Source organism: Microbaculum mangrovi (assembly GCF_051390635.1).
In the GTDB taxonomy this organism is placed as follows: domain Bacteria; phylum Pseudomonadota; class Alphaproteobacteria; order Rhizobiales; family Tepidamorphaceae; genus Microbaculum.
In genome coordinates this window covers 167,584-279,513 of record NZ_JBPODT010000003.1, presented here as the reverse complement: position 1 = coordinate 279,513, position 111,930 = coordinate 167,584, and the positions used below count along the sequence as shown (strand labels likewise).

Genomic DNA, 111,930 nt, shown 5'->3' with positions numbered 1-111,930 from the left:
GTGACGGACGCCGACCGGGTGCTGCTGGCCCAGGACGAACAGGCCGGCGTGGAACCATCGGTACCGGCCGCCCGCCTACGACAGACGTGATTGGCTGCGGCCAAACAAAACGACAGACTGCGGAGACGCACCTAAAGTAAAGGCCGTGCTATTCTGTTCTCGCGTCCAATCGCCAAAGCCGAAAAACGGCAATCAACAAGGGAGGACTCCATGACACTGATTATACCGACACGCCGCGTCGTCATGGCCGGCGCGCTGGCCTGTATTTCGTTTGCCACACCGGCGCTCGCCTTCGAACCGTCCAATCCCGAATGCATCGCGCCGGCCAACCCGGGCGGCGGCTGGGACTTCACCTGCCGGCAGGTAGGCAAGACGATGCAGGATCTGGGCGCCGTTCCCGGCACCGTGCAGGTCACCAACCTGGCGGGCGGCGGCGGCGGTGTCGCGTTCGCCGAGGTCGTTAACAAGCGCAACGACGACACCAACCTGATCGTCGCCGCTTCGTCCGCCACGGCGACCCGTCTGGCCCAGGGCGCGTATCCGGGCAACACAATGGACCAGGTGCGCTGGCTGGCCAGCGTCGGCGCCGACTACGGCATCATAGCGGTCGCCAAGGACAGCCCGATCAACACGCTTCCGGAACTGATGGACAAGATCAAGGCCGACCCGCGCTCGGTCTCGATCGCCGGCGGCTCCGCGGTTGGCGGCTGGGACCATCTCAAGGTCCTGCTCGCCGCGAAGAAGGCCGGGATCGACGACGTCAGGACTATCAAGTATGTCGCCTTCGACGGCGGTGGCGAGGCGGTGACGCAGCTTCTCGCCGGCTCGGTTCAGGCCTTCACCGGCGATGCCTCCGAGGCCAAGGGCTTCGTCGATTCCGGCGACATCAATGTGATCGCCGTCTTGGCGCCGGAACGGCTCGAGGGCGACTTCGCCAGCTTCCCCACCGCCAAGGAGCAGGGCATCGACGTGATCGGCGCCAACTGGCGCGGCTTCTACGGTCCGGGCGGGATGTCTCCGGACGCATACGACTATTGGGTCGCGGCGATCGGCAAGGTCTACGATTCCAAGGAATGGAAGAGCGTCATGGCACAGAACGGCCTGGCGCCCCTCAACCTGCGCGGCGCGGCGTTCAACGAGTTCGTCGCGCAGTCGGTTAGCGAGATCCAGGACCTGTCGCGCGAGATCGGCCTGATCAAGTAGTCCGGCCATGTCGCAGGCGGCTGTCGGCTATTGGTGGCCGGCACACCGCCTGCGGCCCGACCAAATCAAGTAGTGGCGCATGGGACGACGCCACGGGAGGAAACCATGAGCGACCGCATCCTCGGCGCGGCCGGCCTGGCGGTGGCGATCTTCTATATCTGGGGCGCCACCCTGATCGAACTGAGCTTCATCTCGGACCCCGTGGGCCCGCGCACGTTCCCGATCATCATCGGCGTGCTGCTGGGGCTGGCGAGCGTCGTCATCCTGCTGCGTCCCGATACCGAGCCGCACTGGCCATCAATCGGCCGCTTCGCCGAGATCGCCGGCGCGGTCGTCGTCATGGTCGCCTACGCGCTGCTGCTGCCGGTGGCCGGGTTCGTGATCGCGACCGCCGGCGCCTCGGCGGTGCTGACCTGGCGGCTGGGCACCGCGCCGCTCTACGCCGTCATCGCGGGGGTCCTGACATCGCTGGGGATCTACGCCGTCTTTCACCTCGTCCTCGGCCTGACGCTGGCCCGCGGACCGCTCGGTTTCTGAAGGTCGCACACAATGGACACCCTTGGCCTCCTGGCGGACGGATTCGGCATCGCGCTGACCTGGCAGAACCTGGCGCTGGCGCTGATCGGCTGCTTTCTCGGCTCCGTGATGGGGGCGCTGCCGGGCCTCGGTCCGGCGAACGGGGTCGCGATCCTGATCCCCCTCGCCTTCTCGCTCGGCCTCGATCCGGTCGCGGCGATGATCCTGCTGACCTCGGTCTACTACGGCGCCATGTATGGCGGCCGGATCTCGTCGATCCTGCTCAATATTCCCGGCGACGAGCCGGCCCTGATGACGACGCTCGACGGCTATCCGATGGCGGTGCAGGGCCGCGCCGGCGAGGCCCTGGCGATTTCCGGCGTCGCGTCCTTCGTCGGCGCCTTCCTCGCCACGTGGGGCCTGGTCTTCCTGGCGCCGCTCCTAGTCAAGGTGGCGCTGCTGTTCGGCCCGGCCGAGTATTTCGCGCTGTTCGCGCTCGCCTTCGCCACGCTTGGCGGCATCGCCTCGCAAAACCAGGCGAAGTCGGCCTTTGCCGCCGCGCTCGGCCTCGGCATCGCCATGGTCGGCGTCGACGGACAGACCGGCGTGCCGCGGCTGACCTTCGGCGAGGTGCACCTTTACGACGGCATCGACTTCCTGGTCGCCATCGTCGGGCTGTTCGCGCTGTCCGAAGTGTTCATCTTCCTCGAGCACCGGGGCGAGGGCTCCGGCAAGGGCAAGGCGGCCGAGGTCGGGATCGGCCGCATCGTCCCGCCGCTGTCGCTGCTGAAGTTCTGTACGCCGACGATGCTGCGGTCGTCCTTCCTGGGCTTCGTCGCCGGCGTGCTGCCGGGCGCGGGCGCCTCGCTCGGCTCGTTCATCTCCTATTCGATCGAGAAGCGGCTGGTCGACCGCGACGGCCGGTTCGGAAACGGCGACCCGCGCGGCGTCGCCGCGCCCGAGGCCGGCAACAACGCCGCCGCCGGCGGCGCGCTGGTTCCGATGCTGGCGCTCGGCGTGCCCGGATCGGGAACCACGGCGGTGCTGCTGGCCATGCTGCTGGCGCTCAACATCACGCCGGGCCCGCTGCTGTTCCAGAACAATCCAGACGTGGTCTGGGGGCTGATCGCCGCGCTGTTCATCGGCAACTTCATGCTGCTGGCGATGAACATTCCGATGGTGGGGCTGTTCGTGCGGGTGCTGCTGGTGCCGCCGCGGATCCTGATGCCGGTAGTGGCGATGGTCTCCTTCGTCGGCATCTACGGCATCTCGGGCTCCACCTTCGATCTTCTGGTGATGATCGTGTTCGGCGTCCTGGGCTGGCTCTTGCGAAAGCTCAACGTGCCGCTGGTGCCGGTGATCCTCGGCGTCCTGCTGGGCAACCTGATGGAGGCGAACCTGCGCCGCGCCCTGACGATCTCGGACGGGGACTGGAGCGCGCTGCTGGCCTCGCCGCTGTCGATCGGCCTGTGGCTGATCGCGGTGGTCGGATTCGTCCTGCCGGTCTTCCTTGCCCCCCTCCTGCGCCGCCGCATGGCGATGCGCAAGGACGAGGAGGGAAGCATCGTCGACTGAGCGGGCGTTACGGGGCGGTCGGAGGGCGGCTAAGCGGACGACACGGCGATGCTTACGAGGTGGACGCGGGTTCCATCTTCCCCGTGCCGGTCATAGCCCCGATTCCGTCGTACGTCGTTGCTCTCGGGAACGGTCGGATGGGGGTGTTCAATCAACCTTATCCGGATCAAAGTTTATTTCGGTCCAACCGTCCTTTAGAAGCTCAGGATCAATTTTCTTTTCTGTACCCATGATGGGGCGCGCATGCAGTTCCGCTATTTTTGACAGCGTTGCCATTCGGCTTGAGGTTACATATTCATCTTCGTTTATGTCAGATACCTCAAATCGACAGACCTTTCCCTTCTGGATGAATACATTCGCTTTATTCATCCCAGCCTTCCTAACCTAAACTGAAGTGGTCCGAGGGAATCGGACAGCGAGCTAAGGTGTGTCCCGAACCTTTTGGAGGGATACGAGATGGCGAAGCGTCGGAAGTTCACGGACCAGTTCACCTTCAAGTTGCAGGTCTGCAAGAGGGGCAAGCTGACCAGCCTGGACTTGGATCTCGGGATCATCAACATAGCCTGAAAGGAGCCGCACTCCCGTGCGGCGGGACGCGGCGACCGGCGGCGCGAGGTCCCTGGCGTCCCCGCAGGAGCGGATGCGAGGAACGAGCGCAGCGGGACCTAGGGCGCCCCCGTGCTGCCGTCCTTATGAACGCGTCAGCGCCTGCGCGAGGGATGGACACCGAATAGTCGACACCCGCTACCGGCGGAGTTCGGTTCGCGAGAGCCCGTTCGCCCGAAGCCGCAAGGCGTAGAAGGACGCGCAGGCCAATCAGAAATGGGAGAAGGTCGGGATTCTGTATATTGTTTTTCATGAAAATTATCTAGGGGAACCGTTTTTCATGCGCTAGAATCAAAATTCAGGAAGAAAGCTTTCTGGAATCACATAACCACGAACAAGGCACGGTTTTCATGACTCCGGCCGCACAGAACCAATTTTCAGGTCCGGTGACCGTTTTTCAGGAAAGACGCCTTCCTGAAACTGCGACGCCTGCGGGTTACAGCGCCCTGATCGACTCTTGCGGGCTCGATGTCCCCCTGCCGCGCACGCTCTGCGCCATCGGCGCACACCATCGCATGCTGGAACGGGACGGCTGGCGGATCATGACGCCGCGCCACGCGCCCGATGCCAGCCTGGAAGGCCATCTGACCTTCGCCCTCAAATATGAGGGGCTCGACCTAGCAGTGTTAAAGCGCCTGTTTCTCAAGACCGGACCGGCCCCACTCGAAGCGATCGTAAACGACAAGCCGACCGGCACCTACGCACGGCGCATCTGGTTCCTCTATGAATGGCTGACCGGCGAAACGCTGGACCTGCCCGACGCAAAGACCGGACGATATGTCCCTGTGCTCGACCCCGACCTGCAATGGGGGATCGAAGGCGAGACCGTGCCGCGCTACCGGCTGCGTAACAACCTTCCCGGCACCCCGGAATTCTGCCCGCTGGTTTTCCGGACAAAACAGCTTGATGACTTCATAGCCGATGACCTGCCGCAACGCGCCAAGGACATTGTTGCCGATGTGCCGCGCGACGTGCTCGCCCGCACCGCCGCCTTCCTGCTGCTCAAAGACTCGAAGTCAAGCTACGCGATCGAGGGCGAAAGCCCGCCGCAGGACCGCATCCAGCGCTGGGGCCGGGCCATCGGCGAAGCCGGCAAACAGCCGCTCGATAATGATGAGCTCCTGCGCCTGCAGCGTATCGTCATCGGCGATGCCCGCTTCATCAAACTCGGCTTTCGCGACGAAGGCGGCTTTGTCGGCGAACACGACCGCGAGACCCGCCTGCCTCTGCCCGACCACATCAGCGCCCGGCCGGAAGACCTGCAATCACTGCTGACCGGCATGATCGCTTTCGACCGCGGCCCGGCGCAGCACATGGACGCTGTCATCGCCGCCGCGATCCTCGCCTTCGGCTTTGTCTATGTTCACCCGTTCGAGGACGGCAACGGCCGCCTGCACCGCTACCTGATCCATCATGTGCTGGCCGAACGTGGCTATAATCCGCCCGGCGTCGTCTTCCCAGTCTCGGCCGCGATCCTCGATCAGATCGACCGTTACCGCGAGACGCTCGAATCCTATTCGCAGCGCCTGCTACCCCATATCCGCTGGGAACCGACCGAGAATTTCAACGTCCGGGTCCTGAATGACACGGGCGATTTCTACCGCTTCTTCGACGCGACCCCGCACGCCGAATTCCTCTATGAGTGCGTCAAGCGGACCATCGAACACGACCTGCCCTACGAGACCGGCTTCCTGCGCCGCTACGATGAATTCCGCCGCCGCATCGAAGGCATGATCGACATGCCCGAACGCACTGTCGACCTGCTCTTCCGCTTCCTCAGCCAGAATGAGGGCAGGCTATCAAACCGCGCCCGCGGGAAGGAGTTCGATGCACTGACGGATGAAGAAGCGGAGCGGGTGGAGGCGATTTATGGCGATGTTTTTTCCACCTAGATCATTTGGGGAATTTAGCCACGCCGATATCAGAGGCAAATCCACTCAACGAAATCTTCGCGCTTGCCACAAACCTTTTCAAGCGCATCCCGCACAGTACCCGGCTGCTTCGAGATATTGATGACCAATGTGTCCATAGCACGCGTGAGCGGAATCATCGCCCATCGCGAGGCAAAGGCGGCAGTTCGCTCTTCCGGTGTGTCGAACAACCCACCTGGGTCCTGCGGTGAGGCGAGCCACTGCTCATACTTGTACGTCCAGAATTCATCGAACGCGTAGTTGATGACCGTCCATCCCTCCAGCCCGCGACCGCTGAAGTGGTCCCGGTTTTCCGGACAGCTCAGCGGCTGCTCTAAGGTGTATCCGGGTTTGGTTTCATGCCGCCAATTTCTGATCTCGACCGGCCCAGTATGCTTCCCTCGGCGTTCGCCGCGCAATGGCGGAATGTGGCCGCCCGGTATTATAGAAGGCCATCCAATCGCGGATGACCCGATGTGCCTTGAAGCCGTCGGTCAGCTCTTCGAGGTAGATCGCTTTGGATAGCCCGGCGGACAAAAAAGCGTTCTCGACCGCCAGCCTCCCGATTTTCGCGTGCAACTCCTTCACTTCCGCCTCGCTCGGGCCTTCCGCCTTGCCGCCACGAGCAAACACGTCCGCCATGCCCTCGACCGCCTGACGCTTCCACGTGCTCACCTGGTTCGGATGCACCTGGTGCTTTGCGGCAATCTCCCGGACCGTGCGGTCGCCCCGCAGAGCCTCAAGCGCGACCTGCGCCTTGAACTGGTCCGTGAACTTCCGACGCTTCGCCATCTCGTATCCCTCCAAAAGGTTCGGGACACACCTTAGCTCGCTGTCCGATTCCCTCGGACCACTTCAATCACGATCACCCAGGCCAAGAACCGGGCCAGAAGACCGGTGACGCTATCGATCCCTGTGCTGCCTGAACTGCAGGCGGTCATCGACCAGACACCGACCGGCAATCTTGCCTTCCTGGTCACGCAATTCGGCAAACCGTTCACGCCGGATGGCTTCGGCAACTGGTTCCGCAAACGCTGCGATGAGGCGGGCCTGCCAAACTGTTCGGCGCACGGCCTGAGAAAAGCCGGTGCGGCGATCGCTGCCGAAAACGGCGCGACCGAACGCCAGCTCATGGCGATCTTCGGCTGGTCGACGATGAAAGAAGCCGCGCGCTACACGAAAGCGGCGCGGCAGAAGGTGCTGGCCGCAAGCGGTATGAAGCTGCTGCGCCCGGATCAAAACCCGAACGAAACTGTCCCACTTTTTCCCACGCAAGGCGACGGTGGGACAAAATCACTGCCTAAGCCATTGAAAAACAAGGGATGAGAGGAAGGGATGGTGCCCAGGGGCGGAATCGAACCACCGACACTGCGATTTTCAGTCGCATGCTCTACCAACTGAGCTACCTGGGCGTTCCATGCTGATCCGCGCGGCGCGTGCGCCGGAGCGGTCAAGGGGAAGCGGGCGGTTTATAGGCAATCCAATAGCGGCTGTCCAGCGCGGCCGTCACATTGCCACGATGCTTTTTCGCCGCCGCCGGATCGCTCAGGCCTGCCCGTAGGGTTCCCCCTCCGTCGGCGGGCCGCCATCCTCGTCCTCGTCCTCGACGACGGGGATCGCGTAGGTCCCGGAAAGCCAGCGGTTGAGGTCGACATTGGCGCAGCGGCGCGAGCAGAACGGACGGTGCTCGGTCACCGTCGGCTCGCCGCAGATCGGGCATGTCTGTGTGTGGGGCGTCCCCACCGTTACCTTGCGTTCGCTCACCGCGCCGGTCCTTCAACTGTATTTCAGGGTGATACCGCCATCGACGACGAGTTCGATGCCGGTGACGTATCTGGCCTCGTCGCTCGCCAGATAGAGCGCCGCGTTGGCGACGTCCCAGGCGTCGCCCATGTGTCCCATCGGCACCTGAGCGTCACGCACGCGCCACATCTCCTCGACATCGCCCTCGCCGTAGCGCGCGGCAAGCCCGGCCGAGCTCTCCACCATCGGCGTCTTCATCAGGCCCGGCAAAACCGCGTTCACGCGGACCTTGTCGGGGGCGTACTGGACTGCGGTCGTCCGGGTCAAGTGATTGAGCGCGGCTTTGGTCGCGTAATAGGTGGCATAGGGCACGCCGGTGTAGCGGATCGCCGCGATCGACGAGATGTTGACGATCGAACCGCCGCCCTGGCGCACCATGTGGGGAATCGCCTCTTTCATGGCAAGGAAGGCGCTTTTCAGGTTGATGTCGAAGACCCGGTCCCATTCGGCTTCGGGCAGCTCGACCACGCCACCGACCTCGGCGATGCCGACATTGTTGTCGAGGATGTCGATCCGGCCCCACTCGCGCGTGATCGCCTCGACGGTGGCGCGCACGTCGGCGTGGTCGGCGACGTCGCAGGCGACCGCCATGGCCTCCCCGCCTTCGCCGCGGATGATGTCGGCGGTCTCCCGCGCCGCATCGGCATTGATGTCGGCGCAGAGCACGCTGGCGCCCTCGCGCGCGAACAGGACGGCGGTCGCCTTGCCGTTGCCCCAGCCCGGGCCGACGGAGCCCGCTCCCATAACCAGCGCCACCTTGCCTTCCAGCCGTCCGGCCATCGCACCCCTCCCCTGGGATATCCTGCTTGGCGAAGACTAGCGGCTGACGGCTGCATGCAACAATACGCATCCGCCACAGGGGTAGGCGGCGGGGCGAACGCCGCGCGACGCCGCACGCGCCCCGGCGGCTCAGCCTTTGCGGCGCGTATCGTCCTGCTGGCGCAGCTCGGTCTTGAGGATCTTGCCGTAATTGTTCTTCGGCAGGGCGTCGACGAAAACGTAGTCCTTCGGCCGCTTGAAGCGGGCGATGCTGTCCAGGCACAGCCGGTCGAGCTCGGGCGCGCCGGCCTCGCCGACCACGTAGGCGACGACGATCTCTCCCCAGTCCGGGTCCGGGCGGCCGATCACGGAGACCTCGCGCACACCCGAATGGGTCAGGAGCACCTCCTCGATCTCGCGCGGATAGATGTTGGAGCCGCCGGAGATGATCATGTCCTTGGACCGGTCCTTCAGCGTGACGAAGCCGTCTTCGTCCATCGCGCCGACGTCGCCGGTGTGCAGCCAGCCGTTTCGCAGCGTCTCGGCGCTCGCCTCAGGGTTCCGCCAGTAGCCGGGGACAACGCAATCGCCGCGAATGAGCACCTCGCCGGTCTCGCCGATGGCCAGCGCCTCGTCGTTCGCACCGGCGACGCGAACCTCGCAGGCGGAATTGGCGAGCCCGGCCGAGCCGATACGCGCGAGCCAGCGCGGATGCGCGCGGTCGGCGATGATGTCCTTCGACAGGACGGTGCCGGTCATCGGCGATTCGCCCTGGCCGAAGATCTGCGCAAGCCGCGGACCGAACCGGTCGAGCGCCTTCTTGACGTCCTCGACATACATCGGCGCGCCCCCCCATACGAGCGTGCGCAGGCCCGACGGATCGACGTCGCCGCCGTGATCGACCATGCGCTTGATCATGGTCGGGGCGGCGAACATCGAGGTGCCGGGACGCGCGTCGATCAGCCGGAAGATCTCGTCGGGTTCGAAGCCGCCCGATTCCGGCACCGCATTGAGCGCGGCGCAGCAGACATGCGGCATGATGTAGATGCCGGAGCCGTGGCTCATCGGCGCCGAATGCAGGATTGTGTCGGTCGGCTTCGTTGGGTCGACATCGACGAGATAGCCGAAGGTCATGGCGGCGATGTTGCGATGGGTGATCATCGCCCCCTTCGGCCGGCCAGTGGTGCCGGAGGTGTAGAACAGCCAGGCCAGCGCGTCCGGATCGGCGTCGCCCAGCGGACCGCCCTCGTCGCGGAACAGGCCCTCGTATTCCGGCGACCCGATCTCGATCAGGTGCTTGAGGCCGTCGGGACGGTGCGCGGCAATCGTCTCGGCTTCCTTTGCGGAGGCGAAGCAGACGGTGGCGCCGGCATTGACCAGCATCCAGGCGAGTTCGGCGCCGTGCAGCTTGGCGTTGGCCGGAACCGCGGCAAAGGCGCCCCACCAGATGCCGAACATGCACTCGACATAGTGCGGGCCGTTCCTGGCGACGATGGCGACACGGTCGCCGGGCGCAAGGCCGAGACGCGCCAGCCCGGCGGCGAGCCGCGAGGCCCGGTCCGTCAACGCCGCATAGTCCTGGTGGATCGTGGTGCCGACGGCGACCGCCGGATTGTTCGGGAAGCTCCGACCGGCCCGGGCCAGCCATGCCGCTACGTTCATCCTGCCTCCGACCGCGCGGGACCTCGTCTGCCCCTAGTTAAACAGGTCCGCTCAGCCAGTTGAAGTAGACGGGATAGCCGTCGCCCTGCAGCATCGACACCGTCTCGTGCAGCGGCAGGCCGACAACGGCGGAATAGGAACCGATCAGCTTGATGACGAACGAGCCGGCGAGCCCCTGAATGGCGTACCCGCCGGCCTTGCCGCGCCATTCGCCCGAGGCGAGGTAGCTTTCCAGTTCCTCGCGGCCAAGCCGCTTGAAGCGCACCCGCGTCTCGACGAGCTTCTGCCGGATCGCCCTTGTCGGCGTCACGACGCAGACGCTGGTGAAGACCTTGTGGTTGCGGCCGGACAACAGCCGCAGGCAGTTCGCGGCCTCGTCGACCATCTCGGCCTTGGGCAGGATACGACGGCCGACGGCGACCACGGTATCGGCGGTAACGATGAAGGCGCCGGCCGTCTCCGGGTCCCTTTCGGCCTGGCGGAGCGCGATCTCGGCCTTGGTGCGCGCCAGCCGCTTGGCCAGCGTGCGGGGCGTCTCGCCCTTGCTCGGCTTTTCGTCGACGTCCGCGGGGCGCAGGACATCCGGCTCGATGCCGACCTGCTGCAGGAGCGCGAGGCGACGCGGCGAGCCGCTGGCGAGGACGAGTGTCGGGCGTCCGGTCATCGTGTGTTGGTCCGTCTAAAGGACGTCCGAAGCGGCAAATCGATCCGCCCAGAGCGCGTGAAACCACAACCTAGTTGAAATGGCAGGTGATTCGATCCTCGAGGAGATCATAGAAAGCCCCGGGTGAGACCATAGGCGGCATGTTTCGCGAGCATCCGGTCGCCTGCCAAAGCCCGGTCCCACTGAAACTCGAGCGCGTCCTCCTTCGGCATCCCCCGTCTTGCCTGAGTAAATCCGGGCGGAAATTAGCGGATCGCAGGGGCATTGTGAACTGCTTCCTTTCCCGGCGACGCCCGCGTTTCCGTTCGCGAAGCGCCGGAAAACAGGCCTATCCGGACGGCGGCGGTTGCCAGCGGAAGCGCTGCTTGATGCGTTGCATCAGGATATCGCGGACGCGCCGGTAGGCGTCCAGCCGCTGCTCGCGGCTGCCCCCGACGACCGTCGGGTCCTCCGTCGGCCAGTATTCGGCATCGAAGGCGTTGGTGCGGGTCATCTCCAGCGCGCGATGGTGCGCTTCCGGCGCCAGCGAGACCACGAGGTCGAAGGAGGTGTCGGCGAGATCCTCGAAGGTGTGCGGGCGGTGGTCGGACAGATCGATACCGATCTCCTCCATCACGGCGGTGACGAAGGGATCGGGCTCGCCTTCACGCACCCCCGCCGAGGCGGCGTAGATGGAATGCGGGAAGAGGTGGCGCGTGATGGCGGCGGCCATGGGCGAGCGCACGGCGTTCATGCCGCATGCGAACAGGACGGCGGATGGTGGCCGCGGTGCCCCCCCGGACACTGGCTAGCCCTTCCAGTGCAATACGCAAATCAGGGTGAAGAGCCGCCGGGCGGTGTCGAAATCGACGTCGATCTTGCCCTCAAGCCGCTCGGTGAGGATACGGGACCCCTCGTTGTGAATCCCGCGCCGCCCCATGTCGACCGCCTCGATGCGGCTCGGACTGGCCGTACGGATCATCTGATAGTAGCTCTCGCACACTAGGAAGTAGTCCTTCACGATGCGGCGAAAGGGCGTCAGCGACAGGATATGGGTGACGACCGGCCCGCCGGCCTCGTCTCGGATGTCGAAAACGAGCCGTTTTTCCTGGATCGACAGCCTGAGTTGATAGGGGCCGCTGTCGTGGTCGTTGAGCGCGAAATGGTTTTCCTCGAGCAGGTCGTAGATGGCGACCGCGCGCTCATGCTCGATATCGGGAGAGCCCCGGCCGATCGACTCCTCGTCGAGTTCGACGGCGGCAAGCCGGTTCGGCGAGGCACTCATGCGCGCGTGCCCGTCACGCGCCTTCGCCCGGCGTTTTGCCTTGGGCTTTGGACGAGTCGTGCGCGGGAACCGACTCCGTCGACCAGGCCGGACCAAGATCCGACAGCTGCGCCTCCAGGCACTCGACGTCGAGGCGGATTTCCGCCCCGCCGGAGAAGACCAGATTCACCGATCCACCGGGCGTGTCGGTTTCCTCGAAGCGAATCGCGAGCAGATTGAGGACGGCGTCGGGATTGTCCTGGCGGATGCCGCGACGGCGCACCGCCCTGACCCGTTCGAAATGCAGGCCCGTGCGGCGGCGGTGATGGCCGGGATTGCGCGTGGCGCCCTCCTCGGCCCAGTCGAACCGGTTGACGATCACCACGAAACGCCTCTGCGCCGGCATCCAGGCGATATCGCCGACACGCGTGACCGCATCCTGCAAATGCGCGGAAACGACCTCGATATCCTCGGCATCGAGCGCGAAAAGCTTGAGCTTGCCCATGGTCTGATACGCTACGGCTTCTCGAAAGCGGCTCGGGACCTCGGATTACCGGCCCCGCACCCTGTGTTAGCGGCTTCGGAAGGGGCGCGCAACGGCGCTCCAGACCCGATATCGGTGCGCATCGGCACCGGTTCAAGCGTCAGGCCACCGCGATGCCCCTTGCATCATTCTCCCGGCCTGAGGGCATCCTCCCGCCCCTGGGGTCATTCGTCCACTTCTGGGGTCATTCGCCCGATTGCCGGTCCGGCCCTTCGTCGCCGGCGGTCTTCCGCGCCCGCCCCTGCGCCTTGCGCCGGGCAAGATTCTGCCGGAGCGCCGCGGCAAGCCGCTCCTCGCGCCCTTGCGGGGCCTCCTTTTTCGGCTTTTCGGATGTCTTCGCGTCGTCGCCGGTCATGCCTATATTTAGGCGATCCGCACCCCGTTTTGGAAGTCTTGCAAGAACGCCCCTTAGGACGCTTGCGCTTGCCGTCCCCCTGTGGCAGTTTCCGCCCGCTTCACCGGCGCCCATGTAGCTCAGTGGTAGAGCACTCCCTTGGTAAGGGAGAGGTCGCGTGTTCAATCCACGCCATGGGCACCACAAAAACTCCTTACAGATCAATACACTATTGCTTTTGTGCCATCTCGCCGCTCGGCCTAGTTCGGCAGAACGTGGCAGGAACACGCGCGCTCGAGTCGTGGAAAATCCGTGGAATGGTTCGTATAACGTTCGCGGATTTGATTGGCGGGCGCGGCTGGGATTGAACCAACGCCCCCTACGATGTCAACGTAACGGTCGCGGTCGCATTCATTGGGAAATAACAGGTTTTTCCATGGGCGCCGGGTCGGTTCGGGTGAACTTTACGGGGACAATCCGGCCGTTTCCGCAAAGTCAGTACACGAGGCGCTCGATCGATCCACTTGACAATCTACGATGCGAGTCCCATATGCGGCCATTAGGCGGCAAATAATCACGACCCAGCCCCCCAAACAAAAATCGAAGAATTTCGGTTATAATCGTGATTTAGACGCGCCAGATCGTCTGCGCAATACGAACGCATAATACCTCGCAGACAAAGAGCATTCTTTTTTATTACATAAAACCCGGTCAGCGTTACCTGTCGACATCGGCCTGCGTGCCGAGCGCGCCGGATACGCGTCCGGCTGCCCATGACGCAGTTTGACTGCTGCGCCGAGCCTTTCAGCGCAATCCTGTGCTGTGGCTCTACTAGCCTGTCCCCAAAGGAGGGAATCATGGCTACCGAAAACACGCCCATCAAAACCGCTCAGGACGCCACGAAGGCCCCGCCCGATAATCCGGGTGCCGCGAAGCCCGTCGGCGCGCCGAAGCCCGAGGATAAGCCCGGGACGAAGAGCGCACAGGCGAACCAGAACGGAGCGCCTCGCAAGTAGCCGGACCGGTGAAACCGAAACGGGGGCCGCGAGAAGCGGCCCCCGCCACCCGGTCCAAAACATCACAACGGAACGCGTGGATATTTCGATGTTCAATGACACTGAACCGGTCCGAACGACTGCTCGAAAAACCAGCAGTCGCCAGATCATTCGACACCATATTGGCGCAGCCCAAGCCAAATGGGAGCGGCTGACCACGGCCGACTACGCCCGCATAGCGACGACCGCCGATCTAATCACCACCGTCGGGAGCCGCTACAACCTCCCCCCCGGCCAGGCGAAACGGGACGTCGACTGCTGGCTGATAGACATCGAGTCCTAGGAACGGTCAATTCAGGTGGGCGAACGTGTTTCCCGAGATATCGTGACATTCGCAGAGCCGTTCTTCGTCGAAGGCCTCGGTCGCGACCAGGCAGCGGGAAGCTACGAGGTGGTTACCGTCGAAGAGGCCATTGAGGGACTGTCGTTCCTCGCCTTTCGCGTCCTATCGACGTCGATCGTGCTTCCCAAGGCCGGACGCGGCCCCAGCTCCTACCAACTCGTTCCAATCGCGGCGCCGGTCGTCCGCGCGGCGCGGCTGCTGCCGGACAAGAAAGAGCGAGACAATCGAACCACGGAGACGTGAACGATGCACTTCGATCGGCTTGATACCGGCGCCAAGCGGGCGTCCTGCTTTTATTCCTTTCTGACCATTGTGGTCATGACAGGCATTTGCCTGCTGCTGGTGCCAGACGGCGCCATCGAAGCGATGAACAGTTCCGGGGTCTTGTCCTGGTAATCGAGGCCATCATGACGTATCACACCATCGAGCTCGACAAGCATCGCGGGATGGTCGCGCAAAAGGCTACCGAATTGCGGCGGCTGGTCAACGAGGTCGCGGCCGACGGCGCCAGGCTCAAGGCCCGCCAGGAAGAGCTCGAAAAATTCCTGGTCTCCGCGCCAGCGGCGAACTGGGGCCAGGCGGTGGAGAAGGCGCGCTATCTGCTCACGCTCTTCGCGGCAACGCCGCAAGCACAGGACCCCCGGCGCAAAACGCTCATCGCCAATCTATTGGAAGACTTCGAGCGACTGCTGGCGCCGCCGACATACAACCCTACAGATACGCAAGCCCCACCGAGCAAGGATGAATGACCATGGCAAAAGGCCAGAAACGCAGCGCCAAGGAACCGAAGAAGCAGAAGGCTGCCGAAAAGAAAACAAAAAAACTCGCCGGACCGAAGTATCTTCGCCAGTCCGAGATGTTCCAGTCGGGCAAGACCGGCACTCAGAAATTCGGCCTGAAATAGTGACATTCTCCGGAATGCAGAATACGTCCGCCCGGATCAAGTTAAATCATCGGCTCGGATTTAATTATTTACTCCGAATATAGAGAAACATATATCTCGATTTCCAATATAATTTAATTCTAAAAATAATATTAACATAATAAAAATCAACAATTCTATTAAACGAATGAAATATGTAATTAAATAAGGGAAAACTCCCTGTCATGAAACAGAGACAAGCCATCAATGCACCCTTCTTGAAAGACGAAATTGATTCAGCGGAGCAATTAAAGGTAGTCCTAGAACATATTACCGGCGCACTCATCTATACGGACAGGCATATGAATATTGTATGCTGCAACAACAATTTAATAGAAATGTACGGCGCTCCCTTGGACTTGCTTCGACCAGGAGAACCCTATGCCGCCTTCCTGAATTGGCTGGCCGGCAGAGGATACTATGGCGAAGGCGACGTCGATGCGCTTATCGCGGATCGGCTGGACGGGCTGCGGAACCCCTCCAGCAAGAGTTTCGAAGACCATACCCCCGATGGCCGGATCTACAGGGTGTGGCGTCGCGACGCTGTAGATGGAGGCACGGTCACGGTGATGACCGACGTGACGGAGCAGAAGCAGGCGGAGCGCGCCGTTCTCGAAGGCAGGCGGCAAGCGGAACAGACCAACCGGAAGTTGGCAACATTGTCATCCAAACTGTCGAAATACCTGTCGCCACAGATCTATCAATCGGTTTTCGGGAGGGATCAGAATGTGGAAATACCCTCGAAGCGCAAGAAGCTTACTGTCTTCTTTTCGGACATAGCCGCCTTCACCGAAGCCACCGACGACATGGAACCCGAGGAACTGACGGACGTTCTGAATCACTATTTGTCCGAGATGTCGGGAATCGCTTTTCGGTACGGAGCAACCATCGACAAATACATCGGCGACGCGATGCTGCTGTTTTTCGGCGACCCGGAAACCAGGGGGGTCAAAGAGGATGCCGAAACGTGCGTCAAGATGGCGATATCGATGCAATGCCGGATGCGGGAACTCGAGCAGGAATGGCGCGACCGGGGCCTGCAGCGGCCATTTCATGTCCGAATGGGGATCTCCACCGGATTTTGCACTGTGGGGAATTTCGGCAGCCACGACCGCTTCGACTACACGATTATCGGCCGCGAGGTAAATCTTGCAGCTCGGCTTCAGTCCGCCGCGGAACCCGGGAGCATTCTCCTGTCCTACGAGACGAATGCGTTGGTAAAAGACGTGGTTCTCACCGAACCTCAGCCGCCGATCACGCTGAAAGGATTTGCGCGACTGATCAACAGCTACAGGATCGTCGACACCTATGATGAGCTTGCCAAGGACGACAGGGTCATCATTCGGGAACGCGACGGCCTGCGCGTGCTCGTTGATCTGACGAAGCGGGACCGGCGCGAAGCGATCTCGATCCTGGAAGAGGTGCTCTCACGATTGAAAGAGCGTTTGCACTAACCGGATTCGGAAAAGGCGGCTTGACGGAAGAGAATGCACCGAACCGAGCGCCCGCTTTCTGTGCGACTACAAGGACGACGCACGCGACTGAAACGGGGCGCGGTGGAAGGTATCTTCGCTCAAGCACCCATCGGACAGTGAATTCGCAGGCGGTGGGATACGTCGTGATGTCCGGACCGGAGAACAGTGCAAATTGAAAGGACACCGGCAAGATGGCGGTGGACAATCCAGATCTTCCGCATGAGTTGGCCGACCGGTTCACCGTACCCTTTGCGCGGTTCCTGAAGGTCGAAGCCGCGACCGGCCTTCTGCTGCTCCTTGCGGCAACCGCCGGAATGGCCCTGGCCAACTCGCCGTGGTCCGGTCCTTTCCTGGCCTTCTGGGAGACGCCGATCGGCCTCCATTTCGGCCCATGGGACTTCAGCCGATCGCTGCAGCACTGGATCAATGACGGGTTGATGACGTTCTTCTTCTTCGTCATTGCCCTGGAGCTCAAGCGAGAGCTGGTCCTCGGCGAGCTGCGGCACCCCCGCTTGGCGGCGTTGCCTTTGGCCGGTGCCGTCGGTGGTATGCTCGTTCCCGTATTTCTCTATCTCGCATTCATGACAGGCAAGCCCGGGGCGCACGGGTGGGGGACCGTGATGGCGACCGACACGGCCTTCGTCATCGGGTGCCTCGCACTCTTTGGCAATCGCATCCCGCCCAGTCTGCGACTGTTCTTGCTGTCCCTGGCAATCTTCGATGATGTCGGGGCCATCCTGGTCGTGGCGGTGGGTTACGGCGAGGCCTTGAATTGGGGTGCGCTCGGCCTCGGGATCGCCGGGCTTGCCGTAGTTGCTGCCTCGGCTCGCGTCGGGATCAGGAGCATCCCCCTCTATTTTCTTTTCGGAGGCATAATCTGGTTGTTCATCGATGCCTCGGGCATCCATGCGACGGTAGCTGGCGTCGTTCTCGGCCTGATGACACCGACACGAGCATGGGTGAGCGATGCGCGGTTGCGCGGCATTCTCGAACGCGTGCTCTCCTACCCGGTCGGCGAGCATTGGAGCGGAGATAACGCCGACCGTCGCGACTTGCGAAGGGCGGGCATAGCCGTCACCGAGTCGCTTTCGCCGGTGGAGCGTTTGGAGCTGATGCTTCATCCCTGGGCGGGATTTGTGATCATGCCGATCTTCGCGCTGGCCAATGCCGGCGTATCGATCTCCGCCGCCGACATGGGGCAGTCGGTTTCCGTGGCGATCTTTGTTGGCCTGGTTCTCGGCAAACCGATCGGCGTCTTGGCCTTCAGCTGGCTTGCCGCCCGCATCGGCTTGGCAACAAAGGTGCCGGACCTGAGTTGGCGTTTCATGACTGCCGGGGCATTCTTGACCGGGATCGGCTTTACGATGGCGGTGTTCATCGCTGGCCTGGCCTATTCCCCTGCGATGATCGATGCGGCGAAGATCGGGATTCTCTTCGGGTCGGTGATTTCGGCCGCCCTTGGCCTTTCGATGCTGGTCTGGCTGACGTCCCGCAGACCGGCAACTTGATTTCCCGTCCGGCTGATCGATCGCCCCCTTTGGGGACAGGAAACGGACTGAAGGCCTAGCTTAATTCCGATATCTCACTAATTTTTATCACAACCTCAAAAGTTTTTTAGATCTGACAATACTATTAATCGTCAATAGATTGAAAAAATTTCAGACTTCTCAATATATTCTAAAAATTGATAATTCGGATTGACTTTTATACCAAAGTGAAATATCTAATTATCGTTCGCTCTTGGCCTGACTTGCAGGCTGTCCCCAACGGGATTTCCCTCCAAGACATAGCTGAATTCGGATATCCGCCGCGCGGTTGTCGCGCGGCCGATGGCGCACGTTCGCGCTCCAAGTAAAGGAAGATCCCATGAAAACGGGTTCCGTGAAATTCTACAACTCGTCTCGCGGCTACGGCTTCATTCAGCCGGAAGATGGCTCGCCGGATGTCTTTATCCATGCGACCGCGCTTGAAGACGCAGGCCTTCGCGGCCTGGCTGAAGGTCAGAAGCTCAACTTCGATGTGAAGACTGATCCGCGCAGCGGAAAGACGGCGGCCAGCAACGTACAAATGGTTGCCTGAACGCAATCGCTTCAACGGCGTCCGGCAGAGCCGGCGTCCGAAGATCTGAAACCCGGCGGCATCGGTCCGCCGGGTTTTTTGTTAGGCGACACGGGAGCTGGTCCGGATGGCGCCGACACGTGAGCGGCCGCCGCGAATAGGAACTTAGTTTGCGGCGACCGGTAGGCCAATTGCGAAGCCGCCGCCACCCAAGCGCGAACCGAATAAGAACCGGATGAAGCCCCCCTCCGCCCCCACCCTTGGAGGGCGACAACATTCTCGAGGCCGAAATGCCGCTTTGGACCGCGTTCCAGTTATGGAACGAAGTGATGTCGAAACCAGGCGTGCCCCCACTCATTGGTGGGCCCTCAACGGTTCTTGGCGATTTCGCCAAGCGACTCCCTGATCCCCTCCATGGCCTCACGAATCTTGAATAGCTGAAAGGCAGCAAACTCCGCGGCATTGGCAACTCGCGCATCCGTATGGGGATAATCGGGGGCCGAATATCCGGGATTGAATTCGGCGTTCATCTTTTGGTCCCAGCGTTCTTGTGCGCCCATTTGATCTTCTCCAAGTGGTTGTGAGAGATGATGAAAATGCGAGTTCAGCTACTGTCCGCCGTCTACGGCTTTGGGTAGCGTGCAAGCGGATCAATTGGAGGCTCCGGCTCGTCGGGGTTGGCATTCTAGGCGGCCGCCTCGCGGCGCAGCAAGCACCGCGGGTTGTTGGTGTCTCGCTCGATCCTTTGTCGTTCCAACAGGATTGTTTGACCGCATCCGAAGTAGATGTCGGCCGGTGTGAGATTGCCGAGGCTCGGCGCTCACGCCGGACAATGTCGAGCGCGTCATTATATGACAGGGGGAAACCCTCGCGATGGCGCTCAATTGTCATTTTCGCCCTTCGCCGCAGCGCCGAAACAAAATCTGCAAACCGGCTAACAGTGGACCTTGCATCACGGCATTTGCGACTGTCGTTCAGCGCCATGAGTTGCCATGGCGCCAGAAAACGTCGGGATTGTCCCGGCGACCTTGGCCGGTTCAACAACTTGCAAAGGACGGAGGGACATTATCGATATCGTATGTCCACACGCGGAATGAATTCAGGACATGTGGGCCGAATGAATTTATCAGCGGAGTGTCCACGGCGTCGCGCCCCCGCGCGACGACGATACGTCCAATGCGCGGCACATTGTTGCGGGGATCAAACGTCATCCAACGGCCGCCGAGATACACTTCGATCCACGCGCTGAAATCCATCGGGTCAAGGACGGGGACGCCGATATCGCCGAGGTATCCGTTGACGTAGCGCGCCGGGATGTTCATGCAGCGGCAGAACGCGATGGCGAGATGCGCATAGTCGCGGCATACCCCGATGCCCTCCTGATAGGCGTCGAATGCTGTCCGGGTGGCGCGGGCGTTCATATAATTGAAGCTGATATGCTGGTTGACAAAGTCGCAGATTGCTTGCACGCGACCCCAGCCTGGACCGACATGCCCGAAGATGTCCCAGGCGATCTGGCTCAGCCTGTCCGTCTCGCAGTAACGGCTGCCCATCAGATAGACGAGGCAGTCGTCCGGCAAGTCGGCAACAGGAATTTCGGCCGCATCCCAATAGACCGGATCGGGTTCCCCGTGATCTTCGATCGTACCATCCCCCGAGAGGGAAAAATCGCCCGGCGGCGCCACGAGGCGGCGGCAGCAATTGCCGTATAAATCCCGGTATGTGGTGATCGCGACCTTCGGCCGCGTGACCATCTCCTCCGCCGATCGCACGTCAGCAGCCCTTTCGGGATGCACCCCTAGAAGACAGACTATCGGCGTTGGTTCCGCGCAGGTTATGGAGATTTCATAGCCGTATCGGATCAGCATTGCATGGCCGTTCGACATGAGACTCCTGCGACCTGGGATGTGGCTAGGTTTCAGCTTCTCATCTCGTGCGGCGTCGCTGCAAGGGATGCCCGCGCCTAAAGTTGGCCCAACTGCCACCGGCTGATGTGTGCTGCGACGGCGCGGACCCCAGCGTGAGACTCATCTAGCCAACCGATGTTAGTGACCGCTGCGAAACGGAACTTTCTTCGAGCCGGACAATGTAGTCCCGCGTCATCGGCAGGACATCGAGACGCTTGGTAAGCTGCATCTGGAAAACCACGTTCGTGCGTCGTCGGAAGCCGATCTCGCAGAGCACCAGATAGTATTCCCACATGCGCACGAAGCGCTCGTCATAGAGATCACTGACTTCCGCGGCTCGCGCCATGAAGCGCTCACGCCAGTGACGCAGCGTCTCGGCGTAGTGCAGCCGCAGGATCTCCACGTCGGCGACAAGGAGTCCGGTCGGTTCGACCGCCGAGACCATCTCCGACAGCGAGGGAAGATCGGCGCCGGAAAAAATGTACTTGCGGATGAACGGATTGATCGGCGCCGGCGCGTCGGAATAGCCGATCGTGTGGATCAAAGCGACACCGTCCTCATTTAGCAGCGCACGAATGCGGCCAAAGAATTCGGCATAATTTCTCTTGCCGACATGCTCGAACATCCCCACCGAGACGATCCGGTCGAACCGGCCTTCCACCTCACGGTAGTCGCGCAGATCGAAACGCACGCGCGAACCGGCCGGTGAAGCAGCCGCCCTCTGCATACTGTGCTCATGTTGTTCCGTGCTCAGGGTGACGCCGGTCACATCGGCCCCGAACGTTTCGGCAAGATACAAGCCGAGGCCGCCCCATCCCGATCCGATGTCCAGAACCCTCAGCCCGGGCCGATCAAGTTTCAGTTTCGCCGCGATATGCAGCTTCTTGCGTTCCTGTGCCGCTTCGAGCGAATCATCCGGATTCGCAAAGTAGGCGCAGGAATATTGGCGGTCGCGGTCGAGAAAGGTGTCATAGAGCTCCGATGAGAGATCGTAATGATGCGCCACGTTCTGCCGTGCCCGGCCGATCGGGTTCGCCTGTTTCAGCCGCCTGCCCAGCCGTTCAAGCAAATCAATCCAGGGGTTGCTTCCGGAAAGGCCATAATTGCGCGCCACCACGTCAAGAAAATCGTAGAGACTGCCATCCACAATCACCAGCCGTCCGTCCATGTAGGCTTCGCCGACCGACAGAGCCGGATTTAGGGCAAGGGTGTATTCACTCGCTTTCGAGGTCAGGCGCAATGTGGCTACCGGAGGGGAACCGTCGCCGATCGCATGTGACACGCCGGCGGAATCGATAACGCAGAGACTGCCGTCCCGGACGATGGATCTGAGAATTGCTGCAAACATCATTTCGATCGGCTCGAACTTTGGTAACTCGAGTATCTGGATCCAGCTAGTGGTCCAAGTGCGATGTTCGACGCCAGCCGCGTAATTGGCCCCGTGTCTTCAGCCAACGATGCATCTTAAGAATACTGATCCGTGCGGGCAATCCTGCGTCGAGTTCAAGCGCGATTGCAAAAGCGATGAAAGAGCTTGGATTCGGGATCTGTCGGCATTGGATGCGCAGCCCGCCGACGAAGGTCTGGTTCAGGTCGTTGACCCGATAGCCGAGTTCCGGCCGGGAGTGCGCACCAGTTTTTCCAGAATTGCCTTTAAAGATGAAGCCAGCGGATGCTGCCCCTTGCAATCGGCGGATCGAGCCCCATATTACACTCAATCCCGGACGAACAGGCTGGTTTGCGCGGACGTCACCGCCGCAACAGCCGGGACGCGGCCAGCACGGATGTACTGCGGCCACGTTTGTTCCACGGCCCTTGACGTTTGAGGCCGGGAGCGCCCGGGCGAAGTCGACAGTGTAGTACGCCGGATCCAATCGGCGAGACTACCTGTCGCGACTTCGGTCTCCCATCCCCATTCCAGACAATCCTTCACCGATCCGCGCATCCGCGCGGCGCTATGCGTCCGGTGTCACGGAGATCCGCCCGCACTACATCGCGTCGAGCTGAACGGCCCGATGGGTATAGGCGAGCGGATGGCCAAGGGTGGTGGCCGCGAGGACCTCGAAACGGACACCAGGCTGGCGCTCGACGGCAAGGGCGACACGGTTGACGAACAGGGCGCGGCCGATAAGGGGCTCGAAGAAATCCGTGAGGATATCTTCCGTGTCCGCCGCCCGGGCGGCATCCGTCCTGCCGGTCAGGGTGATATGGAAGCTCGCCTCGTCGAACACATAAGGATAGCCCCAGCGCTCGAGATTGGCCTGCTGGCGCGCGTTCAGGCCGGCGGCCTGACGACGCGCGATCTCGGCGCGTGTGGGCGCCTTCCGGAAATCGTCGAAGGCGCGCACCGCGCGCGCCGACAGGGCCTCGGCCTGCTCATCGCGGATCGCCGGCATCAGGGCGAAGAAACCTCGAAGGTGCTTCAGCGACAGGACGGGAATGCGTACCGGCGTGACCGTGCGGGCGAACCCGCGCAGCGCCTCGACCAGCTCGCCTTCGCTGCGCCCCTCGGCGAGCCGGAACGGCGGCTTCAGGGTCGCGTGCAGGCCGTAGCGGGCCGGCTCCGACACGAGGCCGCCCCAGCTCTCCGCCTCCAGCCCGCGGACGATCGGCGCGGCGAAGGTGGTTCCGGTCTCGACGTCATAGCCTAGCCAGCGGGCACCGAACTCGGCCAGGTCGGTATCGGGATCGGGAACGAAGTAGATCGCGTAGCGCACGCACAGTCTCCTCACGCGGGTCACGCGGTCCGCCGGGATGCGAACCGATCCTACTCGGTATCCACGGGGCATTACAGCGCGATGACGGCCATACGCGACCGGAGACGGGTCGCGGCAATCGGCGGTTTCCGGTAGAATCCGCCAAGGATTGATGGGGCTGCGATCGTGCCAGACCGAGCCGGTACCGACCAGTTGTTGCGTGACGCGGCGGCGGCGATTAGCGCCGGCGACTGGCGCGGCGCGGAGACGGTACTCCTCACCTGCTTGGAGCGCCGCGCGGACGACGTTTCCCTCGCCTACAATCTCGCCCTGGTGGAAAAGAGGCTCGGCAAGCCGGCGCTGGCCGAACAACGACTGGCGCGCCTGCTCGCGACAGCCCCCGATCACGCCAATGCACGGTTCGAGTACGCCGCGTCCCTGATGGACCGCGGCGCGGAGGCCGACGCGCTCGGCGCATTCGAGACCTATCTCGCCGCCGTGCCGGACGACCCGGACGCGCGCCTGAATGCGGCGCGCCTGTGCCTGCGTCTCGGCAGGGCGGAAGCGGCGGCGATCCATCTGGAGCTGGCCGAGTCCGTGCGGCCCGGCGATCCGTCGATCCGGCTGGGTCGTGCCGAAGCGGCGCGCGATCTCGGCGAGGTCGACGCAGCGCGGAAACTGTTCGGCGCGCTCTATCGGGAAGCGCCCGGCCTCCGGCCCGAAATCCTGAAGGCGATGAGCCAGGGGGCACGCGGCCGGCTTCCGCTCGACCGGCGGCGCCTTTTATAGCTGTATACTGCATACTGCGCTCATATTGACAATCATCAATCTCGATTATCCTATTTATCAATCTTTATAATAATATATGTTTTGAAATACTGCTTGGAAATCATTCCGCTCGTCTTGCCCGGCATACCCACGCCCAAAGTATTTAGCCATATCATTTTTTGCGGACTTTCCTCGCGCCCCGCCAGTCCTAGGCTTTCCCGAGCGATTCTCCGCTAATTGTTTCGACTATGAATACTTTTGGCATTAACTATTATTTCAATATACACCCCCAATAAATCGGCGAATAACTTTCAATCCGCGCTATGGCGTCACCGTTGACGGACAGCATTCGGGGGGACTTATGAAATCACTATCGCTCAGAAATATCCTGCTCGCGATCACCGGGCTTCTCGGGCTCGCCGTCATCGGCCTTGCCGGACAGATGACATTCGACATGGCCGGACAGCGCTCCAGCGCGATGCAGACCGAGGAAACCAATACGATCGGCGACCTGTTGCTCGGCAGCGCCGGTAACTGGGCGATCGAACGCGGTATCAGCATGACCGCGCTGAGCGCGAGCGAACCCGTCAGCAGCGACCGGCGCGCGGCGATCGACAAGCAGCGCCAGCTCGCCGACACGGACCTGAAAACGGCCCTGGAGCGTCTTGCCGGGACAGACACGAACCTGGCCACGACGGAAGAGGCCCTGGCCAGGGTGGCGGCGCTCCGGCCGGAGGTGGATCGCGCGCTGCAGATGCCGCTGTCCCAGCGCGATCCGCAACTGGCCGAAGAATGGCTGACGACCATCACCGGTGTGATCGAGGCGACGCAGACGCTGCGCCGCGCACTGGAATTGTCTCTCGACACCGCGGAGGCACGGATGGCGCAGTATCAGCGCATGAAGGACGCCATCTGGGTGATGAGCGAGTTCGCCGGCCGCGAACGCGCCGGCATCGGCGCGGCGATCGCCAGCGGCAAGCCGATGAGCAACGCGTTCCTGGAAACGGTGGCAAGCCGGCGCGGGCGCGTCGAGTACGCTTGGGAAACCGTCCAGGCGGTCGCCGACAACGTTCCGGTCTCGGCCGACGTCACCAGCGCGATCGAGACGGTTCGCCGCGATTTCTTCGGCGACCTCGGCAAGACCCGCCAGGCCATTCTGGCGGCCGGTGCCGCGGGCGATCCCTATCCGCTGACGGCTAGCGAATGGGTCGGTGCTGCCACGGCGGGCATCAACACCATCCTCACGCTCAGCAGGGCAACCGGCGCGCAGATCGAAACGCTCGCAGCCGAGACGGCCGGCAGCAGTTCGCGCGCCATGATCGTCAGTATGGTCATCCTCGGCATCGCCCTTGTCGTGGTCGCCGCGGCCTTCTGGCTGATCATCAGCCGCGTGACGCGGCCGCTGGAAGCGATGCGCAGCGCCATGGCGTCGCTCGCGGACGGCAACAAGGAGATCGCGGTTCCGGGCCTCGGACGCCAGGACGAGATCGGCGCCATGGCCGAGGCCGTCGACGTGTTCCGCCAGAACGCCGTCGAGATGGAACGGCTGCAGCTGGAACAGGCCGATCGCGACCGGCTTGCCCAGGAGGAGAAGCGCAAGGCCATGAACGAGCTGGCCGACTCCTTCCTGGCCAGCGTCGGCGGCGTCGTCGAGATCGTCTCCTCGGCGGCGAGCGAAATGGAATCCACCGCCCAGTCGATGACGTCCACGGCGGAGGAGACCAACAGCCGGGCAATGACCGTTTCGGCGGCGGCCGAGCAAGCCTCGACCAACGTCAACACCGTCGCCTCCTCGGCGGAAGAGCTGTCCAGCTCGATCTCCGAGATCAGCCGTCAGGTGCAGGAGGCTGCTCAGATCGCCCAGAACGCGGTGGCGAACGCCGAACAGACGAACGCCATGGTGGAAGGGCTGGCGGACACCGCGCAGAAGATCGGCGACGTGATCGAACTGATCAACACGATCGCCGAGCAGACCAACCTGCTTGCGCTCAACGCGACGATCGAGGCGGCCCGCGCCGGTGACGCCGGCAAGGGCTTCGCGGTCGTGGCGCAGGAAGTGAAGGCGCTCGCGGGCCAGACCGCCAAGGCGACCGAGGAGATCGGCCAGCAGATCTCCAGCATCCAGACGGCCACCGGCGATGCCGTGGAGGCGATCCGCCAGATCGGCCAGACGATCACGTCGATCAACGAGATCTCGTCTACGATCGCCTCGGCGGTGGAAGAGCAAGGCGCGGCGACGCAGGAAATCGCCCGCAGCGTTCAGCAGGCTTCGGCGGGCACCGGCGACGTCAGCGCCAACATCGCCGGCGTCAGTTCGGCGGCGAGCGAGACCGGCACCTCGGCCGAGCAGGTGCTGAGCGCGGCGCGCGAGCTGGCCCAGCAGTCCGAACAGCTGCGCACCGAGGTCAACGGCTTCGTCGAGCGCGTCCGCGCGGCCTAGGACCGATGGGCGGGGGGCGATCCGTCCCCCGCCCCCTCCACCTTGCGGATGGTGCCGAGTGCCGTTGCGCAGAGTTTCTCCGTTTCGCCATCGACGACGAACACGTCGCAACGGACGACCGCCTGGGTGCGGCCCGCATGAAGCGCCGAGGCGCGGGCGATCAGGGCCGAGCCGATCGCCGGGCGAATATAATTGATCTTGAGCTCGCCGGTGACGACGCCGGCTCCGAGCACCGCACCGCCGGCATAGGTCAGCGCGTTATCGGCGGCGTAGCAAATGACGCCGCCATGGGTCATGCCGAGATGCTGTTTGGTATCCTCGCTCAACGGCACGCGCAGTTCGGTAAGATCCTCGCTCCAGCTCACGAGTTCCGCCTTCAACAGGCGGCTGAACCCTTGCGCGGCGAGGATCTGGCGGCCGAACTCGAGCATGTTTTCCATGAGGAATTCCTGGTCCGAAATTTCGAATGGAGAAGGGAGGCCGGCTCAGGCCGGCCCGACACGGAAGGACTTGCGATAAAGACCGGGGTCTTCCGACAGACCGTCCTCAATGGTGCGATGGGCGTCAAGACGGGCGGCGTCCATCGTCTCGGTGACGATCTCGATTGCCTCGCGCCTAATGGGAATTGCCTGGGCGACGGGTGTGCCCTTCGGCAGCACGCCTTCGAAATCCGGGTCGGTCCAGATCGCGGGGAAATGCACGAAACCGTCCGAGAACCGGTCGCAATCGACAATCCCGGCGAGCGTGCGGTACGGCAGGTCCTCGCGGTTGAGCGGGTGGGTGAAGAGCACCGACCAGCCTTCCGGCACCTCCAGCGCCCAGAAGTTGGTGAACTTTACGACGAAGCGATTGTCGTCCGCCTGCAGCGGCGCGCCGGCCGCCTGCTCGGGCACGTGCAGGCCGACGGGCGAACGGGTGTGGCGCAGGCCGGGCACGCGCGGCGCCTCCCAGTTCCAGCCGAGTTCGCCGTCCTTCACTGTGAGGTCGGCGGCGAGCGGCAGCAGCACACCCGTCGAAAAGGCGTCGAGCAGCGGGGGACAGTGCTTGAGCGTGCGCACCTCGATGCCGCCGAGCGTTTCGCTGACGGCCGTCGACGGCATCGCTTTGAGCCAGTCCGGCAACCCGGTCCGGGCGGGCACCGGCCTGGGCAGGATGTCCTCGAAGCCCGGCAGGCAGCGGAACGTCAGGCGCATTCGCGTATCCCCTTCGTCATGACGAAGAGAAAAGCCGGGACGGCCGAAAAACGCAAACGGTGCTGCGGGGGGCTCCTGCCTTACCGCGCCATCCGCGCCTTGCGGTCGCGCTCCTTGAGCATGACGTAGATCGTCGCGGCGATGACGGTGAGGACGACGAAGATGACGCCAATGACATTGATGACCGGCGACAGGCCGAAGCGGAATCGCGAGCCGATCTCGGTAACCAGCGTCCAGTTGCCGCCGATCGCGAACACGGTGGTGTTGTAGTTCTCGATCGATTGCAGGAACGCGATCACGGCGGCGGTGAAGATGGTCGGCGCCAGGAACGGGATCGTGACGCGCCGGAACACCAGAAAGCTGGAGGCGCCCAGGTCGAGCGCCGCTTCCTCCAGGCTCCGGTCCTGGCGTTGCAGACGGGCCATGAACATCAGCATCGAATAGGAGGCGATGAAGGTAGCCTGGGCCATCATGGCGAGGAACAGACCTCCCGGCACCTCGAAGTTGCGCCAGAAGATCAGCGTCGAGATACCGAGGATGATGCCCGGGGTCAGGATCGGCGAAACGAGCACGCCGTAGAGTACGCCGTTCCAGCGCGACTGCAGCCGCGTCAGGATGAACGCGCCGGACAGCCCGATCGGGATGGACACGGCGATCACGCCGACGCCGACCAGGATCGAATTCCACAATCCCTGCAGGATGCGTTCGTCACCGGCGAGCTCGTCGAACCACTTCAGGGTCCAGCCGCGCCACTGCGTCACCGAGGGATAGTCGTAGGCGTTGAACGCTGCGAGCGTCATCACCAGGAGCGGCGCGAACAGGTAGATGAAGAAGACCACCATGTAGGCGGTGAGGACGATACTGGCCCAGCGGCCCTCGCGGGTTCGGCGGATCGGCGTGGGAGGGGCTGCGACGGTGGCGGTTGTCATCTTGCTGCCCCTTCGCTCACCGGGCGATGTCGCGCACGCCGACGCGGAAGACCAGCATCATCAGGAAGATGAAGACGATGCAGACGACCAGCAGCGTGAAGGCATAGGCCGCGCCGACGTTCCAGTTGTTGGATTCGAAGAACTGCCTGTAGATCGTCTGACTGAACCAGTCGCCGGACGTGCCGCGCGTCATGATCTGCGGCACCGAGTACGATCCCGCCGACAGCATGAACGTCATGATACAGCCGACCGCGATGCCCGGCTTGGCGTGGGGGATGGCGACGCGCCAGTGGATGCGCCAGCTCGGTGCGCCCAGATCGCGCGCGGCCTCGAGCTGGTTGCGGTCGAGCGTCTCGAGCGTGTTGTAGATCGGGAAGACCATGAACAGGATGTAGGTGTAGACCATCGCGACGAAGACGGCCGCGGGCGATTCCAGGAACGGAATCCATTGCTTGGCGGCGAGATTGGTGACGCCGATCCAGTCCAGGAAGGTGTTCAGCACGCCTTGGTAGTCGAGGATCATCAGCCAGGCGTAGACGCGCAGGAGCTCGTTGATCGCATAGGGGATGATCAGCCCGAGCATCAGGAAGGCGGCAGCCTGCGGGGTTGCGACCCGGGCGACGGCGAAGGCAATCGGATAGCAGACCACGAGCGCCAGCACCGTCACCATCGCCGCGTAGATGATGGTGCGCACGAAGATCCTGAAATGCAGCCCCGACATGCGCGAGTAGTTGGAAAGCGTATAGACCTTCTGCGGCTCCTTTTCCTGGGTTTCCAGCTCGGCGATCCGCTCCTCGATGCCGGAGATCTTGTCCTCGATGGCCGGCTTGTCGGCGCCGGCCGCGGATTGCGCGTCGAACCGCAATAGCGAGACCTCGTTGTAGAGCCGGTCGATCTCCAGCGACAACTGGGTCGATTCCTGCCGCACCCAGAGCGAGCGCTCGATCATGAAGAGCTGCGGGATGACGATCATGCCGAGCAACCACGCAGCCGTCAGGAAGACGAACGTCCCGGTCAGCGTGCGGCCGTAGGTGCGGACGAGCGCGCTCATGTTTTCAGTCCCTCGCCAGCTCGCCCGCGGGCAGCACCAGCGCGTCGGCGGAGGCGAAGCCGACACTCTGTTCGCCATCCAGATCGCGGCCCGCGGCGCCGGAATTGACGATATGGACCATGATCTCGTTGGCGTCGCGCTTCAGGAACAGGTTCACGAAGGGACCTTCCAGATCGCGGCGATCGACCCTGGCGGTGACGACGTTGTCGAGACCGGCCCCGTTCAGGAACTGCATCCGCTCTGGGCGAACGAAAACTATGGCGTCGTCGCCCTTCGACAGGCCCTCGCGGACGCGCCCACGCAGGCGGCCGTCGGGCCCTTCGACGACGGCGAAGCCTTCGGCAACTTCGGCGACCTTGCCGCGGAAAACGTTCTGTTCTCCGACGAAGGTCGCGACGAAGGGGGTAGCCGGGTTGTCGTACAGGACGTCCGTCGTATCGACCTGCTCGACGCTGCCCTGGTTCATGACGGCGATGCGGTCCGACATGGTCAGCGCCTCGCCCTGGTCGTGGGTGATGTAGATGAAGGTGACGCCGGTCTTGCGCTGGATGGCCTTGAGCTCGGCGCGCATGTGCTGGCGAAGCTTCAGGTCGAGCGCCGACAGCGGCTCGTCGAGCAGCAGCACCGCCGGCTCGACGGCAAGCGCTCGGGCAATCGCCACGCGCTGACGCTGGCCGCCGGACAGATCGCCCGGCAGCTTGTCTTCCTGGCCGCGCAGGGCGACGAGATCGATCAGCTCCATCGCGCGCTCGCGCCGCTGCTTCGTCGGCATGCCGCGCGCCTCGAGCCCGAAGGCGATATTCTCCCAGACGGGCATCAGGGGAAACAGCGCGAGGTTCTGGAAGATGAGCGCGGTCGGACGGCGGTTCGGCCCGATACCGGCCATGTCGTCTCCGCCGATCAGGACGCGGCCCGTCGTCGGCTCGAGGAAGCCGGAGATCATGCGCAGGAGGGTGGTCTTGCCGCAGCCCGACGGGCCGAGGATCGAGAAGAACTCCCCGGCGCCGATCTCCAGATCGGTTTCCCGGACGGCGGTGAACGTGCCGAAGACCATGGATACGCCGTCGAGGACGACGTTCTTGCCTTTACCGAGCATCGCAGCTCCCCCTCGAACCCACGATCGTTTCTTGCCCGGGCATGCGATGGTCAGACGTCGAATGTCCGGCGAGGGCTGCCCGCCGGATCGTCGGACCGGCAACCGGTGGGAAATCGGGGCCGCCCCTTTTCAAGACCGGCCCCGGTATCGCGTCAGGCGTTGGTGAACTTCTCGACATACTCGGTACGCAGCGCGCCGAAGAAGTCGGTCTGTGCCGGCCACCACCACAGATTGTCGATCGCGGCGGCGTCCGGATAGGCCATCGAGAAGGCGGTCTTCTGAGCATCGTCGAGATGCTGGTCGGCGTCGACGGCGGCCGAGTTGTACCCGGTGTTGTTGGCGAACATGCCGCCGGCTTCCGGCGTCAGCATGAAGTTGACGAACTCATACGCTTGGTCGACGTTCTCCGAGCCGGACGGGATCGCCATGGTGTCGATCCAGCCCAGTCCGCCTTCCTTCGGCATGGTGTAGCGCCACTTCGGGTTGGTTTCGCGGTTCAGCAGGATGCCCGTCGTGTCCCAGGTCTGGCCGATGGTGCAACCGGCGTCGGTGAAGGCGGCGGTCGCCTCTGTGGCGTTGTTCCAGAAGGCGCCGATGTTGCCGCGGCGCTCGATGGCATAGTTGGTAACGGCCTCGAACACGCGCCGGCAGTCGTCTTCCGACTTGTAGAGGTCCATGGCACGGTCGGATTTCACCTCGCCGATGTCGTCGAGGTAGATCGCCAGGCTGACCAGAACCGATTTCTGGCGAACGGCGACCTTGCCCGCCATGTCGGACTTCCACATGTCGCCGTAGGAGATGGTGCCGTACTTGAGGTCCGGACTGGTTTCCGAATCCCAGGTCATCGCCTCGGTGCCCCAGTCGCAGGGGATGAGGTAGCGCTTGCCGCGGTTGGTGGCGCCCAGGTTGATCGAGGCGCGGTAGATGGACGGGATCACCTTGTCGACGTTGAACTTCGACTCGTCGATCGCCCCCAGCAGATCGTCCTTGTAGTAGTTCGGGCCGGTGTCGACGGAGGGGAAGATCACGTCGAAGCCCTTGCCGCCGGCGGCGCGCAGCTTGTTCTCGGCCTCGTCGTTGGACCCGTAGGTCGACAGGTTGACCTTGATGCCGGTCGCCTTCTCGAAGGCGTCCTTGATGTTGTCCTGAACGTAGTCCCCCCAGGCGAACACGTTGACGGTGCCCGAAGACGCAAGCGCGTCACCGGCCTTCAGAATGGCCGGCATGGCGAGCGCCACGCCGGTCGCGGCGGTCCCTCTGAGAACTGTACGGCGATTTATGTTGGTCATCTTTATGCCTCCCGATGAAGCGGCTGGATACGGCTCTGAAGGCGCGGACACCGTCGCCGAAAGGGAGATGACCGCGCGTTCTTTGCCGCGTTAACAGCCAGCATCAACAACTGTATGACAGGTATCGCGTCGCTGTCATCTTTTGTGGACAACGCGATACAAAAGTCATCGGATCAGGGATGCACGTATTTCTGATTACTGCCGACCGTCAACGCGGCGGCACGCCGGGGGACGCAGGGCATATTCGCCCGCACGCCCCGCGTTAGCCGCCTTGTCGCGCTGACGGATCAGGCATTGGCCCCGCGTCAGGCCAGCGCAACGCCGTTCTTTTCGAGGGTCGCCTTCAGTATATCCAGCACCCGCGACCGCACGGAGGTGATCTCGGCATACTTGGAGCCGGTCCACCAGTTCGCCTGGAGCAGCACCTTGGTCGCCTGGAGATCGGTCGTAAGGACAGCCGGAGCGGGATCCTGGAGGACGCCGTCTATGTTCCCGAGGGTGGTCACGATCAGCTCGCGCGTCTTGGCGATGTCGGCACCGGCGGGAATGGCGAGATTGCACTGGCTCTGCCGCTTCTTGAAGGCCGTCGCGACGGTCACCGCGTTGGTGTAGGCGTCGGAATTGGGCACCAGCACCAGCCGCCCGTCATGGGTACGAATATTGGTGGAGCGCGTCTCGATACGTTCGACGGTCCCCTCATAACCCGAGATGACGATCTGGTCGCCGGCGAGGAAGGGCTGGCGGAACAGGATCAGGAGACCGGCGAGCCAGTTCTGCAGAATGTCCTTGAAGGCAAAGCCAATGGCGACCGAGCCGATACCCAGGCCAGCGAGCAGGTCGACCGGCTCGACCGAGGGCAGGATGATGGTGATGGCGATGAAGAAGCCGATGATCGTCACCGCCCAGCGCAGGAAGCCGCCGAGCACCTCGCCGAGATTCTTGCGCTTGCGCCGGGACGCCCATTTGACGAACGACGCCTCCACGGTCTTGGCCACGATCCAGAAGATCCCGAAGAAGATCAGCGCGACGATGATGTTCGGCAACAGCGTGTAGGAGCCGTTGATCCACTTCTCGATCTTCTCGATGATCAGCGTCGGATCGGAGTCCAGAGGCCCGAAATAGGTGACGATCACCTCCCGGGTCTTCTCCGCCACCACCGCCTGGCCTTCGGTCGGTACTGCAGCTTTGCCTGCCGCGTCCGTTGCTGCCTGAGCCACTGCCTGTGTCGTCATCGTTCGCCTGCCCTGTTGCATTCCAAACAAACGGGGCGGCGTTGCGCCATCCTGTAGACGCCACCGCCCCTGTCGGCGCAATGTCACCGGAATGAGCTAGCGATTTCGTTAAAGCGCGTCGCAAACGAAGGGTGAGCAGCCTTGACCAACGTACTCCTCATCACCGCCGACCAGTGGCGCGGCGACAGTCTCGGCGCCGTCGGCCATCCTGTCGTCCGGACGCCGAACATCGACCGACTGGCCGGCGAGGGAACCCTGTTCAAGAGGCATTACGCCCAGGCCGCGCCGTGCTCGCCGGCGCGCGCCTGCCTCTATACCGGCCTCTACCAGATGACCAACCGGGTCTGCCGCAACGGCACGCCGCTCGACCGGCGCCACGACACGCTGGCGCTGGCGGCACGGCGGGCCGGCTACGATCCGACCCAGTTCGGCTACACCGACGTCGCGCAGGATCCGCGTCGTCTCGATGGCCGCGACCCGTGGCGGACCACCTACGAAGGTGTTTTGCCGGGCATGAGCGTGCGCGTGCGCCTGCCCGAGGACGTCAAACCGTGGCTGTCCTGGCTCAGGGGCCGCGGCGTCGACGTGCCGCCGGGCATCGATATCTATCTGCCGAAGGACGGCCCGGCCGACCCGCCCGCGGGTCAAGACACGCGCTATTCGGCCGAGGAGACCGAGACCGCCTTCCTGACCGACGAATTCCTGCGCTGGCTCGGCGAACAGGACGGCGCATGGTTCGCGCATGTGAGCTTCATCCGCCCGCATCCGCCGTTCATCGTGCCGGAACCCTACGCCTCGATGTATTCACCCGATGATGGCGGCGACTTCGAGCGCGCCGCGACGCCCGAGGCGGAGGCGGCCCAGCACCCCTTCCTCGCCTATAGCCTGGACACCGTCCGCAAGACCAACTTTGTCCATGGTGCCTCCGGATCGATCGGCGACTGGGACGACGCCGCACGGCGGCAGATCCGGGCGACCTATTGGGGCATGATCTCGGAGGTCGACGCGCAGATCGGCCGGATGATGGCGGGGCTGGAAACAGCCGGCGCTGCCGAAGACACGCTCGTCATCCTGACGAGCGACCACGGCGAGATGATGGGCGACCACTGGCTCTACGGCAAGCTCGGCTGGTTCGACCAGAGCTATCACGTGCCGCTGATCATCCGCGACCCGATGGCGGGACGGCCGGGGCAGACTGTCGACCGCTTCACCGAGTCGATCGACATCGTGCCGACGATCCTGGACCGGATCGGCGCCGACGTACCGATCCATCTCGACGGCCGCTCGCTGGTGCCATTCCTTACAGGCGGCGCGCCGGCGAACTGGCGCGAAGAAGCGCATTGGGAATTCGATTTCCGCGAGGTGGCAACGGCCGAGACCGAACAACACTTCGGCCTGCCGCTCGACGCGCTGAACCTCGCCGTCGTGCGCGGCGATCGGTTCAAGTACGTCCATTTCGGCGGCCTGCCCCCGCTCCTGTTCGACATGCAGGCGGACCCCGGCGAACTCACCAATCTGGCCGGGGATCCCGCCTACAGGGACGCGCGACTGGACATGGCCGAGAAACTGCTCGCCTGGCGCGCCCGCCATCTCGACCGCAGCCTGTCAGGCATCGAGCTGACCGAGGCGGGACCCGTCTCGGCGACGCTGGACCGTCGCGCGGGGTGAGCGGCTACGGCCGCTCGCCGCGCAAGAGCCTGCCCTCGATTTCGTCGACCACATCCATCAGCTCGGCGACCGAGCCGATGACGAAATGCGCGCCGGCGCGGGCGAGACGGCGCTCGGCGGCCACGTAACGGTCGAAGTGAGTGTCGTCGTAGGCTTCGTATTCCTCCAGCGACAGCCCCATGGCATTGCCGGACGCGGCGACGCCGACGGTCCAGGTGCCGGCGGCAAGGCCCTCGGCGATGCCGGGCTCGGTGTCGTCGACCTTGACGACGGACCAGGCCGGCCAGACCTGGAGGTCCAGGAATGTGCGGTACATCATCAGCGCGCCGGGGCGGCCTTCCGGCAGATCGCCGGCACACACGAGGTTGTCGGGGGCGAAGCCCTGTGCGGCGGCAATCGGCACGAGCCGTTCCATGATCTCGCGCGTGTAGCCGGTGGTGGAGCCGATCTTGATGCCACGGGCACGCAGCTCGGCGACGGTCTCGACGGCACCGGGGATCAGGTCGGCATAGTCCGTCACCACCTCGGCGTTGAGCGGCACAAACACCTCGTAGATGGCGTCGACGTCGGCATCGCCGAGATCCCTGCCCTTCGCCTCCCGCCACGCCTGGGCAATGCGCGGGATACGGCCGAGCGCCTGGATGTGCCGCCATTTCGGCAGGCCCATCGGCACCCGGGCCTCGTCGATCGAGATATCGACGCCGAAACGCCTGAACACCTCGACGAAGGCGCCCATCGGCGCGCGCGAGCCGAAATCAACGATGGTTCCCGCCCAATCGAAAACCACCGCATTCACCGAATTCCCGGTCATCCCGTTTCCTTTCGTGTTCACGCGCCGAACATGCCTTCGATCACCTCTTCGGCGATGCCGAAGGCGGTCGATGCGCCGGTGCCGGACGTGACGATTACTATGCGTACCTTGTCCTCCGGCGCGTCGACCAGCATCAGACGCTCGGAGGCGGATGCGTAGAGGCCCGTCCAGCGTTCCGTAATCTCGCAGGCGCCCATATCGAGGACGTTGTCGAATTCGTCGAGGATCAGCCGGTCGACCGCTTCGGACGCGAAGGGCTCGGGCGTCCAGCCATAGTGATGGCTGTCGCCGACCACGAGGCTGCCATCCGACGACTGCACCACGATCAGGTGCACGCCGGCCTTGAGCGCGTCGGCCCGCTCGCGCTCCAGCCGCGCCTTCAGGGCGGCGGCTTCCGGCAATTCGGCGTAGCCGAGATAGCGGACCAGGCCGAGATCGGACATGACCGCGGCACCGAGGGCCGCGCCCGCCGGCGGCTTGAGCCGCATCATGTGCAGCTTGCAGCGGGTGAGGCCATAGGCGGCAATGCGCTCGGGGTAGAGCGAGAGGAAGTCTTCGCCGGGGCAGACCACGGCCGCCTGCGCCCGCACCGTCCCCGCGGACGTGTCGATTGCCGGCAAGGCGATGCCGTGCACCTGGGTTTGGCGCAGGAAAGCAACGCCGAGATCGCGTTCGAGATAGGCGGCGAGTTGCGGGATCGCGGCGCGGGATTCGACGCGCAGTTCGTGCGGGCTCCACAGGACCGCGCGGACATCGTCACGCAGGCCCGGCACCGTCTTGCGGGCCTCGTCCAGGGTCTGCAGCGCACAGCCCTCGCCCATCGCCGTTTCCAGAAACGCCTCCAGGACGGGTAGCGATTCCCCGTATCGGGCGGCAACGGCGAGACCGCGATGGGTGACCTCGATGCCGGCGGGGCCCGCGATCTCCGCCCAGACGTCGCGCGAGCGCACGGCCCGGCGCCAGCAATCGCCGGCTTGCTGACCGGTGACCGTGACGAAGCCGAAATTGCGCACGGACGCACCGTTCGCGCCGGCGTCCCGGTCGATAACCACCGCTTTCATGCCCCGCCGGGCCGCCATCAGCGCGTGGGCAAGCCCGACGATCCCGGCACCGACGACGGCGAGGTCGTATCGTTCGTCGTTCATTGTTTCGCCTACCCCCTGGAATAACGGAGGCGCATACAATGCTGCACCTATGACAGCCATGCGACGGTCCGACCAATTGCCGCAGCAAAGTCAGTTGCGAATTGGAATAAATACTGGTTCAAAGGGTTGTCCGGCTCGGGTCGACATCGCGTCCGCGCGGCGATGACTCGGGTCCGGCTTGCACCGACCGTTACGGCCGCAAGAAAAGGTACGAATCCGTCATGGCTTTCGACTACGCCAGCGTATTTCGCTCCGCCATCGAGGAGATCACCGCGGAGAAGCGCTATCGCGTCTTCGCCGAACTCGAGCGCGTCGCCGGCCGCTTTCCCGAAGCGATCTACCACGGTGCGGAAGGCAAGCGCGAGATCACCATCTGGTGCTCGAACGACTATCTGGGCATGGGCCAGCATCCCGACGTGATCGCGGCGGCCACGGATGCGATCGATCGAATGGGCGTCGGTGCGGGCGGCACGCGCAACATTTCCGGCACCAACCACCCGCTTGTCACTCTGGAAGCGGAGCTGGCCGATCTGCACGGCAAGGAGGCGGCGCTCGTCTTCACATCCGGATTCATCTCCAACGAGGCCTCGATCTCGACGATCGCCCGGCTTATCCCGGAATGCCTGATCCTATCGGACGAACTGAATCACGCATCGATGATCGAGGGCGTGCGGCGCTCGGGCTGCGACAAGAAGATCTTCCGGCACAACGATGTCGAACACCTGGAAGACCTGCTTCGGGCCGCCGGCAAGGAACGGCCGAAGCTGATCGTGTTCGAATCCGTCTATTCGATGGATGGTGATATCGGACCGGTCGGCAAGATCTGCGACCTCGCCGAGCGCTACGGCGCCATGACCTATATCGACGAGGTGCACGCGGTCGGCATGTACGGCCCGCGTGGCGGCGGCATCGCCGAACGCGAGGGCGAAATGGGTCGCATCGACGTGGTCGAGGGCACGCTGGCCAAGGCGTTCGGATGCCTCGGCGGGTACATCGCCGCGACATCGGACATCGTCGACTCGGTGCGCTCCTTCGCGCCCGGCTTCATCTTCACCACCGCCCTGCCGCCCACGATCGCCGCAGCCGCGACGGCCTCGATCCGCCTCCTCAAGGCATCGTCGGCGGAGCGCGAGGCGCAGCAGCGCCAGGCGACCCGGACCAAGGACGTGCTGCTCGCGCGCGGCCTGCCCGTGATGCCGTCGGTCACGCATATCGTGCCGATTCTTGTTGGCGACCCGGAGCTGTGCAAAGCGGCAAGCGACCGGCTGATGGACAAGCACGACATCTACATCCAGCCGATCAACTACCCGACCGTTCCGCGCGGCACCGAGCGCCTGCGGATCACGCCGACGCCGTTCCACGACGATCGGTTGATCGAAGGCCTTTCCGAGGCGCTCGCCGAGGTCTGGGACACGCTCGGCATCCCCTACGCCGATTCCGACCGCGCTGCGGCGGCGGAGTAGCTTACGGACGATTTCCGAGACCTGATGCCTCGCCCTTCGGGCGGCGCGACGGTGTGCAATCCCGACAACACCGCCACTGGACGCCTGGTTTCGCGAGGCCGAGACGGCGCTCCGGATCTGCCCGCGATCAGGTGGATCGACTGTCGCGCTCGTCTTCGGGCGGCAGGTCGTCGTCCATGATCGCGCGCCAGGCGGCGCCATCCAGATCCTCGAACTGATTGGACTTCATCGCCCATAGGAACGCGGCAAGGCCCAGCAGGCCAAGCCCCAGCGCTACGGGGATGAGGACGAAGAGGACGTCCATCAGGACGCCCCCTCGAGCCTGCGCGCGATCAGGCGGACCCGGAGCGCGTTGAGCGTCACGACCACCGAGGACGACGACATGGCGAGCGCCGCCACCAGCGGCGTGACGAAGCCAAGCACCGCGATCGGCACCGCGCAGACGTTGTAGAACGCGGCGAACCACAGATTCTGATCCATGGCGCGGCGCGCGCGGCGCGAAATATCGATCGCCGTGACGACCGGACCGAGCTTGTCGCCGAGGAACACGGCATCGGCGGCGGCTTGCGACAGATGGACGGCGGTGACCGGCGAAATCGACACATGGGCGGCGGCAAGCGCCGGCGCGTCGTTGAGGCCATCACCGACCATGAGCACCTTATGGCCTTGATTCTTAAGCTCTTCCAGGATCGCGATCTTGTCGGCGGGCTTCAGGCCGGCGTGGCGATCGGCGACGCCGAGGGCGTCGGCTGCGGCGTCGACTGCGGCGGCCCGGTCGCCGGACAGAATCATCACCGCGAGGCCGCGGTCCTTGAGCTTGCCAATCACGTCGCCGGCGTCCGGGCGCAGGCCCTGGGCAACGGCGATCGGAATCGCATCCGCCTCGCCCTCGCGGTACCAGACCAGCGAATGCGCGCCGCTTTCGGCCGTTTCGGCGGCCTTTTCGGCGGAAACACCGCAGAACGCGGCGCTGCCGAGCCGGCATGCGACGCCATCGATCTCGGCACGGACGCCCTGACCGGGCGCCTCGGACGCGCCCGGAACGGGGCCCGTCGCGTAGGTCTTCAGCGCCGCGGAGAGCGGATGGCGGCTCGACAGGGCGAGCCGACCGGCCCGACCCAAAAGTGCGTGCGGAGTCGCCGCGGGGTCGACAAGGGTCGGCTCCGGGCTGGTCAGCGTGCCGGTCTTGTCGAAGACGACGGTATCGGCCTCGGCGAAGCGCTCGACGGCGTCGCCGGCGTTGAGCAGGACGCCGGAGCGGAACAAGAGGCCGCTGGCGACGACCTGGACCGCCGGCACGGCGAGGCCGAGCGCGCACGGGCAGGTGATGATCAGGACGGCGATCGCCGTCATCAGCGCCTCCTGCCAGCTGCTGCCCGCGATCATCCAGCCGACGAAGGTCAGCGCGGCGGCGGAATGGACGAGCGGGGCGTAGTAGCCGGCCGCCTTGTCGGCGAGCGCGAGGCGCGTCGAGCGCGCCGTCTGGGCGGCCTCGAGCAGCGTGTTGACCTCGTCCAGCAGGGTGCCCTTGGCGGCGGCGGTGACCTGCACGGTCAGGGCGCCGGTCATGTTGAGGGTGCCGGCATAGACGCGGTCGCCGGGACCGGCGGCGGCGTAGGCGGTCTCGCCGGTGACGAGGCTGTTGTCGATCTCGGTGGCGCCGGTCTCGATGACGCCGTCGACGGACAGCCGCTCGCCGGCGGCCACCAGCACGCGGTCGCCCGGATCGATGGCGGAGACCGGAACGACGCGGGTGGAACCGTCGGGCAGGACCTTGGTCGCGGTCTCGCCCTTCAGCGCGGCCAGGTTCTCGGCCTGGGCGCGGGTGCGGCGGCGCATGTTCATGTCGAGGAAACGGCCGACCAGCAGGAAGAACAGCAGCATGACGGCGGCGTCGAAATAGGCGTGACGGCCGCTGTTGAACGTCTCCACCACCGACATGCCGACCGCGAGCAGCACACCCAGCGTGATCGGCACGTCCATGTTGACGCTGCGCTTCATCAGCGCGCGGATGGCGGATTCGAAGAACGGCCGACCGGCATAGGCGACGGCGGGAATGGCGATCATCGCGGAGAGCCAGTGGAACAGGTCCCGGGTCTCCGGCGTGATGTCGGTGACGTTGCCCGACCACACCGATACCGACAGCAGCATGACGTTCATCGCCGCGAACCCGGCGACGGCCATGCATTTCATCAGACGCCGGGATTCGGCGGCCTCGGCGCCGGCGGCCGCGGCGGGATCGAACGGATGGGCGCGGTAGCCGAGTTCGGCCAGTTTCTCGACCACGTCGGCAGGGGCGAGCGCGCCGGCGCGCCACTCGACGGCGAGGCGGCGGTTGGTGAAGTTGAGGCGCGCCCGGGTTATGCCGGGCACGGTGCCGAGCCCCTTCTCGATCTTGGCCATGCAGCCGGCACAGCGCACGCCCTCGACGGCAAGGTCCATGTGCTCGATGCCGTCGCCGACTGCGGTTACGAAGCTCTTCAGGTCGCGATCGTGGTAGCCCATGGCCTGTCCCCTGGCGAACCCTTCTGTCCGGAGCCTATCTCAACATCACCCGGTTCTCGGAGCGGTAGACCCGTTCGTCGCCGCGCATGGCGTCGATGATCAGCAGCCAGTTGCCCGAGCCGACCGTTCCGGCGGAGCCGCGATAACGGCCGATTTCGCCCTCCGAAAGAGCGACGCGTTGGTCGTCCGCCTCGCTGACGTGACTTGCGAGCGTCGCCGAGACCTCGAGGCCGCCGACGGGCGCGCCGTCGCCATCGCGGACGGTGACGTCGAAGGCCACGCCGTCGGCCGTCCGCGCGACGTCGGCGCTGACCGACCAGTTGCGCTCGACCTGGGCCCGGGCGGCGTCGAGCTCGGCCTGATAGGCGTTGCCGGCCCGGTAGGAGGAGGCGACGACGACACCGGTATTGGTCGAGACCGCCAGCCAGATCATAATGATGTTGGCGACCGTGATCAGCCCGAAGAAGCCGATGAGGCTGAACAACACAGTCCGCCCGGTAACGCGGAAACCACCGCCCTTACTCATGTCTTCGACCGTCGTCATGACATTGCTGACCTGTCTCCACGATCCTATTTCGGCGCCCGGAAGAAGTCACTCATGGCCTCGCTTTCGCCGGTCGCCGGATTGGTGACCCAGAAGGTGATCGGCGTTGATTCGGCCAAGGCCTCGCCGGGACTGGAGTTGACCAGGACGCGAACCTCCCGCGACTTGTCGGGGTCGACCGTGATCACCGGCCAGCCGTCCTGGCGCGTGTCGGCGCCGACCGCCTCGATGGTGGCGCCGGGCAGGCCGTCCAGCGACAGGACGTAATCGGTCGGCTCCAGATACTTGTTGAGGATGCGGATCGTGTATCCGTTGCGGATGCCGCCCTCGGAGAGCTGCACGAACAGCGGATTGCGGTCGTGCAGGACGCTGATGCCGAGACTGCTGCGGGTGGCCAGGGTGTAAGCCATGATGCCGGCGACGGCGGCGATGATCGCCACGTAGATGAGCGTCCGCGCCCGGAAGAACCGGAAGATCGGCGGCTTGCCTTCCTCGCGGCGGTGAAGGTTGATGTCGGTGTCGTAGCCGATCAGGCCGCGCGGGCGGCCGATCTTGTCCATCACCGTGTTGCAGGCGTCGATGCACAGGCCGCACTGGATGCATTCGAGCTGCAGGCCGTCACGGATGTCGATGCCGGTCGGGCAGACGGCGACGCACTGGAAACAGTCGATGCAGTCGCCTGCCTGTTCGCCGGCGGCGACCACCTTCTCGGCCTGCTTGAGCGACATGCGCGGTTCGCCACGGTCGTACTTATAGGTGACGTTCAGCGCCCATTCGTCGGTCAGCGCCGCCTGAATGCGCGGCCACGGGCACATGTAGACGCAGACCTGCTCCCGGGCGAAGCCGGCCAGCAGGTAGGTGGTAAAGGTGAGGATGCCGATCCACAAATAGGCCATCGGCGAGGCCTGGAAGGTCGCGAGCTCGCGCACCAGGGTCGGCGCATCGGCGAAGTAGAGCACCCAGGCGCCGCCGGTCCACCAGGCGATCAGTATCCACAGGGTGTGCTTGGAGACCTTCTCCATGACCAGGGTCGGCGTCCAACCGCCCTTGTCGGCCTTCATGCGCTCGCGGCGATCGCCCTCGATCAGGCGCTCGACGGCATAGAACAGATCGGTCCAGACCGTCTGCGGGCACAAATAGCCGCACCAGAGCCGGCCGGCGACCGCGTTCATCAGGAACAGGACCATCGAGGCCAGGATCAGGAGGCCGGTGATGTAGTACACCTCCTGCGGCCAGATCTCGATGAAGAAGAAGTAGAAGCGACGGCCCGGGAAATCGATCAGGACAGCCTGATCGGGCGCATTGGGGCCGCGGTCCCAGCGAATGAAGGGGGTGAAATAGTACACTCCGAGCGTGAGCATCATCACCGCCCACTTGATGGAGCGGAACGTACCCTCGACCTTCTGCGGGTAGACCTTCTTGCGGGGGGCATAGAGCGACGTTGGGGTTCCGCCGCTGCCAACACCCGTATCAACACGCATCGTCTGCTACTCCTCTACCGCCTCTCGCTGTCGGCGGCTGGAAGTTGGTGCCCGCCGGCTCCCCAGGCAAGCGGACACTTGGTCGCGCGGGGCGCGGCTATTCGCCGCCGCCCAGACTATGCACGTACACCGCAAGCGATTTCAGCGTCACCGGATCGAGCCTGTCGACCCACGCCGGCATGACGCTGCCGCCGCCGACCTGGATGCGGTGGACGATCGCATTCAGATCGCCGCCATACAGCCAGATGTTGTCGGTCAGGTTCGGCGCGCCGACCTCCGTCATGCCCTCGCCGTTGTCGCCATGGCAGGCGGCGCAGTTGTCGGCATAAACGGTCTGGCCATTGGCGAGATCGGCCGCGGGATTGGTCTCCATGCCGGACAGGGAGGCGACGTAGCTGGCCACGTCGCGCACCTGGTCGGTGTCGAGGATCTCGTCGCGCCCGAAGGCGGGCATGTCACCGATGCGCGCCTCGTCGTTGTCCGACCGGATGCCGTAGAGCAGCGTCTGGTGGATATCGTCGAGGGTACCGCCCCAGAGCCAGGCGTCATCGTTGAGGTTGGGATAGCCGATGGCTCCGCCACCGCCCGAGCCGTGGCACGGCGCGCAGTTGTCGCCGAAGGCCGCCTTGCCGTTCGCCATGGCGAACTCGAGCAGGCTCGGCGTCGACTGGATGTCCTGCAGGGAGGCATCGGCGAGCGCCTTGCCGGTTTCGCCGCGCATGTCCTGCAGCGCGGAAACCTCCTGCATGACGATGGCGCGCTGGGAATGGCCGCGGATACCGCGGGCATAATCGTTGATGAGCGGCCAGGACGGCATCATCACCCAGTAGAACACCGCCCAGACGATGGTGGCGTAGAAGGTCCACAGCCACCAGCGCGGCAATGGCGTATTCAGCTCCTTGAGGCCGTCCCACTCGTGACCGGTGGTCTCGGTACCCGTGATTTCGTCGATTTCCTTTTTGACCATGGAATCAGTCCTCCCGGAGCGGGATCTTGGAGGCTTCATCGAAACGCTCTTTGTTCCGAGGCCAGAGCGCGTAGACGAGCACGATAAGGAACAGGATCACGAAATAGACGAGACCCCAGGTTTGGGCGAATTGCGCGAGCCGTTCGTACATTGCCCTACCTCAGATTGATGTCGGCTTGGTCGTCGTAGGTGGAGAAGTCGACCAGGGTGCCAAGCATTTGCAGATAGGCGATGACCGCATCCATCTCGGTGAGCCGGCCCGGATCGCCGTCGAAGGCGCGAACCTGGGCGCCGGGATAGCGCTCGATCAGACCGTCGGTATCGGCGTCGGGATCGGCCTGGGCCATCAGGTCGGCCCGGGCGCTCTCGATCATTTCCGCGCTGTAGGGCACGCCGACGATGGCGTTGGTCTTCAGGTCCGCGGCGATGTCGGCGATCCGGAGCTCGGTCGTGGCCAGCCAGCGATAGCTCGGCATGATCGATTCCGGCACCACCGAACGCGGATCGATCAGGTGGTCGTAGTGCCAGGCGTCGGAGTACTTGCCCCCGACCCGGGCGAGATCCGGGCCGGTGCGCTTGGAGCCCCACTGGAAGGGATGGTCGTACATCGACTCGGCCGCCAGCGAGTAGTGGCCGTAGCGCTCCACCTCGTCGCGCAGGGTGCGGATCATCTGGCTGTGGCAGAGATAGCAGCCCTCGCGGACGTAGATGTTGCGTCCGGCCAGCTCCAGCGGCGTGTACGGCCGCATGCCCTCGACCTTCTCCACGGTCGACTTCAGGTAGAAGTTGGGCACGAGCTCGACCAGCCCGCCGATGGAAACCACGATGAGGATCCCGACGGTGAGGATGATCGAGTTCTTCTCGAAGATCGCGTGTTTGTTCATCATTGCTCGATCCTCCTCACTCAGCCGGCTGCACCGCGGCGGGCTGACCGGCCGTTTCTTCGGCCGGCTCGCCGTAGCGCACCGTCATCCAGAGGTTGTAGGCCATGATCAGCGAGCCGAGGACGAACAGAAGGCCGCCGAGCGCGCGGATGACGTAGAAGGGATGCATCGCCGCCACGGTCTCGATGAACGAGTACTCGAGGAAGCCGAGGTCCGTGTAGGCGCGCCACATCAGGCCCTGCATGATGCCCGACACCCACATCGAGGTGATGTAGAGGACGATGCCGATGGTGGCGATCCAGAAGTGCCAGTTGACCAGCTTGAGCGAGTACAGCCCCTTGCGGTTCCACAGCCACGGCACCAGGCAGTAGATGGCGCCGAAAGAGACGAAACCGACCCAGCCGAGCGCGCCGGAATGCACGTGGCCGATGGTCCAGTCGGTGTAGTGGCTGAGGCTGTTGACCGCGCGGACCGACATCAGCGGCCCCTCGAAGGTCGACATGCCGTAGAACGCCACGGAGACGACCAGCATGCGCAGCACCGGATCGGTGCGCAGCTTGTCCCAGGCGCCCGACAGCGTCATCAGGCCGTTGATCATGCCGCCCCAGGACGGCATCCACAGTATGATCGAGAAGGTCATGCCCAGCGTCTGCGCCCATTGCGGCACCGCCGTGTAGTGCAGGTGGTGGGGACCGGCCCAGATGTAGAGGAAGATCAGCGACCAGAAGTGGATGATCGAGAGGCGGTAGGAATAGACCGGCCGCTCGGCCCGCTTCGGCACGAAGTAGTACATGATGGCCAGGAAGCCGGCGGTGAGGAAGAAGCCGACCGCGTTATGGCCGTACCACCACTGGGTCATGGCGTCCTGGACGCCGGACCAGACGATGTAGGACTTGGGCTCGGTGAAGGAGACGGGAACGGTCGCGTTGTTGATCAGGTGCAACATCGCGATGGTGATGATGAAGGCAAGATAGAACCAGTTCGCCACGTAGATGTGCGGTTCCTTGCGCTTCCACAGCGTGCCCAGGAAGACCAGCAGGTAGACGACCCAGACGATGGTCAGCCACAGGTCGGCGTACCATTCCGGCTCGGCGTATTCCTTGGACTGGGTGACGCCCAGCAGGTAGCCGGTGCCAGCGATGACGATGAAGAAGTTGTAGCCCCAGACGACGAACCACGGCCACATGCCGCCGGCCATGCGGGCGCGCGAGGTGCGCTGGACCACGTACATGGACGAGGCGATCAGGACGTTGCCGCCGAAGGCGAAGATCACCGCCGAGGTGTGCAGCGGCCGCAGGCGCCCGAAACTGATCCAGGGAAGGTCGAAGTTGAACGCCGGCCAGGCGAGCTGGAGCGCGATGATCAGGCCGACCAGGAACCCGGCGACACCCCAGACCACGGAGAGGGCGGTCGCGACCTTGACCGGGCCCATCTGGTAGTTCGGCTTGCCGTCGATCTCCTCGGGAATGTCGGCTTCCCGCTTAAAATAGGCGTTGAGGACGGCGAAGATGCCGATCACTCCGGCCGCGAGCCCCAGCCAGCCATGGAACTCCATGGCCGCGTCATGCGTCTTCGCCGCGATCAGCAGGCTTGCCAGAACACTCAGGACGAGAAGGGCGATGACGCTTCCCTCGTCCATCCTAAACGATTTCGCCGTAATTGAGCGTGCCATATCGGGATCCGTTCCGATTCCGTCTCTAGTTCACAACCCCACGGGTTCGCACCCGGCGGGATCGTCCATGCTACCAACATTTCCGGGACTGCGAACGCATTGACATGCGTCAACGCGGACCACAACCCGCATCAAGGCGTCCCGCGAAGCTCCCGGACCGTACGCGGCAAATCACATTCGGTAAATCGACGATGACCGCTTGCGGCACCGGGTCGCGGCGAACGCCCCGATCCGGCGCCTTTCGCGTTGCGCCCCCCGAATCGGACGATCCCGGCGCCAGTGTAGCCGCAGCGGACGCGCTTGGCCCGGAAAAACCTGCGTGGGCCTCGGGTTCTGACCACCGCTGGCCCCGTCGCGCGGGCTTGCGGAAGATCAAGGCGCGCTATCGATTTGTGGCCCAAACTAATTTCCCGATAAGGCCGGCCCGCTGTCGCGTGGGGCGCGACGGCCGGCCGCCGCGCATCCGTTCGGGAGGACCGCCATGAACGACAGGAACATGAGCGACAGAGAGATGAGCGCCAAAGACATCAGCGCCAGGGAACCGATTCACGACATCGCGCATCTGGGCAGCGTCGAACTGTTCACGCCGAAGCCCGAGGACAGCCTCTGGTACTTCCACGACATCCTCGGCATGGAGACGGTGCACACGCTGGGCAATTCCGTCTACCTGCGCGGCTACGGCGACTATGCCGCCAGCACGCTGAAGCTGACGGCCGCCGACCGGGCCGGGCCGGGCGTCATCTCGTGGCGGGCGACCAGCGAGCCGGCGCTGGAGCGGCGGGCCGCCGAGATCGAGGCGCTGGGCCTGGGCATCGGCTGGACCAACGGCGATTTCGGCCGCGGCCGCTCGTACCGCTTCCACGACCCCGACGGCCACACGATGGAGGTCTATTTCGAGGAGCAGCACTACGAGGCGCCCGACCACCTCAAGTCGTCGCTGAAGAACCTGCCGCAGAAATATTCCGGCCGCGGCGTCGGGGTGCGCCGCATCGACCACCTCGCGCTGCTGGCCAAGGACGTCGAGGCGAACCGCACGTTCGCGCAAAAGGTCCTCGGCTTCCAGCTGCGCGAGCAGGTGCGCTTCAACAAGGGCGCGACCGAGATCGGCTCGTGGATGAGCCCCTCCCCGGTGCATCACCAACTCGCCTACGTCGTCGACGTGAAGGGCGCGCACGGCCGCCTGCACCACTTCTCGCTGTGGGTCGACAATCGCGAGGACGTGCTGCGCGCCGCCGACATCCTCTCCGAGAACGGCGTGTTCATCGAGGCGGGTCCGGCCAAGCACAACAACTCGCAGGGCTTCTACCTCTATACCTACGAGCCGGGCGGCAACCGGGTGGAGATCTATTCGGGCAGCTACCTGGTGTTCGCGCCAGACTGGGAACCGGTGACCTGGAACGAGGAGGAGCGCGGCACCGGCGTCTACTGGGGCGGCAGCCTGCCCGACAGCTTCATCCAGTACGCCACCCCGGACGTGCCGGGCGACGCCGAGGAGTCGGGGGAACCGGTGGCGGATTCCAAGTCGTTCCCCGTATTCTTCTGAGAGCCCGGTTCCCAGGCACTACACTTACAGCGGGCACGACACGGTTACATACGGAGAAGGCCGCATGATCCCTCCCCGGATAGACAAGGACGCCGTGCGCCAGCGCATCGGCCCCTATGCCGACACGAAAGCCACCGCCGAGGAGCGGGGCAGGATCTACGAGGCGCTGATCGGCTTCCTGCCGCCGCGCATCGAGGCGCGCCTCAACGTCACCGGCGCCATCGACCCGGAGATCGTCGATCTGCAGGAGCGGATGCGCGAGCACGCGATGTATCCGACATGCTTCGACGTGAAGACGGCGCAGCTCATGCTGTTCGGCATGCTGCTGATGGACATGAGCGATGCCGCCGCGTTACACGGGATTGCCGCGCGGCGCGCGGGGGCGACCTGGGAGGAAATGCAGGCGGTGATCAGCCTGTGCTTCCTGTTCCGGGGGCTGCCGGCGGCCAATCGCGGCGCCGAAATGCTCGCCAATATCGCCAAGCGGGAAGTACACGCCGATGCAGAAGGTCGCTAGCTCCGCCCCCACCGCCGAAATACCGGCCACGGACTCGCCGGTAAGGGACGTCCTCAACTTCATCGACGGCGCCTATGTCGGCGCCAGCGGGCACTTCTTCGACAAGCGCTCGCCGGTCAGCGGGGCGCTGATCGCCCGCGTGGCCGAGGCCGGCCGCGACGAGGTGGATGCCGCGGTGAAGGCCGCCCGCGCCGCGCTGCACGGACCGTGGGCGTCGCTGACGCTTTCCGAGCGCACCGACCTGCTGTACGGCGTCGCCGACGAGATCAACCGGCGCTTCGACGATTTTCTCGAGGCCGAGGTCGCCGACACCGGCAAGCCGTTGAGCCTGGCCAGCCATATCGACATCCCGCGCGGGGCGGCGAACTTCAAGATCTTCGCCGACGTGGTGAAGAACGTGCCCGGCGAGGTGTTCGAGACGGCGACGCCGGACGGGCAAGGCGCGCTCAACTACGCGGTGCGCGCGCCGGTCGGCGTCGTCGCGGCAATATGCCCGTGGAACCTGCCGCTGCTGCTGATGACCTGGAAGGTCGGCCCGGCGCTGGCCTGCGGCAACACCGTGGTGGTGAAGCCGTCGGAGGAGACCCCGCAGACCGCGGCGCTGCTGGGCGAGGTGATGAACGCGGTCGGCATCCCCAGGGGCGTCTACAACGTGGTGCACGGCTTCGGGCCGGACTCGGCCGGCGAGTTCCTGACGAAACATCCCGACGTCGACGCCATCACCTTCACCGGCGAGACCAGGACCGGCGCGGTGATCATGAAGGCGGCCGCCGACGGGGCGCGGCCGGTGTCGCTGGAGATGGGCGGCAAGAACCCTGCTCTCGTCTTCGCCGACTGCGATTTCGACAAGGCGATCGAGGGCACGCTGCGCTCCTGCTTCGCTAATTGCGGCCAGGTCTGCCTGGGCACCGAGCGCGTCTATGTGGAACGGCCGATCTTCGAGGCCTTCGTCGAAGCACTGAAAAAGGGTGCCGAAGCGATGAAGCTCGGCGCGCCGGACGATCCCGAGACCGGCATGGGCCCGCTGATCAGCGAGGAGCACCGCGGCAAGGTGCTGTCCTATTACCGCAAGGCGGTGGAGGAAGGCGCGACCGTCGTCACCGGCGGCGGCGTTCCCGACATGCCCGCCGGCCTGGCGGGGGGAACGTGGGTGCAGCCGACGATCTGGACGGGTCTGCCCGACGACGCGGCGACCGTGACCGAGGAGATCTTCGGGCCGTGCTGCCATATCGCCCCGTTCGACGACGAGGCCGAGGCGATCGCCCGTGCCAACGCCACCGGCTACGGGCTGGCGGCCAGCGTGTGGACGACCAACCTCACCCGCGCCCATCGCGTCGCGGGCCGGATCGAGGCAGGCATCGTCTGGGTCAACAGCTGGTTCCTGCGCGACCTGAGGACGCCGTTCGGCGGTGCCAAGCAATCCGGCATCGGCCGTGAGGGCGGCACCTATTCGCTGGAATTCTATACCGAGCTCAAGAACGTCTGCATCAAGCTGTGAGATCGCCGACGATCCGAGTTGGAAGCCTCGTCCCGAGGAGCCGCCGGCCGGCGGCGTCTCGAAGGATGCGGCTTCCCGGCACATCCTTCGAGACGGGCGCAACGGCGCCCTCCTCAGGATGAGGTCGAAACGAGTTGATGCACGCCTCCCTTAGCGGCAAATTTCCAAACAGATAAAAAATCGAGAGGGAACCCCATGCTGTCAGACGCCGACCGCCAGAAAGCCGCCGACCTGCTGCAGGAGGCCGAGCGCACCCGCACGCCGGTCGTCCAGTTGTCGACCACCTGGCCCGACATCACCATCGAGGACGCCTATGCGATCCAGAACGCGGTGGCGGCGCGGCGGATGAAGGCCGGCGCCCGGCTGATCGGCCACAAGATCGGCCTGACCTCCAAGGCGATGCAGCGCTCCTCGATGATCGACGAGCCCGACTACGGCCACCTGTTCGACGACATGATGATCGCCGACGGGGCCAAGGTGACGCACGCCGACTACTGCGTGCCGCGGGTGGAACTGGAACTCGCCTTCGTGCTGGCGAAGCCGCTGAAGGGCCCGAATGTCGGCCTGCTCGACGTGCTGCGCGCCACCGAATACGTCGTTCCCTCGATCGAGATCATCGACGCGCGGGTGCAGAACCCGCGCAAGATCTACGACACCGTCTCCGACAACGGGGCGGCGGCCGGCATCGTCATCGGCGGCAAGCCGGTCGGGCCTATGGACGTAGACCTGCGCTGGGTCGGCGGCATCATGTACCGCAACGCGGAGATCGAGGAGACCGGCATCGCCGCCGGCGTGCTCGGCCATCCCGCGCTCGGCATCGCCTGGCTCGCCAACAAGCTCGCCCCCTTCGACGTGACGCTGGAACCCGGCCACATCATGCTTTCGGGCTCCTTCATCCGGCCCGTCTGGGCGGAGAAGGGCGACACGCTGCACGCCGATTTCGGCCCGCTCGGCGACGTCGCCATCCAGTTCGTCTGAGGACCATGCGCGCCGTCTTGCAGGTGCCGGCCGGCTGCATGGGTCCCGGATCACGTCCGGGACACGCGGCCTGTCGCGCCGGAGGGACACTGCCACACGCGCCGGCCTGGTGCACCGGACCTGATCCGGGGCCTATGGGGCGGTGGCGCCGAACCGTAGGGGTGGCGCCGAACAACAAGGGGGCGGCGGAAAGACCCGGAGCCGCGCCTTCCGGATTGCGCCCATGCGTCATTCGGGCCACGGGCGCGACTGACGAGCCCGGCTGCTTCCATACAATGAGGATACGGAACCGATGGATCTGAACCGAAACGCCTTCAAGCACGCCATTGCCGCGGGAACGCGCCAGATCGGACTGTGGTCGAGCCTGTCCAGCAACACGGCGGCGGAGATCATCTCCGATTCCGGTTTCGACTGGATCCTGTTCGACATGGAGCACGCGCCGAACGACATTGCCGAGATCGTCGCGCTGCAGCAGGCCGCGCAGGCGGGCAGCGCGACACCGATCGTGCGGCCGGCCTGGAACGACGCGGTGCTGATCAAGCGCGTGCTCGATACCGGCGCCCAGTCGATCCTCGTGCCCTTCGTGCAGACGCCGGAGGAAGCGCGGCAGGCGGTGGCGGCCGCCAAGTATCCGCCCGAGGGCATTCGCGGCGCCGCCGGTTCGGCGCGGGCGAGCCGCTACGGCCGCGTCGCCGGCTATCTCAACAAGGCGAATGCGGAAATCTGCGTGCTGGTGCAGATCGAGACCGGCGAGGCGCTGGCGCAGATCGACGAAATCGCCACCGTCGAGGGCGTCGACGGGGTGTTCATCGGCCCCAACGACCTGTCCGCCTCGATGGGCCACCTCGGCAACATGGGGCACCCGGAGGTGCAGGCGGCGATCGAGCACGCCGTCACCCGCCTGAAGGCCGTGGGCAAGCCGGCCGGCATCCTGACCTCCAACCACGACGAGGCGCGGCGCTATATCGACTGGGGTTACTGCTTCGTCGCCGTCGGCTCGGATGTCGGCCTGCTCACCAAGGGCGCCGACGCCCTGGCGAAGACGTTCAAGACGCTGTAGGGGCGCCAGCGCCGTCGCCGCCGCCGTCACCATTACCGTCACTGTTACCGGGGCGCCGCCGGAACACCACCGGCGCCAGCAGCACCAGCGCGACGAAGCGCACGGTGTGATGGGCGCCGACATAGGCGGCGTCGAGGCCGAGCAGGAAGGCGAGCACGACCATCGCCTCGAAGGCGCCCGGCGAGAACGCGAGAACGGTCTGGCCGAAGGGGAAGCCCAGCCAGACCGTGGCCACGATCGCGGTCGCCAGCGAGATGGCGAAGCCGATGGCGAAGGTCATCAGGGCATCGAACAGGCCGCTGCGGAAGCGCCTCCAGCCCATGCCGGCGAAGCGCGCCCCGATCCCCGCGCCCAGCACCGCGAAGGCGCTCATCAGCAGCCAGTTGGGCATCACCGCCGTCACCACGTCGGTCGCATGCAGGGCGGCGCTGGCGACCAGCGCCCCCATCAGCCCAGCGGCGGGAAAGCGCGTCAGCCGGATCAGCACCGTCGCGGCCAGCCCGCCGACGACCAGCAGCGCGATGTCGTAGACGCCGGGGATGGCGTGCTGCGGCAGGGCGGCCGTCAGGTCGACGCCGGACGTCAGGCTGATCATCGGCGGCACCAGGGCGACCAGGATCGCGACACGCAGCGCCTGCACGAGCGCGATGCGCGGCACGTCCGCGTCGGTCGCGTCGGCCAGCGCGAGGACCAACGACAGGGCGCCGGGCATGCTCGCCATCAGGGCGTCGTCGCGACGCCAGCCGCGCCAGCGGATCAGCGGCAGGGCGCAGCCGGCCACCAGCACGGGCAGGCCGATGACCAACACCAGCAGCGAAGCAGGCCACGCGACGACGCCGGCGAGCGCTTCCGGCGTCACCGCCGAGCCGATGTTGAGGCCGAGGAAGAAGAAGACGATCTCGCGCAGCCAGCGCGGAATATCCACCGGTGCGTCGAAAAGCGCCGCCGCCGCCACGACGATCATCGGGCCGGAGATCCACGGCACCGGCAGCCCGGCGAGCGCGAACAGCGTCCCGCCGGCGCCGGTTAGCGCCAGCGTCAGGACGAGCTTTCGCAGGTCGCGTATCAGGTCTTGCCGGGAGGGCAGCCCAGACACCGGGAACTCCGTGTTCGGAAGGACGGACGACGCATCCGGAGGACCGCCGCGGCGCCGGGATACGTAAGGGTTTTACACAATAGGACCGAACCGCGCGGCGCGCCATATTAGACGGCACATGGCCGCTATGCCGTTCGCGCGAACATGAGGCATATCAAAGACATAAGCGGCCCAAACGAGCGAAGATCCAGCCATGGACCCGCACCTGATCCACTATGCCACCCGCAACGTGCCGCGCTACACCTCGTATCCGACGGCGCCGCACTTCACCGACCCGGTCGACGCGCAAGGCACCGACGACTGGCTGGCGGCCCTGCCCGCCGAGGCCCGCGTGTCGGTCTACCTGCACGTGCCCTATTGCCGATCGATGTGCCACTATTGCGGCTGCCACACCAAGGCCGTGCGCCGGCCGGAGCCGGTGGCGGAATACGCAGACACGCTGAAGCGCGAGATCGCGCTGGCCGCCGACCGGCTCGGCGGCAGGCGGCGGCTCGTCCACCTGCACTGGGGCGGCGGCACCCCGAGCCTGCTCGATCCCGACGATTTCCAGGCGCTGGCCGACCTGGTGCGGTCGCGCTTCGACGTCACCGCAGATGCCGAGCACGCCATCGAGCTCGATCCGCGCACGGTAACGCCGGCGCTCGTGGCCTCGCTGGCGCGGGCCGGCGTCAACCGCGCCAGCCTCGGGGTGCAGGACTTCAACCCGACGGTCCAGGCGGCGATCGGCCGCGTCCAGAGCCACCGCCGCGTCGTCGAGGTGGTCGAGGCGCTGACGCGCGCGGGCATCGGCGCCATCAACATGGACCTGATGTACGGCCTGCCGCACCAGACGGCGAAGGAGGTCGAGCGCAGCGCCGACCTCGCCGCGGCTCTGGCGCCGGCGCGGATCGCACTGTTCGGCTACGCGCACGTGCCGTGGATGAAGACGCACCAGCGGCTGATCGACGCCGCCGCCCTGCCCGGCGCCGTGGAGCGGATCGAGCAGGCCGAGGCCGCCGCCGCCCGCCTGGTGGCGCACGGCTACGTGCCGGTCGGCATCGACCATTTCGCCCGCCCGGACGATCCCCTCGCCATCGCCGCACGAACGGGCACGCTGCGGCGCAATTTCCAGGGCTACACCACCGATCCGGCCGACGCGCTGATCGGCTTCGGCGCCTCGTCCATCGGCAGGCTGCCGCAGGGCTACGTCCAGAACGCGGCCGATGTCGGCGGCTGGCGGCGGGCGATCGAGGCCGGCCGCCTACCGATCGCGCGCGGCAAGGTGCTGAGCGGTCAGGACCGCGCCCGCGCCGAGATCATCGAGCGGCTGATGTGCGACTTCGCGGTCGACGCCGAGGCGGTCTTCGCCCGTCACGGGCTGGCGGCCGAGACGCTCGCCGACGCCGACGCGGCGCTGGAGCCGCTGATCGACGACGGCATCGCCGTCAGGGATGGCGCACGCATCGTTGTGCCCGACGACAGGCGCATGTTCGTGCGCCTCGTCGCCTCGGCCTTCGACGCCTATCTGCCGCAGGGCGCGGCGCGGCACTCGGTGGCCGTGTAGGCTTTCGTCCGGTCATCGCCCCATCCGCTCGTTCCCGCGAAAGCGGGGATCGGGTTGCGTAGGGCACGGCTCCGCCAAACAGCTCCCGGATTCCCGCTTTCGCGGGGATGAGCGGGGGGAAGAGATCCCCCGCCTGCAAAAAGAAAGCGCCGGACCCGGAGGTTCGGCGCAGTTGGCAAGAGGACGTGGACGCCGGGCCCGAAGGCGCGGCGAATTTCGTCAGCAGGCGATCGCCAGATCCTCCATTGCGCGCTGGTTGGCGATGCGCACGCGGTCCTGCTTCTCGAGAACGATCACGCCGCGGCGGCGCAACTCGGAGAAGGACCGGGAAACCGTTTCGATGGTGAGGCCGAGATAGTCGGCGATCTCCTGCCGGGTCATGGACAGGCGCACGACCTCGGGCTCGCTCGTCTCGCCGGCGACATGGACCGCCAGCCTGAGCAGGAAGCGCGCCACCCGTTCCATCGCCGACATGCGGCCGAGCAGCACGGCATGCTCGTGCATGGCCTCGAGCTGCACCAGCATCTGGCGGGCGATAACGCGCTGGAACGAACAGGACCGCTCGGCTTGGCGGCGGTCGTAGAAGCGGACGCGCGTGGCCGTCAGGGTCTCGGCGGAGGAATCGCGGAACTCGCCCTGGGCGAAGCCGAATACGTCGCCGGGGCCGAGCAGCTCGACAACCTGGCGGCGACCGTCGGGCAGCAGCTTGTAGAGCATCACCGCGCCCTCGACGACCTGGCAGACCGTGTCGGCGCAGTCGCCCTCGAAGAAGATGGTGTCGTGCTGGCCGTAACGCGAGACGCACGCGCTGCGGATCACGTCGTCCCTGCCGTCCATGCCGTCGGCGCCGAGAACGCCACACCCGCCGAACGGGGTCGCGCCCTGTAGCAGTGACCTGTCGACGACGGTGTTCATGGTGGCCCTCTCCTCCGCTCCGGTGTCGCTCCGGATGATGTTTCATGCGTAACAAATCGGGCCACACCGGCCAATTCGGACCGCTACTTACGTGATTTCCCGTAAGACGCGGCCGGATCGACCGCGTCCCGGCGAGGATGGTCAGAGGAGGTCGCGGATGGCGTCGGCTTCGACGGGCTTGCGGATCAGGTGGGTCACGCCGAGACCCTCGAGCTGGCTGTCGAGCCTGGACAGAGACTGGCCGGTGATCACCACGATCTTGGTGTCGGGATTGCTCAGGCGCAGACGGCGCACGAGATCGGCCCCGCTCATGCCCGGCAGAGCGAGGTCGATGACCACGGTATCCGTCGCGTGTGGCGCCGCCGCGGACAGAAACGTCTCGGCGTCGACATAGGCATGCGCCTCGTGCCCGAATGCGTTCAGCATCAGCACAAGGGCATCAGCCACCGCCGGATCGTCCTCGATCACGTGGAAGGCCAACCGATCCTCCCTGCAAACCATGGGAGGACTTTCGTCGCGGACGGGCGTGTTGGCTTTGATACCGGTCAAACCGCCGGGAAATCGTTGTCAGGACCGATCGCCCGCGATCGCTGGCCGGCGGTCGCTCGGGCCGGCCGTCACTGGCCCGCAAGCACGATGCGCATCAGGTCGGCGGTGTTGCGGGCGCCCAGCTTTTCCATGATGCGGGCGCGGTGCACCTCGATGGTGCGCGGACTGATGCCGAGCTTGCGGCCGGCTTCCTTGTTGGTGGCGCCCGCCGTGATCTCGCGCAGGACGTCGCGTTCCCGCGGCGTGAGGTTGTCGGCGATGGCCGCGGCATCCGTGTCGTTGCCGGCGGGACGACGCAATTCGGCGGCGACCGCCTCCTCGACCCGGACCACGACCGTGTCGGCGTCGAACGGCTTCTCGATGAAGTCGAAGGCACCGTGCTTGATGGCGCGAACCGCCATCGGGATGTCGCCCTGGCCGCTGATGATGAACACGGGGGCGGGGAAGCCGGCGGACTGCAACTCGTGCAGCACGTCCATCCCCGACTTGCCGGGCATGTGCACGTCGAGCAGCACGCAGTCCGGCGTCGCCGCCCTGGCGGCGACGAGAAAATCGGCCGCGTTCGAGAAGACGCAGACCGAATAGCCCTCGAGCGTGAACACCACCGACAGCGCATCGCGGACGGACGGATCGTCATCGACGATATGGATCGTTTTCTGCCCCGCGCTCATTGCCCTCTCGTCAGCCCGCGTTCTTCTATCCATCGGCCGCGTTCGCCGGCAGCACCAGCGTGAACCGCGCGCCGCGTCCGTTGCCGCCGGGATCGACGGTCAGATCCCCGCCATGACTTTGCGCGATCGATTTCGAAATCGCCAGCCCCAAGCCGACGCCGCCCTTGGCGCCGGTGGCGAAGGCCCGGAACAGCTGAGGGGCGATGTCGGGTGCGACACCCGGCCCGGAATCCTCGACCGAGAGGGCCACCGATCCGTCCCGGCGGGTCGTCTCGATCCGTATCGTCTTCGTGTCGGCGCCGTTGACCGCCTCGATCGCGTTGCGCAGAAGATTGACGATGATCTGCTGGATCTGAACCGGGTCGACTTCGACCGGCGGCAGATTCTCGCCGATGGTCCGTTCGATCTCCACTTCGCGCGCCTTGTTGCCGATCACGGTGAATTCGATCGCCTCGTTGAGCAGCGTCCCGAGATCCACGGTCTGGCGGAGCGACTCGCGCTTCTCGACGAACCGGCGCATGCGATGGATGATCTGGCCGGCGCGGCCGGCTTCCGACAGCGCCTTTTCGAGGATATCGGAAATCTCCTTCGGCAGGGCGTCGGCGCCGGTGCGCTTGGAGGCCGCCCGGGAAACGGCCTGCAGGTAGAGCATGACGGCGGTCAGCGGCTGGTTGAGCTCGTGCGCCAGTGCCGCGCCCATCTCGTCGACGGCATTGATCCGCGCCATGCGAACGAGCTGCGCCTGCAGCGCGGCAAGCCGCTCGGCGGCTTCGAAATCGGGGCGCAGATCGCGCATGATGCCGATGAACTGGCGGCCCTCGGGCGTCGACGCCTCGCCGACGGCGAGGTGCAGCGGAAACACCGTCCCGTCCTTGTGCTGGCCCTTCACCTCGCGGCCGATCCCGATGATCTTCGCCGTTTTCGTCTGAACGTAGTTGTGAATGTACTTGTCGTGCCGACTGGCGTCGTGCGGCGGCATGATGATCGTCAGGTTCTTGCCGTAAACCTCCTCGGCGGTCCAGCCGAACAGCTGTTCGCTGGCCTTGTTGTAGACGAGGATGCGGCCGGCCTGATCGGCGACGATGATGCCGAACACGGCGGTTTCGAGCACGCTGGCGAGGCGGGCTTCCGAAACGGTCGGCGGAAGATCGGCACCGATCGTCATGACGCGTCCGCGCCACGCGGTGCGGTGATCGTGCAGGGAATATCGATCATCTTGACATGCCACCGGGACCGGTTTCGAACAGTCGACGTTCTACCGTCCCGGCGACATATCACATCGCGTCCCGCGACGTTAAGTTCCTCGTTGCCGCAGGCGAGACCATCTATTTCTTGGCAAGAAGATCACGAATCTCGGTCAGCAACGCGACCTCCTCCGGCGGCGCGGCCGGGGCCTCTTCTTCCTTCTTTTCCTCGAATTGCGCTTTCAGGCGATTAATCACCTTGATCACCATGAACAAGGCCCAGGCGACGATCAGGAAGCTGATCAGCGAGTTGATGAACAGGCCCCAGTTAATCGTGACGGCGCCAGCTTCTTGCGCGGCCTGCGGGCTCGCATAGGTGCCGTCGCCCTTCAGAACGGTCATGATGTTGGAAAAGTCGACACCGCCGAGGATCATTCCGACCGGCGGCATGATGATGTCGTCGACGAGCGACTTGACGATGGTGCCGAAAGCGCCGCCGATGACAATGCCGACGGCCATGTCGACGACGTTGCCCTTGACCGCGAATTCGCGGAATTCACCCAAAATCGACATTCAAAATCCCCTCGCTGGCCGCCGGTGCCGGGACGCGCCCGTACCGCGTTGATCCGGCGGCGTGCTCCTCTGTGGGCGCGCGGCACGATTTTAGCCGCTTGGCCGGCGCCCCGATCAAGCGTTTTCGCGAGTCGCTACGGTTTCACGCGAAAAGCAGATCGCGGACCATCTGATCGAGCGTCCCGAGCGCCGAAAGCGCCCGTTTCAGCTCGTCCGCGCGGGCCCGGCCAAGCCGTCCGGTCTCGACGGCGTTGGTGGGCGGAAGGCCCTGGGCGATATCGGCGAGCTGTTGTTCGAGAACCAGGTCGACGAGCAGGGCGTGACTGGCGACGAGCCGTTCGAGATCCTCGCCGGCGCCGATGCCGAGCGCGCGGACGCCTTCCAGTCGGGCCCGGGTGGAGCGTTGCAGCACGTGGTGGCGGATCGACAGGACGCGGGCGCTGGCGACGATCGGGAACAGGCCGCCCTTCTTCAGATCGACGCGGCCGTTCTCGGCCCTGAAGCCGCCGAGGAAGGTGAGCGGCGGCGAGAACCCCGACGACGCCTCGGCGAGCAGCTTGGCGAAGGCGACGGCGCGGCCGCCCTCCTCGTAGGCACAGGTCCAGATCTCGCGGGCAAGCGCGGCGTCGCCGTGAACGGCGCGCAGGTCGAAGAAGATGTCGACGTTGAGAAGATCCTGCGGCCGCGAGCGGCGCACCCAGTCGCTGACCCGAGCCTTCCACTGCGCGACCGAGGCGCGCCATTCGACGTTCATCGCCATCACGCCGCCCTTGCAATAGGGAACGCCGGCGGCATGCAGCGTATCGGCGACATGCCTGCCGTACTCGGAGAACCAGGCATCGACCGCCTCGGCCTCGCCCCCCGGCGGGTCGGCATAGACGACGGCGTTGTCCTGATCGGCGGCGAGCAGGCTCTCGCCGCGACCGCCCGAGCCGAGCACCAGCAGCGCATAGTCGACAGGCGGCGGGCCCTTGCCGGCGGCGGCCATCGTCTTTTCGGCGAGGATGCCGGCGCGGCGCGTCAGCGCGCACATTTCGCGGCTGATGACGCCGGCGACGTCGCGCCCGCCGACGCCCTCGGCGACGAGGCCGCGGGCGACCGCCGGCAGTTTCGCCCAGGCGGCCGCGAGCTCGTTGACCGTCGCGACGGTGTCGATCTCGTCGCCCAGCGACACCGCCTCGGTTGCGCGCATGCGCAGGAGATCGCGCTGGCTGAGCGCGCCGACGACGCGGCCGGTCTCGTCGATGACGCCGAGATGGCGGACCCTGAGCCGCGCCATCCGACCGATCGCCCGATAGATGTAGGCATCCTCGAACACGCACTCGAGCGGCGTCGACGCGTATTTCGAAACCGGGTCCGCCAAGGCGGCCTCGCTGTCGCCCGCCACCGCCCGCAGCACGTCGCGCTCGGTGAGGATGCCGCAGGTCGCGGCCGCCAGGTCGCTTTCCTCGCCCACGAAGATCGAGCTGACGCGCCTGTCGGCGAGCACCTTGAGGGCGTCGCGCATCGTCATGCCGGGCGGCACGAGGATCGGCGGCGCGCTCATCACGTCGGCGATCCTGTGGCGGTAGGGATAGGCGTCGATGCGCGACAGCGCCCGCTCCGACAGGGCGGCGGCCTCGCGGCGCACCGGCTCGATCCAGCCGGCCCGGTACTGGTCCTCGAACATGTCGGTGAGCCGGGCGCAGGCGGCCTCGGCCTCGGCCAGTGTGCGGATGTTGCGCTCGCGCAGCTTCGGCACCAGCGCGATCAGGATCGCCGCCGTTACCTTGGCGTCTCCCAGCGCGGTATGGCGGCCGTCGACCGCGACGCCGAGCCATTCGGCCAGATGCTCGAGCGAATGGCCGGGCAGCTGCGGGGCGGCGAGATGGGCCAGCAGGCGCGTGTCGAGGGTGCGCGGCGGCTGCCAGGCGAGGCCGGCGCGGTCGTGTTCGCGTTTGAGGACCGCCAGGTCGAAGCCGATATTGTGGCCGACGACGATGCGGCCGCCGACATAGCTCTCAAGCCCCGCGGCGACCTCGGCGAAGGCCGGGGCGGCGGCGACGTCGGTGTCGGCGATGCCGTGGATCTCGCTCGAGGCCGGCGGGATCGGCATGCCGGGGTTGACCAGGGCGTCGTAGACGTCGGCCTCGTCCTGAAGGCCGGCCCGCAGCCCGACCGCGCCGATCTGCACAATCCGCGCCTCGCGGGGGTCGAGGCCGGTGGTCTCGGTGTCGAGCACCACGGCGTCTATCGACAACAGCGGGGTGGCGTTGGCGGTGGCCCTGAAGGCAGATCCGGTCATGTTCCGCCCCCCGTCATGTCCCGCCCCCGTTGCCTCCCGCCCCGCGCCGGCGCCCCGGTTCAGTCGCCGCCGAGCGCCGGCACCCTGACCGGGTGCGTCGGGGCGAGGATATCGGCGACGAGTGCCTGCGCGTCGGCGCGCTGTCCGAACTCCTCGGCCATGCGGCACAGGTTGGAGCGCAGATGGTTGCGCACGACGACGAAGTCCTCGCCGCGCAGGCTGTGGTGGATCGGCATCAGGTCGAACATCGCGCGCGCGGTGTCGAGCGGGATGTCCTTGACGGGCTTGGGCGGCGCGAGCTGGATACCGGCGAGCCGGTCGCGCAGCCAGGCCGTCTTGACGACCCAGAAATCGGAGGCTTCGCCTTCGGGGACGGGATAGCGGTGGATCACCGCCTCGGCGAGGCCGATCAGCCGCCGCAGCAGCTCGGCCTCGGCGCCGACGACGGCCGGGCGCAGGGGCCCCTCGACCATCTCGACGACATTGCCGAGCGCGATCGGGTAGCCGTTCCAGCGGGCGACGTCGACGGCGGCCTTGAAGTCGGCCTCCTTGAACAGCTTTTCCCAGAAGATGCCAGCGCGGGCGCGCGAATACTCGAACACGCATTTCTGCACCAGGAACGCGGCATGGGTGTCGAGGAAGTCCTCGAGCGCACCGACATCGTCGATCGGCGGCGGACGCCGGAACATGTCGAGCAGGCCCATGACGTTCTCCGGTTGCGACGGCCCATTTCCGTGTAGAATGGCGCAACCGCGCGCGGCGCGCCAGTGGCGTCGAACGAACACACCGGCCGCCGCGGCGACGGACAAAGCCGAAAACGGCAAGAACAACGGGACTGACCGGAGGAAACGGGTGCAGGGCTGGGTGGTCGTCGCCACCGCCGTTCTCTACCTCGCCTTCCTGTTCGCCGTGGCGAGCTGGGGCGACAAGTTGGCGCTGCGCGGCCGCTGGCGCGGCGGGCGACCGTTCCTCTACGCCATGACGCTGAGCGTCTACTGCACGTCCTGGACGTTCTTCGGCTCGGTCGGCCTGTCGGCGCGCACCGGGCTCGACTTCCTTCCGGTCTATCTCGGCCCGGCGCTGATGATCGGCCTCGGCTATCCGATCCTGCTGAGGATCGTGCGGCTGGCCAAGGACCAGAACATCACGTCGATCGCCGACTTCATCGCCGCGCGCTACGGCAAGAGCCCGCAGGTGGCCGCCGTGGTCACGCTGATCGCGGTGGTCGGCGTGCTGCCCTACATCGCGCTGCAGCTCAAGGCGATCTCGGCCTCGGTCGGCACCATGGTGGGCTACCTGCAGCAGAACGGAGCCATCGAGAACGTCCCGATCCTCGCCGACTCCGCCCTGCTCGTCGCCTTCGCGCTGGCGCTGTTCGCCATCCTGTTCGGAACCCGCCACATCGACGCGACCGAGCACCAGGACGGCATGATGCTGGCGATCGCGACGGAATCGATCGTCAAGCTCGGCGCGTTCCTGGTCGTCGGCATCTTTATCACCTACTCGATGTTCGACGGCCCGGAGGCGCTGTGGGCGCAGGCGGAAGCGGCCGGGACGACCCTGCCGCCGTTCGGCGGCGAGCTGCACGGCGGCACCTGGGTGACGATCACCGCGCTCAGCCTGTTCGCCATCATCCTCCTGCCGCGCCAGTTCCACGTCACGGTGGTGGAGAACCACAGCGAAAGCGAGATCAAGCGGGCGATCTGGCTGTTCCCGGTCTATCTGGTGCTGATCAACCTGTTCGTCCTGCCGATCGCCATCGCCGGCCTGCTGACCTTCGGCGAGGGCGCGGTCGACGCGGACATGTTCGTGCTGGCGCTGCCGATGGCCGCCGGCTCCAACTGGGTGACGCTGGTCGCCTTCATCGGCGGACTGTCGGCGGCAACCGCGATGGTGATCGTCGAAAGCGTCGCCCTGTCGATCATGGTGTGCAACGACCTGGTGGTGCCGTTCATGCTGCGCCACTGGGGCGCCGGGGCGGGGCGCGGCGACATGGGCAAGCGCCTTTTGCAGATCCGCCGCGTCGCGATCCTGGCGATCCTGCTGCTGGCCTACGCCTACTACCGCGCCGCGGGCAACACGGCTGCGCTCGCCTCCATCGGGCTTTTGTCCTTCGCCGCGGTGGCGCAACTGGCGCCGGCCTTCTTCGGCGGCATGATCTGGCGGCGCGGCACCGCGCGCGGCGCCATCGGCGGCATCGTCGCGGGGTTCGCGGTGTGGACCTACACGCTGCTGCTGCCGACCTTCGCCGATTCCGGGCTGCTGCCGACGAGCTTCGTCGAGAACGGACCGTTCGGCCTCGCGTTCCTGCGGCCGCACCGGCTGTTCCATCTGGAGTTCGCGCCGCTGTCCCACGGCGTGTTCTGGAGCATCATGGTCAATGTGACGACCTACGTGCTGGTGTCGCTGATGCGTCGGCCGGAGGCGATCGAGCGGCTGCAGGCGAACGTCTTCGTGCAGGCAGATCTTGCCCCGATCGCGCCGGCCCGGAGGCTGTGGCGCAGCCCCGTCGCGCTCGGCGAGCTGATGGACACGGTGGCGCGCTATCTCGGCGAGGAACGCACCGAGCGCTCCTTCAGCACCTTCGCCGAGGAACGCGGGCTGACGCTCGACCGGCACGGCGAGATCGACATGCACGTGCTGCGCTATGCCGAGCACCTGCTCGCCAGCGCCATCGGCGCATCGTCGTCGCGACTGGTGCTGTCGCTGCTGCTCGGCCGCCGCGACGTCAGCAACAAGCAGGCGCTGAAGCTGCTCGACGATGCCTCCGAGGCGATCGTCTACAATCGCGATCTCCTGCAGACCGCCCTCGATCACGTCGGCCAGGGCATCGTCGTGCTCGATCCGGACATGCGGCTGACCACCTGGAACAGGCGGTTCCGCGAATTGCTGGAGTTGCCACCGGACCTCGGCCGCATCGGCGTGCCGCTGGTGGATGTCCTGCGGTTCACCGCCGAACGCGGCGATCTCGGACCCGGACCGGTGCAACAGCTGGTCGAAGACCGCCTGCGGCGCATGATGATCATGCGCGAGACCTACCAGGAACGCATCGAGCCGACCGGCACCGCGCTGGAGGTGCGCACCAACACCATGCCCGACGGCGGGCTGGTGATGACCTTCACCGACATAACCGAACGGGTGCGCACCGCCGAGGAGCTGGAACGGGCCAACGAAACGCTGGAGCGGCGGGTGCGCGAGCGCACCGACGAGCTGGAGCGGATCAACCACGACTACGAGCGCGCCAAGCAACAGGCCGAGGAGGCGAATTTCGGCAAGACCCGGTTCCTGGCGGCGGCGAGCCACGACATCCTGCAACCACTCAACGCCGCCCGCCTCTATGCGGCGAGCCTTACGGAGCGGCGCCTGAAGCCTGACGACCGCCGGCTGGCCAGCCATATCGACGCCTCGCTCGACGCGGTGGAGGAGATCCTCGGGACGATCCTCGATATCTCGCGGCTGGATACCGGCGCGCTGAAGCCGGAAATCTCAGCGTTCCCGATATCCGACGTGCTGTCGCCGCTCGGGGTCGAATTCGCGCCGATCGCCCGGGACCGGGGCCTCGATCTCAGGATCATGCCCTGCTCGCTGGTGGTACGGTCGGACCGCCGGCTGTTGCGCCGGTTGCTGCAGAACCTCGTCTCCAACGCGGTGAAATACACCGAATCCGGCCGCGTGCTGGTCGGCTGCCGGCGCCGCGACGGCCGGATCCGCATCGAGGTGCACGATACCGGGCCCGGCATTCCGGCATCCAAGCAGAAGCTGATATTCGAGGAGTTCCACCGGCTCGAGGACGGGGCGAAGCAGGCGCGCGGGCTCGGGCTCGGCCTGTCGATCGTCGAACGCATCGGCCGGGTGCTCGATCATCCCGTCGAGCTCGTGTCGACGCCGGGGCACGGCTCGGCGTTTAGCGTCGAGCTGCCGGTGACCGCGGCGATGCCGCCGCAACTTGCACCGGCCCGCCAGCCGCGGCGCCGGGGCATGCGGACGGACGGCCTGACGATCCTGTGCATCGACAACGAGCGCGATATCCTGGACGGCATGGTGGCGCTGCTCAGCGGCTGGGGCTGCAAGGTTCTGTGCGCGCCATCGGCGAAGGCGGCGGCCCGCACCCTGAGGCGCAACAAGGTGGTGCCGGACGTTCTGCTGGTCGACTACCATCTCGACGGCGGCAACGGCATCGACGCGGTCGTCGACCTGCGCTGGAAGCTCGCCGCCAAACTGCCGGCGATCCTGATCACCGCCGACCGCTCGCCGTCGGTCCGCGACGAGGCCCGGTCCAAGGACATTCCCGTGCTCTACAAGCCGCTCAAGGCGGCGGCACTGCGGGCGCTGCTCGCCCAGTTCCCGGTTCGGCGCGAGGCGGCGGAGTAGCCGTCCCCTTTCGGGCCGCGCTGTTTCAGGCAACCAGCGGCGCAGGGTTCAAGACAGGCGCAGGGTTCAAGACAGGCGCAGGGGTCAAGACAGGCGCAGGGGTCAAAACAGGCGGAGGGGTCAAGACAGGCGGAGACGGCGCGGACGCGGCTAGGCCGGCGGATCGCCCGGCCACTGGCCGGCCTCGATCCGGCTCGCCGCGATCACAGCCTGGGTGCGGCTCTCGACACCGAGCTTCTGGAGGATCGCCGAGACATGCGCCTTCACGGTGGCCTCCGAGACGCCGAGCTTATAGGCGATCTGCTTGTTGAGCAGTCCCTCGCTCAGCATCATCAGAACGCGCACCTGCTGCGGCGTCAGGGTGGCGAGCCGGGCGGACAATTGCGCCTCGCCCTCGTCGGCGGGGCCGAAATCGAGATTGGGCGGCGTCCAGACGCCGCCGGCCAGGACCTCGCCGACCGCCTGACGAATCCCGTCCACATCGGTCGACTTGGGAATGAAGCCGGAGGCGCCGAACTCGAGGCAGCGGTGAACGACCGCCGGCTCCTCGTGCGCCGAGACCACCACGACCGGCACGCTGGGATATTGCGCCCTCAGGAACAGCAGGCCGGAGAAGCCGCGCACGCCGGGCATGGCGAGATCGAGCAGAACCAGATCAATCTCGGACTCCGCCTCGATCCGCTCGGTCATCTCCTCGATGGTGCCGGCCTCGAGTATCTCGACGTCCGCGAAAGCGCCGGAAAGCGCATGTTTCAGTGCATCGCGAAACAGCGGATGGTCGTCCGCGATCAGTATTCGGTAGCCGTCCGAGTGGTGCAATGTCGTTCCCGCCCCAAGGTTGCCGCACGCCCCCCAAGTGTTTCGCGCCGGAGGCCGGGGCGCAAGTCCCCCGGGGACGCGCCTTCCCGATCGATTTCCGGAATTTCGACAGGAAACCGGCGCGCTCCCGCGTGCGCGCGCGGCGCCGCCAGCGGTGCGCCCATGTATTCGCGCCGCTTTACTCGAAAACGACAGTTATTCACCCGTAGCCGAAAGTCGAATGTGGAGAAAACCCGCGCAATGGTAACCTTTTATTAACGCTGCGGCCCGGGGACGATGGCCGCTGCGTGGGCCGAGAGCATCCGAATGCCGGGCTCGCGGCTCCGACTAAAGGGGGCCTGAACAAGCGGGATCAACAAGCGCCGCGAAAGGGCCCGTGACCCTAGAGGAAACGTGACCCATGGCAAACGGCAACGATGAAGCCTGGTGGGGCAAGACGAAAGGTCTGATGATCACGTGTCTGGTGATCTGGGCCATATTCGGCTTTGTGATCCACTTCTTCGTGAAAGCACTGAACGAAATCGTCATTCTCGGTTTTCCGCTCGGCTACTACATGGCCGCGCAGGGCTCGCTGATCGTGTTCGTGATCCTGATCTTCTGGTTCTCCGGACGTCAGGACGCCATCGACCGCGAATTCGGCGTCGCCGAAGACGACTACTGAGGGGGGCGGAACGATGGCAACCCAAACCGGTGGTGGTTCCGACTTCGTCAACAATCTCGGCAAGATCTACGGCATCTATACTGGTGGCTTCGCCGCGTTCGTGGTGCTGCTGGCGATCCTGGAACAGGTCGGCGTTCCCGACAGGGTGATCGGCTACCTGTTCGTGTTCTTCACGCTGGCGGTCTACGCCGGCATCGGCATCCTGTCGCGCACCATGCAGGTCAGCGAATACTACGTCGCGGGCCGCAGGGTTCCGGCGTTCTACAACGGCATGGCGACCGCGGCGGACTGGATGTCCGGCGCCTCGTTCGTCGGCATGGCCGGCACGCTCTATGCGCTCGGCTATGACGGCCTGGCGTTCGTGCTGGGCTGGACCGGCGGCTACGTGCTGGTGGCGGTGCTGGTCGCGCCGTACCTGCGCAAGTTCGGCGCCTACACGGTGCCCGACTTCCTGGCGGCCCGTTTCGGCGGACACGTCGCCCGGTTCCTCGGCATCATCGTGCTGTTCGCCTGCTCGTTTACGTACGTGACCGCGCAGGTCTACGCGACCGGCATCATCGCCTCGCGATTCCTCGGCATCTCATTCGAGGTCGCGGTGTTCGTCGGGCTGCTCGGCATTCTGCTGTGCTCGATGCTCGGCGGCATGCGGGCGGTGACCTGGACGCAGGTGGCGCAGTACATCGTGCTGATCGTCGCCTACCTGATCCCGGTCGTCATCCTGTCGGCGCAGCGCTACGGCGTCCCGATCCCGCAGCTCATGTACGGGCAGGTGCTGCAGGAAATCGCCGGTCTGGAGCAGAAACTGGTGGCGGACGGCCTGGCCAGCGCCGAAAACCTGAAGCCGTACCTGCAACCGTTCACGACCTACAGTCCGCTGAACTATTTCGGGCTCATTCTCTGCCTGATGATCGGCACGGCGTCGCTGCCGCATATCCTGATGCGGTACTTCACCACGCCGAGCGTGCGCGACGCGCGCAAGTCGGTGGGATGGTCGCTGCTGTTCATCTTCCTGCTGTACTTCACGGCCCCGGCCTATGCCGCGTTCGCGAAGCTGGAGGTGTACCAGAACGTCATCGGCACGGCGATCACCGACCTGCCGCAGTGGATCTACACCTACGGCAATCTCGGCCTGGTGAAGATCTGCGGCGCCGACGCGACGACCGTCGACGTGATCCGCGCGGCCTGCACGGCCAAGGGGACGGGAGACGGCGTCCTGGCACTCGGCGAACTGTCGATCAACCGCGACGTGATCGTCATCTCGATGCCGGAGATCGCGGGGCTGCCCTACGTGATCGCCGGCCTGGTGGCGGCGGGCGGCCTGGCCGCGGCGCTGTCCACGGCCGACGGCCTGCTGCTGGCCATCGCCAACGCGCTCAGCCACGACATCTACTACAAGATGGTCGATCCGCACGCCTCGACGGCGCGGCGGCTCGTCGTGGCCCGCGTGCTGCTGGTAGTGGTCGCCATCGGCGCGGCGTGGCTCGCGTCCACCAGACCCGCCGACATCCTGTCGATGGTGGCCTGGGCGTTCTCGCTGGCGGCAGCCGGAAACTTCCCGGCGCTCGTCCTCGGCGTGTGGTGGAAACGCTGCACATCCGCGGGCGCGATAGCGGGCATCATCTCCGGCTTCGGCATCACGCTCTACTACCTGGTCATGACCCGCTACTTCGGCATGGGCGAGTGGTTCGGCGTCGCCAACATCTCGGCCGCACTGTTCGGCCTGCCGATCGGCGTGATCGTCATGATCGTCGTCAGCCTGTTCACGCCGGCACCGTCGAAGGAGGTCCAGGACCTCGTCGACGAGCTCAGGAAGCCACGCGGCGGCACGATGATGGAAGGCGGCGACGTAAAGGTGAAAGCCGCCTGACGGCACAGGACGTCAACTCGGGAGGGCGGGACCTCGGTCCCGCCCTTCTTTTTCCCGCCACGATGTGGTTGAAACGAACCGGAAAACCGGGTGGCTACGGATGGACGTGCAGGTTCCGCTCATCGCCCTGATCCCGAACTATGTGCTGGCGGCGCTGATGTACACGCTGCTGGGGCGGTTCATCCTGTCCTTTATGTTCCCGCCGGATTCGAGGAACTACATCTTCCGCGCCTTCGTGCGGCTGACCGATCCGGTACTGGCGCTGGTGCGGCCGATCACGCCGGCGGCGGTGCCGCACCTGGTCCTGCTGGTCTTCGCGGCGATCTGGATCCTAGTCGCCCGGATCGTGCTGACGGTCGCGACCGCCAGCGCCATCCAGGCCGCCTGAGGGGTCCGCGATGTCGTACCAGGGCTATCTGATCGGCATTCTCGGCTTCGGCCTGATCAGCGGCATGTTCTCGCCGATCATCCTGCCGCAGGCGACGGCGGCCATCATCTTGCTGGCGCCGAGCCTTCTGATCTCCAGCCCCAGCGTGGTGATCTTCCTCAGCTATCTGCTGGGCTCGACCCTGACCATCATGATCGCCGGCATCCCGGCGGCGCTCTACGAACGGGTCACCGGCAGCGCCGAGTCGACCCCGACATCGCTGTGGATCTGGCTCGCCTGCACCGCGCTCATGGCCCTGCCGGCCGTCATCGCCTTCCTGCAGGTCGGTGGCTTCTGAACGAAACGGGAAAGACTTCCTTAAACGGACGGCGTTTCAATTCCGGGCAGGTCCATCGTGTCCCAATGGAACGGGAGCGCGGAAGCATGCCGGATTTCGAAAATCCCGAAGCCCAGAGTGCGGCCCTGGCGTTCGCCGTCCTGTGCGCCACCATCGGCCTGATCGGCGGCGGCCTGGCGGACGACCCGGCCCTGACACTGAAGGCCGACGGCCTGATGGCCGTGCTCGCCGCCCTCTATCTGGTGTTTCGCGCCGATCCGGGCGGCGGCCGCCTCGGCGACGTCCTGCCGCTGCATGCCCGCCAGACCGGCAACCGGCGCCGCCACGGCGTCAGTCCGCGCGTGCGCGCCCACCTGTGGTTCGCGCAGTGGATGGCGGCGCTGGCGATGTTCAGCCTCGCCCTGTCGATGTTCGTGGCCTGACGCGCGAAACCGGTCTGCACAGACGGCCCAATTCGACGGCCCAATTCGACGGCCCGCGCCCTCGCCGCTGCTTCACGCAGTCGTGCGGACAGACCACTTGCGCCAAAGGCGCGGCGGCGAGCAATCTAGGCTGGTCGCCGTTCCGTTCCGAGGTTCTTCCGATGGACGAGTTGCGTCGTCTCGCCTTCGTGTCGATCGGCCGCGCCTGCGGCTTCGCCGGCCTCGGCATCCTGTGCGTCATGCTCGGCCTCACCTACGATCCGCTCGTCGCCGTGCGCAGCGGCGGCATCCTGATGACCATCGCCACGCTCGTCCTGCTGCTCAAGGCGCGCGTCGCGCTGACCCAGGACGTCCGGCGCACCGAGATGTGGCTGATGCTGGACGAGGGCAAGCGCCCCGCCGCGGCCTATGCGCAATGGGCCGGCGCCACGGTGCTGCGCGACGCCTATCTCTGGTTCGCCCAGTACGCCGCCGGGCTGTCCGCTGTGTTGTGGGTCACGGCGCTGATCCTGTCGCTGTCGCAGCGGCTGTGAGCCCCTGGCGGCGCTCCTCGCCGATGAAATGCAGCGCGATCTCGCGCCTGTGCGGCCGGTCGCGGTGCTCGATCAGGTAAATCGCCTGCCAGGTGCCGAGCATCATCCGCCCGGCCTTGACCGGGATCGCCAGCGAGGGCGCGGTCAGCATGGCGCGGATATGGGCCGGCATGTCGTCGGGACCCTCGCTGTTGTGCAGGTAGGGAAGGTCCCGCGGCGCGAGACGGTCGAGCGTGTCGGCAAGGTCGCGGAGCACGTCGGGATCGGCGTTTTCCTGGATCGTCAGCGAGGCCGAGGTATGGCGCAGAAACAGCGTCACCAAGCCATCGCCATCGGTCCTGGCGGCGAGCCAGTGGGCGATCTCGCCGGTGACGTCGACGAAGCCCTGCCCGCGCGTCGTCAACGCGATCATGTCGACGTGCTGCACAATCATTCCGTTCGCAGTCAATTCGGCCCCTTTCGTTTCGGCCCCTTGGTTTCGGGGACACCTCTGGACGCAGCGGATGAACTGCGGTCTGATGCCGGCGACCTGCCCCGCCGCATTCACTCAACCTAACAGGACACCCATGGCACGAGCCGTCTTTCCCGATAGCGCCTTGTTTGAGGATAGCGCCGTTTCCGCGGAAACCAGAGCGATCAACGACGACATCGTCAAGAGGATGGAGGCCGCGCCGGATCAGTGGTCGTTCCCGCCCGCGATGATCAGGTCGCGGCGGCGCCAGGGGCTGGGGCCGTTTCCCGTTGCACCGCGATCGGACCGCGCCAGGACGATCGAAATCGAAGGCCCGCACGGTGCGATCCCCCTGCGCATCATCGCCCCGGAGAACCCGAAGGGCGTCTACCTCCATTTTCACGGCGGCGGCTGGGTGATCGGCGGCGCCGACGAACAGGACCCGCGCCTCGAGCGGATCGCCGACACGTGCGGGCTTGCGGTCGTCAGCGTCGAGTACCGGCTGGCGCCGGAGCACCCCTATCCGCAAGGTCCCGACGATTGCGAGGCCGCGGCGCTGTGGCTGGTGAAAAACGGCAGGGAGCAGTTCGGCACCGAACGCTTCGCCATCGGCGGGGAATCGGCCGGCGGGCATCTGTCGATGGTGACGATGCTGCGGCTTCGCGACCGGCACGGGCTGACCCCGTTCCGCGCGGCCAATCTGGTGGCGGGCTGCTATGACCTGCGGCTGACACCAAGCGCCAGGAACTGGGGGACCGAGAAACTGATCCTGACGACGCGCGATATCACCATTTTCATCGATCGGTTCGTGCCGCGCAGCCATCGGCTCGACGACCCGGACATTTCGCCGATCCTGGCCGACGTGTCCGGCCTGCCGCCGGCGCTGTTCTCCGTCGGCACCCGCGACGCCTTGCTCGACGACTCGCTGTTCATGGCGATGCGCTGGGCGACGGCGGGCAACGATACCGAGCTGGCCGTCTATCCCGGCGGCGCGCATGTGTTCATGGCCTTTCCCGGCGCGCTCAGCGAGCAGAGCCTCGCGCGCATCGACCAATTCCTGACCGGCGCGTTCGCATGAGCCCGATCGAGACGCTGCGAGGTTTCGTCAACACCTGGGAGTGTGACGAGAACGACCACCTGAACGTCCAGTTCTACATCCGCTTCTTCGAGGATGCGGCCGGGCATTTCCAGGTTCTGGCGGGCGTCCCGGAGGCCGACCGGCGGGAACCGGCAGTGCGGCACGTGCGCTACCACGCCGAGCTCAGGGTGAACGCCGGCGTGCGCGTCGAGAGCTTCGGGGTCGGCGACCGGCAAGCGGTGCACATGCTCTACGAAACGACCGACGGCCGGCTCTCGGCGACGTGCCTGGAGACCTACGACGATCCGCCCGCGGGCCTGTCGCGGGCGCTTGGCCAGCATGGCGGCACGATGCCCCAGGCGGCGACGCCGCGCAGCGTCGACGACCCCCCCGTCGATATCGGCCCCGAGGGCGCCCGCCCGCCGGGCGGCTACCTCACGCTCGGCACGCGCGTGCGCGCGCAGCAATGCCGCCCGGACGGCAGCGTCTTCGACTCCGCCGTGATCGGGATCAACTCGGACGCGGCGGCGCATTTCTGGGAGTCGACCGGCATCAACCGGAAATGGCTCGAAGACCACAATTTCGGCCGCGTCGCCGTCGAGATGAAGCTGACCCGGACCGGCCCGCTGCGTTTCGGCGACCTGGTCCAGGTCATCAGCCGGCCGATCGCGATCGCCCGCTCCACCATCACCTTCGAGAACCGCTTCGTCAGGCCGGAGTCCGGGGATGTCGCGGCTATCGTGCTGGTGACGGGCCTGACCATGAACCTGGAGACACGCCGGGCCGCGCCCCTGCCGGACGACAAGAGGGCGCATACCGAGGCCCTCATTGCCGGCCAGTTCGCCAACCAGCCCTAAAGAGCCGGCGAACAGCGCCGGCCTGCGGGAAAGCGCGGCGCGCCGCCGCGCCGGAACGGACAGGCAGCCCCTGGCGACAACGGATAGGCGGGATCGGTCAGAACCGGTCCTGGCTCTCGTAGTCCTCGCGCAGGTCGCGGGCCATGTCCATGAAGCGGCGCATCACCTTCTCGAAGGTCCGGAACACCTTGTCGAGCTCCTCGTCGCTCGGCACCTCCGGCTCCTTCGACTTCGCGTCGGGTCCGGCGTCATCCCGGCCGCCCTCGTCCCGGCGGGCCTCGGGGCCCCTGTCGCGGCCTTCGAGCCGGGCGACCCGCCGCTTGAGCCGACCGACCTCGCGGGCCAGCTCGGCATTGTCCTCGACCAGGCGATTGATCTCGGACTCGAGCGCTTCGCGGTCGTCGGCGACGGCCTCGCACACCCAGGAACCGCTGCGCTTGCGGCAGAACGAGGTGGCGCCGGTCTCGCGGTCGAGGCGCATCAGGCCGTCGTCCATACGACGCAGGACATAGCGGTCGCCTTCGGTGTCCGGCCGGTCGGCGCTCTGGGCATAGGCCCCCGGCACGGAAACCAGCAGGACGACCGCGGCGATGAGAATGCGTTTCATGGCACGGCTCCGGTTTGCGCCCCCGAGCCCCTTATCTAGTCGCGAACGGGCCAGTGCACAAATGTGCCGTCGCGCGACCCTCAGGGCGTGTGCGGCGCCCGCCCGCTTGCAAGCGCATCGGCGAGCAGGTCGATCCGGTCCTGTCCCCAGAACGGCTCGCCGCCAAGCACGTAGGTCGGCGCCCCGAAGACGGATTTCTCGATCGCGTCGCGCGTGTTGGCGTCGTAGATCGCAGCGACCGCATCGGACTTGGCCTTTTCGATCAGGGCATGGGGGTCATGGCCGGCGTCGGCGAGCAGACCCTCGACGACAGGCTCGTCGGCGATGTCGCGATCGAGCGCCCAGACCGATCGGTAGGCGCGGCTCAGGAAGTCGGCCGGGTCGCCGCCCTCCCCGGCAATGGCGATGACGCAACGGTCGACGAGGGCGGGATCGGTTGGGAAATGGGCCGGCTGCAGGTTGAGCGGCAGGCCGCGCTTCTCCTTCCAGCGCTTCAGCTCGACCAGCCGGTATTTCTGCCGCGCGGGCGCCCGCTTGGCGAGCGGCAGGCCGCCGGTTTCCGGAAACACGGCGTTGAGGTTGATCGGCCTGTAGACGATCTCGGCGCCGTGCGCGCGCGCCGTCTGTACGAACAGGTCATGGCCGAGATAGGACCACGGCGAAATGGCCGTAAAGAAATACTCGATCTTCCGCGTCATTCCGTTCCCTTCCCCCGGTCGCCTGCCGCGCCGTCGGCACAACAATGGAACGGGCGCGGAGAATTGGCAAAGGGATTGCACCCGCCGCGAAACACGGTTTCGTCAGCGGGCGGCAGAGAGGAAGGCGCGCCGAGGTCGGTGTATCAGGCCGCCTGCCTGCGCTCCGGCTTGCCGGGCGGGAAGCGGCCGTAGAAGGTCTCGCCATTGGCCGCCATTTCCTTCAGCAGCTTGTTCGGCCGGAAGCGGGGCCCGTGTTTGCGGGCGAGCTTGTTGCACATCTCGACGAAGGCCTTGAGCCCCATGTTGTCGATGTAGCTCAGCGTGCCGCCGGCGAAGGGGGCGTAGCCGAAGCCGAGGATCGAGCCGACATCGGCCTCGCGCACATCGGTGAGCACCCCTTCGGCGAAGCAGCGCGCGGTCTCCAGCGCCTGGATCGCCAGCAGGCGATGCTCGAGCTCCTCCTTGTCGATCAGATCGGGATCGAGGTGGACCGGCTGCAGCTCGGCGAGATCGGGCCACAGGTGCTTCTTGCCCTTGTCGGGATAGTCGTAGAAGCCCTTGCCGTTCTTGCGGCCGAGGCGGCCGCGCTTGACGACCATCTCTTCCAGAAGCGTCTCCTGCGCCGGGTCGACCGCCGTGTCGCCGAGATCCTTCCGGGTCGCCTGCAGGATCTTCCAGGCGAGATCGACGGCGACCTCGTCGTTCAGGGCCAGCGGACCGACCGGCATGCCGGCCATGCGGCCGAGATTCTCGATCATCGCGGCGGGCACGCCCTCCATCAGCATCAGGTGGCCTTCGCGGATGTAGGTGCCGACGACGCGCGAGGTGTAGAAGCCGCGCGAGTCGTTGACCACGATCGGCGTCTTGCGGATCGCGCGGCAATAGTCGAGCGCCCGGGCCAGCGCCTCGTCGCTCGTCTTCTTGCCCATGATGATCTCGACCAGCATCATCTTGTCGACGGGCGAGAAGAAGTGGATGCCGATGAAGTTCTTCGGCCGCGCGCTCGCTTTGGCCAGCTCGGTGATCGGCAGGGTCGAGGTGTTGGAGCCGAAGATCGCGGACTTGCCGATCACGGCTTCCGCCTTCTGGGTGACGTCGGCCTTGATGTCCTTGTCCTCGAACACCGCCTCGACGATGAGGTCGCAGCCCTCGAGGTCGGCGTAGTCGGTGGTGGTGCGGATGCGCGACAGCAGCGCCTCCTTGGCCTCCGGCGTCGAGCGGCCGCGGCTGACGGCCTTCGACACCAGCGTGTCGGAATAGGCCTTGCCGCGCTCGGCGGCCTCGATGTCGCGGTCGATCAGAACGACGTCGATGCCCGCGCGCGCGGTGACGTAGGCGACGCCCGCGCCCATGAAGCCGGCGCCGAGGATGCCGACCTTCCGGATCGGCTCGGCCGGCACGTCGGCGGGGCGGCGCGCGCCCTTGTTCAGTTCCTGCATGGAGACGAACAGGGAGCGGATCATCGAGGCCGCTTCCTTGGTCTGCAGGACGTTGGCGAAGTAGCGCGATTCCACCGTCAGCGCCTGGTCCATCGGCAGCATCAGGCCCTCGTAGACGCAGGACATGATGGCGCGGGCGGCGGGATAGTTGTCGAAGGTCTCGCGGCGATAGATGGCGTTGGCCGGCGGGAAGATCTGGAAGCCGGCCGGCGAATAGACCTTGCCGCCGGGCAGCTTGAAGCCGTCCTTGTCCCACGGCTGCACGCCCTTGCCGCCGTCGCGTATCCACGCCTTTGCGGTCTCGACCAGCGCGTCGGCGGGGACCACCTGGTCGATCAGCCGCATCGACTTGGCCTGGCCGACGCGCAGCTCGCGGCCCTGCAGCAGGAACTGCAGCGCGTCCGGCGTCGGGATCATGCGCGGCACACGCTGGGTGCCGCCGGCGCCTGGGAACAGGCCGACCTTGACCTCGGGCAGCGCCAGCCTGGTCTTGTCATTGTCGGCGGCGACGCGGTGGTGGCAGGACAGCGCCAGTTCGAGGGCGCCGCCCATGGCGGTGCCGTTGATGGCGGCGACCCAGGGCTTGCCGCAGGTCTCCAGCCGCCGCCAGAGCTGCGACATGCGCCGGCTCTCGTCGAACATGCGTTGCATCGCCGCCGTCTCGTCTTCTTCGGACTTGGCGGCAGCACGCATCCTGTGGAACTCGCCGAGCAGGCCCTGCAGCATGGTCAGGTCGGCGCCGCCGGAGAAGGTGTCCTTGCCGGAGGTGACGACCGCGCCCTTGATGGCCGCGTCCTCGGTCACCCTGGCGATGATCGCCTCGAGGTCGTCCATCACCGAAGCGTCGAAGACGTTCATCGACTTGCCGGGCATGTCCCAGGTGACGAGCGCGATGCCGTCGGCGTCGATGTCGAGCGTGAAGTTCTTGTAGGTCATGACGTTTCCCCGTTGGATGGGTCCCCGTAAATGGGGTCAGGCGTACGGTTCGCCGGATTTATGGGTGAACTTGAAGCCGCTGCCGTCGTTGACGGCCATGAGATCGGCGTCGGGATAGTGGCTCCGTTCGGTCGGCGCGCGCGTGCCGACCTCGAGGACAACCGCTTCCCTGTCGGACCGGTTGACGAAGCAGTGGCCGTTCGGCACGCCGGCCTTGAAGCCGGCGGCGTCGCCGGCGCGCAGCACCGTCTCGCCCTCGTCCTCGATCAGCACCAGCTCGCCTTCGAGCACGTAGACGAACTCGTCCTCGTTCTCGTGCCAGTGGCGCAGCGCGGTTCCCGTTCCCGGCGCCATCCGGGTCAGGTTGACGCCGAACTGGGTCAGGCCGGCGGCATCGCCGAGCGGCTGCTTGATCCGGTTCGCATAAGCCGCCTTGAAGGGATCGGGATAGCCCGATCCCCTGCGCTCGGGAACGGCGTCCATGTCGATCTTGGGCATCTGTCTCCGTGCCTTGCCTCTTGCCACTCCGTCGTCATCCCGGACGGCCTCAAGGCCGATCCGGGATCGGGGCGTGCGCCTCACACCCGCTCGATGATCGTGGCGGTGCCCATGCCGGCGCCGATGCACAGCGTGACCAGCGCGGTCTGCTTGCCGGTGCGCTCGAGCTCGTCGATGACGGTGCCCATGATCATCGCGCCGGTGGCGCCGAGCGGATGGCCCATGGCGATGGCGCCGCCGTTGACGTTCACCTTGGCGTCGTCGAGGTCGAAATACTGCAGGTAGCGCAGGACGACCGAGGCGAAGGCCTCGTTGATCTCGATGAGATCGATATCGTCCATGGTCATCTTGGCCTTCTTCAGGACCTTCTCCGTGACCGCGAGCGGGCCGGTCAGCATGATGCCGGGCTCGGAGCCGATATTGGCGAAGGCCTTGATGCGGGCGCGGGGTTCCAGGCCTGCCTTCCTGCCGGCCGCCTTGGAGCCGAGCAGCAGCGCGGCGGCGCCGTCGACGATGCCGGAGGAATTGCCGGCGTGGTGGACGTGGTTGATCGCCTCGACCTCCGGATAGCGCTGGACGGCGACGGCATCGAAGCCGCCGAGCTCGCCCATCTGCACGAAGGAGGGATTGAGGCTCGCCAGCGATTGCATCGTCGTGTCGGCGCGCATGTGCTCGTCGCGGTCGAGGATGGTCAGGCCGTTGATGTCCTTCACCGGCACGACCGACTTCGCGAAGTAGCCCTTCTCCCAGGCGTTGGCGGCGCGCTTCTGGCTCTCCACCGCGTAGGCGTCGACGTCGTCGCGCGAGAAGCCGTACTTGGTGGCGATCAGGTCGGCGGAGATGCCCTGCGGCATGAAGTACGACTTGATGGCCAGGGACGGGTCCATCGGCCAGGCGCCGCCGGACGCGCCGATGCCGACGCGGCTCATCGACTCGACGCCGCCGCCGATGGTCATCTGGTGCTGGCCGGCCATGACCTCGCCGGCGGCGAAGTTCACCGCGTCGAGACCGGAGGCGCAGAAGCGGTTGATCTGGACGCCGGGGACCTCCTGGACGTAATCGGCCTTCAGCACCGCGGCGCGGGCGATGTCGCCGCCGGCCTCGCCCACCGGATCGACGCAGCCGAGCACGACGTCGTCGACCTGCCCGGTGTCGAGGTCGTTGCGCTCGCGGACCGCGCGCAGCGCCTGGGCGGCGAGTTCGAGCGCGGTGACCTCGTGGAGGCTCCCGTCCTTCTTGCCGCGTCCGCGCGGTGTGCGCACGTGGTCGTAGATAAAGCACTCAGGCATGCGAGCCTCCCTTATGCGTGCCGCGCCGGCGAGGGCACGGCGCAGTGTTCATGACGGATAGACGTGTGGCTGGCGATGGACGGGTCAAGCCCGGGCGCGATCCGGGCGCGACCGGGACGGCCCGACCCGACGCCGCTGTTTCGACCGTGGGGAAGCCATTGCGCGCCATCGCTCACAGGCTCCGGGCGATCAGCAGCTTCATGATCTCGTTGGTGCCGGCGTAGATGCGCTGGACGCGGGCATCCTGGTACATGCGCGAGATCGGGTATTCGGCCATGTAGCCGTAGCCGCCGTGCAGCTGCAGGCACTGGTCGACGATCTTGCACTGCAGATCGGTGAGCCAGTACTTGGCCATCGACGCGGTCGTGGAGTCGAGCCGGCCGGCGATGAGCTGGCCGATGCAGTGGTTCATGAACACCTTGGCGATGGTCGCCTCGGTCTTGGCCTCGGCGAGCGCAAACTGGGTGTTCTGGAACTCCATAACCGCCTTGCCGAAGGCCTGGCGTTCCTTGACGTAGGCGATGGTCACCTCGAGCGCGCGCTCGATCATCGCCATCGCCTGGACGGCGACGAGCAGGCGCTCCTGCGGCAGCTCGGTCATGAGCTGGACGAAGCCCTGGCCCTCCTCCGCGCCAAGCAGCGCGTCGGCGGGCACGCGCACGTCGTCGAAAAACAGCTCGGAGGTGTCCTGCGCCTTGAGCCCGAGTTTCTTCAGGTTGCGGCCGCGACGGAAGCCCTCGACCGCGTCCGTCTCGACGACGAACAGCGAGGTGCCCCTGGCGCCGGCGGCGGGATCGGTCTTCGCCACCACGATGATCAGGTTTGCGTTCTGGCCGTTGGTGATGAAGGTCTTGGAGCCGGAGATGCGGTAGTGGTTGCCGTCCTTCGTGGCCGTGGTCCTGACGCCCTGCAGGTCGGAGCCGGCGCCGGGCTCGGTCATGGCGATGGCGCCGATCATCTCGCCGGTGGCCAGCTTCGGCAGCCAGCGCTTCTTCTGGTCCTCCGAGCCGAAATGCAGGATGTAGGGGGCCACGATGGCGTTGTGCAGCACGATGCCGAAGGAGTCGAGGCCGGCCATGCCGAGCTGATAGGTGATCACCGCCTCGTGGGCGAAGCTGCCGCCGGCGCCGCCGTATTCTTCCGGCAACGCGGCGCAGAGCAGGCCCGCCTCGCCGGTCTTCTCCCAGGCCCAGCGCGGCACGATGCCCTCGTCGATCCACCCGTCGTAGTGCGGGACCATCTCGGCGTCGAAGAAGCGGCGCGACTGGTCCTCGAGGAGGACGACGTCCTCGCTCATCCAGTCGGGGCGGGGTACATCGAGTGCGGTCATATCGTCTCGTCCCTCTCCTTCGTCATCCCGGCGTCATCCCGGACGGCCGGGCGGCCGATCCGGGATCAGCGAGCCACAGATGGCGCCGGGCCTCTCCGGTCCCGGATCTCCACACCGTTCCGGCCGGGATGGCGACCGATGCCGGTGTCCACCATCAAAACGCCTCCGCCGACAGCGCCATCAGCGTGTCGGCACCGGCGGAAATGCGGGCGTAGTGGGCCTTCGCCTCCGGCATGATCCGCTCCATGAAGAAGCGGCCGGTGACGAGCTTGGTCTCGTAGAAAGCCTTGTTGTCGGCGCCGTCGGCGAGCCTGGCCTGCGCGACCCGGGCCATCCGCGCCCACATGTAGCCGAGGGCGACGAGGCCGAAGAGATGCATGTAGTCGGTGGAGCCGGCGCCAGCGTTGTCGGGCTTCGTCATGGCGTTCTGCATGAACCACATCGTGGCCTGCTGCAGCGTCTCCAGCCCCGTCTTCAGCGGCTCGACATAGGGCGCCATCGCCTTGTCCCCTGCGTTCTCCTTGACGAAGGCCTCGACCTCGCCGAAGAACGCCATGACCGCGCGGCCGCCATTGGCGGGCAGCTTGCGGCCGACCAGGTCGAGCCCCTGGATGCCGTTGGCGCCCTCGTAGATCATGGCGATGCGAGCGTCGCGGACGAACTGCTCCATGCCCCACTCGGCGATGTAGCCGTGGCCGCCGTAGACCTGCTGGGCGGTGACCGCGTTCTGGAAGCCGGTATCGGTGAGCACGCCCTTTACCACGGGGGTCATCAGGCCCATCAGGTCGTCGGCGGTCTGCCGCTCCGTCTCGTCGGCGCCGCGATGGGCGATGTCGCCGCGGACCGCCGTCCACAGCACGAGCGCGCGAGCCGCCTCGTTGAACGCCTTCATGCTCATCAGCATGCGGCGCACGTCCGGATGCACGATGATCGGATCGGCCGGCTTGTCGGGATCCTTCGGTCCGGTCAGCGCGCGCCCCTGCAGGCGCTCGCGGGCGTAAGTCACCGCGTTCTGATAGGCGACCTCGGACTGTGACAGCCCCTGGATGCCGACGCCGAGGCGCGCTTCGTTCATCATCGTGAACATGGCGCGCAGGCCCTTGTTCTCCTCGCCGACGAGCCAGCCGGTGGCGCCATCGTAGTTCATGACGCAGGTGGCGTTGCCGTGGATGCCCATCTTCTCCTCGAGCGCGCCACAGCCCACGGCGTTGCGCGCGCCGAGACCGCCGTCCTCGGTCGGCAGTATCTTCGGAACGACGAACAGCGAGATGCCCTTGGTGCCTTCCGGCGCGCCCTCGATGCGGGCGAGCACCAGATGGACGATGTTGTCGGCAAGATCGTGCTCGCCGGCGGAGATGAAGATCTTGGTGCCGGTGATGGCGTAGGAGCCATCGCCGTCGGGCACGGCCTTGGTCTTCAGGAGGCCTAGATCGGTGCCGCAATGGGGCTCGGTCAGGTTCATGGTGCCGAGCCATTCGCCGGACACGAGCCTGGGCAGATAGAGCGCCTTCTGCGCGTCGGAGCCGTGGATCGCCAGCGCGGCGATGGCGCCCTGGGTCAGGCCCGGATACATGCCGAACGCGATGTTGGCGGAGGATACGAACTCGTTGATCGCGGCGCCGAGCGTGTGCGGCAGGCCCTGGCCGCCATATTGCGGGTCCGCGGTCAGGCCGATCCAGCCGCCCTCGGCGAACTGGCTGAAGGCGTCCTTGAAGCCGGTCGGCGTGGTGACGCTGCCGTCATCGTTGCGGGTGCAGCCCTCGGTATCGCCGACCCGGTTCAGCGGCTGCAGCACCTCCTCGCAGAGACGCGCGCCCTCCTCCAGGATCGCCTTGACCAGATCCGGGGTCGCCTCGGCGAAGCTCGGGATGTTGTTGTAGCGGTCGATGCCGATGACGTCGTTCAGAAGGAACAGCACGTCGTCGACGGGGGCCTTGTAACTCGGCATGGTTTCACTCCCGGAATTGGCTTGTCAGCGGCCGGGTCGGGGGACCGCCCCGGCCGATTGTTAAATCAGCGTTCCTTGTGCTCGCGCTCCTTCAGGATGCCCTGGACCACGTCGCGGGCGCGCTTGAGGTCGCCCAGCGCCTGATCGATCTCGGCGCGCTGGGCCTCCAGATACGCGATCTGTTCGTCGAATTTCGTCAGCGCCACCTTCATCTGGGTCGTCTGGCCGTCCTTCAGATCGTAGAGATCGAGCATCTCGCCGATCTCCACGAGGGAAAAGCCGACGCGCTTGCCCAGGAGGATCAATTTCAGCCGGGCGCGATCACGGCGCGAGTAGAGCCGCGTCATGCCCTGCCGGCGCGGATTGAGCAGCCCCTTGTCCTCGTAGAAACGGATTGCCCGCAGCGTCACGCCGAATTCGCGCGACAGGTCGCCGATGGTGAAGACCGTCTTGTGATCCTGTTCAATGGACCCGGCCTGCGCCTCGGCCTCGGACCGCGCATTCGCCACGGCGTTCTCGACCATGAAACGCTCCTCGTTATCGCGGGCGCAATATGCCTTACGTTTACGTAAAGGTCAAATCAAAACACCTTCCGGCCCGACATTGTCCCGTTTCGAGACCGCGACGCCGAGAAACCACGGCGCGCTTAACCAACTATTTACCCTGATGGGAAAACTATCCATCGGGGATCAGCCAGGCCGGACGATTCCCGACTCCGGAAACGAATGGAGCCCATGCCCGGCACGAACGGACCGGATCGGATCGGTAGACTAACATGGCACTTCGCGGCTCACGTAGAGAACCTGTCGACCACGACGATCCCGCCGACCAGGCGAGACGCGCCGCGGATCGGGCAGGCATGAGCCTCGGCGACTGGCTCGACGCGGTCCTGCACGACTCGAAGGTGGACACCGGGGCGCCGCAAGACGTACCGCGGCCGCCCGCCGCCCCCTCGGCCACTTCCACGGATTCCCCGCAAGCCTACCGCGCCGCCCCGACCGGTGGCCGGCGTCTGGACGACCCGTTCGACACCCCGGGCGCCCGCGACCCGTTCGGGCCGACGGATCCGATCGAGCTTCGCCTCGATCGCCTGGCAGGCGCGATCGGAACCGAAAAGCCCGCAGCCGACGACGACGATCCGCACTCGTTACGGGGGATCGCCCGCCGTCTCGACAGATTGAGCAGCACGATGCCCCAAGGACCGGAACGGATTTCGACCCGCGAAACGATCCGCGATCTCGAGGAACGGCTTCACGACATTGCCCGGCGCGTCGAATCCAAGCAGCGCCCGCCCCTTACCGGCACCGCGCCCGCCGCCCGGCCGGACCGCCCCTCCTCTGCCCCAAGTAACGGCCTCAGGGACGCGATCGCCGAGATCGCCTCCCGGCAGAAAACGCTCGAGGTCGAATTCGACCGCGCCGTGTCCGGCTATGCCGACCGGGTCGACCACCGCATCGATCTCGTTTCCGAGCGGCTCGAGCGCTCGCTCGGCGAGGCCCTGCCCTCCGATCAGCTCAAGCAGATCCGGGAAGGCCTGGAAAACGTCGTCGCAACCGGCGGACTGCGGGCCAGCGACACCAAGGATTTCTCCGATCTCCAGCTGATGGTCGCCGAGATGGCGCGGCGCATCGAATCGATGCCCTCCAAGGTCGCGGACGACCTCGCAGAGCGGCTCGAGGACACGGTGCGGCGGCTCGATACCGCGACGCGCTCGGAACTGGACGCGATCCGCGGCGAACTGCGCGAGATCGCCCAGGACATCGACCGCAGGACGCGCGGCGAGTTCGAATCCCTGCGTTCCGAGATCCGGAATCTGGCGGGCAAAATCGAGTCCATGCCCGGGCGCGATACAGAATCAATCGAAGCGAAGCTCGAGGATGTCGCCGTGCGGCTGAGCGCGGCGGCGCGCGACGAGATCGGCGCGATACGCAACGAGGTGCGCGAGATCGCCGAGCAGGTGGAGCTTCGCGGCCGCGGCGAAATGGAGGCCATGCGCGCGGAGATGGCGCGGCTGGCCGATCGCATCGAGACGCTGCCGGAGGCCAGTTCCGGGACCATCGAGGCCCAGCTCGAGGATATCGCGGCGCGGTTCGATACGGCGACACGCGGCGAATTCGATGCCATGCGCGGCGAATTGCGCGACCTCGGCGATCGTCTGCTTGCCGAACGCAGCGCCTTTGCGGCGACCAACGCCCTCGACGAGGCCGGGCTTGCCGAGCTCGACGCGATCCGCGCCGACATCCGCAATCTGGCCGAACAGATCGACGGTGTGCGCCGCGACGACCACGCGGCGCTGCGCCGGGACATGCAGGCGCTCGGTGAGCGCATGACGCAGTCGCCCGAGAGCCGCATGGGCGAGCTCGAAAATCAGATCGCCCAGCTTTCGGAAAAACTGGCCGGCGCCGCCCAGGACGGCGACCCGGTCGCGCTCGCGCAGATCGAGCAGCAGATCTCGCGGCTGGCCGAGACCGTGGATGCCACCTCCCGCCAGACGGCCGACACGGGCGGGCTGGAACAGACGATCACGGACATGTTCTCCCGTATCGAGGACAGCCGGGCCGATACCCTGGATGCAGCCCGCGCTGCGGCGAACGACGCCATCGAGCGCGCGCTTGCGGCGATCGGGACGAGCGTCGGCGGCGCCGACGTCTTCGGCACGCTGCGCGACGAACTCGCCAACCAGCGCCGGGACGCCGAAGCGACCGGTCAGCGCACCCACGACGCGCTGCAGGTTGTCCACGCCACGCTGATGAAAGTCGTCGACAGGCTCGAGGAACTCGAGGACGAGGTCGACGAGGTGGCCGGGGACAAGTCGCAGCCCGGCCAGGAACAATCCGAGCCCCGGGACCGCGCCGCCGAGCCGGCCGAGGCGCCGGCCGTCAAGCCCGAGCCGAGACTGAAGGCGGAGCCGACCGAAACGACCGCGGCCGAGGCGAAAGCCGCCAAGGCCGAAGCGAAGAAGGCCGCCAAGGCGGCAGCGGCAGCGAAAAAATCGCAGCGCGATTCGGGTTCCCCGAATGTGGGCTCCTCCGGGGCCGACTCCATCGAAGACGACACGCCGCTGGTTCCCGGTACCGGCCGGCCGGCGGCCGCGCCGCCGGCGATGTCGGCGACGGATTCACCGTCCGACTTCATCGCCGCGGCCCGGCGTGCCGCCCAGGCCGCCGTTGCCGAGCAGTCCGGCACGCAGGACAAGACCGCCGTCGCGAAGGGCGTGTCCCTCGGCGCGCTCCGCAGCGCACTCAAGAAATACCGCCGTCCGCTGGCGATCGCCGCGGCGATGCTCGTCCTCGTCTACGGGACGATGAAGATCGCCACCCTGCTGACGTCGGATCCGGCCAGCACGTCCTCCCTCGACCAGCCCGCGGTCGCGAGCGCGGCGCCAGACGCCGCCCCCTTCCTGTCGGCCCCACTGCCATCGGGGTCCGCCGCATCGGAATCCGCAGCATCGGTTCCTGTCGTCGCTCCGCGCAACGTCACCGCGAACGCGACGATGAGCGGAGCGCCGCAGGCCAAGGCCCGGACCGCGACCAAGGACCCGTCGAAGGTCGCCGGCAAGCCCCAGGCCAAGAAGAAGGCGAACGGCGCCAGGACCGCAGACAAGTCGAAGGCCAAGGGCAACGCGGCGAAGACGGGGGCCCGGAACAAGGTGGGCGCCAACAAGGCGGGCGCCAACAAGCCGAAAGCCGCCGGCCCCAAGGCGGCCGTCGCGCTGACCGAAACCGCGTCCGCTTCCATGCCCGCCGGCAATTCCAAGCCGATGACGGCGCCGGTGACCGCGTCGGCGCAGCCCGCCAGCGCCGTCCTCGACGAGCTGGCGGCCAGCACGACGCCGGAATTGCTGCGCCAGGCCGCCGCCGCGGGCGAACCGGCCGCCGAATTCGAGGTGGCGGTCCGCTACATGGACGGCCGCGGCCTGCCGCACGACGCCACCAGGGCCGTCGAATGGTATCGGAAGGCGGCCGCGCAGGGGCTCGCCCCGGCGCAGTATCGCCTCGGCAGCCTGTACGAAAAGGGCGAAGGCGTCGGTCGCGACCTCGCCATGGCCCGCATGTGGTACCAGCGCGCCGCCGAGCAGGGCAATCGCAAGGCCATGCACAATCTGGCCGTGCTCTACGCCGACGGCATCGACGGAAAGCCGGACTACGAGAAGGCGGCCATCTGGTTCCGCCAGGCCGCCGAATACGGCCTCGCCGACAGCCAATTCAACCTCGCGGTCCTGTTCGCCCGCGGCCTCGGCGTCCAGACCAATTTCGCCGAATCGTTCCGCTGGTTCGCGATCGCCGCCGACCAGGGCGACAACGAGGCGCTCGCCAAACGCGACGAAGTCGCCAGCCAGCTCGATCAGGAAAGCCTGCTGAAGGCCCGCGCGGTGTTGGATGCCTGGACACCGAAGACGCCCGACGCCAGCGCCAACGTCGTCCCCGAACCGCAGGGCGGCTGGGGATCGGTAACGCAGGCGCGGCAGGCCTTCATCGACCGCGACATGATCATGTCGGCCCAGTCGATGCTGTCCAAGCTCGGTTTCACGCCCGGCCCGGCCGACGGCGAGGTCGGTCCCCGCACCCGCGACGCGGTGCGCGCCTTCCAGCGCTCGGTGGGCATGCCCGACACCGGCGACATCACCCCGGAACTGCTCACGGAACTCGACAAATCGGCCGGCTGATCACCTCCGGTTAGCAATAAACGCGAATTCAGCCGCGTCGGCAGATTGACAATGCCGGCACGGCTGCCATTAACAAGTATGAGATTTTTCTAATATGTGATCGGGCTCTCGCCCCGCAGGTCGTGTGATGGAGATATACCTACCCATCGCCGAAATCGCCGTTAACATGTTCATGCTGCTCGGAATGGGTGCGGCAGTCGGCTTCTTGTCGGGCATGTTCGGGGTCGGCGGCGGTTTTCTACTCACCCCTCTTCTGATTTTCACGGGCATCTCGCCGGCCGTCGCCGTGGCGACCCAGACGGGACAGATCGTGGCGTCGTCGGTTTCGGGTGCGCTCGCCCACTGGCAGCGAAAGACCATCGACGTCTCGCTCGGCGTGATCCTGATCGCCGGCGGTCTGGTCGGTGCCGCGCTCGGCGTGGTGCTGTTCAGCTGGCTGCGCCGCTTCGGTCAGCTCGACCTCATCATCGGCATCCTGTACGTGCTGTTCCTCGGCGGCGTCGGCGGAATGATGCTGGTGGAAAGCGGGCGGGCGATTATCCGCCGGCGTCTCGGCCGCTCTGTGGCGGCGCGGCGTCCGGGCCAGCACACCTGGCTGCACCGGTTGCCGGTGCGAATGCGCTTCAAGCGCTCGAAGCTCTACATCAGCGTGCTGCCGGTCGCCATTCTCGGCGCGCTGATCGGCCTCCTGGTCGCGATCATGGGCGTCGGCGGCGGATTCATCATGGTGCCGGCGATGATCTACCTGTTGCGGGTTCCAACCAACGTCGTCATCGGCACCTCGCTGTTCCAGATCATCTTCGTGACCGCCTTCGCCGCGGTGCTGCACTCGGTGACGACGCAGTCGGTCGATTCGGTCCTGGCGCTGCTGCTGATGATCGGCGGCGTCATGGGCGCGCAGTTCGGCGTGCAGGCCGGGCTGAAGCTGCGCGGCGAACAGTTGCGGCTGTTGCTGGCGCTGCTCGTGCTGGCGGTCGGCGTGCGGATGCTCTACGGGCTGGTGGCGACGCCGACGGACCTCTACTCGCTGACGATCGCCACGGGAGCACCGGAATGATGCGCAGCCTGCTCGTCCTGGCGATCGCGAGCCTGGCCGCCGTGGCGGCATCCGCGGCGCAGGCGGAGACCGTCATCGCGGCGCTGTCGTCGAAGCGCATCGAGATCCGGTCCAATTTCGTCGGCACCGAACTCGTCCTGTTCGGCACCGTCGAGCGCGACGCGGCGACCGTCGGGCGCCGGTCGGAGGGCTATGACGTCGCCATCGTCATCGAAGGGCCGGCCAACAACATGGTGGTCTGGCGCAAGGAACGCGCCGGCGGCATCTGGGTCAACGGCGCCGGCGTCGAGTTCAAGAACGCCCCGTCCTACTACGCCGTCCTGACGAACAGGCCGCTCGAAGAGATTTCGTCGCCGCCGGCCCTGAAACGCCAGCAGATCGGCCTCGACTTCCTCAGGATCGAAACGGCCACGGATCAACCGAAACGGGTTGCCGCGGAGTTCCGCAATGCGCTTCTGCGCCGCGAGCAGAGCAACGAGCTGTATTTCGAGAACTCGGATGCCGTGGAGATGCTGACGCCGCGCATGTTCATGGCGCAGATCCCGCTTCCCGCGAATATCCGCACCGGCGGCTACAGGGCCCGCGTCCACGTCTTCGGGGACGGCGCCCTTCTGGCGACGGAAAAGCTCGGGTTCTGGGTGGTCAAGACGGGGTTCGAGGCGGCGATCTTCAATCTCGCGCACAGACAGCCGCTCATCTACGGTCTGGGAACGGTCGCCATGGCCTTCGGCGTCGGCTGGCTGGGAAGCGTCTTGTTCCGCCGCGGCTGATCGCGGCATCGCGGGCTGCGATCCAGGCGATGGCCAAGGACGGCAATCTCAGCCGGCAATCTCAGGCGGCAATCTCAGGGGAAACGACCATGACCATTCTATCCGACCAGCCCATCGGCAACGAAACGGCGCCGCTCGCCGCCGTCGTCATCGGTTGGGCCGGCGTTGTTCCCTTCGTGGTCGGCGCCATCGGCCCGATGGCCATCGCGGATATCGGCGTCGCCGCCTTCATTGCGTTCGCGACCAGCGTCTATGGCGCGCTGGTGCTGTCGTTCCTGGGCGGCATCCGTTGGGGAATGGCGATGGGGCCGCTCTACGGCTCGGAGCGCACGCAGGGCTTCGTCATCAGCGTCCTGCCGCCGCTGGCGGCTTGGGTCTCGCTGATCCTGTCGGGGTTCGAAGGACAGGCGCTGCTGATCGTCGCGTTCCTGCTTCAGGCCTGGCTCGATGTTCGCGCCGTCGGCGAGGGCCGGGCGCCGGTCTGGTTCGCGCCGCTGCGCATCCGCCTCACCGCCGCCGCCGTGGTCGCGCTCGTCGTCACGGCGATCGCCGAAATGGTGGTGCTGTCCGGCTAGGGGCGCGCTTTCCTAGTCCGGCACCAGCCTGCGCCCGGCGATCGGATAGACGGCCTTGTCGCCGATCATCCAGGCGGCGAGCGCCTGTCTCTCGAACAGCCCGGAATAGGCCTTGTCGAGGATGTTCAGGCCGCCGGTGAAGGCGCCGAAGGCGGGCATGACCAGCCGCCGTCCGTCGCCGGCGAAGCAGCGCCGCCGGACGCTGCGGCCACGCAGGCGCACCCTGGCGGAAGGGTGCAGATGCCCGGCGATCTCGCCGTCCGGCGCGGCCGCATCGGGCTCGTGGCGGAAAACCAGGCCACCGACCGCAAGCTCCTCGAACCAGTCGCCGGAGATGGTCGCGGGGGGCGTCGGGTCGTGGTTACCGGCTATCCACAGCCAGTCGCGGCCGTGCTGAAGCGCGGCAAGCCGGGCGCGGTACGGTTCGGGAAAACGGTCGCCGGCACCGACGTCGTGGAACGAGTCGCCGAGCGATATCACCGTGCGCGGTCGGCGCGTCTCGATCACGCGTGCCAGCCGCTCCAGGGTCGCGGCGGTGTCGTAGGGCGGCACCAGAGCGCCGCGGCCGGCGAGCGCCGAGCCCTTTTCCAGATGCAGGTCGGCGACGACCAAAACGGCTTCCGAGGGCCACCACAGCGCCCCGGAGGGATCCGGCATCAGGACGGCGCCGGCGACATGGATCGCCGCTACCGGATCTTCCGCCGACCGATCGATCATCAGCGCCACCGATGTCACGTCCCGCCGCCTCCGCCGCAGAGTGATGCCACGGCGTTCTTATGCCCGATTCGAGCGGCGACCGGATATTGCGCTCATACCACGCGAAAGACCGCGTAGACGACCTTGATCGCGTCGGCGAACTCCGGGTGGCGCGGCAGATAGGGCTGCGGCTCCGTCTTTTCGAGCCACTGCCAGAGACCCGCCTCTTCGAGGCGATGGAGAATGCCGGCGAAGTCGTCGCTCCAGTAGTCGGTGCGCTGGGTGAACAGGACGATCCCGCCGGGGCGCGCGACGCGGCAGAATTCGCGCAGAAGCTGCTCGGGTCTTTCCGCGTATGTCATCGAGCCGATGCACACAACCGCGTCATAGGCGCCGTCCGGCGCCTGCAACGGATCGTTCATGTCCTGCCGGAAAAGCCCGTCGTAGGCGGCCACCGTCCGCGCCTCGTCGAGCGACGCCTCAGAAATGTCGAAGCCGTCCACATGCTCGAAGCCGGCCTCGGCCAGCCGACGTCCGGTCAGCCCGGTTCCACAACAGGCGTCGAGGATGGGGGCCGTCGCCGACATCCCGTGCGCCTTGAGCAAACCGGCGGCGCGCAGCGGCGCTTCGTAGCCGAGGTCTTCCAGGTCCTTGTCGTAGGACCGCGCCCAATCATCATAGTAGTCGGCCAGGGATGCCGCATCGGCGGACTGGATGCTTTTGAGCTTGCGCGATGTGGCTTTGGTCGTCTCGTCTGCCAAGTCTCCTCTCCCGTTGTTTCGCTGTCGGGCTACCATAGCGCGGCCACCGCGAATAAGGCTATTGTCCGCCCAAGCGAGAGGAGCCGTCCATGAAACTACTGATGCCGTTGTGGCAACGCCTGCTGATCACCATCGTGGTGATGCTGGTCGCGGGATACGTCGCCGGATACCTGTGGCAGATGATCCTGGGCTTTCCGCTGCCGAGCTACGGCGCGGGGCTGATCGGCGGATTGTCGGCGCTGCCGGTGTGGGACTTGCTGAAGCGGATCCGGCCGAACCAGGGCGGCTGACCTTCTCAGCGCAGCGGCCTGACGGCGGCCTCGCCCATCGCCTCGGCGATGAGCGCGTCGGCGGCCTCGGCGAGCAGGCTTTCGTCGGCTTCGCCGTGCACCGGCTCCTTGCCGATCTCCAGAAGCACCGGCACGGCGAGCGGCGACACCCGGTCGAGCGCCTGGTGGACGATCCTGCCGCGCGTGCGCCGCAGCATGTCGCCCACACGGGCGACATCGAGCAGGCCCGTGGCCGCGTCGGCGCGGGTCGCCTGCAGCAGGACGTGGTCGGGCTCGTGGCTCATCAGCACGTCGTAGATCAGGTCGGAAGACACGGTCATCTGGCGGCCGGTCTTCTCCTTGCCGGGATGGCGCCGTTCGATCAGCCCCGAAATGGTGGCGCAGGTGCGGAAAGTGCGCTTCATCAGGCTCGATTCGGCGAGCCAGGCCTCCAGATCGTCGCCGAGCATGTCCTGGTCGAACAGGTCGGCGAGCGATAGCCGGCCCATCCGGATCATGGCGGCGATATCGCCCAGGCCCCAGACGGCGAGCGCGTATTCCGAGGCGACGAAGCCGAGCGGGCGGGCGCGCATGCGCTCCAGCCGGCGCGTCAGCAGCATGCCGAGCGTCTGGTGGGCAAGCCTGCCCTCGAAGGGATAGCAGACGAGATAGAAGCGCGATCCGCGCGGAAAGGTCTCGACCAAAAGCTGGTCGCGGCGCGGAATGACCGAGCGCAGCTTCTGCACCCCGAGCCATTCGCCGACCTCGCCGGGCAGCCGGCGCCACAGCCGTTCATCGGCCAGGATCGCGCGCACCCGGTCGGCGAGATAGGTCGACAGCGGGAACTTGCCGCCCTGATAGGAGGGCACCTTGGCGTCCTCGTTGACGGCGCGGGATACGTAGACCTCGGTCTCGCGCAGACCTTCCAGCCGCAGGATGTGGCCGGCGAAGACGAAGGTGTCGCCGGGCGCGAGCTGGTCGACGAACCATTCCTCGATCTCGCCGAGCATGCGCCCGCCGGCGAGCGCCCTGGAGCGGCCACCCCGGACCAGCCGGACCTTCAGCATCGGCGCCTCGACGATGGTGCCGACATTGAGCCGGTACTGCTGGGCGACCGTAGGGTTGGAGACGCGCCATCTGCCTTCCGGGGTCCTGCGGATGCGGGCGTAGCGCTCGTAGGTCTTCAGCGCGTAGCCGCCGGTGGCGACGAAATCGACGACGCGGTCGAAGGTCGCGCGATCGAGATCGGCATAGGCCGCCGTGCCGGTCACTTCCCGGTAGAGAGCATCGGCATCGAACGGCGCGGCGACGGCGGAGCCGAGCACGTGCTGGGCCAGCACGTCGAGCGCGCCGGTGCGCGGCGGCGGCGAGTCCTGAGCGTTCTCGGCGAGCGCCTCCAGCGCCGCCTCGCATTCCATCACCTCGAAGCGGTTGGCGGGCACCAGCAGGGCCTTGGACGGCTCGTCGAGGCGGTGGTTGGCGCGGCCGATGCGCTGGGCCAGCCGGCTCGCGCCCTTCGGCGCGCCGACATTGACCACGAGATCGATGTCGCCCCAGTCGACGCCGAGATCCAGCGTGGAGGTGCAGACCACCGCCTTGAGCGCGCCGGCGACCATCGCCGCCTCGACCTTGCGGCGCTGGCCGACGTCGAGGGAACCGTGATGCAGCGCGATGGCGAGCCCGTCCTCGTTGATGCGCCACAGTTCCTGGAACAGCATCTCGGCCTGGCTGCGGGTGTTGACGAAGACGAGCGTCGTCTGATGCGCGCGGATCGCCTCATAGATCGCGCCGAGCGCGTAGCGGGCCGAATGCCCGGCCCAGGGCACCCGCTCCTTCGGCGCCAGGATCGCGACGTCGGCGGCGACGCCGCTCTCGACGACGACGAGATCGGCGACGGCGGTATCGGCGTGGGCGGTATCCGCATTGGGGCCGTCCGACTGATCCATCGGCCAGCGGGCGAGCGCCTGTGGGTCGGCGACGGTCGCCGACAGGCCGACGACGCGCAGGCCCGGCGCCAGCGACCGCAGCCGGGCGATCCCCAGCGCCAGCAGATCGCCGCGCTTGGAGGTGACCAGGGCATGCAGCTCGTCGAGCACGATCGTCTTCAGGTTGGCGAACAGCGTCGGCGCCTCGCGACTGGCGATCAGCAGGGCGATCTGCTCGGGCGTCGTCATCAGCATCTGCGGCGGGTCGTAGCGCTGGCGCTGGCGCTTCGATTGCGGCGTGTCGCCGGTGCGGGTCTCGACGCGGATGTCGAGACCCATCTCGGCGATCGGCGTCTCGAGGTTTCGGGCGACGTCGACGGCGAGCGCCTTCAGTGGCGAGATGTAGAGCGTGTGCAGCGGCGAGGCGCGGCTGGCCGCCGTGCCGGGCTTGTGCCGCGGCGTCGCCGCCAGCGCGACCAGGCTCGGCAGGAAACCGGCGAGCGTCTTGCCCGCCCCGGTCGGCGCGATCAGCAGGGCCGACCGGCCGGCGCGGGCCTTGGCGAGCAGGGCGAGCTGATGCGGCCGCGGCACCCAGCCGCGCGCGGCGAACCAGCCGGCGAAGGGCTCGGGCAGGAGATCGAGGTCGGCGATCGGCTCGGTAACGCTCACGAAAACAGAGGTAGCGCCGCAAATCCGCCGCGTCTATCGCGGGGTCGGCCGGGGCGCGCGAAATCCGCCCCCGGGGGCGGGAAATCCTGAATGGACGCCACCTCGCGCCCGGTCATTCCGGCGCGCAGGAGCCGCCGCCGAGGACGCAGAATTTGGCACAGTGCGGGTGGCAGAGCTTGACGGCGCCGCGCGAGAACATGCCGCCATCCGCGGCGAGCGACTCGGCCAGCGTCGCGCCCATCTCGAAGGCGTCGTCGTAGGGCAGCAGCGTGCAGGGCAGGACGGTGGGCGCGGCGGCGCCCCGGCGCTTCACCACCATGCGGCTCGTCGCGCACATCATGGCGTTCGGCGACAGGCCGAGAATGCCCCAGCAGGCGGTGGTGATCTCGGGCACGTCGACGCGGGCGTCCATCTCCGGGAAGATGACGAGGGCGGCGCGGTCGTCGGCGTCGATCGGCCAGCCGCGTTCGGCGAACAGCGCCGCGTAGCCCGCCCGCGCGACCGGCTCGGGCTCGCCCCAGACGGAGCGGCCGGCGATCGCGACCGAGAAGCCGTTTTCCGCGAGCCAGTCGAGGCCGGTGAGCGTCTTGTCGAAGGTCTTGGCGCCGCGCTCCTGCTCGTGCAGTTCGGCGGTGTAGTGATCGAGGCTGACGCGCATCACCAGCCTGTCGCCGTAGGCCTGGCGCAGACGCACGAGGCCGGCGCTGACCGACGGGCGCTGCATCGGCTGCATGGCGTTGGTCAGCACCAGCGCGCGAAAGCCGCGCGACAAGGCAACCTCCAGCATCTCCAGCATGTCGGGATTCATGAAGGGCTCGCCGCCGGTGAAGCCGATTTCCGCGGTGGGTAGGCCCAGTTCGGCGATCTCGTCGAGGTAGGCGCGCGCCTCCACCGCGGTGACGTAGGCGAGGCGGTCGTTGGTCGGGCTCGATTCGATGTAGCAGTTGACGCAGGTGATGTTGCACAGCGTGCCGGTGTTGATCCACAGCGTGTCGAGGCGCTGGAGCGCGACGCTCGCCCGCGCCTCGCCCCTGGCGGTGATGTCGGGATCGCGGAATTTCCGCGAATCGAGGGCGACGAAGCGCTTTTCGAAGGTCAGGTCGTTCATGGCCGATCCGGGCGGATTTCTCTGCGATTGCGGGCCAAAACGTAGCAGAAAGAACCGGTTTCGCCATCCAGAGGCCATTCAAGCGCGTTCACGTTCGCTTGTTTCGCCAATCTCTCCACTGTCGCGCGACCAAAGGCCTTGACAGATCTCGCCCCGTACGGATGTTCTGTGCGCGTTGCGGGCGTAGTTCAGTGGTAGAACGTCAGCTTCCCAAGCTGAATGTCGTCGGTTCGATCCCGATCGCCCGCTCCAATTTTCCTTAAAGCGAACAACGGGTTGACGCCCTACCGCTAATCTACGCGTTCCCCAACGTTCCCCATCGCGTTCCCTATTCCAGTTCACTCATCGTTCCGCGCCTTGCGATGCGCCGCGCGAAGCTCTGCGATTCGACGCGCCTTTCCGAGCGCGCCACGGCTGTAACGCGCCGTCGTGGAGGCCTGTGCATGGCCCACCGCACCGCGTATCTCGTCAAGCGCCGCGCCGGCGTCTTCGGCCTCGGTAATGGCCCCTGCCCGCGCGTCCATGTTCCATACCGTGTCCGGGATGCCGGCCGCCCGCGCGACGACGCGCCACTCGCGCCCATAGGCCCATTCCGCGTAGGGCCGGCCCGCCATCTCGTCGACGATCAGCGCCCCCACCCGCTGCTCCGCAGGGATCTGCTCCAGCAGCTCGGTTACAAGCGGACACAAGGCCAAGTCGACGGCGATCAGCGAACCGGTCTTCGTCGTCGCCTTACGAAGCACCAGGTCGTCGCTGATATCCGCCCATGTCAGGCCGTTCACCCAGCGCCGGCCACGCATCACGATTCCGGTGGCCGGTTCGCCAGCGGCGATCGGTTCCCATTCGCCGATCACGTCACGCTGTCGCATGCCCGTCTCGAACTGCAGCGCAGTGCCGAGTGCCAACGACAGTCGGCCCGCCTCGAGTGCGGCGGGGATGAATGCCCGGACATGAGACAGTTCGAGTCGTGCCCGTCGCCGCGCCGGCTGCTTGAACCGCGCCTCGTCGAGGATTGCTTTAAGGCGCGCGCATTCCGGCAGCTCGGACATGATGCCGTAGGACATCAGCAGCCGAAGCAACTTGATCAGCCCGTGCGCCCGGCGCACCCGCTCCGGCCCGCCCGCTGTCGCCGGCTTCTTCGCCTCGTCATACCAGCGGCGGAAATCGCCGTGCCGCAGCGCCGACAGCGAGCGCTTACCGAACGCCCTTTCGAGGATCGCCAGCGAGGGGTCATAGTCGTTGCGGCGCGTGGTCCACTTCGCGGCTTTGTAGGGGCTCGCCGGGTCCGTCTGGTAGAGCCGTATCAGGCTCGCCAGTGTCCCGTCGAAACGCGAATAGTCCTGCTTCTTTCCGGCCGCCCAGGCGAGCATTTCCGCCTGATAGCGGCGGCAGGCGGCGGCGATGAGCGCGTGACCGTCCGGTGTAGTGCTGTCGTAGTGAAGGCGAACCGTCTTCGGCGTGTAGCCTTTCCGCACCAGGTCGGCACGGGCAACCCACATGTGACGGACTGTGCCGTCCTTGTTTCGCCGAGCCTTGTAGCCCGGCGCGTCGTCATCGAAGGGCATCGAGATTTTCCTCTCCATCTGGATTGAAAGCCTCGATGCTAGCGAGACCGTATCGGCGCTTCCAATAGGCCTCGACGGCGGGCCAGAACCGGCCGCCCATGATCGGGTCAATCCGGGGCAGTCCGTCGCGCTCCAAGACAGTTGCCTTGTCCGGCCATTCCGCCGGCGCCTGGCTTAGCCGTCGCGCGATCTCGGCCTCGCAGGGAAAGAGGCCCTGATTGCGAACGGGATCGATTTTGCGCGACATACCGGGAGCGCCCTAGGTGCTGACAAAACGGTTGCGGTCTCGCCTCCTCACTCCGGAGCATTTCAGACACGGGGCAGGTGAGGAGGCTTGTTCCCGAGACGGACCGCGCGCCACGTTTCGTTCCCCGCGCCTGATACCTAATCGGCAGGCTATTCGCCCGGATTCGAATACCAGCTCCGCCAGTCGACGAAACCGCCGCCGAAGTCGAGCCGAACGCGGAACCGGACACCATCGACATCGAAGCCGGCTTCGGTATCGATCTGCGGTCCGGGATCGCCCTCCAGGTAAGCGTACTCCAAGCCGTCAATCACGCCGGGATCGGCCACGACGTACCACCGGGTCGCGTCCGTGAAGCGCGGCTCCACGATCAGCTCCAGGCGGCCGCTGAACGGATTGACGTCATCGACCTTGGCGGCCGCGATAGAGGCGAGGACCTGCTCGCCGATGGTCTCCAGCTCAGCGGGGACGAGCAGATACTTGGGCGGCACCGAAATCAATTCGCCCTGCAGCCCGGTCTGCTTCCGCATCGCCTGGCGGGCCACCGTCAAGGTGGTCACTGACACGACCGCACCGGAAGCGGCGAGGTTGCCATGATCGGCGTGGAACAACGCCTTGCCGTCGCTCATCGCGGCGTTCGCCTTCACGAGATCGGCAAGGAAATTGTTTTCGAACGCGAGTGCGGCGCGGCCCATTTCGCGCGGGACGCGATCGAACGCGGCGAGATCATCGTTTACGAGCGCCTGCCGGGTGATGCCGAAGATCTTGCCGAAGGTATCGATCTTGTAGCTCTCACCGCTCTCGTTGAACGTGCCGTGTTTAAACTCGCCGTGTTCGTTGACTTTCTCGAGGCTCGGCCCACCGGAGAGCTGCAGCTTTGTTTTTTTCCGGAAATCTCTAGCGGTCGTCTGTCGAGCGACCATTCGCACACCAGAGGTCGGCACGTCGTATGCGGCTCGGAGCGTCCGGTTCACCGTATCGGCGAGCACCAATGGAAAGTCGCTTGTGGTGTGCAGACCGCGGGTGACGAGTTCAGCCGTCGAAAGACCGCGCGTGCTGTGTCCGCCGAACGCAAGGCACTGTCGAGCGAGTTCGGGGACCGTGAGCCTGGCGAATTCCCGCGCCGGATCGCTGAGCGAGTGGCGCGGCGCGATCCGCTGATAGAGCGCTTCACCCATTGCGGCGGCACGGAACTCGGGATTGTCGAAGCTTGCGCCGCCGCCGCCGACTTCGACATGCGGGAACGTCATATGCTCTTCCGAGCGCTTTGCCAGATGGTCGAGGATCGCCTCCTTGAAGGGTCCCTCGTCCTTGTCCTTGTGGCGGTTGTAGAACTTGTTGGTGAGACCGTAGCGCTGCACCAGCGCCCGCCTTTCGGTCTCGCCGAAGGTCCGCGTCTCCTGCTCGCGCGTCGGCGTCGCCGGCGGCGGAGCCTCGATGGTGGCAGTCTCGATTTCGTCGGGATCCATGGATGTCTCCTTTGACCGGACATGCGCGCCCGGATCGGCTGCCACCGACACGGCGCTGACTTCGTAAAGGTGGATTTGGCGGGCGATGCGGACTTCCCGTTCGCCTGCATTCGCCGGCGGTATGCGCTCCCACTCGCCGACCTCGTAGCCGAAGCTGATCGCGACACCGACTCCGGCGACGAGGTCGCGGACTAGCTGCTTGGCGGCCTGGCTATCGCCGAGCTTGATCTTCGCCCGGACGTTCTGCGGCCCGACCGTGACCGCGAGTACGCGGCCGAGCTTCGCGCCCGGATTGAACATGTTATGACCGGCGAGGAACGGGACGCCGGCCGGTGAACCGACCCGGGTCAGGTCCCAATTGCTGGCCTCGCGGGAAAGCCGCTCGATGTAGCCGTATCGGCGCACGTCGGCGAAGGTCGAAACCACCGCGTCCAGCGTGCGGGTTTCCTCGTCCCAACTCAGTCCGCCGGCGGGCGCGCGGCGCACCATCAGGTCGGATTGATTCGCGTCGATCGCGCGCTGCAGCATCATTGCGCCTCCGTGGGGTCGTTCAACGCTTTGAAGCCCCTTCCTTGCCGTCGCGGTCGAGCCGTGACAGCTCGACCAAGAGCGAGAGCCGAGGCCGAAGGGCTTCCGCAACCTGACGGCAATCGAGCGCGATCCAGCCTGGAACGCTGTATTGGGTCGCGTTCTCCAGCTTTTCGAACAGTTCGATTTGGAGATCTTTGCCCATTGGCCACGCAGCGATAAACGGCAGGTCGCGATATCGGCGATCGAGATCTGTAAGATCGTCATCTCCCTTGAGATGTGCCCAGACGAACTGCGTAGCGTACCGGCCGAGCTTGATGGCGAAGTCCAAGTCGGCAACCAGACGCGAGGAGGCCAACAGGTGGGCAATCGCGAGGGCGGCTATGTCTCCATAACCATATCCCCACCGCCCGTTTGGCCGGAGCTGCCCGATCTCCTCCAACAGGCCACGGAAACGCCAATCCCGTAGAGACGCGGCGCTGACGCCAGTGTGGTGAGCAACTTCTCTTGGATCGAATAGCCGCACGGCGCCTAACTCCGTTGTATTTAACGTTTATATATCATTGCACAATACAACGGTCAATAAATTTGCTGCGCGGTTGGCAATCCACGCTCACTGGAGCCCCCCCCCCCCACATCGCAAGCGCCGCTCCGAACATCGACCCTCACATGCCGTCCTCGCGCTCGCACTGGTCGCCGACATCCTCCTCCAGGTCTCGGTCGTCGCCGATCGCCCAATGCGGCTGGAACCAGTTCCCCACGCAGCCCAGGCTCGGTTCACGGTCTGGGTCCGGCTCGTGACCGTCGTGCTCGTCTTCTCGATCGTCGTCGGCTCCGCCGGCCCAGGCCTTCAGAAACCCGTGCTCCAGGCTACCGAGACTCGGCTCCCGCTCGTCGCCGTCAGGCTCGTGGTCCTCGTCCAGCTCGCGCGGGTCGGTGTCCTCGTCGACATCGCTGTCCTCAGCGTCGGCATCGCCGTCGACCTCGTCGAGGAACAACGTCATTGACTCGACGAAATTGAGCGCATCTTGAACGGCCGCTTCGAGCAGCCGCCGCAGCGCCGGCGTGATCGCCAGGAACTCGGTCAGGTGATCGGAGACAAGGGTCTCCCGTTCGCGGACATGGGTATTCATGCGCGGCCTCGTATGGTAGACGATCAACAGTTTATGTTGATACAACTACGGAGCAGGAGCAACAGTGTCAACAGAAAATGTTGATTTCCCGATCACCCCAGCTCAATGCCGCGCGGCGCGAGCACTGGTAGACCTCACTCAACCGCAGCTCGCCGCTGCAGCGTCCCTAGGCCTTTCCACGGTGGTTGACTTTGAAAAGAGCCGCCGCGCCGTTTCATCCGATGCGGCGAAGGCGATCCGGAATGCGCTCGAAGCTGCCGGCGTCGAGTTCATTGAGGAAAACGGCGGTGGGCCGGGGGTGCGCTTGAAGTAAGCTTACTGTTTGAGGATCTTTTAGTCACAAAATTGAAAGTTATCTGACGCGCGATGGACAAGCATTTTGACAGGGGCGTTGTGGTTCGCGCGTACGCGGCCCATGGATGCTACTGGCGCCAATCTCTGCTACTCTCAGATTCAATTTACTATGCCAGCCCTCAACTTGTTTTTACGGCCTGTCGTTTCGACCTTAGAGAGCGTTCACAAGGCCCATATAGCGAATTTGACAACCCGCTCGTAGAAGAGTTCCGACTACTAGCTGCATTGGTGCTTTCTGTTGGTCACGATAGGGGCTTGGTTATTCCTCAGCCGTTGCCATGGGCTTTGCGACTTCCAAAAATGCAAGACCTTATCGAACCAAACGCGATCAATGACCTCAAGAATCGCGTCGTTGACGAGCTCTCGAGAGAGCCCTCTTCAAAAATCGGTGCCTACCACGCGGCTGGCACAGTGGGCACTGACTATTCATTCCGACAAGACGCCGCGCCCTTGGAAATTCAGCAACGCATCTTCGAATCGATTGACATGAGCGATCACCTAATGACCAGGGGATTGCGAACCCTACTTCGGTCGTCGATGTTAAGCAGACACCCCCTTCATGCCGAGGAGGCAATTTACCCCCTCCATGTCGCGATGGACGCATCATTTGCCCTTTTTCGTCGACGCTTGGCGGCCGCCGGCAAACCGGATGCAACCGCTTATGACGTCGGGGCTGAATTCGAGTCTGTCTTTGGTGAACCGAGAAGCGACAAACGATATTTTGAGGACTACTACACTGACCGCATTATGGCGCAGCACCCTGAAAGCCGATACGGAGTTTCCCGTTATGTCCCCGGGACATACGGAGAGCTTATGTGGCTCTTCAAAGGCCTTCGAGAGGTGTACCGCTTTTTTCTTCTTAAAGAAGCTATAGACCCTCAAGAAAAACATTAGTTTATTTGCGATTTGCACCTAAGCCTGTAAAATGCGTCTTGGTCTATACGATCCAATTAAGGGGGAAGCCGTAATGAGCGACGCGCTTCCAAACGGATTGGCGCCGACCGCATTACCATCCGGCAGATCATTGTGACTTTGTCGTACGGAAATTGAATGCAGAACAGAACACCCGACGACAACGAAACCCCACCTGGCTCGGCTTTAATCGATGAGGTATACCGAATTTTGTCGGGCATCGAAGAAGATATCCAACAGCTTGAATTACACGCGCCGCGAGAAAAGGTCGATATATTTATTGCGCCAAATCTCATTGATGCTTACGAATTGCTTGATGAATTCGAATTCGAGAACCGTTTTGGGCTATCGACTAACGACTTGTCCAAGTACCAGCGCATGCAAGGTGAAGTGTCGAGAGACGTCCTCCTTCAATTCGCTCATCGCGCCATCTCTCTGTTACGGGAGTTTGAAGGAACGATCGTCCGCGAAACATCTATTCAATATCCAGAAAGTGCAAACGAACAAAATCTGGAACCGGAAAAATCTCCCGCACCTCCGTATGTAGACATCCTCCCCGTAGCGTGGGTTTCTATTAATAGAAGGTCCAACGCTCAGCTAATTGGAAAAATTTCAGAGCTATTAGACGAAGCTATCACTTTAGCAAAAAGCACCAATCTACCCCCAGAACAACGCGCACTCTCCGATATTGAGCGGGCGCAACTTATCACACTTCTCGATACCGCATTGAATCTTTTAAAATCGCCGCTTGTGGAGAAGGGCCTTCTCGAACGGTTAAAGAGCGCCGCTGGCAAGGGCGCGGAAGCCGTAGTTTCAAAGAAGACGGAGCTTGCGCTCGGGTACGGCTTGGGTCGAATTGTAGAGCTGCTCGGAGATTTCCTTATGAGCCTTGGAGATTAGTTCGCAGTAGTCGATCCACACATACGGGCCGCGCGATCAGGTGATTATACTCCCGATAGTCGATAACAAGACCGTCCAGGCCTGCGAATCTCGCGATGCCGGCGTGCCCATCTCTATCGTCGCCGAGGAGCATTGGGTTGTGTATCTCTAACTAGAGTGCGCACTGTTTGCGCGTCCAACTGAATGCAATGCTAGAAAAATGCTTGGCTTCTTAGCTGAACCGAAGAGCTGGAACGTGTTGGGACTTTTCCTTGCCTTTGGAGGTGCCATCTTATTGGTGCTCCCATGGCACACTATCCTCCTTAGAGTTCAACTGCGACGAAATGAGATTGATCGCCGGCGATTATTGAAACACGCGGAAGTGATGGAGCAAAAATATGACGAGGCGTTTGGCGGCGGCGACTACTACTCACCCGCGCGAGTACAGGGGCACATGTGGGTTCAGAAGCCTACTTCCGCTGCAATAGACAAGGCCCACCAATTTGTTCGGCGGAGTTTTAATCTGCCCGAACTCCCGATACGGCGCGAACCGGGAGGTATGGACAAGGCGGCAATCGAACTGAGTTTCGATGAAATCGCACATGTGATTCGCCGCCGCGCCAACAGCGAACCGCGCGATCTACGAGGGATCGCCGCTTGGTTGCTTCTTCTCGGTTTTCTTCTGCAATTGATAGGTGCCGTGCTCTAGCGTTTCACTGTCTCAAATCCGGCATCGTTCGTGGCGGATTAGCAGGCTACTGCTACAGAGAGCGGGAAGCACTTGTCGTTCGGAAACGAGATAGTCAATGGCTTTGCACAATACCAATCTCGATGAGCTTGTAAGCGAGCCGCGCGAATCGCTCGACATCGAAGTTAAAGAGTGGCTCGACCTAGTGGACAATGAAAATAGAGCGGCATTAGCGAAGGAGGTTATCGCACTCGCCAATCACGGCGGAGGCTACATCGTCATTGGATTTGCCGAGCAGCCCGACGGTACCTTCATTGCGGCGACACCTCGCCCCCCAACGCTTGACGCTTGGTCACAGGATGCGATCCAGTCGATCATCGCGAAGTATCTCGATCCGCTCGTGCAGTGTCAGGTAACTCACCGGACTGCGCCGGGTAAGAGCGACCGCTTTCCCATAATCGCTGTCCCCGGCGGCCATAGAGTTCCCATACGCGCCAAGGCCGGTGGGCCGGACGGTAAGCGATTAATCGCGCATCGCACGTATATACGCCGGGCAGGGCCCAATAGCGAAGAACCGCGCACCGCAGAAGAGTGGGACCGGCTGCTTGAGCGTTGCCTGCAGAATCGGAGGACGGAATTGCTCGACGCCATGCGTTCAATCATGGAGGGGGTCCTGCCCGTGGCGGGCAATACAACTCCATCGCGGCTCGATCAGTTATTGGCGTTTGAAGATCAAGCGGCGAATCGCTGGACTGAGCTGACTGCTCCCCTTGAGGAAGATGCACCGCCGCGACTATTGCAGGGCTATTACGACGTAGGATTCGCGATCGACGGCACGTTCAACAATGCCTCTCTCGCAGAACTGCGGAGGATTATTCAGCAGGAAGTACGCAATCATTCAGGCTGGCCGCCCTTCGTAACCCTATCGCGCACTCCCTACACCCCGAAAGCGATCGACGGCGCCGTCGAGTTCTGGAGGGGGCCGGAGCCCGACGGCAGCTATGACGTACCCGCACACCATGACTTTTGGCGTATCTCGCCGGACGGCTTTCTCTTTACCCGACGCGGCTATAACGAAGATGGTGGCGTACAAGGCAAAGTGCCAGGGACTACTTTTGATATCACCACGCCGACTTGGCGACTTGGCGAGGCCATACTTGAGGCGAGCTATATTGCCCGGGCGATCGGTGCATCAGAAGCCAATCTTATCTGCCACGCGCGCTGGATGGGGCTCGCCGGCAGAAGACTTGTTTCAATTGGCAATCCAAATCGATTCATATTCGAAGACAGAACTGCCGCCCAAAATGAATTCGAGGCCACCGAAACCGTTGCTCTCGCGGCGCTTCCAGACTCCCTTCCCGAAGTGGTCTTTTCGATGCTGTATTCCCTCTACCAGCTTTTCGATTTTTTTGAGCTGCCCAAACGGCTAGTCGATGAAGAGCTAGCGGAGATGCGCAAGCATCAGTACTAGGTATTGTTGGCTCGCCGGAACGCGCATTTGCGCGTCTCACCGAATGGTCCGATGACGGGCTTCGTGTAAACACGCAGATTACCAACCGAGCGCCACTTGAGGCTAAACTGTGCGCCACCCGTGCAACACGTGTGACCCGTGTACCGTTTGCACGGTGATCAACTGGCGAACATTCAGGCGCAGTGTGCCCGTAGGAGAGGCGGCCGTTGGGAAGGACCCAACCAAGGGGCCCCACCGCGCTGGCCGTTCTGTTCACCATCGCCGCTCCCCGGCGCCAAGATGCCGTAATATTCGTCGGCACTGCCGATCGGAGAGCGAGTGTCTAGGTCGAAGGCTGGGAGCGCTCGGCTCTCTCTTCTTGAATACCTTCTGTTTCTCCGTCCCAGGCACGCCCGTGCCCCCACCCCCCTCTGCAGCGCGGCCGAGGCGTAGCCAAGCGATCCATTCCGCCGAAACGATAGTGATGATGTTCGGTAGATTGCGATCCCGCGCGATCCGCCGTTCCTTAACGTGGATCAAGCCAGCCGCCTTGGCGGTGCGCACGGCGCGCTTCACGACTGTTGTGCCGGACAACCCCGCGCGTTTCGCGATGTCGCTATTAGCAAGCGCGCAGAAGCCGCGACGGCGCACCTGGTCGCGGATGATGGCCATGACGGCCATCTCGCCCGGTGTGAACATCGCCCGGAGCTGCGGCGGCAAAGCCGAGCTGCCGCCCCAGACGCGGCGCCGGTCGCGCCGCATGCCGCATTCGAGCGAACTTGCCGGTGGCGGCAATCGGTGCGCCCTGCGTTTCTCGGGGAGATCCGGAATGCTGTCCGGATCAACGCCGTATTTGGCGCACAGCGCAAAAAGGTCGGCCTGGGCGTTCATCGCCCCGCCCTTTCGCCGGCCGGCAATTCATGCGGATAAGCATCTTTCGAAGTGCGGTTCCTAGGGGGAAACGCGTTTAGCGTCGAGGCCGAAACCGGTTCCGTATCCGCACCGGTTATCGCTCGGCCAGAAGAAGATACCGGTTCCTCGGAGGGACTGATATCGCCCGCCCGGCTCGCCTCGATGATCGCAGCGCGCGCGTCGCCACGATTGGCGAAGCGGCCGAGCTTGACGTTGCGGCCATCAATGACCGCGATAGCGTCGCAGCCGCCCTCGGTTTCGTTGATATACCCTATGCAGTCCAAACCGTGCGTGACGGCAAGTTCCGGCATCCGAGGATCCTTTCCGGTCTCTCGGATGGGGAACTGGGGTTAACTGGATCAAACGGTTGCCGGCGCTTCCCAAGCTGAATGTCGTCGGTTCGATCCCGATCGCCCGCTCCAATTTTCCCATAGGCCTGCAAATCGGGCGGGACCGGCGCCATGCCGGTCAGGCCGTGTTCGGTCTTTTCCCATAGATGCGGGGCGCGGCAGAGCTGCGCGACGGCGCGGACGGCGGCGATCGACATCGTCAGCCAGTAGACCGGCAACAGCGCCAGTTCCGGCACGAGCCACCACATCGGCCGGTGCCTCAGGCCGGCGAGCGCGAGCGCGAACCCCGCCAGGTAGCCGGCGATCAGGTTCAGCACGCCAAGCCAGTTGACCGCGAAATCGACCGGACCGCCGCCATCAAGAAAAATGTCGCCGTGCAGGACCTGCACGGCGATGACGGCAAGGAAGATCGGGTGGACGAAGGCGGAGACGACGACGCCGCCGAAGATCGCCTGAATGCCCAGGAACCGCACCGGGCCCAGGCGGCGCATCAGGTCGCCGGGCGCGCGCATGTGGACCAGATAGGTCTGGATCCAGCCCTTCATCCAGCGCGTGCGCTGACACAGCCACGGCCGGAAGCTGACGGGCGCCTCCTCCAGCGTCGTCGACCGCAGCGTCTTGCAGCGATAGCCCGCCCGGGCCAGCCGCAGGCCGAGGTCGGCGTCCTCGGTCACGTTGTAGGCATCCCAGCCGCCGACCGCCCTCAGCGCGCGTATGCGGAAATGGTTGGAGGTTCCCCCGAGCGGGAACGGCAGGCCGAGCCGCTCCAGCGCCGGCAGGAACACCTCGAACAGCGAGGCGTATTCGAGCGCGAGTTGGCGCGTGAACCAGCTCTCCGGCCAGTTGTACCAGGCGAGCCGCGCCTGCAGGCAGACGATGTCTTCGGGTTCGGCGGCGAAGCGCTCGGCGGCCCGGCGCAGCTGGCGCGGATCCGGCAGATCCTCCGCGTCGAAGACGGTGACGAAGGCGCCCCGGGCGAACGCCAGGGCGAAACCGAGCGCCTTCGGCTTGGTCTTCGGCGCGGCATCGGGGACAACGACGACCTGGACCTGCGGCGGCAGCGCGGCCCGGCGCAGGACCGCCAGCGTCTCGGCATCGTCGGCCTCGGCGACGATCTTGATGTCGAGACGGTGGGCGGGATAGTCGAGGCGCGCGAGCGCGGCGATCAGGCCGGGCACGAGGGCAGCCTCGCGATAGAGCGGCACCAGCACCGTGTAGTCCGGCAGCTCGCGGTCGGACAGCGGTCTGGACGACTCCGGAGGGCCAGACAGCGAAGATACTAAAGAGGATGGCAGCAACCCCAGCACCGCGGCTGTGAGCCGGAGCCCGATGACGCCCAGGAAGAACAGGCCGAACAGGCCGGTTAGCGCCTGCAGCGTCGCTACCGGAAACGCCAGCGCGGCCAGCAAGGCGGCAAGCGGCATGGCGGCGAGCACCACGGCCTGCCTGCGATCGAGCAGCCGGCGCGCCGAATTGCCGTCATGCAGCCGCCCGCCCCCGTTTCGGGCGATCGCGACGAGATGGTCCTGCGCGCAGGCGACGACGGCATCGCTCAGCGCCTGCGGCGTGGTGATGAACAATTGCCGGGCGGCAACCGGGCGGACCGCGAGCGTTTCGACGAGCGCCGCGACCTGTTGTCCGCGCGGGGCGCAGGCGATCTCCGTGCCGTCGCCGTTGGCGACGACGAGCATGCCGAGCCGCGCGGCGAGTGCCGGATCGCGACCGGCGAAGGGATCGGCGGGGAAGCGCAGCCGCACGATCGGTACGAACCGGGCGCCGACCGCGGCGGCGAGCGCGCGATAATAGGTGTCGATCGAGACGAGACGGCGCGACAGCAGCAGTTCGTGCGCGCAGGCGCCGAGCCGGTCGGCCTCCGCGACGGCCTCCTCTAGCGCCTCAAGCGGCAGCCTGCCCGTGAGAAACGCCACGTCGGACGGCAGGTCCGCAACCGCTTCGCGCCGAACGGCACCCTCCGCCGTCACGCGCCCCCCTGCTGACAACCACAGCCGGGGTTACTATAAGCATCGAACCCGCTCTGCAGCGAGATTTTTCTCGCAGTGGTTGAAAGGACGCCATGGGCCGCATCGGTCGCGCTATCGTGAATTGCATCGCCGCCGGCGTCGCCGTGACGCTGCCGAGCCCCGGCGCGCACGCGGTCGATCTTCCCGCCCAGGTGACGGTGCCGAGCTTCTGGGACCCCGCCCACAGGATGGAGAAGCCGGATCTCTCGGAAGTCCGGGCGGTGCGGATCCTGGTCGAGGCGGAGAACCCGCCGTTCGCCTTCGTCGGCGCCGACGGGCTGCCGACCGGGTTCTCGGTTGAGCTGGCACGGGCGATCTGCGTCGAACTCAACGTGCCCTGCACGGTGCAGACGCTCAGGTGGGACCTGCTGCCGAGCGGCATCGAGTCGGATCTCGGCGACGCGATCATCGGATCGCTGGCCGTTTCCGCCGACAGCCGGGCGCGCTTCGACTTCTCCAACCGCTTCCTCACCCGGCCGGCGCGGTTCGTCGTCCGGAACAAGGGCCCCGAGCTGGAGATGATCCCGGAGGGGCTCGCCGGCAAACGCATCGCGGTGCAGCGGGGCACGGCGCACGAAGCCTATCTGAGGGCGTTCTTCCCCGGCTCGGTGCTGCACACCTACGAGACGGCCGACGCGGCGCGGACCGCGCTCAAGAACGGCGATGTCGAAGCACTCTTCGAGGACGGACTGAACGCGAGCCTGTGGCTCAACGGCTCGACATCGGAAAACTGCTGCCGCTTCGCCGGCGCACCGTTCACCGAGGCGCGCTATTTCGGCGAGGGTCTGACGGTCGCGGTGGCGCCGGGCAACGACAGGCTGCGCGAGGCCTTCGACTTCGCCCTGGCCCGGATCCAGCAGAACGGCACCTTCCGGGAAATCTTCCTGCGCTATTTCCCGGTCAGCTTCTACTGACTGCCCGCCTTCTGCGTACCAGCCTTCTGCACACCGGCGTTTCGCTCTTCGCGACGTCGGCGCACCCGGTTTTGCGGGCCGAAGGGCAACAGCAGCGACCAGCCGAGGCGGGTCGGCTCGTCGGTCCGGTAGTCGTCGAGGCCGATAGTCATCCCCTCATGGCCGAGCGCGGGCTGCGGCACGTAGGTGCGGAACAGCCGGTCCCAGATCGACAGGTTGAAGCCGTAGTTGGAATCGGTTTCGGCGATATCGGTCGAGTGGTGAACGCGGTGCATGTCCGGCGTCACCAGGACGGCACGCAGGATCCGGTCGAGCCGGGCGGGAATATTGAAATTGGCGTGGTTGAACATCGCCATGCCATTCAGCACCACCTCGAACAGGAAGACCGACAGCGGCGGCGCGCCCAGCGCCACGACGACGACCATCTTCCAGACCATCGACAGCACGATCTCGAAGGGGTGGAAGCGCAAGGCCGTGGTCACGTCGAAATCGACGTCGGCGTGATGGACGCGGTGGATCCGCCACAGGATCGGGATCTTGTGGACGGCGAGATGCTGCGCCCAGATGGCGAGATCGAGCGCCAGGAAGGCGAGCAGGCCGGCGAACCAGCCGGGAAGCGCGAGCAGATGGAACAGGCCGATACCGTTCGCATCGGCCCACAGCGCAACCCCGACCGCGGCCAGCGGAAAGAGCAGCCGGACGGCCAGCGTATCGATCAGCACGATCGCCATGTTGGTGATCCAGCGGCGGCCACGGCCGAAACCGAGGTCGCGGCGCGGGGCCGAGACTTCGGCCAGCGCCATGATCAGGAACACGCCGGCGAATACGGCGAGGCGCAGCGCCCCTTCCCCGATCGTATCGACAAAATCCATAGGCCCGCGTGCTCCGGTGCGGTTGTTCCCTTGCGTGGCCCGCAATATCGTGCGCGCGCATCGCGGCGGCAAGCCGCCACCACCATCCGGGATCAACCGTGACAGAGCCAAATACGAGCGTCGAGACACTTCTTTGGGATCGCCCGGCGAACCGCGCCGCACGCGCGACCCTATTGCTTGCCCACGGGGCGGGCGTCGGCATCGACAGCCCGTTCATGGCCGGCATCGCCGAGCGCCTGGCCGAACGCGGCGTATCGGTGGCCCGGTTCGAGTTCGCCTACATGGCGGCACGGCGGACCGGGGGCAAGAAAAGACCGCCGCCGCGCGCCGACAAGCTCGTCGACGAATATCTCGCCGCGATCGAAGCGGCGAAGGCCGAGGGTGTCGACGGACCGCTTCTGATCGGCGGCAAGTCGCTCGGTGGCCGCGTCGCCGCGATGGTGGCCGGCCAACCGGGGATTGCCGCGGCTGGGGTCGTCTGCCTCGGCTATCCGTTCCACCCGCCCGGACAGCCGCACTCGCCGCGCCTGACGCCGCTGGAAGGCGCGCATCTGCCGGTCCTGATCTGCCAGGGCGATCGCGACCCGTTCGGCGCCGCGGCCGAGATCGCGGCCTACGGGCTGCCCGACCATGTCGGGTTTGCCTATCTCGAGGACGGCGACCACGACTTCAAGCCGCGTGGCCGGTCGCCGGCCACCTGGAAGGGCAATCTCGACGCGGCCGCGAATGCCGTTGCAGAATTCGCCGCCCCCCTAGGATGATGGCGCCAGCCCGCGTAAGCTGGCCGTAATAAGACGGATCACAATAACGAAGAGACGGGAACGGAAGAGAATGGCCAGGGGATCGATATTCGAGCGTTACGGCGGCTTCGCAACGGCCGGGAAGATCGTAATGGCGTTCTACGACCGGATCCTCGATTCCGACATTACCGGGCCATACTTCGACGACGTCGACATGCCGCGGCTCATGGACCACCAGACCAAGTTCGTCGCCTCGGTCATGGGCGGTCCGGCCAGCTATACGGACGAGATGCTAGAGCAGCTGCATCGCCGGCTGAACGTCACCAACGAGGCGTTCGACGAGATGGCCCGCCTGTTCCGCGAGACCCTGGAGGAATTCGCCATGGCGGAGGAAGACGTGGAGACCCTGGCGAGGGAAATCAACTCCCGGCGCGACGTGATCGTGAGCGCGGACTGATGAGCGCGGATCCGGTTCCCGCCGATCCGGACGTCGGCAGCGCTCTCAATCTCGATGCGTTCAACCGCGCGCTGATCGAATCCGTCGGGGTCGGGATCGCCATCGTCGAGTGCGACGGTCTCAAGGTTCTCTTCCAGAACAAGCGGTTCGAGCAGCTTTTCGGCTCGCCGGCGAACGACATCACGCTCGACCAGCTCATGCAGGTGCCCGACCTGAGCGGCCTGGAGCCCGGCGCGGTGGAGACCTGCGAGATCTCGGTAAAGCAGAAGCGGCGGCCGGTGACGCTGGCTGCGCATTTCTCGGTGCACGAGGACGACGGCCGCCACGTCTACATGGTCGAGATGCACAACATCACCAAGGTGAAGGAGCTCGAATACATGATCGAGTCCTACGCCAAGATGGTGGAGAAGAACGAGCGGGCGCTGCGGCGGGAGAAGGAGCGCGCCGAGCGGCTGCTGCTCAACATCATGCCGCGCACGGTCTACGAGGAGCTCAAGACCTTCGGCGTGACCACCCCGCAGCGCTTCGAATCCGCCTCGGTGCTGATGCTCGACTTCGTCGATTTCACCGAGATGGCCGTCTCCAAAGACCCGCTGGCGCTGATTTCCGAGCTCAACGACATCTTCACCGGCTTCGACCGGATCGTCGAGCAATTCGGGTGCGAGCGGCTGAAAACCATCGGCGACGCCTATGTGGCCGTGTCCGGCATTCCCGAGGCGACCCCCGATCACGCCCAGAACATCGCCCGAACGGCACTCCTGTTCCGCCGCTTCATCCGCCAGCGCAACGCCACGCGCGAGGAGAAATGGCGCTGCCGGATCGGCATCGCGTCCGGTCCCATGATCGGCTCGATCGTCGGTATCCAGAAGTATGTCTACGACATCTTCGGGCCGGCAATGGACCTCGCCGCGCGCATGGAACAGCACGCCGAGCCGATGGAGATCCTGCTGCCCGAGGCGACCGCCGAGCAAATCCGCGGCGAATTCCGACTCGAGCCGGTGGCTGCCCGCGAGGTGAAGGGGTTCGGCACGCTCGACCTGTTCAAGCTGGTCGGCGGCGACGAGGAACTCGGCGTCACCCTGATCTGATCCCGCGCTCGCCGGGTGCCGGGGGCCGGCCAGGTCGCGCGTCGAAACCGGCGCCGCCACGGCATTGCTGGACAGTTGGGTTTTGAGGGGTTAATTCCTATATTGTCGGAATAAATTCCAAACCCGACACCCGCCCGACGGTCCGCAGCCGGGGCGGAGGGAGCCGAACCGATGCTCTCCCATCGCCAGATATGGTCCGCGATCGACGCGCTCGCCGCGCGCTACTCGATGTCGGTGTCCGGCCTCGCGCGCCGCGCCGGTCTCGATCCGACGACCTTCAACAAATCCAAACGCAGCGCGCCGGACGGCCGGTTGCGCTGGCCGAACACAGAATCGATCGCGAAGATCCTCGACGCAACAAGCTGCTCTATCGAGGACTTCATGGCGATGGTCGGCAATGCCTCGGCGGACGACACGCCCTATCGGCAGCACGCCGTGCCGCTGATCGGCTTCGCCCAGGCCGGCGCCGGCGGCTTCTTCGACGACGGCGGCTTTCCGGTCGGCGCGGGCTGGGACGAAGTCGCGTTTCCCGACGTCGCCGACGAACATGCCTACGCGCTCGAGGTGACCGGGGACAGCATGCTGCCGCTCTACCGCGACGGCGACGTGGTGATCGTCTCGCCCGGCGCGTCGGTGCGGCGCGGGGACCGGGTCATCGTGCGCACCCGCGGCGGCGAGGTCATGGCCAAGGTGCTGGCGCGGCGCACCGCGCGCACCATCGAATTGCATTCCGTCAATCCCGCGCACGAACAGCGCACGCTGGCGCTGGAGGACATCGACTGGATCGCCCGCATCATCTGGGCGAGCCAGTGACCGCGGGAGAGACGACCGGTCCCACCGCAGCGGGCGCCGATGCGGGACGGGGCCTGTCGCCGTGGTCGTAGCGGCGGCGGCGAGGCCGGCGCACGTCAAATCCGCGACCGCCTGATCCGGTGGCGGTTGCCTGCGCCCGCGCGGTAGGCGACCATGGACCCGATCCCAACGCGGTGACATACGAAACGCATGGTCCGTACCCTAGCCCTGACCGTATTCGGCGCCGTCGCGCTCGCCGCTCTTCTCTACGGCGTGGTGCTGAACGGCTTCGGCCTGTTCACGCCTTTGCCCGATACCGGCGCACAGACGCGGAATGCCTCGAAAGTGGATGCCTCGAAAGTGGATGCCCCGAAAGCGGACGCCCCGAAAGCGGACGCCCCAACGGCGGACGATCCGAAGACGGACATCGCCGAGGGGGCGGAGGACGACGCCGCAAGAGGCGACCGAGCCAATCTCGGTGGACGGCCGGTGTCGCCGGACGAAGCGCCCGCGGCTGCCGACGCATCCCCCGAGCCGGCTGGCGAACCGGCTGGCGAACCGGCTGCCGAGACGACCGTTTCGACGGCCGCACGGACCGCCCGCAACGTGACGCCGGCGAACGTCCTGAGCCGGCCGACTACACCCTATCGCGATCCCCTCGCCGCGCCGGCGAAGCCCGATGAGGAGCCCGAGGACGCCCTGCCCCGCCGCTA

113 protein-coding genes and 3 tRNA genes (2 of these 116 cut by a window edge) are annotated in these 111,930 nt (G+C 65.6%); 52 read left to right on the top strand and 64 right to left on the bottom strand.

What is annotated here, in order from left to right; all coding sequences use genetic code 11:
* The 4 genes from ACSF9G_RS14090 to ACSF9G_RS14075 all read left to right on the top strand — a co-directional run.
* Positions 1-4 carry the 3' end of an ATP-binding protein gene (locus ACSF9G_RS14090; protein ID WP_436642668.1) on the top strand. The gene continues 2,708 nt to the left of window position 1, outside the view, so only the last 4 of its 2,712 coding nucleotides appear in the window; its start codon lies off the left edge, out of view; its stop codon occupies positions 2-4.
* 239 nt (positions 5-243) lie between these two features.
* Positions 244-1,203 carry a Bug family tripartite tricarboxylate transporter substrate binding protein gene (locus tag ACSF9G_RS14085; RefSeq protein WP_436643259.1) on the top strand — a complete coding sequence of 320 codons (960 nt, stop codon included), beginning with the start codon at positions 244-246 and terminating at the stop codon, positions 1,201-1,203.
* Positions 1,204-1,308: 105 nt separating this feature from the next.
* A complete protein-coding gene (locus ACSF9G_RS14080) occupies positions 1,309-1,740 on the top strand; it encodes a tripartite tricarboxylate transporter TctB family protein (protein WP_436642666.1) in 432 nt (143 codons plus the stop codon).
* Positions 1,741-1,752: 12 nt separating this feature from the next.
* Positions 1,753-3,294 (top strand): tripartite tricarboxylate transporter permease, encoded by a 1,542-nt coding sequence (locus tag ACSF9G_RS14075; protein WP_436642664.1) that lies wholly within the window; start codon positions 1,753-1,755, stop codon positions 3,292-3,294.
* A gap of 147 nt (positions 3,295-3,441) precedes the next feature.
* Here the strand turns inward: ACSF9G_RS14075 and ACSF9G_RS14070 are convergent, their stop codons facing one another.
* Positions 3,442-3,663 carry a hypothetical protein gene (locus ACSF9G_RS14070; RefSeq protein WP_436642662.1) on the bottom strand — a complete coding sequence of 74 codons (222 nt, stop codon included), beginning with the start codon at positions 3,661-3,663 and terminating at the stop codon, positions 3,442-3,444.
* A gap of 587 nt (positions 3,664-4,250) precedes the next feature.
* Here ACSF9G_RS14070 and ACSF9G_RS14065 point away from each other — a divergent pair.
* Positions 4,251-5,792 (top strand): Fic family protein, encoded by a 1,542-nt coding sequence (locus ACSF9G_RS14065; protein ID WP_436642660.1) that lies wholly within the window; start codon positions 4,251-4,253, stop codon positions 5,790-5,792.
* Between the two features lie 29 nt (positions 5,793-5,821).
* Here the strand turns inward: ACSF9G_RS14065 and ACSF9G_RS14060 are convergent, their stop codons facing one another.
* Together ACSF9G_RS14060 and ACSF9G_RS14055 are read right to left on the bottom strand one after the other, a co-directional pair.
* Positions 5,822-6,001: a hypothetical protein gene (locus ACSF9G_RS14060; RefSeq protein WP_436642658.1), complete on the bottom strand. Its 180-nt coding sequence runs from the start codon at positions 5,999-6,001 to the stop codon at positions 5,822-5,824.
* Positions 6,002-6,167: 166 nt separating this feature from the next.
* Positions 6,168-6,602, bottom strand: a complete 435-nt coding sequence (locus tag ACSF9G_RS14055; protein WP_436642655.1) for a transposase — start codon at positions 6,600-6,602, stop codon at positions 6,168-6,170.
* Positions 6,603-6,668: 66 nt separating this feature from the next.
* On the opposite strand from ACSF9G_RS14055, the gene ACSF9G_RS14050 reads away from it, so the two are divergent.
* Positions 6,669-7,136, top strand: coding sequence for a tyrosine-type recombinase/integrase (locus tag ACSF9G_RS14050; RefSeq protein WP_436643258.1), 468 nt, complete (start codon positions 6,669-6,671; stop codon positions 7,134-7,136).
* A gap of 10 nt (positions 7,137-7,146) precedes the next feature.
* Here ACSF9G_RS14050 and ACSF9G_RS14045 read toward each other — a convergent pair.
* The 9 genes from ACSF9G_RS14045 to ACSF9G_RS14005 all read right to left on the bottom strand — a co-directional run bounded on the left by ACSF9G_RS14045 (position 7,147) and on the right by ACSF9G_RS14005 (position 12,840).
* Positions 7,147-7,222, bottom strand: a tRNA-Phe gene (locus tag ACSF9G_RS14045).
* Positions 7,223-7,355: 133 nt separating this feature from the next.
* Positions 7,356-7,574: a DNA gyrase inhibitor YacG gene (yacG, locus tag ACSF9G_RS14040; protein WP_436642653.1), complete on the bottom strand. Its 219-nt coding sequence runs from the start codon at positions 7,572-7,574 to the stop codon at positions 7,356-7,358.
* A 12-nt stretch (positions 7,575-7,586) separates the two neighbouring features.
* The gene (locus ACSF9G_RS14035) at positions 7,587-8,393 is read right to left on the bottom strand and encodes an SDR family NAD(P)-dependent oxidoreductase (RefSeq protein WP_436642651.1); all 807 of its coding nucleotides are present in this window, start codon (positions 8,391-8,393) and stop codon (positions 7,587-7,589) included.
* A gap of 129 nt (positions 8,394-8,522) precedes the next feature.
* Positions 8,523-10,034, bottom strand: coding sequence for an AMP-binding protein (locus tag ACSF9G_RS14030; protein WP_436642649.1), 1,512 nt, complete (start codon positions 10,032-10,034; stop codon positions 8,523-8,525).
* A 37-nt stretch (positions 10,035-10,071) separates the two neighbouring features.
* A complete protein-coding gene (locus tag ACSF9G_RS14025) occupies positions 10,072-10,698 on the bottom strand; it encodes a Maf-like protein (RefSeq protein ID WP_436642647.1) in 627 nt (208 codons plus the stop codon).
* A gap of 328 nt (positions 10,699-11,026) precedes the next feature.
* A complete protein-coding gene (locus ACSF9G_RS14020; RefSeq protein WP_436642645.1) occupies positions 11,027-11,482 on the bottom strand; it encodes an arsenate-mycothiol transferase ArsC in 456 nt (151 codons plus the stop codon).
* Positions 11,483-11,485: 3 nt separating this feature from the next.
* Complete coding sequence (locus ACSF9G_RS14015; protein WP_436642643.1) at positions 11,486-11,962, bottom strand: UPF0262 family protein; 477 nt, start codon at positions 11,960-11,962, stop codon at positions 11,486-11,488.
* Positions 11,963-11,975: 13 nt separating this feature from the next.
* Positions 11,976-12,446 carry a DUF2948 family protein gene (locus tag ACSF9G_RS14010; RefSeq protein ID WP_436642641.1) on the bottom strand — a complete coding sequence of 157 codons (471 nt, stop codon included), beginning with the start codon at positions 12,444-12,446 and terminating at the stop codon, positions 11,976-11,978.
* A 223-nt stretch (positions 12,447-12,669) separates the two neighbouring features.
* Positions 12,670-12,840: a hypothetical protein gene (locus ACSF9G_RS14005; RefSeq protein WP_436642639.1), complete on the bottom strand. Its 171-nt coding sequence runs from the start codon at positions 12,838-12,840 to the stop codon at positions 12,670-12,672.
* 108 nt (positions 12,841-12,948) lie between these two features.
* Here ACSF9G_RS14005 and ACSF9G_RS14000 point away from each other — a divergent pair.
* The 10 genes from ACSF9G_RS14000 (at position 12,949) to ACSF9G_RS13955 (ending at position 18,693) form a co-directional block, all read left to right on the top strand.
* Positions 12,949-13,023 (top strand) — tRNA-Thr (locus ACSF9G_RS14000).
* A gap of 653 nt (positions 13,024-13,676) precedes the next feature.
* The gene (locus ACSF9G_RS13995) at positions 13,677-13,835 is read left to right on the top strand and encodes a hypothetical protein (protein WP_436642637.1); all 159 of its coding nucleotides are present in this window, start codon (positions 13,677-13,679) and stop codon (positions 13,833-13,835) included.
* 88 nt (positions 13,836-13,923) lie between these two features.
* Positions 13,924-14,157, top strand: coding sequence for a hypothetical protein (locus ACSF9G_RS13990; protein WP_436642635.1), 234 nt, complete (start codon positions 13,924-13,926; stop codon positions 14,155-14,157).
* A 42-nt stretch (positions 14,158-14,199) separates the two neighbouring features.
* On the top strand, positions 14,200-14,460 hold the full coding sequence (locus tag ACSF9G_RS13985) for a hypothetical protein (RefSeq protein ID WP_436642633.1): 261 nt from the start codon (positions 14,200-14,202) through the stop codon (positions 14,458-14,460).
* 3 nt (positions 14,461-14,463) lie between these two features.
* Positions 14,464-14,613 (top strand): hypothetical protein, encoded by a 150-nt coding sequence (locus ACSF9G_RS13980; RefSeq protein WP_436642631.1) that lies wholly within the window; start codon positions 14,464-14,466, stop codon positions 14,611-14,613.
* Between the two features lie 11 nt (positions 14,614-14,624).
* Positions 14,625-14,966 (top strand): hypothetical protein, encoded by a 342-nt coding sequence (locus ACSF9G_RS13975; RefSeq protein WP_436642629.1) that lies wholly within the window; start codon positions 14,625-14,627, stop codon positions 14,964-14,966.
* On the top strand, positions 14,963-15,121 hold the full coding sequence (locus ACSF9G_RS13970; protein WP_436642627.1) for a hypothetical protein: 159 nt from the start codon (positions 14,963-14,965) through the stop codon (positions 15,119-15,121). Before ACSF9G_RS13975 ends, ACSF9G_RS13970 begins: the two co-directional genes overlap by 4 nt.
* A 203-nt stretch (positions 15,122-15,324) precedes the next feature.
* On the top strand, positions 15,325-16,593 hold the full coding sequence (locus tag ACSF9G_RS13965; protein ID WP_436642625.1) for a PAS-domain containing protein: 1,269 nt from the start codon (positions 15,325-15,327) through the stop codon (positions 16,591-16,593).
* 212 nt (positions 16,594-16,805) lie between these two features.
* Positions 16,806-18,122, top strand: coding sequence for a Na+/H+ antiporter NhaA (gene nhaA / locus ACSF9G_RS13960; RefSeq protein ID WP_436642623.1), 1,317 nt, complete (start codon positions 16,806-16,808; stop codon positions 18,120-18,122).
* A 358-nt stretch (positions 18,123-18,480) separates the two neighbouring features.
* Entirely contained in the window at positions 18,481-18,693 is a 213-nt protein-coding gene (locus ACSF9G_RS13955) for a cold-shock protein (protein ID WP_436642621.1), read from the top strand.
* A gap of 347 nt (positions 18,694-19,040) precedes the next feature.
* Here ACSF9G_RS13955 and ACSF9G_RS13950 read toward each other — a convergent pair whose 3' ends face one another.
* The 4 genes from ACSF9G_RS13950 to ACSF9G_RS13935 form a co-directional block, all read right to left on the bottom strand.
* The gene (locus ACSF9G_RS13950; RefSeq protein ID WP_436642619.1) at positions 19,041-19,232 is read right to left on the bottom strand and encodes a hypothetical protein; all 192 of its coding nucleotides are present in this window, start codon (positions 19,230-19,232) and stop codon (positions 19,041-19,043) included.
* A 477-nt stretch (positions 19,233-19,709) separates the two neighbouring features.
* Positions 19,710-20,540: a transglutaminase-like domain-containing protein gene (locus tag ACSF9G_RS13945; protein WP_436643257.1), complete on the bottom strand. Its 831-nt coding sequence runs from the start codon at positions 20,538-20,540 to the stop codon at positions 19,710-19,712.
* Between the two features lie 163 nt (positions 20,541-20,703).
* The gene (locus ACSF9G_RS13940; protein WP_436642617.1) at positions 20,704-21,930 is read right to left on the bottom strand and encodes a class I SAM-dependent methyltransferase; all 1,227 of its coding nucleotides are present in this window, start codon (positions 21,928-21,930) and stop codon (positions 20,704-20,706) included.
* A 637-nt stretch (positions 21,931-22,567) separates the two neighbouring features.
* Positions 22,568-23,296, bottom strand: a complete 729-nt coding sequence (locus tag ACSF9G_RS13935; protein ID WP_436642615.1) for a DUF1045 domain-containing protein — start codon at positions 23,294-23,296, stop codon at positions 22,568-22,570.
* A 165-nt stretch (positions 23,297-23,461) separates the two neighbouring features.
* Between ACSF9G_RS13935 and ACSF9G_RS13930 the strand changes: the two genes are divergently transcribed.
* Positions 23,462-24,064 carry a tetratricopeptide repeat protein gene (locus tag ACSF9G_RS13930; RefSeq protein ID WP_436642613.1) on the top strand — a complete coding sequence of 201 codons (603 nt, stop codon included), beginning with the start codon at positions 23,462-23,464 and terminating at the stop codon, positions 24,062-24,064.
* A gap of 340 nt (positions 24,065-24,404) precedes the next feature.
* Positions 24,405-26,483, top strand: coding sequence for a methyl-accepting chemotaxis protein (locus tag ACSF9G_RS13925; RefSeq protein ID WP_436642611.1), 2,079 nt, complete (start codon positions 24,405-24,407; stop codon positions 26,481-26,483).
* Here the strand turns inward: ACSF9G_RS13925 and ACSF9G_RS13920 are convergent.
* The 7 genes from ACSF9G_RS13920 to ACSF9G_RS13890 all read right to left on the bottom strand — a co-directional run bounded on the left by ACSF9G_RS13920 (position 26,480) and on the right by ACSF9G_RS13890 (position 33,273).
* Positions 26,480-26,923 carry a PaaI family thioesterase gene (locus ACSF9G_RS13920; protein ID WP_436642609.1) on the bottom strand — a complete coding sequence of 148 codons (444 nt, stop codon included), beginning with the start codon at positions 26,921-26,923 and terminating at the stop codon, positions 26,480-26,482. The two genes, ACSF9G_RS13925 and ACSF9G_RS13920, sit on opposite strands and share 4 nt — an antisense overlap.
* 45 nt (positions 26,924-26,968) lie before the next feature.
* Positions 26,969-27,676, bottom strand: coding sequence for a hypothetical protein (locus tag ACSF9G_RS13915; protein WP_436642607.1), 708 nt, complete (start codon positions 27,674-27,676; stop codon positions 26,969-26,971).
* A gap of 80 nt (positions 27,677-27,756) precedes the next feature.
* Positions 27,757-28,605 (bottom strand): ABC transporter permease, encoded by an 849-nt coding sequence (locus ACSF9G_RS13910; protein WP_436642605.1) that lies wholly within the window; start codon positions 28,603-28,605, stop codon positions 27,757-27,759.
* 16 nt (positions 28,606-28,621) lie between these two features.
* Entirely contained in the window at positions 28,622-29,656 is a 1,035-nt protein-coding gene (locus ACSF9G_RS13905; RefSeq protein ID WP_436642603.1) for an ABC transporter permease, read from the bottom strand.
* 4 nt (positions 29,657-29,660) lie between these two features.
* Positions 29,661-30,752, bottom strand: coding sequence for an ABC transporter ATP-binding protein (locus ACSF9G_RS13900; RefSeq protein WP_436642601.1), 1,092 nt, complete (start codon positions 30,750-30,752; stop codon positions 29,661-29,663).
* 152 nt (positions 30,753-30,904) lie between these two features.
* Positions 30,905-32,041 carry an extracellular solute-binding protein gene (locus ACSF9G_RS13895; protein ID WP_436642599.1) on the bottom strand — a complete coding sequence of 379 codons (1,137 nt, stop codon included), beginning with the start codon at positions 32,039-32,041 and terminating at the stop codon, positions 30,905-30,907.
* A 305-nt stretch (positions 32,042-32,346) separates the two neighbouring features.
* Entirely contained in the window at positions 32,347-33,273 is a 927-nt protein-coding gene (locus tag ACSF9G_RS13890) for a mechanosensitive ion channel family protein (protein ID WP_436642597.1), read from the bottom strand.
* Positions 33,274-33,414: 141 nt separating this feature from the next.
* Between ACSF9G_RS13890 and ACSF9G_RS13885 the strand changes: the two genes are divergently transcribed.
* A complete protein-coding gene (locus tag ACSF9G_RS13885) occupies positions 33,415-34,941 on the top strand; it encodes an alkaline phosphatase family protein (RefSeq protein ID WP_436642595.1) in 1,527 nt (508 codons plus the stop codon).
* Positions 34,942-34,945: 4 nt separating this feature from the next.
* Here ACSF9G_RS13885 and phnX read toward each other — a convergent pair whose 3' ends face one another.
* Together phnX and ACSF9G_RS13875 are read right to left on the bottom strand one after the other, a co-directional pair.
* Positions 34,946-35,752, bottom strand: a complete 807-nt coding sequence (phnX, locus tag ACSF9G_RS13880) for a phosphonoacetaldehyde hydrolase (protein ID WP_436642593.1) — start codon at positions 35,750-35,752, stop codon at positions 34,946-34,948.
* A 17-nt stretch (positions 35,753-35,769) separates the two neighbouring features.
* On the bottom strand, positions 35,770-36,897 hold the full coding sequence (locus tag ACSF9G_RS13875) for a TIGR03364 family FAD-dependent oxidoreductase (protein ID WP_436642591.1): 1,128 nt from the start codon (positions 36,895-36,897) through the stop codon (positions 35,770-35,772).
* A 221-nt stretch (positions 36,898-37,118) separates the two neighbouring features.
* On the opposite strand from ACSF9G_RS13875, the gene hemA reads away from it, so the two are divergent.
* Complete coding sequence (gene hemA / locus ACSF9G_RS13870; RefSeq protein WP_436642589.1) at positions 37,119-38,360, top strand: 5-aminolevulinate synthase; 1,242 nt, start codon at positions 37,119-37,121, stop codon at positions 38,358-38,360.
* 127 nt (positions 38,361-38,487) lie between these two features.
* Here the strand turns inward: hemA and ccoS are convergent, their stop codons facing one another.
* The 8 genes from ccoS to ccoN all read right to left on the bottom strand — a co-directional run bounded on the left by ccoS (position 38,488) and on the right by ccoN (position 46,380).
* Positions 38,488-38,664: a cbb3-type cytochrome oxidase assembly protein CcoS gene (gene ccoS / locus ACSF9G_RS13865; RefSeq protein WP_436642587.1), complete on the bottom strand. Its 177-nt coding sequence runs from the start codon at positions 38,662-38,664 to the stop codon at positions 38,488-38,490.
* Positions 38,664-40,865, bottom strand: a complete 2,202-nt coding sequence (locus ACSF9G_RS13860; RefSeq protein WP_436642585.1) for a heavy metal translocating P-type ATPase — start codon at positions 40,863-40,865, stop codon at positions 38,664-38,666. The genes ccoS and ACSF9G_RS13860 overlap by 1 nt, the downstream gene beginning before the upstream one ends.
* Positions 40,866-40,899: 34 nt before the next feature.
* A complete protein-coding gene (locus tag ACSF9G_RS13855; protein WP_436642583.1) occupies positions 40,900-41,409 on the bottom strand; it encodes a FixH family protein in 510 nt (169 codons plus the stop codon).
* A 26-nt stretch (positions 41,410-41,435) separates the two neighbouring features.
* On the bottom strand, positions 41,436-42,890 hold the full coding sequence (gene ccoG / locus ACSF9G_RS13850) for a cytochrome c oxidase accessory protein CcoG (protein WP_436642581.1): 1,455 nt from the start codon (positions 42,888-42,890) through the stop codon (positions 41,436-41,438).
* Between the two features lie 97 nt (positions 42,891-42,987).
* Positions 42,988-43,857 (bottom strand): cytochrome-c oxidase, cbb3-type subunit III, encoded by an 870-nt coding sequence (ccoP, locus tag ACSF9G_RS13845; protein ID WP_436642579.1) that lies wholly within the window; start codon positions 43,855-43,857, stop codon positions 42,988-42,990.
* 4 nt (positions 43,858-43,861) lie between these two features.
* Positions 43,862-44,008, bottom strand: a complete 147-nt coding sequence (locus tag ACSF9G_RS13840; protein ID WP_436642577.1) for a cbb3-type cytochrome c oxidase subunit 3 — start codon at positions 44,006-44,008, stop codon at positions 43,862-43,864.
* Positions 44,009-44,012: 4 nt separating this feature from the next.
* Entirely contained in the window at positions 44,013-44,744 is a 732-nt protein-coding gene (ccoO, locus tag ACSF9G_RS13835; RefSeq protein ID WP_436642575.1) for a cytochrome-c oxidase, cbb3-type subunit II, read from the bottom strand.
* A 13-nt stretch (positions 44,745-44,757) separates the two neighbouring features.
* Positions 44,758-46,380, bottom strand: a complete 1,623-nt coding sequence (gene ccoN, locus ACSF9G_RS13830) for a cytochrome-c oxidase, cbb3-type subunit I (RefSeq protein ID WP_436642573.1) — start codon at positions 46,378-46,380, stop codon at positions 44,758-44,760.
* A gap of 514 nt (positions 46,381-46,894) precedes the next feature.
* On the opposite strand from ccoN, the gene ACSF9G_RS13825 reads away from it, so the two are divergent.
* From ACSF9G_RS13825 to ACSF9G_RS13805, 5 genes are all read left to right on the top strand, one after another.
* On the top strand, positions 46,895-47,956 hold the full coding sequence (locus tag ACSF9G_RS13825; RefSeq protein WP_436642571.1) for a VOC family protein: 1,062 nt from the start codon (positions 46,895-46,897) through the stop codon (positions 47,954-47,956).
* Between the two features lie 64 nt (positions 47,957-48,020).
* Positions 48,021-48,473 (top strand): carboxymuconolactone decarboxylase family protein, encoded by a 453-nt coding sequence (locus ACSF9G_RS13820; protein WP_436642569.1) that lies wholly within the window; start codon positions 48,021-48,023, stop codon positions 48,471-48,473.
* Positions 48,457-49,971, top strand: coding sequence for a 2-hydroxymuconic semialdehyde dehydrogenase (locus ACSF9G_RS13815; RefSeq protein ID WP_436642567.1), 1,515 nt, complete (start codon positions 48,457-48,459; stop codon positions 49,969-49,971). Before ACSF9G_RS13820 ends, ACSF9G_RS13815 begins: the two co-directional genes overlap by 17 nt.
* A 195-nt stretch (positions 49,972-50,166) precedes the next feature.
* Complete coding sequence (gene hpaH / locus ACSF9G_RS13810; RefSeq protein WP_436642565.1) at positions 50,167-50,949, top strand: 2-oxo-hept-4-ene-1,7-dioate hydratase; 783 nt, start codon at positions 50,167-50,169, stop codon at positions 50,947-50,949.
* 292 nt (positions 50,950-51,241) lie between these two features.
* Positions 51,242-52,009: an HpcH/HpaI aldolase family protein gene (locus ACSF9G_RS13805; RefSeq protein WP_436642563.1), complete on the top strand. Its 768-nt coding sequence runs from the start codon at positions 51,242-51,244 to the stop codon at positions 52,007-52,009.
* Here the strand turns inward: ACSF9G_RS13805 and ACSF9G_RS13800 are convergent.
* Positions 51,996-53,105, bottom strand: a complete 1,110-nt coding sequence (locus ACSF9G_RS13800) for an AbrB family transcriptional regulator (RefSeq protein ID WP_436642561.1) — start codon at positions 53,103-53,105, stop codon at positions 51,996-51,998. The two genes, ACSF9G_RS13805 and ACSF9G_RS13800, sit on opposite strands and share 14 nt — an antisense overlap.
* A 193-nt stretch (positions 53,106-53,298) precedes the next feature.
* On the opposite strand from ACSF9G_RS13800, the gene hemN reads away from it, so the two are divergent.
* Positions 53,299-54,648 carry an oxygen-independent coproporphyrinogen III oxidase gene (gene hemN / locus ACSF9G_RS13795; protein WP_436642559.1) on the top strand — a complete coding sequence of 450 codons (1,350 nt, stop codon included), beginning with the start codon at positions 53,299-53,301 and terminating at the stop codon, positions 54,646-54,648.
* A gap of 219 nt (positions 54,649-54,867) precedes the next feature.
* On the opposite strand, the gene ACSF9G_RS13790 is transcribed toward hemN, so the two are convergent.
* The 7 genes from ACSF9G_RS13790 to ACSF9G_RS13760 form a co-directional block, all read right to left on the bottom strand.
* The gene (locus tag ACSF9G_RS13790) at positions 54,868-55,563 is read right to left on the bottom strand and encodes a helix-turn-helix domain-containing protein (RefSeq protein WP_436642557.1); all 696 of its coding nucleotides are present in this window, start codon (positions 55,561-55,563) and stop codon (positions 54,868-54,870) included.
* Positions 55,564-55,704: 141 nt separating this feature from the next.
* Complete coding sequence (locus ACSF9G_RS13785) at positions 55,705-56,043, bottom strand: response regulator (RefSeq protein ID WP_436642555.1); 339 nt, start codon at positions 56,041-56,043, stop codon at positions 55,705-55,707.
* A 137-nt stretch (positions 56,044-56,180) separates the two neighbouring features.
* Positions 56,181-56,783: a response regulator transcription factor gene (locus ACSF9G_RS13780; RefSeq protein ID WP_436642553.1), complete on the bottom strand. Its 603-nt coding sequence runs from the start codon at positions 56,781-56,783 to the stop codon at positions 56,181-56,183.
* 25 nt (positions 56,784-56,808) lie between these two features.
* Positions 56,809-57,948 carry a PAS domain-containing sensor histidine kinase gene (locus tag ACSF9G_RS13775; RefSeq protein ID WP_436642551.1) on the bottom strand — a complete coding sequence of 380 codons (1,140 nt, stop codon included), beginning with the start codon at positions 57,946-57,948 and terminating at the stop codon, positions 56,809-56,811.
* A gap of 160 nt (positions 57,949-58,108) precedes the next feature.
* Positions 58,109-58,534, bottom strand: coding sequence for a large conductance mechanosensitive channel protein MscL (gene mscL, locus ACSF9G_RS13770; RefSeq protein ID WP_436643256.1), 426 nt, complete (start codon positions 58,532-58,534; stop codon positions 58,109-58,111).
* A 148-nt stretch (positions 58,535-58,682) separates the two neighbouring features.
* Positions 58,683-60,824 carry a DUF294 nucleotidyltransferase-like domain-containing protein gene (locus ACSF9G_RS13765; protein WP_436642549.1) on the bottom strand — a complete coding sequence of 714 codons (2,142 nt, stop codon included), beginning with the start codon at positions 60,822-60,824 and terminating at the stop codon, positions 58,683-58,685.
* A 59-nt stretch (positions 60,825-60,883) separates the two neighbouring features.
* The gene (locus ACSF9G_RS13760) at positions 60,884-61,528 is read right to left on the bottom strand and encodes a hypothetical protein (protein WP_436642547.1); all 645 of its coding nucleotides are present in this window, start codon (positions 61,526-61,528) and stop codon (positions 60,884-60,886) included.
* 148 nt (positions 61,529-61,676) lie between these two features.
* Here ACSF9G_RS13760 and ACSF9G_RS13755 point away from each other — a divergent pair, with 148 nt between their 5' ends.
* Positions 61,677-65,195: a hybrid sensor histidine kinase/response regulator gene (locus ACSF9G_RS13755; protein WP_436642545.1), complete on the top strand. Its 3,519-nt coding sequence runs from the start codon at positions 61,677-61,679 to the stop codon at positions 65,193-65,195.
* 150 nt (positions 65,196-65,345) lie between these two features.
* Here ACSF9G_RS13755 and ACSF9G_RS13750 read toward each other — a convergent pair whose 3' ends face one another.
* Complete coding sequence (locus tag ACSF9G_RS13750; RefSeq protein ID WP_436642543.1) at positions 65,346-66,014, bottom strand: response regulator transcription factor; 669 nt, start codon at positions 66,012-66,014, stop codon at positions 65,346-65,348.
* A gap of 400 nt (positions 66,015-66,414) precedes the next feature.
* On the opposite strand from ACSF9G_RS13750, the gene ACSF9G_RS13745 reads away from it, so the two are divergent.
* The 6 genes from ACSF9G_RS13745 to ACSF9G_RS13720 all read left to right on the top strand — a co-directional run bounded on the left by ACSF9G_RS13745 (position 66,415) and on the right by ACSF9G_RS13720 (position 70,222).
* Positions 66,415-66,675 (top strand): DUF4212 domain-containing protein, encoded by a 261-nt coding sequence (locus ACSF9G_RS13745; protein WP_436642541.1) that lies wholly within the window; start codon positions 66,415-66,417, stop codon positions 66,673-66,675.
* Positions 66,676-66,688: 13 nt separating this feature from the next.
* Positions 66,689-68,542 carry a sodium:solute symporter family protein gene (locus ACSF9G_RS13740; protein WP_436642539.1) on the top strand — a complete coding sequence of 618 codons (1,854 nt, stop codon included), beginning with the start codon at positions 66,689-66,691 and terminating at the stop codon, positions 68,540-68,542.
* Between the two features lie 100 nt (positions 68,543-68,642).
* On the top strand, positions 68,643-68,930 hold the full coding sequence (locus ACSF9G_RS13735) for a YggT family protein (RefSeq protein ID WP_436642537.1): 288 nt from the start codon (positions 68,643-68,645) through the stop codon (positions 68,928-68,930).
* A gap of 10 nt (positions 68,931-68,940) precedes the next feature.
* Positions 68,941-69,267: a hypothetical protein gene (locus ACSF9G_RS13730; protein ID WP_436642535.1), complete on the top strand. Its 327-nt coding sequence runs from the start codon at positions 68,941-68,943 to the stop codon at positions 69,265-69,267.
* An 86-nt stretch (positions 69,268-69,353) separates the two neighbouring features.
* Positions 69,354-69,689: a hypothetical protein gene (locus ACSF9G_RS13725; protein WP_436642533.1), complete on the top strand. Its 336-nt coding sequence runs from the start codon at positions 69,354-69,356 to the stop codon at positions 69,687-69,689.
* 161 nt (positions 69,690-69,850) lie between these two features.
* Positions 69,851-70,222: a hypothetical protein gene (locus tag ACSF9G_RS13720; RefSeq protein WP_436642531.1), complete on the top strand. Its 372-nt coding sequence runs from the start codon at positions 69,851-69,853 to the stop codon at positions 70,220-70,222.
* Here ACSF9G_RS13720 and ACSF9G_RS13715 read toward each other — a convergent pair.
* Positions 70,185-70,655 carry a secondary thiamine-phosphate synthase enzyme YjbQ gene (locus tag ACSF9G_RS13715; protein WP_436642529.1) on the bottom strand — a complete coding sequence of 157 codons (471 nt, stop codon included), beginning with the start codon at positions 70,653-70,655 and terminating at the stop codon, positions 70,185-70,187. The genes ACSF9G_RS13720 and ACSF9G_RS13715 overlap by 38 nt on opposite strands.
* Before the next feature lie 133 nt (positions 70,656-70,788).
* On the opposite strand from ACSF9G_RS13715, the gene ACSF9G_RS13710 reads away from it, so the two are divergent.
* Together ACSF9G_RS13710 and ACSF9G_RS13705 are read left to right on the top strand one after the other, a co-directional pair.
* Complete coding sequence (locus tag ACSF9G_RS13710) at positions 70,789-71,751, top strand: alpha/beta hydrolase (RefSeq protein ID WP_436642527.1); 963 nt, start codon at positions 70,789-70,791, stop codon at positions 71,749-71,751.
* A complete protein-coding gene (locus ACSF9G_RS13705) occupies positions 71,748-72,608 on the top strand; it encodes a thioesterase family protein (protein ID WP_436642525.1) in 861 nt (286 codons plus the stop codon). Before ACSF9G_RS13710 ends, ACSF9G_RS13705 begins: the two co-directional genes overlap by 4 nt.
* A gap of 97 nt (positions 72,609-72,705) precedes the next feature.
* Here ACSF9G_RS13705 and ACSF9G_RS13700 read toward each other — a convergent pair whose 3' ends face one another.
* The 8 genes from ACSF9G_RS13700 to ACSF9G_RS13665 form a co-directional block, all read right to left on the bottom strand.
* Positions 72,706-73,215: a hypothetical protein gene (locus ACSF9G_RS13700; RefSeq protein WP_436642523.1), complete on the bottom strand. Its 510-nt coding sequence runs from the start codon at positions 73,213-73,215 to the stop codon at positions 72,706-72,708.
* A gap of 80 nt (positions 73,216-73,295) precedes the next feature.
* Entirely contained in the window at positions 73,296-73,913 is a 618-nt protein-coding gene (locus tag ACSF9G_RS13695) for a 2-hydroxychromene-2-carboxylate isomerase (RefSeq protein ID WP_436642521.1), read from the bottom strand.
* Positions 73,914-74,056: 143 nt separating this feature from the next.
* Positions 74,057-76,288, bottom strand: a complete 2,232-nt coding sequence (locus ACSF9G_RS13690) for a 3-hydroxyacyl-CoA dehydrogenase NAD-binding domain-containing protein (protein ID WP_436642519.1) — start codon at positions 76,286-76,288, stop codon at positions 74,057-74,059.
* Between the two features lie 36 nt (positions 76,289-76,324).
* Positions 76,325-76,786, bottom strand: coding sequence for a cupin domain-containing protein (locus ACSF9G_RS13685; RefSeq protein WP_436642517.1), 462 nt, complete (start codon positions 76,784-76,786; stop codon positions 76,325-76,327).
* A gap of 80 nt (positions 76,787-76,866) precedes the next feature.
* Positions 76,867-78,075: an acetyl-CoA C-acetyltransferase gene (locus tag ACSF9G_RS13680; RefSeq protein ID WP_436642515.1), complete on the bottom strand. Its 1,209-nt coding sequence runs from the start codon at positions 78,073-78,075 to the stop codon at positions 76,867-76,869.
* A gap of 172 nt (positions 78,076-78,247) precedes the next feature.
* Positions 78,248-79,405 (bottom strand): acyl-CoA dehydrogenase family protein, encoded by a 1,158-nt coding sequence (locus tag ACSF9G_RS13675; RefSeq protein WP_436642513.1) that lies wholly within the window; start codon positions 79,403-79,405, stop codon positions 78,248-78,250.
* Between the two features lie 154 nt (positions 79,406-79,559).
* Entirely contained in the window at positions 79,560-81,353 is a 1,794-nt protein-coding gene (locus ACSF9G_RS13670) for an acyl-CoA dehydrogenase C-terminal domain-containing protein (protein ID WP_436642511.1), read from the bottom strand.
* A 65-nt stretch (positions 81,354-81,418) separates the two neighbouring features.
* Positions 81,419-81,877, bottom strand: coding sequence for a MerR family transcriptional regulator (locus ACSF9G_RS13665; protein ID WP_436642509.1), 459 nt, complete (start codon positions 81,875-81,877; stop codon positions 81,419-81,421).
* Between the two features lie 251 nt (positions 81,878-82,128).
* Here ACSF9G_RS13665 and ACSF9G_RS13660 point away from each other — a divergent pair, with 251 nt between their 5' ends.
* The 4 genes from ACSF9G_RS13660 to ACSF9G_RS13645 all read left to right on the top strand — a co-directional run bounded on the left by ACSF9G_RS13660 (position 82,129) and on the right by ACSF9G_RS13645 (position 88,421).
* Positions 82,129-86,019 carry a peptidoglycan-binding protein gene (locus ACSF9G_RS13660; protein ID WP_436642507.1) on the top strand — a complete coding sequence of 1,297 codons (3,891 nt, stop codon included), beginning with the start codon at positions 82,129-82,131 and terminating at the stop codon, positions 86,017-86,019.
* A 127-nt stretch (positions 86,020-86,146) separates the two neighbouring features.
* Entirely contained in the window at positions 86,147-87,076 is a 930-nt protein-coding gene (locus ACSF9G_RS13655) for a sulfite exporter TauE/SafE family protein (protein ID WP_436642504.1), read from the top strand.
* Positions 87,073-87,846 carry a TIGR02186 family protein gene (locus tag ACSF9G_RS13650; RefSeq protein WP_436642502.1) on the top strand — a complete coding sequence of 258 codons (774 nt, stop codon included), beginning with the start codon at positions 87,073-87,075 and terminating at the stop codon, positions 87,844-87,846. The genes ACSF9G_RS13655 and ACSF9G_RS13650 overlap by 4 nt, the downstream gene beginning before the upstream one ends.
* A gap of 89 nt (positions 87,847-87,935) precedes the next feature.
* A complete protein-coding gene (locus ACSF9G_RS13645) occupies positions 87,936-88,421 on the top strand; it encodes a DUF3429 domain-containing protein (RefSeq protein ID WP_436642500.1) in 486 nt (161 codons plus the stop codon).
* A gap of 12 nt (positions 88,422-88,433) precedes the next feature.
* On the opposite strand, the gene pdeM is transcribed toward ACSF9G_RS13645, so the two are convergent.
* Together pdeM and ACSF9G_RS13635 are read right to left on the bottom strand one after the other, a co-directional pair.
* Positions 88,434-89,138 (bottom strand): ligase-associated DNA damage response endonuclease PdeM, encoded by a 705-nt coding sequence (gene pdeM / locus ACSF9G_RS13640; protein ID WP_436643255.1) that lies wholly within the window; start codon positions 89,136-89,138, stop codon positions 88,434-88,436.
* A gap of 92 nt (positions 89,139-89,230) precedes the next feature.
* Positions 89,231-89,878: a class I SAM-dependent DNA methyltransferase gene (locus ACSF9G_RS13635; protein WP_436642498.1), complete on the bottom strand. Its 648-nt coding sequence runs from the start codon at positions 89,876-89,878 to the stop codon at positions 89,231-89,233.
* Between the two features lie 89 nt (positions 89,879-89,967).
* On the opposite strand from ACSF9G_RS13635, the gene ACSF9G_RS13630 reads away from it, so the two are divergent.
* Complete coding sequence (locus ACSF9G_RS13630; protein WP_436642496.1) at positions 89,968-90,168, top strand: hypothetical protein; 201 nt, start codon at positions 89,968-89,970, stop codon at positions 90,166-90,168.
* Between the two features lie 5 nt (positions 90,169-90,173).
* On the opposite strand, the gene ACSF9G_RS13625 is transcribed toward ACSF9G_RS13630, so the two are convergent.
* Together ACSF9G_RS13625 and ACSF9G_RS13620 are read right to left on the bottom strand one after the other, a co-directional pair.
* A complete protein-coding gene (locus ACSF9G_RS13625; protein ID WP_436642494.1) occupies positions 90,174-92,741 on the bottom strand; it encodes a ligase-associated DNA damage response DEXH box helicase in 2,568 nt (855 codons plus the stop codon).
* Between the two features lie 112 nt (positions 92,742-92,853).
* Complete coding sequence (locus tag ACSF9G_RS13620) at positions 92,854-93,849, bottom strand: radical SAM protein (protein WP_436642492.1); 996 nt, start codon at positions 93,847-93,849, stop codon at positions 92,854-92,856.
* A gap of 177 nt (positions 93,850-94,026) precedes the next feature.
* Between ACSF9G_RS13620 and ACSF9G_RS13615 the strand changes: the two genes are divergently transcribed.
* Positions 94,027-94,101: transfer RNA gene (locus tag ACSF9G_RS13615), tRNA-Gly, on the top strand.
* A gap of 86 nt (positions 94,102-94,187) precedes the next feature.
* Here ACSF9G_RS13615 and ACSF9G_RS13610 read toward each other — a convergent pair.
* The 5 genes from ACSF9G_RS13610 to ACSF9G_RS13590 form a co-directional block, all read right to left on the bottom strand.
* Entirely contained in the window at positions 94,188-95,414 is a 1,227-nt protein-coding gene (locus tag ACSF9G_RS13610; protein WP_436642490.1) for a site-specific integrase, read from the bottom strand.
* The gene (locus ACSF9G_RS13605) at positions 95,401-95,661 is read right to left on the bottom strand and encodes a hypothetical protein (RefSeq protein ID WP_436642488.1); all 261 of its coding nucleotides are present in this window, start codon (positions 95,659-95,661) and stop codon (positions 95,401-95,403) included. The genes ACSF9G_RS13610 and ACSF9G_RS13605 overlap by 14 nt, the downstream gene beginning before the upstream one ends.
* 149 nt (positions 95,662-95,810) lie before the next feature.
* Entirely contained in the window at positions 95,811-97,658 is a 1,848-nt protein-coding gene (locus ACSF9G_RS13600) for a prohead protease/major capsid protein fusion protein (protein WP_436642486.1), read from the bottom strand.
* Positions 97,659-97,677: 19 nt separating this feature from the next.
* Entirely contained in the window at positions 97,678-98,181 is a 504-nt protein-coding gene (locus ACSF9G_RS13595; RefSeq protein ID WP_436642484.1) for a hypothetical protein, read from the bottom strand.
* A 139-nt stretch (positions 98,182-98,320) separates the two neighbouring features.
* Positions 98,321-98,788, bottom strand: a complete 468-nt coding sequence (locus ACSF9G_RS13590) for a hypothetical protein (RefSeq protein ID WP_436642483.1) — start codon at positions 98,786-98,788, stop codon at positions 98,321-98,323.
* A 64-nt stretch (positions 98,789-98,852) separates the two neighbouring features.
* On the opposite strand from ACSF9G_RS13590, the gene ACSF9G_RS13585 reads away from it, so the two are divergent.
* The 5 genes from ACSF9G_RS13585 (at position 98,853) to ACSF9G_RS13565 (ending at position 103,092) form a co-directional block, all read left to right on the top strand.
* Positions 98,853-99,101 carry a helix-turn-helix domain-containing protein gene (locus tag ACSF9G_RS13585; protein ID WP_436642481.1) on the top strand — a complete coding sequence of 83 codons (249 nt, stop codon included), beginning with the start codon at positions 98,853-98,855 and terminating at the stop codon, positions 99,099-99,101.
* A gap of 53 nt (positions 99,102-99,154) precedes the next feature.
* Positions 99,155-100,036: a hypothetical protein gene (locus ACSF9G_RS13580; RefSeq protein ID WP_436642479.1), complete on the top strand. Its 882-nt coding sequence runs from the start codon at positions 99,155-99,157 to the stop codon at positions 100,034-100,036.
* A gap of 156 nt (positions 100,037-100,192) precedes the next feature.
* Positions 100,193-100,954 (top strand): hypothetical protein, encoded by a 762-nt coding sequence (locus ACSF9G_RS13575; RefSeq protein WP_436642477.1) that lies wholly within the window; start codon positions 100,193-100,195, stop codon positions 100,952-100,954.
* Between the two features lie 199 nt (positions 100,955-101,153).
* The gene (locus ACSF9G_RS13570) at positions 101,154-101,642 is read left to right on the top strand and encodes a hypothetical protein (protein ID WP_436642475.1); all 489 of its coding nucleotides are present in this window, start codon (positions 101,154-101,156) and stop codon (positions 101,640-101,642) included.
* Positions 101,643-101,739: 97 nt separating this feature from the next.
* Positions 101,740-103,092 carry an AlbA family DNA-binding domain-containing protein gene (locus ACSF9G_RS13565; protein ID WP_436642473.1) on the top strand — a complete coding sequence of 451 codons (1,353 nt, stop codon included), beginning with the start codon at positions 101,740-101,742 and terminating at the stop codon, positions 103,090-103,092.
* Positions 103,093-103,344: 252 nt separating this feature from the next.
* Here the strand turns inward: ACSF9G_RS13565 and ACSF9G_RS13560 are convergent, their stop codons facing one another.
* The 3 genes from ACSF9G_RS13560 to ACSF9G_RS13550 are packed head-to-tail and all read right to left on the bottom strand — an operon-like array spanning position 103,345 to position 106,315.
* On the bottom strand, positions 103,345-103,962 hold the full coding sequence (locus ACSF9G_RS13560) for a hypothetical protein (protein WP_436642471.1): 618 nt from the start codon (positions 103,960-103,962) through the stop codon (positions 103,345-103,347).
* Positions 103,959-104,294 (bottom strand): hypothetical protein, encoded by a 336-nt coding sequence (locus tag ACSF9G_RS13555; RefSeq protein ID WP_436642469.1) that lies wholly within the window; start codon positions 104,292-104,294, stop codon positions 103,959-103,961. The genes ACSF9G_RS13560 and ACSF9G_RS13555 overlap by 4 nt, the downstream gene beginning before the upstream one ends.
* On the bottom strand, positions 104,255-106,315 hold the full coding sequence (locus ACSF9G_RS13550; RefSeq protein ID WP_436642467.1) for a glycosyltransferase: 2,061 nt from the start codon (positions 106,313-106,315) through the stop codon (positions 104,255-104,257). The genes ACSF9G_RS13555 and ACSF9G_RS13550 overlap by 40 nt, the downstream gene beginning before the upstream one ends.
* Before the next feature lie 92 nt (positions 106,316-106,407).
* On the opposite strand from ACSF9G_RS13550, the gene ACSF9G_RS13545 reads away from it, so the two are divergent.
* Positions 106,408-107,268, top strand: a complete 861-nt coding sequence (locus ACSF9G_RS13545; protein ID WP_436642465.1) for a transporter substrate-binding domain-containing protein — start codon at positions 106,408-106,410, stop codon at positions 107,266-107,268.
* On the opposite strand, the gene ACSF9G_RS13540 is transcribed toward ACSF9G_RS13545, so the two are convergent.
* The gene (locus ACSF9G_RS13540; RefSeq protein ID WP_436642463.1) at positions 107,262-108,140 is read right to left on the bottom strand and encodes a sterol desaturase family protein; all 879 of its coding nucleotides are present in this window, start codon (positions 108,138-108,140) and stop codon (positions 107,262-107,264) included. The genes ACSF9G_RS13545 and ACSF9G_RS13540 overlap by 7 nt on opposite strands.
* 98 nt (positions 108,141-108,238) lie before the next feature.
* Between ACSF9G_RS13540 and ACSF9G_RS13535 the strand changes: the two genes are divergently transcribed.
* The 5 genes from ACSF9G_RS13535 to ACSF9G_RS13515 form a co-directional block, all read left to right on the top strand.
* On the top strand, positions 108,239-108,901 hold the full coding sequence (locus ACSF9G_RS13535) for an alpha/beta family hydrolase (RefSeq protein WP_436642461.1): 663 nt from the start codon (positions 108,239-108,241) through the stop codon (positions 108,899-108,901).
* 70 nt (positions 108,902-108,971) lie between these two features.
* Positions 108,972-109,337, top strand: a complete 366-nt coding sequence (locus ACSF9G_RS13530; RefSeq protein ID WP_436642459.1) for a group I truncated hemoglobin — start codon at positions 108,972-108,974, stop codon at positions 109,335-109,337.
* Positions 109,337-110,425 (top strand): adenylate/guanylate cyclase domain-containing protein, encoded by a 1,089-nt coding sequence (locus ACSF9G_RS13525; protein WP_436642457.1) that lies wholly within the window; start codon positions 109,337-109,339, stop codon positions 110,423-110,425. Before ACSF9G_RS13530 ends, ACSF9G_RS13525 begins: the two co-directional genes overlap by 1 nt.
* A gap of 171 nt (positions 110,426-110,596) precedes the next feature.
* Complete coding sequence (locus tag ACSF9G_RS13520; protein WP_436642455.1) at positions 110,597-111,238, top strand: S24 family peptidase; 642 nt, start codon at positions 110,597-110,599, stop codon at positions 111,236-111,238.
* Positions 111,239-111,427: 189 nt separating this feature from the next.
* Positions 111,428-111,930, top strand: partial view of a thermonuclease family protein gene (locus tag ACSF9G_RS13515; RefSeq protein ID WP_436642453.1) — the 5' end (the start) only. The gene runs 517 nt beyond the window's last position; 503 of the gene's 1,020 nt are visible here — the first part of the coding sequence; it begins with the start codon at positions 111,428-111,430; its stop codon lies beyond the right edge, outside the window.

Bases quoted from the DNA above. Each gene is read 5' to 3' on its own strand.
- ACSF9G_RS14055 (WP_436642655.1), bottom strand. From the start codon at position 6,602: ATGGCGAAGCGTCGGAAGTTCACGGACCAGTTCAAGGCGCAGGTCGCG.
- ACSF9G_RS13975 (WP_436642629.1), top strand. From the start codon at position 14,625: ATGACGTATCACACCATCGAGCTCGACAAGCATCGCGGGATGGTCGCG.
- hpaH (WP_436642565.1), top strand. From the start codon at position 50,167: ATGCTGTCAGACGCCGACCGCCAGAAAGCCGCCGACCTGCTGCAGGAG.
- ACSF9G_RS14015 (WP_436642643.1), bottom strand. From the start codon at position 11,962: ATGAGTGCCTCGCCGAACCGGCTTGCCGCCGTCGAACTCGACGAGGAG.
- hemA (WP_436642589.1), top strand. From the start codon at position 37,119: ATGGCTTTCGACTACGCCAGCGTATTTCGCTCCGCCATCGAGGAGATC.
- ACSF9G_RS13815 (WP_436642567.1), top strand. From the start codon at position 48,457: ATGCAGAAGGTCGCTAGCTCCGCCCCCACCGCCGAAATACCGGCCACG.
- ACSF9G_RS13855 (WP_436642583.1), bottom strand. From the start codon at position 41,409: ATGACGACGGTCGAAGACATGAGTAAGGGCGGTGGTTTCCGCGTTACC.
- ACSF9G_RS13600 (WP_436642486.1), bottom strand. From the start codon at position 97,658: ATGATGCTGCAGCGCGCGATCGACGCGAATCAATCCGACCTGATGGTG.
- ACSF9G_RS13910 (WP_436642605.1), bottom strand. From the start codon at position 28,605: ATGACAACCGCCACCGTCGCAGCCCCTCCCACGCCGATCCGCCGAACC.
- ACSF9G_RS13740 (WP_436642539.1), top strand. From the start codon at position 66,689: ATGGCAACCCAAACCGGTGGTGGTTCCGACTTCGTCAACAATCTCGGC.
- ACSF9G_RS13570 (WP_436642475.1), top strand. From the start codon at position 101,154: ATGCTTGGCTTCTTAGCTGAACCGAAGAGCTGGAACGTGTTGGGACTT.
- ccoO (WP_436642575.1), bottom strand. From the start codon at position 44,744: ATGATGAACAAACACGCGATCTTCGAGAAGAACTCGATCATCCTCACC.
- ACSF9G_RS13725 (WP_436642533.1), top strand. From the start codon at position 69,354: ATGCCGGATTTCGAAAATCCCGAAGCCCAGAGTGCGGCCCTGGCGTTC.
- ACSF9G_RS13905 (WP_436642603.1), bottom strand. From the start codon at position 29,656: ATGAGCGCGCTCGTCCGCACCTACGGCCGCACGCTGACCGGGACGTTC.
- ACSF9G_RS13890 (WP_436642597.1), bottom strand. From the start codon at position 33,273: ATGACGACACAGGCAGTGGCTCAGGCAGCAACGGACGCGGCAGGCAAA.
- ACSF9G_RS14075 (WP_436642664.1), top strand. From the start codon at position 1,753: ATGGACACCCTTGGCCTCCTGGCGGACGGATTCGGCATCGCGCTGACC.
- ACSF9G_RS14070 (WP_436642662.1), bottom strand. From the start codon at position 3,663: ATGAATAAAGCGAATGTATTCATCCAGAAGGGAAAGGTCTGTCGATTT.
- ACSF9G_RS14035 (WP_436642651.1), bottom strand. From the start codon at position 8,393: ATGGCCGGACGGCTGGAAGGCAAGGTGGCGCTGGTTATGGGAGCGGGC.
- ACSF9G_RS14080 (WP_436642666.1), top strand. From the start codon at position 1,309: ATGAGCGACCGCATCCTCGGCGCGGCCGGCCTGGCGGTGGCGATCTTC.
- ACSF9G_RS13765 (WP_436642549.1), bottom strand. From the start codon at position 60,824: ATGACCGGATCTGCCTTCAGGGCCACCGCCAACGCCACCCCGCTGTTG.
- ACSF9G_RS13730 (WP_436642535.1), top strand. From the start codon at position 68,941: ATGTCGTACCAGGGCTATCTGATCGGCATTCTCGGCTTCGGCCTGATC.
- ACSF9G_RS13670 (WP_436642511.1), bottom strand. From the start codon at position 81,353: ATGCCGAGTTACAAGGCCCCCGTCGACGACGTGCTGTTCCTTCTGAAC.
- ACSF9G_RS13915 (WP_436642607.1), bottom strand. From the start codon at position 27,676: ATGCGCCTGACGTTCCGCTGCCTGCCGGGCTTCGAGGACATCCTGCCC.
- ACSF9G_RS13955 (WP_436642621.1), top strand. From the start codon at position 18,481: ATGAAAACGGGTTCCGTGAAATTCTACAACTCGTCTCGCGGCTACGGC.
- ACSF9G_RS14005 (WP_436642639.1), bottom strand. From the start codon at position 12,840: ATGACCGGCGACGACGCGAAGACATCCGAAAAGCCGAAAAAGGAGGCC.
- ACSF9G_RS13610 (WP_436642490.1), bottom strand. From the start codon at position 95,414: ATGCCCTTCGATGACGACGCGCCGGGCTACAAGGCTCGGCGAAACAAG.
- ACSF9G_RS13965 (WP_436642625.1), top strand. From the start codon at position 15,325: ATGAAACAGAGACAAGCCATCAATGCACCCTTCTTGAAAGACGAAATT.
- ACSF9G_RS13995 (WP_436642637.1), top strand. From the start codon at position 13,677: ATGGCTACCGAAAACACGCCCATCAAAACCGCTCAGGACGCCACGAAG.
- ACSF9G_RS13945 (WP_436643257.1), bottom strand. From the start codon at position 20,540: ATGCTGATCCGATACGGCTATGAAATCTCCATAACCTGCGCGGAACCA.
- ACSF9G_RS13520 (WP_436642455.1), top strand. From the start codon at position 110,597: ATGCTCTCCCATCGCCAGATATGGTCCGCGATCGACGCGCTCGCCGCG.
- ACSF9G_RS13720 (WP_436642531.1), top strand. From the start codon at position 69,851: ATGGACGAGTTGCGTCGTCTCGCCTTCGTGTCGATCGGCCGCGCCTGC.
- ACSF9G_RS13710 (WP_436642527.1), top strand. From the start codon at position 70,789: ATGGCACGAGCCGTCTTTCCCGATAGCGCCTTGTTTGAGGATAGCGCC.
- ACSF9G_RS13545 (WP_436642465.1), top strand. From the start codon at position 106,408: ATGGGCCGCATCGGTCGCGCTATCGTGAATTGCATCGCCGCCGGCGTC.
- ccoN (WP_436642573.1), bottom strand. From the start codon at position 46,380: ATGGACGAGGGAAGCGTCATCGCCCTTCTCGTCCTGAGTGTTCTGGCA.
- ACSF9G_RS13705 (WP_436642525.1), top strand. From the start codon at position 71,748: ATGAGCCCGATCGAGACGCTGCGAGGTTTCGTCAACACCTGGGAGTGT.
- ccoS (WP_436642587.1), bottom strand. From the start codon at position 38,664: ATGGACGTCCTCTTCGTCCTCATCCCCGTAGCGCTGGGGCTTGGCCTG.
- ACSF9G_RS13575 (WP_436642477.1), top strand. From the start codon at position 100,193: ATGCAGAACAGAACACCCGACGACAACGAAACCCCACCTGGCTCGGCT.
- ACSF9G_RS13820 (WP_436642569.1), top strand. From the start codon at position 48,021: ATGATCCCTCCCCGGATAGACAAGGACGCCGTGCGCCAGCGCATCGGC.
- ACSF9G_RS13875 (WP_436642591.1), bottom strand. From the start codon at position 36,897: ATGAACGACGAACGATACGACCTCGCCGTCGTCGGTGCCGGGATCGTC.
- ACSF9G_RS13590 (WP_436642483.1), bottom strand. From the start codon at position 98,788: ATGAATACCCATGTCCGCGAACGGGAGACCCTTGTCTCCGATCACCTG.
- ACSF9G_RS13775 (WP_436642551.1), bottom strand. From the start codon at position 57,948: ATGACGATCGGTGCCGATCTTCCGCCGACCGTTTCGGAAGCCCGCCTC.
- ACSF9G_RS13940 (WP_436642617.1), bottom strand. From the start codon at position 21,930: ATGATGTTTGCAGCAATTCTCAGATCCATCGTCCGGGACGGCAGTCTC.
- ACSF9G_RS13895 (WP_436642599.1), bottom strand. From the start codon at position 32,041: ATGACCAACATAAATCGCCGTACAGTTCTCAGAGGGACCGCCGCGACC.
- ACSF9G_RS13560 (WP_436642471.1), bottom strand. From the start codon at position 103,962: ATGAACGCCCAGGCCGACCTTTTTGCGCTGTGCGCCAAATACGGCGTT.
- ACSF9G_RS13565 (WP_436642473.1), top strand. From the start codon at position 101,740: ATGGCTTTGCACAATACCAATCTCGATGAGCTTGTAAGCGAGCCGCGC.
- ACSF9G_RS13980 (WP_436642631.1), top strand. From the start codon at position 14,464: ATGCACTTCGATCGGCTTGATACCGGCGCCAAGCGGGCGTCCTGCTTT.
- ACSF9G_RS13900 (WP_436642601.1), bottom strand. From the start codon at position 30,752: ATGCTCGGTAAAGGCAAGAACGTCGTCCTCGACGGCGTATCCATGGTC.
- pdeM (WP_436643255.1), bottom strand. From the start codon at position 89,138: ATGATCGATCGGTCGGCGGAAGATCCGGTAGCGGCGATCCATGTCGCC.
- ACSF9G_RS14085 (WP_436643259.1), top strand. From the start codon at position 244: ATGGCCGGCGCGCTGGCCTGTATTTCGTTTGCCACACCGGCGCTCGCC.
- phnX (WP_436642593.1), bottom strand. From the start codon at position 35,752: ATGACCGGGAATTCGGTGAATGCGGTGGTTTTCGATTGGGCGGGAACC.
- ACSF9G_RS13920 (WP_436642609.1), bottom strand. From the start codon at position 26,923: ATGGAAAACATGCTCGAGTTCGGCCGCCAGATCCTCGCCGCGCAAGGG.
- ACSF9G_RS13555 (WP_436642469.1), bottom strand. From the start codon at position 104,294: ATGCCGGAACTTGCCGTCACGCACGGTTTGGACTGCATAGGGTATATC.
- ACSF9G_RS13685 (WP_436642517.1), bottom strand. From the start codon at position 76,786: ATGCCCAAGATCGACATGGACGCCGTTCCCGAGCGCAGGGGATCGGGC.
- ACSF9G_RS14025 (WP_436642647.1), bottom strand. From the start codon at position 10,698: ATGACCGGACGCCCGACACTCGTCCTCGCCAGCGGCTCGCCGCGTCGC.
- ACSF9G_RS13790 (WP_436642557.1), bottom strand. From the start codon at position 55,563: ATGAACACCGTCGTCGACAGGTCACTGCTACAGGGCGCGACCCCGTTC.
- ACSF9G_RS13675 (WP_436642513.1), bottom strand. From the start codon at position 79,405: ATGACCGCACTCGATGTACCCCGCCCCGACTGGATGAGCGAGGACGTC.
- ACSF9G_RS13745 (WP_436642541.1), top strand. From the start codon at position 66,415: ATGGCAAACGGCAACGATGAAGCCTGGTGGGGCAAGACGAAAGGTCTG.
- ACSF9G_RS13580 (WP_436642479.1), top strand. From the start codon at position 99,155: ATGGACAAGCATTTTGACAGGGGCGTTGTGGTTCGCGCGTACGCGGCC.
- ACSF9G_RS13630 (WP_436642496.1), top strand. From the start codon at position 89,968: ATGAAACTACTGATGCCGTTGTGGCAACGCCTGCTGATCACCATCGTG.
- ACSF9G_RS13680 (WP_436642515.1), bottom strand. From the start codon at position 78,075: ATGCCTGAGTGCTTTATCTACGACCACGTGCGCACACCGCGCGGACGC.
- nhaA (WP_436642623.1), top strand. From the start codon at position 16,806: ATGGCGGTGGACAATCCAGATCTTCCGCATGAGTTGGCCGACCGGTTC.
- ACSF9G_RS14030 (WP_436642649.1), bottom strand. From the start codon at position 10,034: ATGAACGTAGCGGCATGGCTGGCCCGGGCCGGTCGGAGCTTCCCGAAC.
- ACSF9G_RS13540 (WP_436642463.1), bottom strand. From the start codon at position 108,140: ATGGATTTTGTCGATACGATCGGGGAAGGGGCGCTGCGCCTCGCCGTA.
- ACSF9G_RS13840 (WP_436642577.1), bottom strand. From the start codon at position 44,008: ATGTACGAACGGCTCGCGCAATTCGCCCAAACCTGGGGTCTCGTCTAT.
- ACSF9G_RS13655 (WP_436642504.1), top strand. From the start codon at position 86,147: ATGGAGATATACCTACCCATCGCCGAAATCGCCGTTAACATGTTCATG.
- ACSF9G_RS13700 (WP_436642523.1), bottom strand. From the start codon at position 73,215: ATGAAACGCATTCTCATCGCCGCGGTCGTCCTGCTGGTTTCCGTGCCG.
- ACSF9G_RS13780 (WP_436642553.1), bottom strand. From the start codon at position 56,783: ATGAGCGCGGGGCAGAAAACGATCCATATCGTCGATGACGATCCGTCC.
- ACSF9G_RS13620 (WP_436642492.1), bottom strand. From the start codon at position 93,849: ATGAACGACCTGACCTTCGAAAAGCGCTTCGTCGCCCTCGATTCGCGG.
- ACSF9G_RS13650 (WP_436642502.1), top strand. From the start codon at position 87,073: ATGATGCGCAGCCTGCTCGTCCTGGCGATCGCGAGCCTGGCCGCCGTG.
- ACSF9G_RS13950 (WP_436642619.1), bottom strand. From the start codon at position 19,232: ATGGGCGCACAAGAACGCTGGGACCAAAAGATGAACGCCGAATTCAAT.
- ACSF9G_RS13735 (WP_436642537.1), top strand. From the start codon at position 68,643: ATGGACGTGCAGGTTCCGCTCATCGCCCTGATCCCGAACTATGTGCTG.
- ACSF9G_RS13760 (WP_436642547.1), bottom strand. From the start codon at position 61,528: ATGGGCCTGCTCGACATGTTCCGGCGTCCGCCGCCGATCGACGATGTC.
- ACSF9G_RS13825 (WP_436642571.1), top strand. From the start codon at position 46,895: ATGAACGACAGGAACATGAGCGACAGAGAGATGAGCGCCAAAGACATC.
- ACSF9G_RS13530 (WP_436642459.1), top strand. From the start codon at position 108,972: ATGGCCAGGGGATCGATATTCGAGCGTTACGGCGGCTTCGCAACGGCC.
- ccoG (WP_436642581.1), bottom strand. From the start codon at position 42,890: ATGCGTGTTGATACGGGTGTTGGCAGCGGCGGAACCCCAACGTCGCTC.
- ACSF9G_RS13860 (WP_436642585.1), bottom strand. From the start codon at position 40,865: ATGGGCTACCACGATCGCGACCTGAAGAGCTTCGTAACCGCAGTCGGC.
- ACSF9G_RS13660 (WP_436642507.1), top strand. From the start codon at position 82,129: ATGGCACTTCGCGGCTCACGTAGAGAACCTGTCGACCACGACGATCCC.
- ACSF9G_RS13690 (WP_436642519.1), bottom strand. From the start codon at position 76,288: ATGACCTACAAGAACTTCACGCTCGACATCGACGCCGACGGCATCGCG.
- ACSF9G_RS13805 (WP_436642563.1), top strand. From the start codon at position 51,242: ATGGATCTGAACCGAAACGCCTTCAAGCACGCCATTGCCGCGGGAACG.
- ACSF9G_RS13990 (WP_436642635.1), top strand. From the start codon at position 13,924: ATGTTCAATGACACTGAACCGGTCCGAACGACTGCTCGAAAAACCAGC.
- ACSF9G_RS13695 (WP_436642521.1), bottom strand. From the start codon at position 73,913: ATGACGCGGAAGATCGAGTATTTCTTTACGGCCATTTCGCCGTGGTCC.
- ACSF9G_RS13970 (WP_436642627.1), top strand. From the start codon at position 14,963: ATGACCATGGCAAAAGGCCAGAAACGCAGCGCCAAGGAACCGAAGAAG.
- ACSF9G_RS13605 (WP_436642488.1), bottom strand. From the start codon at position 95,661: ATGTCGCGCAAAATCGATCCCGTTCGCAATCAGGGCCTCTTTCCCTGC.
- ACSF9G_RS14010 (WP_436642641.1), bottom strand. From the start codon at position 12,446: ATGGGCAAGCTCAAGCTTTTCGCGCTCGATGCCGAGGATATCGAGGTC.
- ACSF9G_RS13925 (WP_436642611.1), top strand. From the start codon at position 24,405: ATGAAATCACTATCGCTCAGAAATATCCTGCTCGCGATCACCGGGCTT.
- ACSF9G_RS13665 (WP_436642509.1), bottom strand. From the start codon at position 81,877: ATGGTCGAGAACGCCGTGGCGAATGCGCGGTCCGAGGCCGAGGCGCAG.
- ACSF9G_RS13715 (WP_436642529.1), bottom strand. From the start codon at position 70,655: ATGATTGTGCAGCACGTCGACATGATCGCGTTGACGACGCGCGGGCAG.
- ccoP (WP_436642579.1), bottom strand. From the start codon at position 43,857: ATGGTCAAAAAGGAAATCGACGAAATCACGGGTACCGAGACCACCGGT.
- ACSF9G_RS13525 (WP_436642457.1), top strand. From the start codon at position 109,337: ATGAGCGCGGATCCGGTTCCCGCCGATCCGGACGTCGGCAGCGCTCTC.
- ACSF9G_RS13645 (WP_436642500.1), top strand. From the start codon at position 87,936: ATGACCATTCTATCCGACCAGCCCATCGGCAACGAAACGGCGCCGCTC.
- hemN (WP_436642559.1), top strand. From the start codon at position 53,299: ATGGACCCGCACCTGATCCACTATGCCACCCGCAACGTGCCGCGCTAC.
- ACSF9G_RS14065 (WP_436642660.1), top strand. From the start codon at position 4,251: ATGACTCCGGCCGCACAGAACCAATTTTCAGGTCCGGTGACCGTTTTT.